This is a genomic window from Streptomyces sp. NPDC001407 (genome assembly GCF_042895325.1).
GTDB lineage: Bacteria > Actinomycetota > Actinomycetes > Streptomycetales > Streptomycetaceae > Streptomyces.
On sequence record NZ_JBIAWF010000002.1, the window covers coordinates 115344 to 227934 of the forward strand.

103 protein-coding genes, 1 pseudogene and 1 riboswitch (2 of these 105 only partly in view) are annotated in these 112591 nt (G+C 71.0%); of the genes and pseudogenes, 59 read left to right on the top strand and 45 right to left on the bottom strand.

The features are described 5' to 3' along the window. Window positions 1-6661: the 5' portion of an SDR family NAD(P)-dependent oxidoreductase gene (locus tag ACFY1P_RS04025; RefSeq protein ID WP_390749605.1), read on the bottom strand. The gene continues 1334 nt to the left of window position 1, outside the view; the window shows 6661 of its 7995 coding nt (coding positions 1-6661); the start codon lies at window positions 6659-6661; its stop codon lies off the left edge, out of view. Between the two features lie 350 nt (window positions 6662-7011). Between ACFY1P_RS04025 and ACFY1P_RS04030 the strand changes: the two genes are divergently transcribed. Both ACFY1P_RS04030 and ACFY1P_RS04035 read left to right on the top strand, forming a co-directional pair. After that, window positions 7012-7290 (top strand): hypothetical protein, encoded by a 279-nt coding sequence (locus ACFY1P_RS04030; RefSeq protein WP_390749606.1) that lies wholly within the window; start codon window positions 7012-7014, stop codon window positions 7288-7290. A 187-nt stretch (window positions 7291-7477) separates the two neighbouring features. Beyond that, window positions 7478-8251: an SDR family oxidoreductase gene (locus ACFY1P_RS04035; RefSeq protein ID WP_361520912.1), complete on the top strand. Its 774-nt coding sequence runs from the start codon at window positions 7478-7480 to the stop codon at window positions 8249-8251. A 34-nt stretch (window positions 8252-8285) separates the two neighbouring features. On the opposite strand, the gene ACFY1P_RS04040 is transcribed toward ACFY1P_RS04035, so the two are convergent. The 4 genes from ACFY1P_RS04040 to ACFY1P_RS04055 all read right to left on the bottom strand — a co-directional run bounded on the left by ACFY1P_RS04040 (window position 8286) and on the right by ACFY1P_RS04055 (window position 11080). Further along, complete coding sequence (locus tag ACFY1P_RS04040; protein WP_390749607.1) at window positions 8286-8747, bottom strand: SRPBCC family protein; 462 nt, start codon at window positions 8745-8747, stop codon at window positions 8286-8288. 199 nt (window positions 8748-8946) lie between these two features. Then, window positions 8947-9852: a virginiamycin B lyase gene (locus ACFY1P_RS04045; protein ID WP_361520917.1), complete on the bottom strand. Its 906-nt coding sequence runs from the start codon at window positions 9850-9852 to the stop codon at window positions 8947-8949. Further along, entirely contained in the window at window positions 9845-10501 is a 657-nt protein-coding gene (locus tag ACFY1P_RS04050) for a CatB-related O-acetyltransferase (protein ID WP_361520920.1), read from the bottom strand. Before ACFY1P_RS04050 ends, ACFY1P_RS04045 begins: the two co-directional genes overlap by 8 nt. 12 nt (window positions 10502-10513) lie before the next feature. Continuing rightward, complete coding sequence (locus ACFY1P_RS04055) at window positions 10514-11080, bottom strand: hypothetical protein (RefSeq protein ID WP_390749608.1); 567 nt, start codon at window positions 11078-11080, stop codon at window positions 10514-10516. Between the two features lie 295 nt (window positions 11081-11375). Here ACFY1P_RS04055 and ACFY1P_RS04060 point away from each other — a divergent pair, with 295 nt between their 5' ends. Next, complete coding sequence (locus ACFY1P_RS04060) at window positions 11376-12008, top strand: TetR/AcrR family transcriptional regulator (protein ID WP_361520925.1); 633 nt, start codon at window positions 11376-11378, stop codon at window positions 12006-12008. A 190-nt stretch (window positions 12009-12198) separates the two neighbouring features. Further along, complete coding sequence (locus ACFY1P_RS04065) at window positions 12199-13701, top strand: carboxylesterase/lipase family protein (RefSeq protein WP_390749609.1); 1503 nt, start codon at window positions 12199-12201, stop codon at window positions 13699-13701. 75 nt (window positions 13702-13776) lie between these two features. Here ACFY1P_RS04065 and ACFY1P_RS04070 read toward each other — a convergent pair whose 3' ends face one another. From ACFY1P_RS04070 to ACFY1P_RS04095, 6 genes are all read right to left on the bottom strand, one after another. Beyond that, window positions 13777-14139 (bottom strand): cupin domain-containing protein, encoded by a 363-nt coding sequence (locus ACFY1P_RS04070; protein WP_361520930.1) that lies wholly within the window; start codon window positions 14137-14139, stop codon window positions 13777-13779. A 214-nt stretch (window positions 14140-14353) separates the two neighbouring features. Beyond that, window positions 14354-15535, bottom strand: coding sequence for an NUDIX domain-containing protein (locus ACFY1P_RS04075; RefSeq protein ID WP_361520933.1), 1182 nt, complete (start codon window positions 15533-15535; stop codon window positions 14354-14356). Further along, a complete protein-coding gene (locus ACFY1P_RS04080) occupies window positions 15532-15702 on the bottom strand; it encodes a hypothetical protein (protein WP_390749610.1) in 171 nt (56 codons plus the stop codon). Before ACFY1P_RS04080 ends, ACFY1P_RS04075 begins: the two co-directional genes overlap by 4 nt. Next, window positions 15699-17762 carry an ABC transporter ATP-binding protein gene (locus ACFY1P_RS04085; RefSeq protein WP_390749611.1) on the bottom strand — a complete coding sequence of 688 codons (2064 nt, stop codon included), beginning with the start codon at window positions 17760-17762 and terminating at the stop codon, window positions 15699-15701. Before ACFY1P_RS04085 ends, ACFY1P_RS04080 begins: the two co-directional genes overlap by 4 nt. Then, window positions 17759-18226: an NUDIX domain-containing protein gene (locus ACFY1P_RS04090; RefSeq protein ID WP_390749612.1), complete on the bottom strand. Its 468-nt coding sequence runs from the start codon at window positions 18224-18226 to the stop codon at window positions 17759-17761. Before ACFY1P_RS04090 ends, ACFY1P_RS04085 begins: the two co-directional genes overlap by 4 nt. Window positions 18227-18820: 594 nt before the next feature. Continuing rightward, window positions 18821-19408 (bottom strand): helix-turn-helix domain-containing protein, encoded by a 588-nt coding sequence (locus ACFY1P_RS04095; RefSeq protein WP_361520943.1) that lies wholly within the window; start codon window positions 19406-19408, stop codon window positions 18821-18823. A gap of 70 nt (window positions 19409-19478) precedes the next feature. On the opposite strand from ACFY1P_RS04095, the gene ACFY1P_RS04100 reads away from it, so the two are divergent. From ACFY1P_RS04100 to ACFY1P_RS04125, 6 genes are all read left to right on the top strand, one after another. Beyond that, window positions 19479-20372, top strand: coding sequence for an NADP-dependent oxidoreductase (locus ACFY1P_RS04100; protein WP_390749613.1), 894 nt, complete (start codon window positions 19479-19481; stop codon window positions 20370-20372). 476 nt (window positions 20373-20848) lie between these two features. Then, the gene (locus ACFY1P_RS04105) at window positions 20849-21982 is read left to right on the top strand and encodes an FAD-dependent monooxygenase (protein WP_361520948.1); all 1134 of its coding nucleotides are present in this window, start codon (window positions 20849-20851) and stop codon (window positions 21980-21982) included. A 151-nt stretch (window positions 21983-22133) separates the two neighbouring features. After that, window positions 22134-22517 (top strand): hypothetical protein, encoded by a 384-nt coding sequence (locus ACFY1P_RS04110; RefSeq protein WP_361520951.1) that lies wholly within the window; start codon window positions 22134-22136, stop codon window positions 22515-22517. A 117-nt stretch (window positions 22518-22634) separates the two neighbouring features. After that, a complete protein-coding gene (locus ACFY1P_RS04115; RefSeq protein ID WP_390749614.1) occupies window positions 22635-23606 on the top strand; it encodes a GlxA family transcriptional regulator in 972 nt (323 codons plus the stop codon). Beyond that, the gene (locus ACFY1P_RS04120) at window positions 23603-24208 is read left to right on the top strand and encodes a DJ-1/PfpI family protein (RefSeq protein WP_390749615.1); all 606 of its coding nucleotides are present in this window, start codon (window positions 23603-23605) and stop codon (window positions 24206-24208) included. The genes ACFY1P_RS04115 and ACFY1P_RS04120 overlap by 4 nt, the downstream gene beginning before the upstream one ends. Window positions 24209-24331: 123 nt before the next feature. Further along, window positions 24332-24994: a hypothetical protein gene (locus ACFY1P_RS04125; protein WP_361520960.1), complete on the top strand. Its 663-nt coding sequence runs from the start codon at window positions 24332-24334 to the stop codon at window positions 24992-24994. Between the two features lie 54 nt (window positions 24995-25048). Here ACFY1P_RS04125 and ACFY1P_RS04130 read toward each other — a convergent pair whose 3' ends face one another. From ACFY1P_RS04130 to ACFY1P_RS04140, 3 genes are all read right to left on the bottom strand, one after another. After that, complete coding sequence (locus ACFY1P_RS04130; protein WP_390749616.1) at window positions 25049-25561, bottom strand: hypothetical protein; 513 nt, start codon at window positions 25559-25561, stop codon at window positions 25049-25051. Beyond that, a complete protein-coding gene (locus tag ACFY1P_RS04135) occupies window positions 25477-26457 on the bottom strand; it encodes a hypothetical protein (RefSeq protein WP_390749617.1) in 981 nt (326 codons plus the stop codon). Before ACFY1P_RS04135 ends, ACFY1P_RS04130 begins: the two co-directional genes overlap by 85 nt. A gap of 157 nt (window positions 26458-26614) precedes the next feature. Beyond that, window positions 26615-27424, bottom strand: coding sequence for a LysR family transcriptional regulator (locus ACFY1P_RS04140; protein ID WP_390749618.1), 810 nt, complete (start codon window positions 27422-27424; stop codon window positions 26615-26617). Between the two features lie 67 nt (window positions 27425-27491). On the opposite strand from ACFY1P_RS04140, the gene ACFY1P_RS04145 reads away from it, so the two are divergent. Beyond that, the gene (locus ACFY1P_RS04145; RefSeq protein ID WP_390749619.1) at window positions 27492-28391 is read left to right on the top strand and encodes an NAD(P)H-binding protein; all 900 of its coding nucleotides are present in this window, start codon (window positions 27492-27494) and stop codon (window positions 28389-28391) included. Next, window positions 28388-29077, top strand: coding sequence for an SDR family oxidoreductase (locus ACFY1P_RS04150; RefSeq protein WP_390749620.1), 690 nt, complete (start codon window positions 28388-28390; stop codon window positions 29075-29077). The genes ACFY1P_RS04145 and ACFY1P_RS04150 overlap by 4 nt, the downstream gene beginning before the upstream one ends. Before the next feature lie 121 nt (window positions 29078-29198). Here ACFY1P_RS04150 and metE read toward each other — a convergent pair whose 3' ends face one another. Continuing rightward, entirely contained in the window at window positions 29199-31523 is a 2325-nt protein-coding gene (metE, locus tag ACFY1P_RS04155; protein ID WP_390749621.1) for a 5-methyltetrahydropteroyltriglutamate--homocysteine S-methyltransferase, read from the bottom strand. A gap of 153 nt (window positions 31524-31676) precedes the next feature. Next, window positions 31677-31905: riboswitch (cobalamin riboswitch) on the bottom strand. A 212-nt stretch (window positions 31906-32117) separates the two neighbouring features. On the opposite strand from metE, the gene ACFY1P_RS04160 reads away from it, so the two are divergent. After that, window positions 32118-33308: a cytochrome P450 gene (locus ACFY1P_RS04160; RefSeq protein WP_361520979.1), complete on the top strand. Its 1191-nt coding sequence runs from the start codon at window positions 32118-32120 to the stop codon at window positions 33306-33308. A 68-nt stretch (window positions 33309-33376) separates the two neighbouring features. On the opposite strand, the gene ACFY1P_RS04165 is transcribed toward ACFY1P_RS04160, so the two are convergent. Next, the gene (locus ACFY1P_RS04165; RefSeq protein ID WP_390749622.1) at window positions 33377-34504 is read right to left on the bottom strand and encodes an FAD-dependent oxidoreductase; all 1128 of its coding nucleotides are present in this window, start codon (window positions 34502-34504) and stop codon (window positions 33377-33379) included. Window positions 34505-35733: 1229 nt separating this feature from the next. Between ACFY1P_RS04165 and ACFY1P_RS04170 the strand changes: the two genes are divergently transcribed. The 4 genes from ACFY1P_RS04170 (at window position 35734) to ACFY1P_RS04185 (ending at window position 38604) form a co-directional block, all read left to right on the top strand. Beyond that, entirely contained in the window at window positions 35734-36144 is a 411-nt protein-coding gene (locus tag ACFY1P_RS04170; RefSeq protein WP_361520984.1) for an SRPBCC family protein, read from the top strand. Window positions 36145-36309: 165 nt separating this feature from the next. Beyond that, window positions 36310-36543 carry a hypothetical protein gene (locus tag ACFY1P_RS04175; RefSeq protein WP_361520986.1) on the top strand — a complete coding sequence of 78 codons (234 nt, stop codon included), beginning with the start codon at window positions 36310-36312 and terminating at the stop codon, window positions 36541-36543. A gap of 317 nt (window positions 36544-36860) precedes the next feature. Continuing rightward, window positions 36861-37580 (top strand): DUF5995 family protein, encoded by a 720-nt coding sequence (locus ACFY1P_RS04180; protein WP_390749623.1) that lies wholly within the window; start codon window positions 36861-36863, stop codon window positions 37578-37580. Window positions 37581-37812: 232 nt separating this feature from the next. Then, window positions 37813-38604 (top strand): methyltransferase domain-containing protein, encoded by a 792-nt coding sequence (locus ACFY1P_RS04185; RefSeq protein WP_390749624.1) that lies wholly within the window; start codon window positions 37813-37815, stop codon window positions 38602-38604. Window positions 38605-38616: 12 nt separating this feature from the next. Here the strand turns inward: ACFY1P_RS04185 and ACFY1P_RS04190 are convergent, their stop codons facing one another. Continuing rightward, window positions 38617-40560 (bottom strand): zinc-binding dehydrogenase, encoded by a 1944-nt coding sequence (locus tag ACFY1P_RS04190; protein ID WP_390749625.1) that lies wholly within the window; start codon window positions 40558-40560, stop codon window positions 38617-38619. A 476-nt stretch (window positions 40561-41036) separates the two neighbouring features. Between ACFY1P_RS04190 and ACFY1P_RS04195 the strand changes: the two genes are divergently transcribed. The 4 genes from ACFY1P_RS04195 (at window position 41037) to ACFY1P_RS04210 (ending at window position 45366) form a co-directional block, all read left to right on the top strand. Beyond that, window positions 41037-41501, top strand: a complete 465-nt coding sequence (locus ACFY1P_RS04195) for a nitroreductase family deazaflavin-dependent oxidoreductase (protein WP_390749626.1) — start codon at window positions 41037-41039, stop codon at window positions 41499-41501. Between the two features lie 316 nt (window positions 41502-41817). Continuing rightward, the gene (locus ACFY1P_RS04200; protein ID WP_390749627.1) at window positions 41818-43236 is read left to right on the top strand and encodes a family 2B encapsulin nanocompartment shell protein; all 1419 of its coding nucleotides are present in this window, start codon (window positions 41818-41820) and stop codon (window positions 43234-43236) included. 50 nt (window positions 43237-43286) lie between these two features. After that, window positions 43287-44477, top strand: a complete 1191-nt coding sequence (locus ACFY1P_RS04205) for a family 2 encapsulin nanocompartment cargo protein terpene cyclase (RefSeq protein WP_390749628.1) — start codon at window positions 43287-43289, stop codon at window positions 44475-44477. A 28-nt stretch (window positions 44478-44505) separates the two neighbouring features. Further along, complete coding sequence (locus ACFY1P_RS04210) at window positions 44506-45366, top strand: geranyl diphosphate 2-C-methyltransferase (protein ID WP_390749629.1); 861 nt, start codon at window positions 44506-44508, stop codon at window positions 45364-45366. Between the two features lie 67 nt (window positions 45367-45433). Here the strand turns inward: ACFY1P_RS04210 and ACFY1P_RS04215 are convergent, their stop codons facing one another. Then, window positions 45434-46330 carry a LysR family transcriptional regulator gene (locus ACFY1P_RS04215; protein WP_390749630.1) on the bottom strand — a complete coding sequence of 299 codons (897 nt, stop codon included), beginning with the start codon at window positions 46328-46330 and terminating at the stop codon, window positions 45434-45436. Window positions 46331-46467: 137 nt separating this feature from the next. On the opposite strand from ACFY1P_RS04215, the gene ACFY1P_RS04220 reads away from it, so the two are divergent. The 5 genes from ACFY1P_RS04220 (at window position 46468) to ACFY1P_RS04240 (ending at window position 51393) form a co-directional block, all read left to right on the top strand. Beyond that, window positions 46468-47205 carry an acetoacetate decarboxylase gene (locus ACFY1P_RS04220; protein ID WP_390749631.1) on the top strand — a complete coding sequence of 246 codons (738 nt, stop codon included), beginning with the start codon at window positions 46468-46470 and terminating at the stop codon, window positions 47203-47205. Between the two features lie 26 nt (window positions 47206-47231). Further along, window positions 47232-48203 carry a 3-hydroxyacyl-CoA dehydrogenase family protein gene (locus ACFY1P_RS04225; RefSeq protein WP_390749632.1) on the top strand — a complete coding sequence of 324 codons (972 nt, stop codon included), beginning with the start codon at window positions 47232-47234 and terminating at the stop codon, window positions 48201-48203. A gap of 20 nt (window positions 48204-48223) precedes the next feature. Next, window positions 48224-49714: a CoA transferase gene (locus ACFY1P_RS04230; protein ID WP_390749633.1), complete on the top strand. Its 1491-nt coding sequence runs from the start codon at window positions 48224-48226 to the stop codon at window positions 49712-49714. 143 nt (window positions 49715-49857) lie between these two features. Beyond that, entirely contained in the window at window positions 49858-50628 is a 771-nt protein-coding gene (locus tag ACFY1P_RS04235) for a maleylpyruvate isomerase N-terminal domain-containing protein (RefSeq protein WP_361520992.1), read from the top strand. 57 nt (window positions 50629-50685) lie between these two features. Beyond that, complete coding sequence (locus ACFY1P_RS04240; RefSeq protein ID WP_390749634.1) at window positions 50686-51393, top strand: hypothetical protein; 708 nt, start codon at window positions 50686-50688, stop codon at window positions 51391-51393. A 31-nt stretch (window positions 51394-51424) separates the two neighbouring features. Here the strand turns inward: ACFY1P_RS04240 and uppS are convergent, their stop codons facing one another. The 4 genes from uppS to ACFY1P_RS04260 all read right to left on the bottom strand — a co-directional run bounded on the left by uppS (window position 51425) and on the right by ACFY1P_RS04260 (window position 55209). After that, window positions 51425-53194: a polyprenyl diphosphate synthase gene (gene uppS, locus ACFY1P_RS04245; RefSeq protein WP_390749635.1), complete on the bottom strand. Its 1770-nt coding sequence runs from the start codon at window positions 53192-53194 to the stop codon at window positions 51425-51427. A 16-nt stretch (window positions 53195-53210) separates the two neighbouring features. Continuing rightward, window positions 53211-53564, bottom strand: a complete 354-nt coding sequence (locus tag ACFY1P_RS04250) for a DUF6114 domain-containing protein (protein WP_361520999.1) — start codon at window positions 53562-53564, stop codon at window positions 53211-53213. Next, window positions 53555-54145 carry a DUF6230 family protein gene (locus ACFY1P_RS04255; protein ID WP_390749636.1) on the bottom strand — a complete coding sequence of 197 codons (591 nt, stop codon included), beginning with the start codon at window positions 54143-54145 and terminating at the stop codon, window positions 53555-53557. The genes ACFY1P_RS04250 and ACFY1P_RS04255 overlap by 10 nt, the downstream gene beginning before the upstream one ends. Window positions 54146-54357: 212 nt before the next feature. Then, entirely contained in the window at window positions 54358-55209 is an 852-nt protein-coding gene (locus ACFY1P_RS04260; RefSeq protein ID WP_361521004.1) for a class I SAM-dependent methyltransferase, read from the bottom strand. A gap of 275 nt (window positions 55210-55484) precedes the next feature. On the opposite strand from ACFY1P_RS04260, the gene ACFY1P_RS04265 reads away from it, so the two are divergent. The 7 genes from ACFY1P_RS04265 to ACFY1P_RS04295 all read left to right on the top strand — a co-directional run bounded on the left by ACFY1P_RS04265 (window position 55485) and on the right by ACFY1P_RS04295 (window position 68077). Then, complete coding sequence (locus tag ACFY1P_RS04265) at window positions 55485-55868, top strand: CU044_2847 family protein (RefSeq protein WP_390749637.1); 384 nt, start codon at window positions 55485-55487, stop codon at window positions 55866-55868. Further along, on the top strand, window positions 55868-60373 hold the full coding sequence (locus tag ACFY1P_RS04270) for a trypsin-like peptidase domain-containing protein (RefSeq protein ID WP_390749638.1): 4506 nt from the start codon (window positions 55868-55870) through the stop codon (window positions 60371-60373). Before ACFY1P_RS04265 ends, ACFY1P_RS04270 begins: the two co-directional genes overlap by 1 nt. 196 nt (window positions 60374-60569) lie before the next feature. Then, window positions 60570-60695, top strand: a complete 126-nt coding sequence (locus tag ACFY1P_RS04275) for a hypothetical protein (protein ID WP_361521011.1) — start codon at window positions 60570-60572, stop codon at window positions 60693-60695. 91 nt (window positions 60696-60786) lie between these two features. Beyond that, window positions 60787-63978 carry a lantibiotic dehydratase gene (locus ACFY1P_RS04280; RefSeq protein ID WP_390749639.1) on the top strand — a complete coding sequence of 1064 codons (3192 nt, stop codon included), beginning with the start codon at window positions 60787-60789 and terminating at the stop codon, window positions 63976-63978. Next, on the top strand, window positions 63978-65258 hold the full coding sequence (locus ACFY1P_RS04285; RefSeq protein ID WP_390749640.1) for a lanthionine synthetase C family protein: 1281 nt from the start codon (window positions 63978-63980) through the stop codon (window positions 65256-65258). The genes ACFY1P_RS04280 and ACFY1P_RS04285 overlap by 1 nt, the downstream gene beginning before the upstream one ends. A 69-nt stretch (window positions 65259-65327) precedes the next feature. Then, a complete protein-coding gene (locus tag ACFY1P_RS04290; protein ID WP_390749641.1) occupies window positions 65328-66284 on the top strand; it encodes a JmjC domain-containing protein in 957 nt (318 codons plus the stop codon). Next, a complete protein-coding gene (locus ACFY1P_RS04295) occupies window positions 66281-68077 on the top strand; it encodes an ABC transporter ATP-binding protein (RefSeq protein WP_390749642.1) in 1797 nt (598 codons plus the stop codon). The genes ACFY1P_RS04290 and ACFY1P_RS04295 overlap by 4 nt, the downstream gene beginning before the upstream one ends. 122 nt (window positions 68078-68199) lie before the next feature. Here the strand turns inward: ACFY1P_RS04295 and ACFY1P_RS04300 are convergent, their stop codons facing one another. Next, window positions 68200-69048: a helix-turn-helix transcriptional regulator gene (locus tag ACFY1P_RS04300; protein ID WP_390749643.1), complete on the bottom strand. Its 849-nt coding sequence runs from the start codon at window positions 69046-69048 to the stop codon at window positions 68200-68202. Between the two features lie 138 nt (window positions 69049-69186). Between ACFY1P_RS04300 and ACFY1P_RS04305 the strand changes: the two genes are divergently transcribed. Further along, window positions 69187-69966 carry an NAD(P)H-dependent oxidoreductase gene (locus tag ACFY1P_RS04305; RefSeq protein WP_361520414.1) on the top strand — a complete coding sequence of 260 codons (780 nt, stop codon included), beginning with the start codon at window positions 69187-69189 and terminating at the stop codon, window positions 69964-69966. Between the two features lie 46 nt (window positions 69967-70012). Here the strand turns inward: ACFY1P_RS04305 and ACFY1P_RS04310 are convergent, their stop codons facing one another. After that, window positions 70013-70279: a hypothetical protein gene (locus ACFY1P_RS04310; RefSeq protein WP_390749644.1), complete on the bottom strand. Its 267-nt coding sequence runs from the start codon at window positions 70277-70279 to the stop codon at window positions 70013-70015. Further along, on the bottom strand, window positions 70251-70562 hold the full coding sequence (locus ACFY1P_RS04315) for a helix-turn-helix domain-containing protein (RefSeq protein ID WP_390749645.1): 312 nt from the start codon (window positions 70560-70562) through the stop codon (window positions 70251-70253). Before ACFY1P_RS04315 ends, ACFY1P_RS04310 begins: the two co-directional genes overlap by 29 nt. 119 nt (window positions 70563-70681) lie before the next feature. Between ACFY1P_RS04315 and ACFY1P_RS04320 the strand changes: the two genes are divergently transcribed. Together ACFY1P_RS04320 and ACFY1P_RS04325 are read left to right on the top strand one after the other, a co-directional pair. Next, complete coding sequence (locus tag ACFY1P_RS04320; RefSeq protein WP_390749646.1) at window positions 70682-71032, top strand: nuclear transport factor 2 family protein; 351 nt, start codon at window positions 70682-70684, stop codon at window positions 71030-71032. A 231-nt stretch (window positions 71033-71263) separates the two neighbouring features. Further along, entirely contained in the window at window positions 71264-71740 is a 477-nt protein-coding gene (locus ACFY1P_RS04325) for an SRPBCC family protein (protein ID WP_390749647.1), read from the top strand. Between the two features lie 114 nt (window positions 71741-71854). Here the strand turns inward: ACFY1P_RS04325 and ACFY1P_RS04330 are convergent. The 3 genes and pseudogenes from ACFY1P_RS04330 to ACFY1P_RS04340 form a co-directional block, all read right to left on the bottom strand. Next, window positions 71855-73286: pseudogene (locus ACFY1P_RS04330) on the bottom strand (NF041680 family putative transposase). Window positions 73287-73482: 196 nt separating this feature from the next. After that, on the bottom strand, window positions 73483-73941 hold the full coding sequence (locus tag ACFY1P_RS04335; protein ID WP_390749648.1) for an SdrD B-like domain-containing protein: 459 nt from the start codon (window positions 73939-73941) through the stop codon (window positions 73483-73485). Window positions 73942-74286: 345 nt separating this feature from the next. After that, complete coding sequence (locus tag ACFY1P_RS04340) at window positions 74287-74646, bottom strand: alpha/beta fold hydrolase (protein WP_390749649.1); 360 nt, start codon at window positions 74644-74646, stop codon at window positions 74287-74289. On the opposite strand from ACFY1P_RS04340, the gene ACFY1P_RS04345 reads away from it, so the two are divergent. From ACFY1P_RS04345 to ACFY1P_RS04355, 3 genes are all read left to right on the top strand, one after another. After that, on the top strand, window positions 74645-74794 hold the full coding sequence (locus tag ACFY1P_RS04345) for a hypothetical protein (protein ID WP_361520450.1): 150 nt from the start codon (window positions 74645-74647) through the stop codon (window positions 74792-74794). The genes ACFY1P_RS04340 and ACFY1P_RS04345 overlap by 2 nt on opposite strands. A 52-nt stretch (window positions 74795-74846) precedes the next feature. Beyond that, on the top strand, window positions 74847-75788 hold the full coding sequence (locus ACFY1P_RS04350) for a DJ-1/PfpI family protein (protein ID WP_361520454.1): 942 nt from the start codon (window positions 74847-74849) through the stop codon (window positions 75786-75788). Window positions 75789-75891: 103 nt separating this feature from the next. After that, window positions 75892-76671 carry an alpha/beta fold hydrolase gene (locus ACFY1P_RS04355; protein ID WP_361520457.1) on the top strand — a complete coding sequence of 260 codons (780 nt, stop codon included), beginning with the start codon at window positions 75892-75894 and terminating at the stop codon, window positions 76669-76671. 71 nt (window positions 76672-76742) lie between these two features. Here ACFY1P_RS04355 and ACFY1P_RS04360 read toward each other — a convergent pair whose 3' ends face one another. From ACFY1P_RS04360 to ACFY1P_RS04375, 4 genes are all read right to left on the bottom strand, one after another. Further along, window positions 76743-77747, bottom strand: coding sequence for an alpha/beta hydrolase (locus ACFY1P_RS04360; RefSeq protein ID WP_390749650.1), 1005 nt, complete (start codon window positions 77745-77747; stop codon window positions 76743-76745). A gap of 138 nt (window positions 77748-77885) precedes the next feature. Further along, window positions 77886-78506 (bottom strand): hypothetical protein, encoded by a 621-nt coding sequence (locus tag ACFY1P_RS04365; RefSeq protein WP_390749651.1) that lies wholly within the window; start codon window positions 78504-78506, stop codon window positions 77886-77888. A gap of 25 nt (window positions 78507-78531) precedes the next feature. After that, a complete protein-coding gene (locus tag ACFY1P_RS04370) occupies window positions 78532-79230 on the bottom strand; it encodes a hypothetical protein (RefSeq protein WP_390749652.1) in 699 nt (232 codons plus the stop codon). Window positions 79231-79539: 309 nt separating this feature from the next. Beyond that, window positions 79540-80289, bottom strand: coding sequence for an SOS response-associated peptidase (locus ACFY1P_RS04375; protein WP_361520468.1), 750 nt, complete (start codon window positions 80287-80289; stop codon window positions 79540-79542). Window positions 80290-80492: 203 nt separating this feature from the next. On the opposite strand from ACFY1P_RS04375, the gene ACFY1P_RS04380 reads away from it, so the two are divergent. After that, a complete protein-coding gene (locus ACFY1P_RS04380) occupies window positions 80493-81578 on the top strand; it encodes a polyprenyl synthetase family protein (RefSeq protein ID WP_390749653.1) in 1086 nt (361 codons plus the stop codon). Between the two features lie 59 nt (window positions 81579-81637). On the opposite strand, the gene ACFY1P_RS04385 is transcribed toward ACFY1P_RS04380, so the two are convergent. The 4 genes from ACFY1P_RS04385 to ACFY1P_RS04400 all read right to left on the bottom strand — a co-directional run bounded on the left by ACFY1P_RS04385 (window position 81638) and on the right by ACFY1P_RS04400 (window position 85675). Further along, window positions 81638-84025 carry an ATP-binding cassette domain-containing protein gene (locus tag ACFY1P_RS04385; RefSeq protein WP_390749654.1) on the bottom strand — a complete coding sequence of 796 codons (2388 nt, stop codon included), beginning with the start codon at window positions 84023-84025 and terminating at the stop codon, window positions 81638-81640. Window positions 84026-84101: 76 nt separating this feature from the next. After that, the gene (locus ACFY1P_RS04390) at window positions 84102-84512 is read right to left on the bottom strand and encodes a VOC family protein (protein ID WP_361520476.1); all 411 of its coding nucleotides are present in this window, start codon (window positions 84510-84512) and stop codon (window positions 84102-84104) included. Between the two features lie 10 nt (window positions 84513-84522). Continuing rightward, on the bottom strand, window positions 84523-84963 hold the full coding sequence (locus tag ACFY1P_RS04395) for a helix-turn-helix transcriptional regulator (RefSeq protein WP_361520479.1): 441 nt from the start codon (window positions 84961-84963) through the stop codon (window positions 84523-84525). Window positions 84964-85108: 145 nt separating this feature from the next. Beyond that, window positions 85109-85675, bottom strand: coding sequence for a TetR/AcrR family transcriptional regulator (locus ACFY1P_RS04400; RefSeq protein WP_390749655.1), 567 nt, complete (start codon window positions 85673-85675; stop codon window positions 85109-85111). 84 nt (window positions 85676-85759) lie between these two features. Between ACFY1P_RS04400 and ACFY1P_RS04405 the strand changes: the two genes are divergently transcribed. From ACFY1P_RS04405 to ACFY1P_RS04420, 4 genes are all read left to right on the top strand, one after another. Then, on the top strand, window positions 85760-86683 hold the full coding sequence (locus ACFY1P_RS04405; protein WP_390749656.1) for an SDR family oxidoreductase: 924 nt from the start codon (window positions 85760-85762) through the stop codon (window positions 86681-86683). 130 nt (window positions 86684-86813) lie between these two features. Continuing rightward, entirely contained in the window at window positions 86814-86939 is a 126-nt protein-coding gene (locus ACFY1P_RS04410) for a hypothetical protein (RefSeq protein ID WP_390749657.1), read from the top strand. A 56-nt stretch (window positions 86940-86995) separates the two neighbouring features. Then, complete coding sequence (locus tag ACFY1P_RS04415) at window positions 86996-88012, top strand: DUF1259 domain-containing protein (protein ID WP_390749658.1); 1017 nt, start codon at window positions 86996-86998, stop codon at window positions 88010-88012. 135 nt (window positions 88013-88147) lie between these two features. Continuing rightward, window positions 88148-88609 carry a GNAT family N-acetyltransferase gene (locus ACFY1P_RS04420; RefSeq protein WP_390749805.1) on the top strand — a complete coding sequence of 154 codons (462 nt, stop codon included), beginning with the start codon at window positions 88148-88150 and terminating at the stop codon, window positions 88607-88609. A 30-nt stretch (window positions 88610-88639) separates the two neighbouring features. Here ACFY1P_RS04420 and ACFY1P_RS04425 read toward each other — a convergent pair whose 3' ends face one another. After that, window positions 88640-89038, bottom strand: a complete 399-nt coding sequence (locus ACFY1P_RS04425; RefSeq protein WP_390749659.1) for a VOC family protein — start codon at window positions 89036-89038, stop codon at window positions 88640-88642. A gap of 90 nt (window positions 89039-89128) precedes the next feature. After that, window positions 89129-89848 carry an NADPH-dependent F420 reductase gene (locus ACFY1P_RS04430; protein WP_390749660.1) on the bottom strand — a complete coding sequence of 240 codons (720 nt, stop codon included), beginning with the start codon at window positions 89846-89848 and terminating at the stop codon, window positions 89129-89131. Between the two features lie 91 nt (window positions 89849-89939). Here ACFY1P_RS04430 and ACFY1P_RS04435 point away from each other — a divergent pair, with 91 nt between their 5' ends. Further along, complete coding sequence (locus ACFY1P_RS04435; RefSeq protein WP_390749661.1) at window positions 89940-90914, top strand: helix-turn-helix transcriptional regulator; 975 nt, start codon at window positions 89940-89942, stop codon at window positions 90912-90914. Between the two features lie 122 nt (window positions 90915-91036). On the opposite strand, the gene ACFY1P_RS04440 is transcribed toward ACFY1P_RS04435, so the two are convergent. Continuing rightward, window positions 91037-92614 carry an RICIN domain-containing protein gene (locus ACFY1P_RS04440; protein ID WP_390749662.1) on the bottom strand — a complete coding sequence of 526 codons (1578 nt, stop codon included), beginning with the start codon at window positions 92612-92614 and terminating at the stop codon, window positions 91037-91039. A 538-nt stretch (window positions 92615-93152) separates the two neighbouring features. On the opposite strand from ACFY1P_RS04440, the gene ACFY1P_RS04445 reads away from it, so the two are divergent. From ACFY1P_RS04445 to ACFY1P_RS04455, 3 genes are all read left to right on the top strand, one after another. After that, window positions 93153-93563 (top strand): RidA family protein, encoded by a 411-nt coding sequence (locus tag ACFY1P_RS04445; protein WP_390749663.1) that lies wholly within the window; start codon window positions 93153-93155, stop codon window positions 93561-93563. A 272-nt stretch (window positions 93564-93835) separates the two neighbouring features. Next, window positions 93836-94603 (top strand): SDR family NAD(P)-dependent oxidoreductase, encoded by a 768-nt coding sequence (locus tag ACFY1P_RS04450; RefSeq protein WP_390749664.1) that lies wholly within the window; start codon window positions 93836-93838, stop codon window positions 94601-94603. Window positions 94604-94629: 26 nt separating this feature from the next. Beyond that, the gene (locus ACFY1P_RS04455; RefSeq protein ID WP_390749665.1) at window positions 94630-95001 is read left to right on the top strand and encodes a MerR family transcriptional regulator; all 372 of its coding nucleotides are present in this window, start codon (window positions 94630-94632) and stop codon (window positions 94999-95001) included. 97 nt (window positions 95002-95098) lie between these two features. Here ACFY1P_RS04455 and ACFY1P_RS04460 read toward each other — a convergent pair whose 3' ends face one another. Both ACFY1P_RS04460 and rox read right to left on the bottom strand, forming a co-directional pair. Next, entirely contained in the window at window positions 95099-95620 is a 522-nt protein-coding gene (locus ACFY1P_RS04460) for an HAD domain-containing protein (protein WP_390749666.1), read from the bottom strand. A 54-nt stretch (window positions 95621-95674) separates the two neighbouring features. Next, entirely contained in the window at window positions 95675-97105 is a 1431-nt protein-coding gene (rox, locus tag ACFY1P_RS04465) for a rifampin monooxygenase (RefSeq protein WP_390749667.1), read from the bottom strand. A gap of 366 nt (window positions 97106-97471) precedes the next feature. Here rox and ACFY1P_RS04470 point away from each other — a divergent pair, with 366 nt between their 5' ends. The 5 genes from ACFY1P_RS04470 (at window position 97472) to ACFY1P_RS04490 (ending at window position 101547) form a co-directional block, all read left to right on the top strand. Then, the gene (locus ACFY1P_RS04470) at window positions 97472-98026 is read left to right on the top strand and encodes a hypothetical protein (RefSeq protein ID WP_390749668.1); all 555 of its coding nucleotides are present in this window, start codon (window positions 97472-97474) and stop codon (window positions 98024-98026) included. 167 nt (window positions 98027-98193) lie between these two features. Beyond that, on the top strand, window positions 98194-98556 hold the full coding sequence (locus tag ACFY1P_RS04475; protein ID WP_390749669.1) for a hypothetical protein: 363 nt from the start codon (window positions 98194-98196) through the stop codon (window positions 98554-98556). A 510-nt stretch (window positions 98557-99066) separates the two neighbouring features. Beyond that, window positions 99067-99729, top strand: a complete 663-nt coding sequence (locus tag ACFY1P_RS04480; protein ID WP_390749670.1) for a hypothetical protein — start codon at window positions 99067-99069, stop codon at window positions 99727-99729. A 1-nt stretch (window position 99730) separates the two neighbouring features. Next, window positions 99731-100321, top strand: a complete 591-nt coding sequence (locus ACFY1P_RS04485; RefSeq protein WP_390749671.1) for a hypothetical protein — start codon at window positions 99731-99733, stop codon at window positions 100319-100321. Continuing rightward, window positions 100318-101547, top strand: coding sequence for a hypothetical protein (locus tag ACFY1P_RS04490; protein WP_390749672.1), 1230 nt, complete (start codon window positions 100318-100320; stop codon window positions 101545-101547). Before ACFY1P_RS04485 ends, ACFY1P_RS04490 begins: the two co-directional genes overlap by 4 nt. A 69-nt stretch (window positions 101548-101616) precedes the next feature. Here ACFY1P_RS04490 and ACFY1P_RS04495 read toward each other — a convergent pair whose 3' ends face one another. Continuing rightward, a complete protein-coding gene (locus ACFY1P_RS04495) occupies window positions 101617-103242 on the bottom strand; it encodes an alpha/beta hydrolase (RefSeq protein ID WP_390749673.1) in 1626 nt (541 codons plus the stop codon). Window positions 103243-103504: 262 nt separating this feature from the next. Between ACFY1P_RS04495 and ACFY1P_RS04500 the strand changes: the two genes are divergently transcribed. From ACFY1P_RS04500 to ACFY1P_RS04510, 3 genes are all read left to right on the top strand, one after another. Beyond that, window positions 103505-104341, top strand: a complete 837-nt coding sequence (locus tag ACFY1P_RS04500; RefSeq protein WP_390749674.1) for a peptidoglycan recognition family protein — start codon at window positions 103505-103507, stop codon at window positions 104339-104341. Window positions 104342-104370: 29 nt separating this feature from the next. Continuing rightward, window positions 104371-105258, top strand: coding sequence for a LysR family transcriptional regulator (locus tag ACFY1P_RS04505; RefSeq protein ID WP_361520513.1), 888 nt, complete (start codon window positions 104371-104373; stop codon window positions 105256-105258). Window positions 105259-105354: 96 nt separating this feature from the next. After that, a complete protein-coding gene (locus ACFY1P_RS04510) occupies window positions 105355-106899 on the top strand; it encodes an AMP-binding protein (protein WP_390749675.1) in 1545 nt (514 codons plus the stop codon). A 122-nt stretch (window positions 106900-107021) separates the two neighbouring features. On the opposite strand, the gene ACFY1P_RS04515 is transcribed toward ACFY1P_RS04510, so the two are convergent. From ACFY1P_RS04515 to nadE, 3 genes are all read right to left on the bottom strand, one after another. After that, window positions 107022-107594: a Clp protease N-terminal domain-containing protein gene (locus ACFY1P_RS04515; protein ID WP_390749806.1), complete on the bottom strand. Its 573-nt coding sequence runs from the start codon at window positions 107592-107594 to the stop codon at window positions 107022-107024. A gap of 2 nt (window positions 107595-107596) precedes the next feature. Further along, on the bottom strand, window positions 107597-107806 hold the full coding sequence (locus ACFY1P_RS04520; RefSeq protein WP_361520522.1) for a sigma factor-like helix-turn-helix DNA-binding protein: 210 nt from the start codon (window positions 107804-107806) through the stop codon (window positions 107597-107599). Window positions 107807-107868: 62 nt separating this feature from the next. Then, complete coding sequence (gene nadE / locus ACFY1P_RS04525) at window positions 107869-108699, bottom strand: ammonia-dependent NAD(+) synthetase (RefSeq protein ID WP_361520525.1); 831 nt, start codon at window positions 108697-108699, stop codon at window positions 107869-107871. 356 nt (window positions 108700-109055) lie between these two features. Here nadE and ACFY1P_RS04530 point away from each other — a divergent pair, with 356 nt between their 5' ends. The 3 genes from ACFY1P_RS04530 to ACFY1P_RS04540 form a co-directional block, all read left to right on the top strand. Then, window positions 109056-110840 (top strand): glycoside hydrolase family 15 protein, encoded by a 1785-nt coding sequence (locus ACFY1P_RS04530; protein WP_390749676.1) that lies wholly within the window; start codon window positions 109056-109058, stop codon window positions 110838-110840. An 833-nt stretch (window positions 110841-111673) separates the two neighbouring features. Next, window positions 111674-111946, top strand: a complete 273-nt coding sequence (locus ACFY1P_RS04535) for a hypothetical protein (RefSeq protein ID WP_361520531.1) — start codon at window positions 111674-111676, stop codon at window positions 111944-111946. A 127-nt stretch (window positions 111947-112073) separates the two neighbouring features. Beyond that, on the top strand, window positions 112074-112591 hold the 5' end (the start) of the coding sequence (locus tag ACFY1P_RS04540) for a glycosyltransferase (protein WP_390749677.1). It continues 610 nt past the right edge of the window; 518 of the gene's 1128 nt are visible here — the first part of the coding sequence; the start codon lies at window positions 112074-112076; its stop codon lies off the right edge, out of view.

Consider the following 112591-nt stretch of genomic DNA (forward strand, 5'->3'; position numbering starts at 1 on the left):
AACGGTCCAACAGCAGTGGGGCAAGCACCGGTTCACCGCTCGCCAGCGCCGCGTCGAACATCGCCAGACCCTGCACGGGCGACACGGCGCGCAGCACGCCGTCCATGGCCCGGTCGGGGGTGGCGGTGCGTGCCGCCATTCCCTCCCCGCCGGCCCACGGGCCCCAGGCGAGCGAGAGCGCCGGCAGGCCGAGAGCGGCGCGGTGCTGTGCGAGGGCGTCCAGGAAGGTGTTCGCGGCCGCGTAGTTGGCCTGGCCCGCGGTGCCCAGCAGTCCGGCCGCCGAGGAGAACAGGACGAAGTGCGAGAGGGGCAGGTGCTTCGTCAGCTCGTGCAGATTCCAGGCAGCGTCCGCCTTCGGCCGCAGCACCGCGGCCAGCCGCCCGGGCGTCAGGGCCTCCAGCACGCCGTCGTCCAGGACCCCGGCGCTGTGCACGACGGCACTCAGCTCGTGCGCGTACGTCTTCACGACGGCGGCCAGCCGGGTGCGGTCGGCGGCATCGCACGCGATCACGTCCACGCGGGCTCCGGAATCCTCCAGCTCGGCTCGCAGCCGTCGCGCGGCGGGCGACCGGAGGCCCTGACGGCTGACGAGGACCAGGTGGCGAACCTTGTGATGGGTGACCAAGTGCCGGGCCAGCAGCCCGCCGAGTGCTCCGGTGCCGCCCGTCACCAGGACCGTGTCCCCCATCGGATGACTGCCCTGCGGGGTGTCGGTGTCGGTCAGCCGGGGAACGCGGACGGCGCCCTCGACGAGGGAGAGCTGGGGCTCGCCGGTGACGACGGCGGCGCGCAGCAGGCGCAGGGAGTCGGGCAGGCCGTCGGTGTCCACGAGGGTGAGACGCCCGGGATACTCCGCCTGTGCGGAACGCACGAGACCCCACACCGCGGCGGCCGGCAGCTCCGGCACGGCGGAGGTGGCGCCGCGGGTCACCACGACGAGGCGCGCGGCCGGGGCGGACAGGTGGGCTTGCAGCGCGGCCAAGGCACGCGCGGTCAGGGTATGGGTGTCCGCGACCGGGTCGGCGCCCGGGGAGAGGCAGGACAGGGAGACCACCACTGGCTGGGGAGCGTTCCCCTTCGCGGCCGACGGTCCGGGGAGCAGCGAGCGGAGGCCGAGGTCGTCGGGTTCCGCCACGGACAGGAGCGGCCCGTCACCGTCGGCCGGAACGCCGGCCCACCGCAGGCCGTACAGCACCCCGGCCTCGTCGGATGCCGTGGTCACGGCATCCGGTACGGGCCGGGTGGTCAGGGATTCCACCCGGGCCACCGGCCTCCCAGCGGGGTCGGCGAGGTCCACGGCGACCGTGTCCGGGCCGGTGGTACGTATGCGTACGCGCAGCGCCGTGGCACCCACTGCGTGCAGGCGCATGCCTCGCCAGGCGAAGGGCATCCGGGCGGAGCCGGGAGTGGCGGCGAGCAGTGCCGCGTGCAACGCGGCGTCCAGCAGGGCGGGGTGAATGCCGTACCGGCCGGCGTCGGCGCCCGCCGCCCCGGGCAGTCGTACCTCGGCGAACACCTCCGCATCCGGTCCTCGCCACAGACTCGTGACGCCCCGGAAGGCGGGGCCGTACGCGTGACCGGCGCCGGCCAGGCGGTCGTAGACGCCCGTGAGGTCCACGGGCACGGCGCCCGGAGGCGGCCACGCGGAGGCACCGGAATCAGGGCCTCCCTGTCCGGTGGCCGGGCCTAGCCGCCCCGTCGCGTGATGCGTCCAGGCGCCCAACGGGCCCGATTCCCGCGGGCGGGAGTGGACGTCCGCGGTGCGGCGGCCGGTGGCATCCGGTTCGCCGAGGGCCACCTGCACCTGGAACCCGTCGCCGGTGCCGGACAGCGGCAGCGGGGCCAGCAGCGCGAGGTCCTCCAGACCATCCAGCCCGCTCGCGTCGCCCGCGTGGAGCACCATCTCGGCGAAAACGGCGGCGGGTACGAGCACCTGCCCGGCGATGGCGTGGTCGCGCAGCCATGGCTGGGCCGCGGTGGAGAGGTGGCCGGTGGACAGCAGGCGTCGTGTGCCGGGCACGGTGGTCGTCGCGATCAGCAGAGGATGTTCCGTGCCGGCTGACGCGGGGGTGGCGGTGTCCTCCAGCCAGTAGCGCTGCCGCTGGAAGGGGTAGGCCGGCAGGTCCACCCGCCGGGCGCCGCTGCCCGCGTACACCCGCGGCCAGTCCACCGGCAGGCCGTGCGCGTGCAAGCGGCCGAGCGCGGCCAGGACCGTCGCCGCCTCCGGCGCGCCTGCCCGCGTGGTGGCCGTGCACATCAGCCCCTCGCGCTCCCCGGCGGCACCGGCCAGGGCGGCCGCCGTGAGCTGCGCGTCCGGGCCCACCTCCGCGAAGGCGGTCACCCGCTCGTCGTCCACGAGACATCGCACCGCGTCCCCGAACCGTACGGTCTCGCGGGCGTGGCGCACCCAGTACGCCGCGGAGCGCAGATCGTCTCCCTCGGCCTGGCGCCCGGTCAGGGTCGACACCACCGGGATGCCGGGCTTGCCGTAGGCCATGCCTGAGGCGACGCGGCCGAACTCGGCGAGCATCGGCGCCATCAGTGGTGAGTGGAAGGCATGGCCGGCCCGCAGCCGCGTGGCGCGGCGTCCGCGTCCGGTGAACCGGCCGGCGACAGTGCGTACGGCTTCCGCCTCCCCCGAGACGACGACCGACCGGGGGCCGTTCACGGCCGCGATCGCCACGCGGTGCGCCAGGTCCGTCAGCTCTTCCGTCACCTCGTCCTCGGTGGCTTCCAGAGCCATCATGGTGCCGTGGCCGGGCAGTTGACGCATCAGCCGTCCCCGGGCCGCGACCAGCTCCACCGCTTCCGGCTCCGGGAGGACGCCCGCGACGTGAGCGGCCACCAGCTCGCCGACGGAGTGCCCGGCCACGGCGTCCGGCCGCACTCCCCAGGACTCCAGCAGCCGGAACAGCGCCACTTCGTGGACGAACAGCCCCGCCTGCGCGAAGTCGGTCCTGTCCAGCAGAGCGGCGTCTTCGGTGTTCCCGCCCGCCCACAGCACGGTGCGCAGGGGCCGTTCCAGGCCGCCGGTGCCGTCGAACCGTTCGCACAGGGCGTCGAAGACAGCCGCGAACGCGGGGAACGTACTGTGCAGTTCCCGGCCCATGCCGGACCGTTGCGCGCCCTGTCCGGAGAACAGCATCGCCAGCCGTCCGGCAGGCGCGCCCGGCCGCACCTCGGTGCTTCCGGTTCCGGAACCGGTCGCCGCCGCCAGCGTGTCGAGAGCACCCAGCAGCGCCTCGCGGTCCTCCCCGGTCACCGCCGCCCGATGCGTGAGCGCCGCCCGGGTCGTGGCCAGGGAGAACGCGACATCCAGCGAGGACAGCCGGGGCCGCTCCCGCAGCAGGGACGCCACCTGCCCGGCCCGCGCGCACAGGGCCCGCCGGTCCGCACCCGACAGCAGCAGGGGCGGCACCGCCCTCCACGGCCCGGCCGGCACCGCGGCGGCGGGCTCTTCGAGCGCCTCTTCCAGGATGACGTGCGCGTTGGTCCCGCCGATGCCGAACGCGGACACCCCTGCCCGGCGCGGCTCACCGGGCCGGGCCGGCTGCCACTCCTCGTTCCGTGTCAGGAGCCGTACGGCGCTCGACGGCCAGTCCACTCGGGGTGACGGCTCCTCGCAGTGCAGAATGCGCGGCAGCCGTCCGTGCCGCATCGCCAGGACCGTCTTGATGACACCGCCGATACCGGCCGCGGCCTGGGCGTGCCCGATGTTGGACTTCAGCGCCCCGAGCCACAACGGCCGGTCCCCCGGCCGGTCCCGCCCGTAGACGGCCTGCAACGCCTGGGCCTCGACAGGGTCGCCGAGCGCGGTGCCGGTGCCGTGCGTCTCGACCGTGTCGATATCGGCCGGGGACAGCCCGGCAGCGGCCAGGGCCTGGCGGATCACCTCCTGCTGGGCCGGGCCGCTCGGCGCGGTCAGGCCGTTGGACGCGCCGTCGGAACCGACCGCCGAGCCCCGGAGCACGGCCAGCACCGGATGGCCGTTGCGCCGGGCGTCGGACAGCCGTTCCAGCAGGACCGCACCGACGCCCTCGGCCCAGCCGGTGCCGTCGGCCGCGGCCGAGAACGGTTTGCACCGGCCGTCCGGCGCCAGGCCGCGCAACCTGCTGAACGCGATGAACGGCGCCGCGGTGGCCATCACCGTGACACCCCCGGCAACGGCCAGCGAGCACTCGCCGGACCGCAGCGCCTGGGCCGCCGAGTGCATCGCCACCAGCGACGACGAGCAGGCGGTGTCCACGGTCACGGCGGGCCCGCGCAGGTCCAGGGCATAGGCGATCCTGCCCGAGGCCACGCTGCCCGCCGAGCCCAGGGCGAGATGCGCCTCCAACTCGTGCGGGCCGCGGTGCAGGAGACGTCCGGCGTAGTCGTCGTGCATCACGCCGACGAAGACGCCGGTGTCGCTGCCGCGCAGGGCCGCCGGATCGAGGCCGGCCCGCTCCAGGGCCTCCCAGGTGGTCTCCAGCAGCAGCCGCTGCTGCGGGTCGGTGGCCAGTGCCTCCCGCGGCGACATCCCGAAGAAGGCCGCGTCGAAGTCGCCCGCCCCGTGCAGGAAGCCGCCACGGCGGGTGACGGACATCCCGAGCCGGTCGGGGTCGGGGTCGAAGAGACCGGGCAGGTCCCAGCCACGGTCGTCGGGGGCGTCCGAGGTCGCGTCGATGCCGTTCGCGACGAGCTGCCACAGGTCCTCGGGCGAGGCCACGCCGCCCGGGAACCGGCAGGCCATCGCAACGATCGCCACCGGCTCCACCACGGGCCCGCGGGCCCCGCCGCTGCCCGAACGGCCGTCCGCCGCCGACTCGTCGAGCAGCGCGCTCCGCAGGAATCCCGCTACGGCGGCGGGCGTCGGGTGGTCGAACACCAAGGTGGCGGGCAGCTCCAGGCCGGTGGCCGCGCCCAGCCGGTCACGCAGCAGTACGCCTCCGAGGGACGTGACCCCGAAGGCGGTGAAGGGCCGGCCCGGTTCCAGCTCCCGCTCCGGCACGCCGCTCGCCTGCGCCGTCGCGGCGAGGACGAGGCGCAGCACCGCGCCGTACCGCCCGGGCGGAGCCAGCGCCGAAAGGCGCCCGCGCAGAGCGGAGGCCGTGGCCTCGCGCACCGACCCGTGCCGTTCGGCCAGTTGCCGGGCCAGTGCCGGACGGTCGGTCTTGCCCGAGGGCGTACGGGGCACGGAGTCGGTCTCGTACACCTCGTCGGGCACCTTGTAACCCGACAACCGCTCCCGGCACATGGCACGCAGCCGGTCGGTGTCGACGCCTCGCCGCGGGGCGGCGACCACGAACGCGACCGGCACCTCGCCCAGCACGTCGTGCGGCCTGCCGACGACGGCCGCGTCCACGACGCCGGGACAGGCGAGCAGCACGTGCTCGACCTCGACGGGATTGATGTTCTCGCCGCCGCGGATGATCAGTTCCTTGACACGGCCGGTGACGCGCAGGCCGCCGTGCCGGATACGGCGGCCGAGATCTCCTGTGCGGTACCAGCCGCCCTGGAACACCCGGGCGGTGTCGTCCGGGCGGTCGTGATAGCCGAGCATCAGATTCGGGCCGCGGACCCAGATCTCCCCTTCGTCCCCGTCGGCGACCTCGTCGCCGCCGGACGGATCGGTCAGCCGCGTCTCGACGCCGGGCACCGGCAAGCCGCTGGGACCGGCGCCTCCGGAGCCGTCGAGCCGGTCGACCGTGATCTTCCCGCAGGTCTCGGTACTGCCGTAACCGTCCAACAGCGGTGCGCCGAGCAGCTCCTCGACGTCCGCCCGCAGCTCCGGGGGACAGGGCGCGCCCCCTGTGACGCACAGACGTATGCCGGCCGGTGTCCGGGACGCTGCGCGGACCTCGCTCGTGAGCAGGCGGTAGGTGGCGGGCACACCGGCCACGATGGTGAACCGCTGTTCGGTGAGTGCCTGCGCCACGCTCGCTCCCCGGTCGAGGAGGTACGCGCTCGCGCCCACGGCCACGACGCCCAGCAGGCACAACGAGTGGGCGTAGGCGTGGAACATCGGCAGCGGCCACAGCAACCGGTCCCGCGGCTCCAGACCCCACAACGGGACGTAGGCCGCCGCCACGGACCACAGCGCGGTGCGCTGGCTGGAGACCACCCCCTTGCTCCGCCCGGTGGTACCCGAGGTGTAGAGGATCCAGGCCGCCTCGTCCAGACCGAGGTCGTCCCGTGGCGCGCGCCCCGGCTCCGAACCGGCGAGCTGTTCGAAGGCGTGCGTGCCCGCGGCCGCCTCGGCCGTGCCCACCACCAGGACCCGCGGCCGCAGCCGTGGCCGTACGGCCGCCAAGCGCGAGACCCGCGGCAGCAGCGTGTCCTCGGTGATCACCGCGACCGCCCCGCTGTCGTCGAGGAAGTACGCGAGCTCGGCATCCGCGGCCCCGGGATCGAGCGGGACTCCCACCGCGCCGGCGCGCAGAACCGCGAGGAAACTCTCCACCGTCTCCACCCGGTTGCCCGACAGGAGCGCTACCCGGTCACCCTTCCGTATCCCCAATCGCACCAGGTGGCCCGCCAGTCGGCAGGTCCGCTCCTCCAGCTCCTCGTACGTGACGCCCCGGCGCGCGTCCTGGAAGGCAGTCTTGCGTCCCGCTCGTGCCGCGTGTGCCTTCAGCACATCCGGTAACGCACGGATCAACTCGCTGCGGATCTCTGCCATCCCCACCCCTTCGGCCGCCGGGCGAACGAGCCGCTCCGCGAACTCCTCGTCGAGGGCAGGCCATTGGCATCACGGCGCTCCCCCGGCGACATGACAGCAGGCTACAGAGGCTTCGGCCGACCGGGAGTTGCGATTACGCTGCCGCCCCATGCGACCGTGCCTCGCTCGGGCTCCACGCATGCTCATGAACGTGGGGAAAACGTGACGTGTACGGATCGGCCGGGCAGGGGACGATGGCCCCTGGGCCGGGTCGGCCACTGCCCGGCGGACGGATGACGGACCATGGGAGGTCCTGAAGAATGGACGCACAGCCGCTCGTCCCACCCGAGGTGGAAGGGGAGAGGAACGGCGTGATCACCACAGGTGCCGGCGCACCCCGGCTCGTCGTGCGGATCGGCCCGTACGCGGGCATGTCCGCCGGGGACGAGGTGCGCCTGCGCTGGGACACCGGCGTCCTGCGCACCTCATTGGTCGACACCCGGCTCGTCGCTCCCTCCGCGGTGGGCGCGAGCGCCCTCTTCCACCTGCCCTGGCCCACACCCGGCAGGGTCCGGGTGAGTTACGCCGTCGGCCACGCCGACGGCCGGTGGAGCGTCTCGGCCGGCATGACGGTCACCATCACGGCATGACGTGGGAGGGAGCGGGCGATCCCTTGCCTCAGGTGCCTCAGGCCGCGCCGAGCACCCACGGGCTCGACGGCGCCGCCTTCCGTAGCAGGCAGGTGAACTGGCGCAAGGCGTCCGGTGGTTCGTCAGGTCTGGCGCCCGCTTCCAGACCGTGATAGGACACGCAATCACCTACCCGTGAGGAGTGACGGTGGACAGGTATCGATTCGCCGGCAAGGTCGCTGTCGTCACCGGTGGTGGGTCGGGCATCGGCGCCGCCACCGCGTATCGCCTCGGGTGCGAAGGCGCCACGGTGGTCGCTGTCGGGCGGACCGAGGACAGGCTCAAGGCGGCCGCCGACGCCGCTCCGGCCGGTTCGACGATCGTCACACGCGTCGCGGACGTCTCCGACGAGTCCTCCATCACCGCGCTGATCGCGAGCGTGGCCGAGGAGTACGGCCGGCTGGACGTGCTGGTCAACAACGCGGGCGTGGGCGTGCCCGGAACCGTCGAGCAGACCGACACCGCCAGCTGGCGCCACGTCTTCGCGGTGGATGTCGACGGCGTCTTCTTCGCCTCCAGGGCCGCGCTGCCTCATCTGCGTCGCGTCGGGGGCTGCGTCGTCAACGTCGGCTCGGTGTCCGGGCTCGGCGCGGACTGGGGCCTGGCCGCCTACAACGCCGCCAAGGGGGCGCTGGTCAACCTCACCAACGCCATGGCGCTCGACCACGGCCACGAGGGCGTACGCGTCAATGCCGTACACCCGAGCCTCACCCGCACTCCGGTGGCCGCGCCCGTCGTCGAGAACGAGAACATGCTGGCGGCGTTCCGTCAGCGCATCCCCATGCAGCGCCCCGCCGAACCGGCCGAAGTCGCCGATGCCATCGCCTTCCTGGCCAGCTCCGACGCCCGCTTCGTCAACGGCGCCCACATTCCCGTCGACGGCGGACTCAGCGCTTCCAACGGACAACCACGCATGTTCTGACCACTCACGCGGGGAACGGGAAGCGCCTTCCGGCTCAGCCTCCAGGCCGGATGCGGCCGCGCCAGGCTCCGGTCTCGCTGCCGCGGTTCTCGATGAACTCCTTGAAGCGCCGCATGTCGCCCTTGACCCGCCGGTCGATGGTGCCGGTCAGGTCGGCGGCCTTCTCCGCGACTCCGCTCGGCTCGACGTCCATCACCAGTTCCACGCGGGTGTGCGCGTCGTCCACCCGCCGGAAGGACACCGTCCCCTTCTGCCGGGTGTCGCCGTCGACGGTCCGCCAGGTGATCCGCTCGTCGGGGAGCTGGTCGACGATCTCGGTGTCGAATTCCCGCCGTACGCCACCGATCTTCGTGGTCCAGTGATTGTGCCGGGCGTCGAGCTGGCGGACCCGCTCGACCCCTTCCATGAAGTTCGGGAACTCCTCGAACTGCGTCCACTGGTCGTACGCGGTGTGGAGGGGCACATCGACTTCTACGGCTTCCTTGACGGTGGTCATCAGGGACTCCTCGCTCTGGTCGTGGAGCGACGGTGCACCCGCCGCACTCTCGTTGCGGTGGTGCGGGTACCCCTTTTCGCCCGCTTATGCGCGAGTGGCTGAGAGAACACCGGGATCCAGGCCGCGCTTGGCTGTCAGGCCACCGACGACGGACACCGAAGGCCGCCCGCCGGGATCGATCTGTCCGCCGTATTCGTCCTCAGCCCGGATGCGGTTCCAGGTGAAGGATCGCCCCGGTCTCCAGAGCGACGTGCACAGCGCCGTCGGGTCCCACCGCGAGGCCGTGCGGCTCGGAGCCGGGGTCCGGCAGGTCGTACTCCGAGATCTCTCCGGCCGGCGTGATGAACCCGACGCGCCCGGACCCCCACTCGGTGAACCAGCAGCCGCCCCGCACCGGATCCGCGGCAATGGCGTGCGGCCGGCTGCCGCGGTCCGGCAGCGGGAACTCGTCGGTGTGCCCGTCGGTACCGATGCGCCCGATCTGCCCGGCGCCGATTTCGACGAACCAGAGCGCACCGTCCACGCCGCAGGTGATGCCGACCGGCGCGGCCTGCCGCGTCGGCAGCGGGTGGATCGTGACGTCTCCGTCCATCCGCATACGGCCCACGGCGTCCGCCTGGTTGAGGGTGAACCAGAGCGCGTTGTCCGGGCCGACCGTGATGCCGGACGGGAAGGCGCCGCTCACCGGCAGCGGGAATTCCGTCACCTGGCCGTCCACCGTGATCCGCCCGATCCGGTCACCGTGAAGCTGCGTGAACCAGAGGGCACCGTCGGGGGCGGCGACGATCCCGAACGGACCGCCGCCTGCCTGCGGGACGGGGAAAGAGGTGGCCCGGCCGTCCACGTTGATCCGCCCGATCCGGTCGTCCTGGGAGCGGGTGAACCACAGGGCCCCGTCCGGCCCGGCGGTGATGACCGACGGACCGCAGGACGCGGAGTCGAGCGGGAAGCGGTCGAGCCGGCCGTCGGGGGCGAGGCGCGCGATCTGCCCCGCGTGGACCAGGGTGCACCAGAGCGCGTTGTCGGGACCGACGGCGATGGCGTACGGGCCGCCCCCGTCGTCACCGACAGCTGTCTGGGTGAGGGTGGCGAGCGCATCAGACATGCGAGATCCTCCGGGCGATCTCCTCGATCTCGGCGGGCGTGCCCGTCATGATGGTCCGGACGTGCTCCGTGACCTGCTCCACCGGCCAGTCCCACCACGCGGCCCGCATCAGATGCTCCACCTCGGCGTCCTCGTAGCGGCGGCGGATCGGCCGGGCGGGGTTCCCGCCGACCACCGCGTACGGCTCGACGTCGGCCGTGACCACCGAGCCTGCCGCGATGATGGCACCGTCCCCGATCCGCACACCCGGCATGATCAGCGCCTCGTAGCCGATCCAGACATCGTTGCCGATGACAGTGTCGCCGCGGCTGGGCATGTCGGTGACCAGGTCGAGGGTCCGTTCCGCCCACGTGCCGCCGAACATGGTGAAAGGAAAGGTGGACACGCCCATCGTCGGGTGCGCCGCACCGGCCATCAGGAAACGAGTGCCAGCGGCGATCGCGCAGTACTTGCCGATCACCAGTCGCTCCGGGCCGTAGCCGTACAGCACGTTGCGGCGCTCGAACTCGGTCGCGCCGTCCGGGTCGTCATAGTACGTGTACTCGCCGACCTCGATCCGCGGGTCGCTGACCAGCGAGCGGAGGAGGACCACCCGGTCGTGTCCGGGTACGGGGTACAGGGTCGCGGGGTCGGGGATATGTGCGGTCATGGGGCGGCGTTCCTAGGAGTGTGAGGCGGTCCGGGCAGCCCGGGTCTGGATGGTGGCGACGTACCGCTTGGTGAACATCATCGGGCCGACGAAGCCGATGACCTGGACCGCGGTAGCGGTGGTCGAGTGGCCTTGGCCCGCGTGTGCGAGGAGCGCCAGAAGGGATGCGCTCACCGCGAACGCGAGGGTCCAGACGGCGGTGATGACGGTGTTGGTCCGCACGAACAGCGGCCGGCCCCAGACCTCCCGCGGGGTGGACTGCTTGGCGATGCCGAGGGTGAACGGCTTGCCGGCCAGCAGCGAGACTCCCGCGATCAGGGCGAGGACCGCCGAGGACAACGCGGCCGAATACGGGTGCAGGGCCGAGTCGGGGTCGGCGAAGGCCACCGCGGCGAGCACGGCGAAGAACGCGGCCGACCCGGACTCGATGAACAGCGCGTCCGGTCCGTACCCGGCGGACCGCTGTCTCACGATGACACCGACTGCCACGACCAGGCCGGCCAACGCGGCCCACTGCCACTGTCCGGACGGCAGGACCGCGTAGACGATCCATGGCAGGAACGTGACAACATAGGTCATGGTGCATCTCCCCCTTGATCAACAACTGATGGGCCGGAACCAGAACGTCCAGGTACGCGACTTCGGCCGCTCCGGCACTGGTTCCGGGACGTCGAGCGCGTCCCGGAACCAGTCCTCGCCGCCGCTGGAAACCCGGCTCGTCGGAGCAGGAACGCCGACACCCGCAGCCCCCCCCCACGGAGGCCCCCCACCAGCCGAAACGACTCGTTTCGTTTCGACGTGGTGTGGATCATGCAGCCCTCGCGCGCCCGTTGTCAAAACGATTCGTTTCGTTTCGACGCGCTAGCATCAGCGAGTGACTCAGCTCCGCCCGCCCACCCCGTCCCGACGCAGCGAACGGTCCGCCCGGGCGATCACCGCGGCAGCCCTGGAGCTCTGCAAGGAAGTCGGGTACCCGAAGGTCACCATGGACGCCATCGCCACCCGGGCGGGCGCGAGCAAGGCAACCATCTACCGCTGGTGGCCCTCCAAGGGAGCCCTGCTGCTGGACGCCTTCCTGGAACAGACCGTCGATGCGGCTCCCTTCCCCGACACCGGCGACGTCGTGGCCGACCTCCGCAGCCAGATGAACGCCGCCGTCGCCAGCATCGGCGGCCCGGAGCTCTGGCCGCACTACACGGCGCTGATCGGCGAGGCCCAGCACCACCCCGAGCTCGCCCAGGCCGTTTTCGACCGCTTCATCAGCCCCCTGGAGGAAGCCGCCGCCGAGCGTCTGCGCGCGGCCCAGGCTCAGGGCCAACTCGATCCCAGCCGGGACCCGCACGTCCTCATCGACCTGATGTACGGGGCGCTCTATTACGCCCTGCTGCTCGTCCGCAAACCCACCGGCCCCGCCTACGTCGACACCCTCCTGGAGACGACGCTGCACGGCTGGCTCACCGACTCCGCACCGACCGGAGCGGACACGAGCCCGAACTCTGCACAGTAGCCACGCACATGACTTTCCGCCCAGGATGGGCGACGCTTCCTCGGCCGCGCCGCCGGTGTGTCAACCAGGCAGAATCCGGTGCTGGTGCCGGACTCCGCCATCCTGGCAGGCTGGGAGCTGTTTTCGAGGGAAAGCCCGGGTTGATGTCACTCCGGGCAGTCGACTGTCTCCCCTGCGATGGAGGAAAGCCGTGGATGTCCGCAGAACGAAAGCCGGTTTGGTACGGGGCCGGCGGACGGCCCCCGAGATCGTGGCGTTCCTCGGAATTCCCTATGCTGCCGCGCCTTTTGGGGTCAACCGTTTCAGGGAGCCGCGTCCCGTTCAGGCGTGGGAAGGTGTTCGTGAATGCCAGGAATTCGGACCGATAGCCCCGCAGTCGGCGCGGCTTCCGGGGGCGCCGTTCTGGTCGCCCGGCGGCGAGGACATCCTCACGCTCAACGTCTGGACTCCGGCAACCGGCAGTGGCCCGGCGCCGGTTCTGGTCTGGATCCACGGTGGCGCCTACACCTTCGGCTCCTCCGCGCAGCCCGACTTCGACGGTACCGCCCTGGCCGATGCCGGACTGGTGGTGGTGACCTTCAACTACCGGCTCGGCTTCGAAGGCTTCGGTCACATTCCGCCCGGTGCCGAGCCGTCGTACCCGGAGAACCGGGGCCTGCTCGACCAGATCGCCGCGTTGCGGTGGGTACGCGAGAACATCTCCGCCTTCGATGGCGACCCGGCCGACGTCACGGTCGCGGGGCAGTCCTCCGGGGCGACCTCGGCTGCCTGCCTGATGGTGATGGAGCGGGCGCGCGGACTGTTCCGCCGCGTCATCGCCCATAGCGCCGTCGGTCCTTGCTACTCGATGGAACTCGCGGCTGAGACGACCCGGAAGGTCGCTGCGGCGGCCGGCATCCCCGCCACCTCCACGCATCTGACGTCCGCGACCCCGCAGGCACTGGTCGCGGCCTCCGATCGTGTCGTCGACGATTACCGGCAAGATCCGGATTCCGGGCCCCGCCACTACAACCCTGTGATCTACGGTCCGGTCGTCGACGGAGACATCCTGCCCGACGACCCGCTGTCCGCGACGGCAGCCGGAGGCTCAGAGGCGGTGGATCTTCTGGTGTCCCACACCACTCAGGAGTTCTGGCTGATGGACGCCGTCGGAAGCAGCGCGAAAGTCACGTCCGACGAGCAACTGGCCGACTTCGCCCAGGCCTTCCGCCTCCCCGCTGACGTGGTACCGCGCTACCGGGAGCTGATGCCCGACTCCCCTGTCCACGACCTCTACCTTGCGATCTCCGGCGACCTGCTGTTCAGTGCGTACACCAGCCAACTGGCAGAGCGGCACGCCCAAGCCGGCGCCCGGGTGTTCACGTCCTGCTTCGCCCGCCACCGCGAGAGCCCCGAGGGCGTGGTACGCGCCTGGCACTGCGCTGACGTCCCCTTCGCCTTCGGCAACCTCACCCACGAAAGCGTCGAGTTCCTCATCGGAGGCCCGCCCAATGCCGCAGATCATGAGCTGTCACAGCGCATGATGAAGGCGTGGGTCAGCTTCGCCACCGCTGGTACGCCCGGGTGGTCTCCCCTCGACGGCCCGGCGCCCCCTCATGTCTGGGACACTGCGGACAGCCTTACCGGGGCACAGAACAACACCGCGGCCCGCGCGCTGTGGCGCCACGCGGACTTCTCGCCCCTTCGCCCCTGAACCTTGCGACTCGGCTCGTGCCGGGCCGCCGGCCTCGTCGTTCGGCGCCGACGACCCGGCCCGCCACCGCAGCTCCTACTTCTTGGCGTAATCGCCGTAGCCCTGCCAGTCGACGACGACGCACGGTTCGTCACCGAGGACCCAGGCATCGTGACCGGGCGGGCAGACCATCAAGTCGCCCGGCCCGAACTCGCTCTCCTCACCGTCGTCCATGACGACCTTCATGCTGCCGGCGACGAAGTACGCGACATGCGCGGCCTGGCAGCTGTCGGTCCCGGCGAGTGGCTTGACGTGCTTGGACCACTGCCAGCCCGGCTCGAATGTCGCCCGGCCGACCGTGCCGGCTTCGGAATTGATGACCTGGAGCTTCCCCTTGCCCTCTTCGAACGGCCGCGTTTCGTCGGGGCTGTCGAAGCTCACCCGGATCAGACCAGACATGGCGCCTCCAGTGCGGTGTTCGGGGTCAGCAGAGTCCATTTTAGTCGCAGACGGTGACACCCTCCGCCACTGTCGACTACGTTGCGTAACACTCTGAATGGTCAGCGCCCGCCGGCTTCGGTGACCAGACTGCCTGCCAAGGGCCCATCCGAGCGGGCGAGGGCCCAGCGCCTTCGCACTGGGCCCTCGCCCGCAAACCCGTACCCGGCCCCGGTTATGCCCGCGTCGACGTGATCCCGTAGACATGGGCCTTCGGGTGGTCGACAGGCAGCTCCGGCCGCCACGCGCGAAGGCCCTGGGCGGACGGTACGAAGAGCGGCCCTGGCAGCGCGTCCGGCTCCGCCCACTCCCACCGGCTCACCAGCTCCGGCTCCGCTGCCACCGGGGTCCCCGTGTGAGCGGTGACGACGGCGACGGCGGTCACCCGGTTCATGCCGCCGAGCTCGTCCAGCAGCAGCGCGATCACCTCCACGTCCTCCACGCGCGCGGACAGCGAGGTCTCCTCCCCCAGCTCACGGACCGCGGTCTCCTCGATGGACTCCCCCGGGTCGGCCTTGCCGCCGGGACACTCCCAGACCCCGGACCGGTGCAGGCCCAGCAGGACCCGGCCGTCGGCATCGGTGACGATCACGCACACCCCGAGGGCGCTCTGAGCGACGGGCGGGTTCGTACCGCGCTGCCGGCTGGCCACCCGGGCACGCGGAACGGTCTGCTGCCGACGCGCGGTGACCAACAGACAGACCACCGGGTCGTCGTCCACCGGCGACGGCAGAAGGGTGGCGTTCTCGACGAGGAACCCGGCCTCGACGAGCAGGTCCTCCCACAGGGCTGGGGTGAGGACCCACATCGGGGTCGTGAGCATGCCCGCGTTGGCCAGGCGCACTCCTTCGGGACGCGGTCCCACCGTCGGGGACGGGCCGAGGCCGTCCCGGTTGGTGTGCAGAACCGAGAACACCAGGCGGCCACCGGGCCGGATACGGGAGGCGAGCGCCGGGAGGAGCCGGTGCGGGTCGATGAAGCCGAAGGCGTGCATCGCGTACGCGACGTCGTACGGCTCCTCCTCCCGCTGAAGGTGATCCAGGATGTCGGCCGGCACGAAGCGCACGCCCGGTTCGCCCGCGCCGTAGCGGTCGAGTGCCCGCTGGTGCTGGGTGGGTGAGCCGTCGACCGCGTCGACGACCGCACCGTAGGCGCGGGCCAGGTGCACGGCGTAGCGGCCGGTGCCGCTGCCGATGTCGAGCACCCGGCGGCCGGCGAGGTCGCCGAGGACTTCGTCGCCGGGCCCCTCACCCCAGAATCCCCAGTCCATGCGGTCGGGTTCGGGCGGGTTGCTCCCGCGGTCGAGGTGGAAGCGCCCGAAGTCGGTCCACACCTGGCGGGCGGTCATGTCGCTCATCGACATCCCCTCGTCTCGGTACCGGTGTCGTCCAGGGAGACGACGGCGATCGACGGCAGAGCGGCCGAGCTGACGCCGCTGCCCCCGGCGCCGGCCGCGCACGCGGACCAGTACCGGGCGAGGTCCCCGTGCCGCCACAGGTTCCGTTCCGTCGCCGCGCCGCTCACTGCTTACCACCGTTCCTCATGGTGTCGGTCCGCCGGCGCGGCCCCGGCACCGGGGCGTCCTGGTACTGCCGGGCCTGCATCTCGTACAGCGTTCGGTAGTGGCCTTGGCCGAGGGCCATGAGGTCGGCGTGGCTGCCTTGCTCGATCAGGCGCCCGTCGTGGAGGACGTAGATCAGGTCGGCGGCCGCGGTGGCCGCGAGCCGGTGGGTGATGAGCAGCACCGTCGTGCCGTCGTCGGCCAGCGACCGCAGGGCCTGGAAGGCTTCGATCTCGGCTTTCGGGTCCAGGGCGGAGGTCGGCTCGTCGACGATCATCAGTGGGGCCCGGCGGTAGCGGGCCCGGGCGCTGCCCAGGCGCTGCCACTGTCCGCCGGAGAGCTGGGTGCTGCGCTCGAACCCGCTGACGACGATGCTGTCCCACCGGTCGGGCAGTGAGTCGACGACGTCGAGAGCATCGGCGTCGACGGCGGCCTGCTCGATGCGGCGCTGGTCGGGCTCCTGGTCGGGGCGGCCGATGTGGATGTTGGCCCGTGCGGTCATGGACCAGTGGGGGAAGTCCTGGCACAGCAGCGCCACTTGGCTGAAGACGGCGTCGCGGTCGGCCTGGCGTACGTCGACGCCGTTGAAGAAGACCTGGCCCTGCGAGGGGAGGTACAGGCCGGCGACGAGTTTGGACAGTGTCGTCTTGCCGCTGCCGTTCTCGCCGACCAGGGCCACCACCTTCCCCGCGGGGATGGTCAAGGAGACCTCTTCCAGGGCCGGCAGCTTGGCATCCGGGTAGGAGAACGTGACGTTCTCGCAGCGCACCTCGACCGGGCCCTCGGGCAGGGGAAGCCCGCCGGAGGGGATGGCGTGACGGTCGGCCAGCTCGTAGGAGGTCTCCAGGTCGGCGAGGTACATCGACTCCTCGTAGAGCCGGTTCATGGTCATCACCAGGCCGGTGAGGTTCTGGCTCGAGGTCCGCACCGCGAGCACGGCGGTACCGGCGGCCGCCAGCGGGATGTCGCCGTACCACAGCAACGCCCACAGCGCTCCGTAGGAGATGAGTGCGGCCGCTCCGGACAGTGCCGAGGCCGCGAGGTCGGTGCCGGCTTCGGCATAGGCGAGGCGCTGTTTCTCCAGGGCCGAGGTGGCGGCCATGTCCTCGTAGGCTCCCGCCAGGAGATCACCGGCCTTGTGTGCCTTGACCTCCGGGCCGGCCTCGGGGCGGGCGAGCTGATAGGTGATCATGTCGGTCGCCCGGACGTGGTCGAGCCAGACGCGGCGCGAGGCGTAGTTCCGGCGGACGACCGCCACCGCGCCCCACGCCTTGGGCGCCGCGATCAGCAGCAGCGCGGCCACGAGGCCGGGGTGCAGGAGCATCAGCACCCCGGCCGCCGCCACCAGGCCGATGACGGTGTCGATGACCTGGATGGTCGAGCCGAGCATGGAGCGGATGGAGCGGATGCCGTAGCGGCCGGCGTCCAGGGCTCGCTGGGTTTCCTTGTTCTCCAGCGTCGCGAGCTCCACGCGGGCCAGGCCCCGGTAGTACCGCGCCGTGCAGGCCCGTTCGATCTTCGGCTCCAGGCGCCCGGACGCCGCCACGCTCACCGCGGACAGCAACGACGACGCCATCGTCACCGCGGCTGCCGCGCCGAGGGCGGGGGCGGCGTCCACGAGCCGGTCGGTGGTCGGACCGGCGGAGAAGATCGCTACGAGAATGTGGTTGGTGGCCACGAGCGTGAAGGCCCGCATCAGCCCGATGCCCAGTTCCGCTGCGAGCAGCACCAGCAAGGCCCGGCGGTCCTCACGCCACGCGGCGCGCGCGACGATCGCCATCATCGCCGGGAACTGCTTCGCCATCGACCAGAACGACACCCTCAGCAACGGGTTCTCGTACTGCGCCCATGACCGGTCGTGCCTCAACGCGCCGCTGAACAGGAGCTGTTCACTGCGGGAGAGAGCCGGCCCGCCGACCGGCTTCCTGAACAGGCTGAACACCACACCTCCGAGAGGGAAGATCCGCACGATGGGCAGCAGGAAGGGCCCGAAGTGGCCCTTCGGTCGCGGTGCTTCGCTCACCCACGACCTCCCGCGGGCCAGCCGTGCTCGGAGAGCGGGTCCCCGGCGCAGAACCGCTTCAGGACGGCGGCGGTGTACGGCACGCAGTCCGCCGGGGGCCGCGCGGGGTCCGCCCACACCAGCTGCGAGCACTTCTCAGGCTCGCGGATGGACGGCCGGCCCGTCCACCGCCGCGCGGTGAACACCACGCCCAAGCGGGCCTCGCCGTCAGGGTTGCGGTGATGGATCAGGTGGCAGAACTCCAGATCCGACGGCGCGACGGTGACGCCGACCTCCTCGGCGGTCTCGCGGAGGGCACCGCCGGTGACGGGCTCGCCGTCCTCCAGGTGCCCGCCGGGCGGGCACAGTTGCCCGGACGCGTAGACCTGTCCGGCTCGCCGGAGCAGCAGGACGCGGCCGTCGGCGCGGTGCAGGAGGGCCATGACGTCGACCACGCTCCGGTAGCGGGTCGTTCCGTGAGTCATACAGACCTCCCCTTGGGGTTGCGGGTGGGGGCTGCGAAGGGCCTGCGTTCGAACGGCAACGGCACCCTCGTGCTGTTCGTGCGGCGGGTGTGGCGGTGATGCACTACGCCTCCTCTTTGACGCGCGGATCGGACGAGTGATCGGAAAAACGACCCCCGATCGGGTCCGTCACGGCCCCCGGAGGGCGTTTCGTCGCGCGTAAGTTCGGTATTGCGTCAATCAGCCTGCGAGCGCAAGGCAGAAGCTCGCGGCAGGCTTGTGCGATTCACCCGGCCGTGGCCGGTCACCCGTTCCGGGGGTTGCGTTGCGCGAGGGAACAGCCCTCGCCCGGGGGTTGCGGACGGCGGGGGCGGTGAGTTTGCAGCCGGCCGGGTGATGGAGTCCGGACATGCCATCGCTCATGCTGGAGGCCTCCAGCTGCTGGACGTGCACGACGGGCAGCGCGTGATGGAGCGCGTACGGCCGATGGAGCGCGGCCTTCACCGCCCCCGGGCGCATCGTCGCACCGTGGGGCGGGAGTTGCCGGCTCGCGTGCTGCCGCTCCTGCGAGAAGTGCTCCGCAGCCCGACGGGCTGCTGCCCTACCTGAAGTTCGTCATGCCCGCCGAGCAGGGCGGGTGACCTCCCAGGCCGCCTCGATCATCCGGAAGATCTCGTCCACCGCGGCTTCCGGATCGGCCGCCTCGCGGGCCAGCGAATAGGCGTCGATCACGAACCTCGCGAGCGCCCGGCAGGCCGTTGTGGTCTGCGGCAGGTCGGGGGCGGCGGCGATGGCCGTTGCCAGCGACTCCGCGTGACGCAGCCTCATCGACTCCTCGTACTCCCGCAGAGCGGGTGATTCCTCGATCATGCGCCAGACCGGAGCGGCACCGTCCGCCGTGCAGTGCCGCACCAAGGCATGGACCTCGCGGCGCAGCGCGGGGACGAGCGGTTCGTGCGGCGCCCGGTCGGTGGCCGCCTGCGTGAGGCGTTGCTCGAAGTCTTCGTCCTGCTCGAACACCAGGGCCTCTTTCGAGGCGAAGTGGGAGAAGAGCGTGGTGACGGCCACGTCGGCCTCGGCGGCCACGTCGCGGATGCCCACCGCGTCGTACCCGCGCTCCAGGAACAGCCGCAGGGCGGTGTCGGCGATCTTCTGGCGGGTCGCGGCCTTCTTACGCTCACGACGTCCGGGCTGCACGGTCATGTCGTGACACTACCAAATACAAAGCCGTAGCTGTTTCTAAACACTAACGGTTAGTGCTACGTTCGGGCTCATGAAGAGAGTGAGCTTCGCCGAGTTCGGCGGCCCCGACGTTCTGCAACTCACCGACGCCGAGGAGCCCCACGCGGGCCCCGGCCACATACGCATCGCCGTGCGCGCGGCGGGCGTGAACCCTGTCGACTGGAGGATCCGCGAAGGCCAGTTCCAGAAGGTCCGCCCGATCGCATTGCCCGCCGGCATCGGGCAGGACGCCGCCGGGGTGGTGGACGAGGTCGGCGAGGGCGTCGAAGGGGTCGGGATCGGCGACCACGTGTTCGGGCGAGGGGCAAGCACCTATGCCGAGTTCGCCGTGCTGTCGGCCTGGTCCCGTAAGCCCGAGAGCCTGACGTTCGAGGAGGCGGCCGGGTATCCCTCCGTGGTGGAGACCGCGCTGCGCATCATCCGCGAAGTCGGTGTGCGGCCCGGACAGACGCTGCTGGTCAGCGGCGCGTCCGGGGGCGTCGGATCGGCGGCGCTGCAGATCGCCCGCGACCGCGGCATCACGGTGATCGGCACGGCCGGCGCCGCGAACCAGGACTATCTGCGCGGCCTGGGCGCCCTCGCCACGACGTACGGCGAGGGCTGGGCCGACCGGGTGCGGCAGCTCGGCCAGGTCGACGCGGCTCTCGATCTGGCCGGCTCGGGCGTGATCCGCGAGCTCGTCGAACTGACCGGCGCCCCACGGAAGGTGATCTCCATCGCCGATCTCGGCGCGCCGAAGCTCGGCGCCCGGTATTCCGGCGTGACCGGGGACGTGCCACAAGCCCTCGCCGAGGCCGCCGACCTCATCTCGCGGGGAAAGCTGCACATCCCGGTCGAGAAGGCGTACGCGCTGGCCGAGGCCGCGGCCGCGCACATCGACAGCCATGCCGGTCACACGCGCGGACGCCGGGTCATAGTCGTCTGAAGCGTGATCACCGGGACCGGCGGCCTCGCCCCGTCCGGCGAGCGGGAACCCCTCCTGGATGGCGGCAAGGCGTCACGGAAGCGATCGTGTGGTACTGCGAGCAGTGCGGCCACGAGCTGTATCGCGAGGAATACGTCCACGAGGACGTGCGGCGACAACTTCCCGCGCGCATCGATGCGTTCCACCGCCACGAGGAACGCCGCACATGCTCGCAGTGCGGGGGGGGCGGTCAAGCCGGTGCCCGCTGCGTCCCGCCCCTGACAACCGGCCCTTGATCGCCCATGGCTGCGGTGCTCCGCACCCGGAGCAGCGCGTCGAGCGGGCTCCGGCCCCTCCCCCGCTATTGCTCAGAACGCAACTATTACCTGCCGAACTTTGCATTGCCGTCAAGGCACTCCGTGTCAAGACTCGAGTTGTCCGCGGACCACAGACAACTCGGTCACTGGCATGCACACTGGCAGCACTGGGAGAGGGTCGTGCGAAACAGGAATGTTCTGATCTCCGGAGCGAGCGTGACAGGACTGGCGCTGGCTCACTGGTTGCAGCACGCGGGTTTCCGGCCCACGGTCATGGAACGGGCTCCCGAGTTACGCAGGGGCGGGCAGGCCATCGATATCCGTGGCGCCGCGCTGCACATCGTGGAACGCATGGGCCTGCTCGACGAGATCCGAGCCATGAAGACCGGCATACGCGGAATGTCATTTGTGGACGGCCAGGGTGAGGAGTTGACCAGGTCCACCGAGGCCACCCTCACCGGTGGGTTGATCGACAACGACGATGTCGAAGTCATGCGCGATGACTTGACCAGCCTGTTGTTCGACGTCGGCCACTCCGGTGCCGAGTATTTATTCGGTGATGTCATCACCTCCATCACACAGGACGACGACGCCGTCGACGTCGGCTTCCGGCACGCCCCGCCGCGCCGTTTCGACCTGGTGATCGGCGCCGACGGACTGCACTCCGGTGTGCGCCGGCTGGCCTTCGGCCCGGAGTCGGAGTACATCCACTTCCTCGGTAGTTATCTCGCGATCTTCAGCGTGAAGAACTATCTCGACCTCGACCACTGGCAGATGTACCACACTGCCGGTGACTCACTGGTCGGCATCTACAGCGCGCGGCAGAACGCCGAGGCACGGGCGATGCTGATGTTCCCGTCCGCGGAACTCGACTACAGCCACCGGGATATCGAGCAGCAGAAGACCATCCTCGCCGGGCGCTTCGCCGGTGTCGGCTGGGAAACGCCCCGGCTGCTCGCGAGCATGTGGGACGCACCGGACTTCTACTTCGACTCGATGAGCCAGGTCCGCCTCGACCACTGGTCGAACGGGCGGGTCGTGCTCGTCGGCGACGCGGGTTACTGCGCTTCGCCACGGAGCGGCCAGGGCACCAGCCTGGCTCTCGTCGGCGCCTACGTCCTCGTCGGCGAACTCGCGAACAGCCAGGGCGATCACGGTGTCGCCTTCGCTCGCTACCAGCAGGCGATGCGCGAATACGTCCGCGAGAACCAGCAGCTCGCGCAGGACAGGGCCGACGGCAAGACGGCCACACCTGCCGACACCGCCCACGCGGCCAACGCCATCACCCTCGAGAACTACTTCGGCCACGGCTGACATCACGACCACCCCTCCCCTGAGCGGGCCCGCAGAGCGTGACCAATGGCCAGAACATCACATTTAGCCTCCTACAGCTCAAAAGGACTGCCCCAAGCCGAACATGGGAAGCCACCAAGGGGGCTGAACAACGTGTTCCAGGGGGGAATTCATGCCAGGAGATCAGTCGGGCGACGCGGTTCGCGGCGGGAGCCCGGACTCCGCGGTCGATCGGGTGGCCGACTTCTACGGCGCCTACATCGACGCCGTCTACGACGGAACCGATGATCTGGGTCAGGAGCTTCGCACCCACTACCTCACAGCGGACTTCCGCCAGCGCCTGACCGCGTGGGAGGAGGTCAACCACGCCGACGGAGTCCTGCGCGCCCAGGACGTGCCCACCCATTGGGAGGTGCGCTACCACGATTCCGGTGCCGGACATCTGTTCACCACGGTCACGCTCACTTGGGGCACCGGCCCGGACGCCGGGCACACCCGGCTGGCGGTGCAGAGCGACCTGAGCACCAAGCTCATCTCGGACATCGAGGACGGGTGATCGGGGTTCTGACCGGGGAACGGATGCGCAGGCAGAAGGCAACAGCTCTCCGGGCATGGCGCGATCTGTGGGATATCCGTCGTTGACGCCACCGGCGCCGGATCACAGAGTGGAGGGGTGAAGCAACGCCGCATCGTCTTCGTCATCTTCGAGGGTTTCCAGCCTCTGGACCTCTTCGGCCCGTACGAGGTGTTCCAGCACGCCGACCGGCTCGCCGGCGGATACTCCTGCCAGGTCACCGCACCGCTGCCGGGCCCCGTGCGGTCCGGCAGCGGTCTTTCCGTGCACGCTCCCTGCGGTGTAGCTGATCTGGACCCCGCGGGGATCGACACGTTGGTGGTGACCGGCGGCGACGGGATCGACCAGGTTCGGCACGATCCGACGCTGACGCGTTGGATCGCCACCGCCGGGGCCACTGCTCGGCGCGTCACCTCGGTGTGCAGCGGGGTGTTCCTGCTGGCCGCCGCCGGGCTGCTGCACGGGCGCAGGGTGACCACTCACTGGGCGCGCGAGGAGCAGCTCACCCGGGAGCATCCCGAGTTGGTCGTCGACTGCGATCCGATCTTCCTCAAGGACGGGCGGGTGTGGACGTCGGCCGGGGTGACGGCGGGGATGGACCTCGCACTCGCCTTGGTGGAGGACGACCTGGGCCGGGAGGTCGCCCACGCCGTCGCGCAGGAGATGGTGATATTTCTGCGCCGCCCCGGCAGCCAGTCGCAGTTCAGCGTGGCGTTGTGGTCCGCGCAGCCGGCCAGCGACCCCATCCGCGCCGCGGTCACGGCGATCCACTCCGATCCCGGTGCCCGGCACGGCATCAACGATCTCGCTTCGCACGCCGGCCTGAGTCCCCGCCACCTCCAGCGCAGGTTCACGGCCGAACTCGGCATCCCGCCCGGGACGTACGTCGAGGGCGTACGCGTCGAGGCGGCCAAGCGGGCGCTCGCCGAGAGCGCCCACCCCATCGAGACCATCGCGCGCCGGTACGGCTTCGGCACCGCGGAGACACTCCGCCGCGCCTTTCACCGGCATCTGAGTGTCGCACCGTCCGACTACCGCGAGCGCTTCCGATCCACCAAGGAGCACATATGACCACCTACGGGATACTGATTTTCGACGGAGCGGAGGAGCTGGACTTCGCCGGGCCGTGGGAGGTGTTCACCGCCTCCTCCATGCTGCGCGACCACGCCGACACCGCGCTGCTCATCGCCGAACACCCCGGCGCCGTCCGCTGCAACAAGGGCATGCGGGTCCTGCCGGACCACACCCTGGACGACCACCCTCCGCTGGACGTCCTGCTGGTCCCCGGTGGCAACGGGACCCGCGACGAAGTGTCCAACCCCGTGCTCATCGACTGGATCCGCACCACCGCCGCCGACACCACGTGGACCACCAGCGTGTGCACCGGGGCCCTGCTGCTGCACGAGGCAGGTCCGGCACGCGGCCACCGGGTCGCGACCCACTACCTGTTCGAGGACACCCTCCAGGCCCGGGGCGACGTCACCGTGGTCCGCGACGCCCGCTACATCGTCGACGGGAACCTCGTCACCAGTCAGGGCGTCTCAGCCGGAATCGACATGGCCCTGTGGCTCATCGGCCGCCTGCACGGCCGTGACCACGCCCGAGCCGTGCGCCAGTACATCCAGTACGAGCCCGCCCCGCCCTACCTCGCCGACGAGCCGGTCGTCGCCTGACATCCTCGCGATCACCCGGCTCCTCACGACGGCCCCGGCACGGGCGAGGTCACCGGCAATCCGCCGCCCGAGCCGCCCCGAGGCTCGGTAGCGTGTGCGCCAAGTCGAGGGAGGGCCGGCACGATGACAGACGGCTTGGCCTGGATAGGCGAGCACTGGTACAGCGGTGCGATCGCCAAGGACGGGATGCTCTCGGACATCTGCCTCACGGCAGTGCGAGGCGTGGACCCGGTGGACCTTGTGGTCCGTCTCGGTGCGGACCGCCGCATGGCCGAACGACCGTCGCTGTTCAAGGACTTCGACAGGCTGAGCGTGGACCTGGGCGACAGCGTGGCGATGTTCGGCCGCAGCGGTGAGTGGGCGTACGTCCTGGAGGTCGAGCGGTCCACCTGGCACCTCGTCTTCCTCGACCGGCTGGGCCAGGACACCCTGGTGGGGCAGGGCGACGAACTCGTCTGCCTGGATCGCTTCCTGCACGAGCACCCGTGGGTGTGCTACGTCGACGCCGTCGGCGAAGTGGGTTCCGCCGAACCCGGTGGCAGCCTGCTGGAGACCACGGTCCCGCCCGAGGACCGGCTCGGGACGTTCGCCGCACTGGACGCTGCCATGCGCCGGGCCAGGGCGGTGCGGGACGCCTTCCCCGGTTGCGAGGACCCGGAGGACGAGGACGAGGAGTTGGCGAGGCGGCTGTTCGGGGCGGTGGGCGAGCATCTCGGGCTGTCGCTGCCGCGCCGGGAGATCGAGCAGGGGCTGCTGCCCGCGGTGCACCTGCCCTCCCCGCTGTGAACCGGTGGCAGCGATGCGCCGCGCCCGCTCGGCGCGGCGCCCCCTGTGAGCAAGCTACTGGTTGTTCGCGGTCATGGTGCACCTCACGGTCGCGCTGTCGACCGAGCACACCGCGCGCATGTTCGTGTTCAGCCAGTACGGGTCCCGGTCCAGCAGCCGCTGGTTCGCGTTGAAGGCCGCGAACCCGGCCATGGAACCGCTGTTGTCGTTCCCGGAGATCGCGGACCGCCCGCAGACCTCCTTCCACGTCGGCACAAGGCCGTCGATGTTGAACAGGTGCACGGTGCCGTCCTGCTTGCTCGCCAGGGTCTGCACACAGGCGTCCCCGCTGCTGACCGGGTTCAGGCCACCCGCGAGCGAGGGCATCCCGCCGCTGTTGTAGGTGGCGTTGAACGCGAACTCGTCGCAGTTCAGCTCCTTGTCCGTCGGCCCGTTGAGGGCGCTGGTGTCACCGTTGGCCGCTGCCCATCCGGTGGGGCAGATCACCGTCCGGTTACCGCTGATGTCACCGTCGGGCAGGAAGTACAGCGGCTTGCCGTCGGCCTGGCTTCCCGGGTGGTTGTCCACAGCCCCTTCCGCGGGTTGGCCAGGTCGCAGTTGCCGACCAGGGACGGCTGCGCGGCGGCCTTCGCCCGCGCGCCGGTTCCCCTGCGGAGGGTGAAGTTACGGCCGTTGTAGAGCTCGGCCTTGCCGCACACCTTCACCCCGTCCGAGGAAGTGGTGCAGCGGGTTCCGAACATCCCGGGGACGGAGGGGGCGTGGCTCGGACCGGCCGCGGTCTGCCACGGGGAGGCGGGCGCCATCGAGTCCGTGTACGGCTGGGCGGACTGGTCCGGGTTCCGGGCCGCGGCATTGGGGTTGGGCAGGGTCAGGTCGACGGGCATCCCGACGCGGAACCGCGCCCACGGCGACCACGACGTCTCGTACAGGCCGCTGTCCTTGGCATAGGCGGAGGTGTGGAAGACATAGTCGACGTTCGGCTTCAGCCTTCCGGCCCCCACGGTCACGGAGGCAGTGGAACCGGACTTGACGAAGTCGGACACCAGGACGCCGTACCGGTTGTCGCCGACCTTCACCTGGGTCTTGGGATTCCCCGAGGAGTCGGCCGTCCAGACCTCGAAGGTGAGGCTGACCGGGCCGCCGTCGGCATTGGTCACCGTGTTGCTCAGCTTGACCCTGGGGGTGCTGACCTGCCAGACACCGGAGGCGTCCTTCTTGCCCGGCTCGGCCGAGGGGTTCCTGCCCGACACCGGCCGCGACGCCGTCGCGGCCATGGCGTTCCCGGCGGGCCCGGCGGCCGGCCGGGCCGACGGTGCCGCGTTGGGATTCGGGTTGCGGTCGAAGCCGCCGCCATCGGCGCCGGCTGCGGTCGCGGTCGCTGCCCCGGATCCCAGGAACAGCAGCGCCGCGGCGCCGACGGCTGTTCGGTGAAGGATGAGCTTTCTTCTGGGCGTACCAGACAAGGCTTTTCCCTTCTGGCTCTGCACGGTCGAGTGGGCAACCAGGATGTTCGGCTTCGGCTGAAGTCGACAGACGGGAAGTCGCCACGCTCGGCCGGCGCCGCTCACGGCCACCGGCGCCTTGCTGCCCCACCCCTGACGTCGCGTCAGGGACGACCGTTCACGTCTGCCGCAGCGTCACCGTGGCGATCTCCAGGAAGTCGCGCAGCAGCCTCTCGTGCCGGTCCGCGGGAATGACCAGGCACGTTTCGATCAGCGGGGCGTCCGTGACGGGGAGATGGGCGAGGTCAGGGCGGGAGTAGGAGCGCGCGACGCTCAGCGGGACGAGCGCGATGCCGTGTCCGGAGGCGATGAGCTCGAATTTCTCTTCGAGCGAAGACGTCCGCCGCGTCGGGATGTCGAGCATCCGCTCGTCGGCGAGGTCGGCGGAGGTGAGCTCGTCACGGCGTGCGAGCGGGTGCGCCACGGGCATGCAGGCGACCTTGGGCTCGTGGCCGATGGGGATGATGTGCAAGCCGGATTCGTCGAACGGCCTCCGCAGATAGCCGACCTGGGCCCGGCCGTCCCGGAGTGGCGCGTCCCGCTCCCACCAGCGTGACGGGACGAGGTCGGTCTCGACGTCCGGGTGGCGCGACGCGAACGCGCGGATCGCCTCAGACACCCGCAGCCCGGGAGAGAAGGCGACGACCAGCCGCTGGACACCCCGGTCGACGTCATGCACGCGCCGCACCGCCGCGTCGACGGCGGCGAGGATCCCCCGCGCCTCCTCGTAGAGCTGCTTGCCGGTGGCGGTGAGCTCCACACTGCGGGTGGTCCGTTCCAGCAGCGTGCGGTCCAACTCCTGCTCCAGGGCCCTGATCTGACGGCTGAGCACCGGCTGGGTGATGTAGAGCCGTTCTGCCGCCCGGCCGAAGTGCCGGTACTCGGCCACCGCGGCGAAGTAGCGGAGCTTGCGTAAATCGAGATCCATGCCTTCAAGGTATCAATCGCCAGGAAGGGTATTGGACGCTGTGACCGGCCGCCCCGAGACTCGAAGCATGATTGTCGTCACCGCTCCTACCGGCCAGATCGGCGGCCGGCTCCTTCACATCCTGCTCGACGAGGCCCTTCATCACGGCGAAGAACTGCGCGTCATCGTGCGCGACCCGGCGAGACTGCCCGACGCGGTCCGTGGCCGCGTCGAGGTCGTCAAAGGCTCCCACGGCGACGCCGAGGTCGTCGACCGGGCCTTCGCCGGCGCGGACGCCGTCTTCTGGCTCGTCCCGCCGGCGCCACCGCAAGCACCGAGCCTGAACGCCGCGTACTCCGGGTTCACCCGCGCCGCCGCGAAGGCGTTCACGGTCCACGGTGTGGGCCACGTCGTCGGCGTCTCGGCGCTCGGCCGCGGCACGCCCTTCGCCGGCCGCGCCGGACACGTCACGGCGTCGCTGGCCATGGACGATCTCATCGCGGCCACCGGCGTGGCCTACCGGGCGCTCGCGAGCCCGACGTTCATGGACAACCTTTTGAGGCAGGTCGCGACGATCCGCGATGACGGTGTGTTCACCGGCACCTTCACCGCCGACCGCAAAGCACCGACGGCCGCCACCCGGGACATCGCCGCGGCCGCCGCGGGTCTGCTGCTCGACCGCTCCTGGACGGGGACGGGCGAGGTCCCGGTGCTGGGCCCCGAGGACCTCTCGGCGAACGACATCGCGCGCATCATGTCCGACGTGCTCGGCCGCCCGGTCCGCTACGAGCGGCAATCTCTTGACGACGCCCGTGCCGCGCTCACCGGACACGGCGTCGGGGACGCGGTCGCGCAAGGCTACGTCGACATGATGCGCTCCAAGGACGCCGGCCTGGACGACGGCGTACGGCGCACCCCTGGGACCGCGAACCCGACGACGTTCCGCACCTGGTGCGAAGAGGTCCTCAAGCCGGCGGTGCAGGCATGAGCGACAGGACCGCCCTCGTCATCGGGGCATCCCGCACCCTCGGGCTCGGACTCGCCACCGAGTACGCGCACCGCGGCTGGAACGTCATCGGCACCGTGCGGGGCACCAGCCGCACCGGCCTCCACGACCTGGCCGAGGCGTCCGGGGGCCGCGTCACCGTCGAGTCGCTGGACATGACCAAGCCTGAGCAGATCACCGCGTTGCGCGAGCGCCTGACGGAACGCACCCTGGACCTGCTGTTCGTCAACGCCGCCATCACCAGGGGCGACATCCCGATCGCGGACGTCCCCGAGGAGATGTTCACCGAGGTCATGGTCACGAACGCGCTCAGCCCGATGCGCGTGGTCGAGTCCTTCCGCTCACTGGTCGCGCCGACCGGGACCATCGGCGTCATGTCCTCGCGCCAGGGCAGCATCGGTCTGAACACCCGGGGCGGTCAGGATCTCTACCGCGCCAGCAAGTCCGCCCTCAACCAGCTCATGCGCAGCTACGCCGTCCGGTACGCCGACGCCGCCCATACGCTCCTGCTCATCAACCCCGGCCACGTCCGCACCGAACTCGGCGGGCCGGAAGCGCCGTTGACCATCGACCAGTCCATCCCGGGCGTGGTGGACACGATCGACCGTCACAGCGGCGAACCGGGGCTGAAGTTCCTGGACTACCAGGATCAGCCCGTGCCCTGGTAACGGCCGGCTGGAGCAGCATTTCCGATCAGAAGGACCGCATCGGGGGGGCAGCGGGGGTCGTGCTTGAAGCCCGCTGCCCCGCGATCCGGTCGGATCTTCTCGGGGAGTGCGGCCGGCCCGGTCAGGAAGCCGTGGTGGACAAGCCGCCCCGGACCTCACGGGCCGCTGCCACCAGGTTCTCCAGCGCGGCACGGACCTCGGGCCAGCCGCGGGTCTTCAGGCCGCAGTCGGGGTTGACCCACAGCCGCTCGGCCGGAATGGCCTCGAGCCCCTTGCGCAGCAGCGCCATCACCTCCCGCGCGCCGGGGACCCGCGGGGAGTGGATGTCGTAGACGCCGGGTCCGACCTCGCGGGGGTATCCGGCTCCGGCGAGTTCACCGGCGACCTGCATGTGGGAGCGGGCCGCCTCCAGGCTGATGACGTCCGCGTCGAGGTCGTCGATGGCCCGGAGGATGTCGCCGAACTCGGCGTAGCACATGTGGGTGTGGATCTGGGTGTCGGGCCGGACGCCGGCGGTGGTGAGGCGGAATGCCTCGGTGGCCCAGGTGAGGTACGCGGCGCGGCCGGCGGCCCGCAGCGGCAGCGTCTCGCGCAGGGCGGGCTCGTCCACCTGGATCACTGAACTCCCGGCGGCCTGGAGGTCGTTCACCTCGTCGCGCAGGGCGAGGGCGACCTGCCGGGCGGTGTCGGCGAGCGGCTGGTCGTCGCGGACGAAGGACCAGGCGAGCATGGTGACGGGCCCGGTGAGCATGCCCTTGACGGGGCGGTCGGACAGCGACTGGGCGTAGGACGTCCAGCGTACGGTCATCGGGCCGGGCCGGGAGATGTCACCGGCGAGAACCGGCGGGCGGACGTAGCGGGTGCCGTAGGACTGGACCCAGCCGTGCCGGGTGGCGAGGTAGCCGGTGAGCTGCTCGGCGAAGTATTGCACCATGTCGTTGCGTTCGGGCTCGCCGTGGACCAGGACGTCGATCCCGGCCTTCTCCTGGAAGGAGACGACCTCGCGGATCTCGGCCTCGATCCGCTGCTCGTAGGCGGCCGCGCCGATGCGCCCGGCGCGCAGGTCCGCGCGGGCGGTGCGGAGTTCGCCGGTCTGCGGGAACGAGCCGATGGTGGTCGTGGGCAGCAGGGGCAGCCGCAGGTGGGCGCGCTGGGCGCGGGCGCGCTCCGGGTAGGGGCGGGAGCGGCGGCCGTCGGCGTCGGTGACGGCGGCGGCCCGGGCGCGGACGGCGGGATCGTGGGTGAGGGCGGAGCCGGCGCGGGAGGCGAGATCGGCGCGGTTGGCGGCGAGTTCCGCCGCGATCGTGTGGGTGCCCTCCGCCAGCCCGCGCGCCAGGGTGACGGTCTCGGTGGTCTTCTGGCGGGCGAAGGCGAGCCAGCGGGCGATCTGCGGGTCGATGTCGCGCTCGGCGGCGGCGTCGAGCGGGACGTGCAGGAGCGAGCAGGAGGCGGCCACGTCGACCCGGTCGGCGAGGCCGAGGAGCGTGCCCAGAGTGGACAGCGACTTCTCCAAGTCGTTGATCCAGACGTTGCGGCCGTCGACGACGCCCGCGACGAGCCGCTTGCCGGGCAGGCCGCCGGCGGCCGCGAGGTCCTGGAGGTTGGCGGCGGCGGGCCCGGTGAAGTCGAGGGCGAGCCCGTCGACGGGTGCCTTGGCCAGCACCGGCAGGGCCTCGCCCAGCCGGTCGAAGTAGGAGGCGACGAGGAGCTTGGGCCGGTCCGTGAGCGTCCCCAGGTCGCGGTAGGCGCGGGCCGCGGCGTTCAGCTCGGCGGGGGACCGGTCCTGGACGAGGGCGGGCTCGTCGAGCTGGACCCATTCGGCGCCGGCGGCGCGCAGGTCGGCGAGCACTTCCGCGTAGACGGGCAGCAGCCGGTCCAGCAGGGTCAGCGGTTCGAAGCCGGGAGCGACACCGGGGGCGGGCTTGGCGAGCAGGAGGAAGGTGACCGGCCCGACGAGGACAGGGCGCGCGGCCGGCCCGAGGGCGAGCGCCTCGCCCAGCTCGGCGACCTGCTTGGCGGAGTCGGCCGTGAAGACGGTGTCGGGGCCGAGCTCCGGCACCAGGTAGTGGTAGTTGGTGTCGAACCACTTGGTCATCTCCAGCGGGGCCACGTCCTGGGTGCCGCGGGCCATGGCGAAGTAGCCCTCCAGCGGGCCCTCCTCCATGGCGGCGCGGTGCCGGGCGGGGATCGCGCCGACCATGACGCTGGTGTCCAGGACGTGGTCGTAGTACGAGAAGTCGCCGGTCGGCACCTCGCGTATCCCCGCCTCCGCGAGGGCCAGCCAGTTGGCGGCGCGCAACTGCTCGGCGGTCCGCCGGAGTTCGGCCGCGTCCACCTGGCCCTTCCAGTAGCCCTCGACGGCCTTCTTCAGTTCCCGGTGGTGGCCCTGGCGGGGGTAGCCGTACACGGTCGCCCGTGCTGCCGCGGCTGCGGACTTGCTGGTCACGTGACTCTCCTTCGCGAGCTGCTGTCGACCGATCCGGAACGGGACGAGGGCGCGAAGGAGCCGGCACACCGGCCGGACCGTGCCGCTTCCACGACACGCCTGCCCGATGTGTACGCCGACCCGCCCTCGAGGTCACCGGATCTCCGCACGCGTACGTCGCGCACGGGCAGTGGCAGGTCTTCGGACTCGCGGGCACGCCTCGTGGGACACGAGGTTCCTACTGGCCGTCGCTTCCCGGGTCCGTCCGGACCCAGTGCGTATGACGGCGGTCGTTCCCGCTCACCGCTGCGGGGCAGTCCCGGATTCCCACCGGGTTCCCTCTTGCGACGCGCCTGCCTGGCGAGCAGGGCGAACCAGCTGCACCGCTCACCCTATTCACAGACTTGATCCCCGAACAACCCCTCTGGCATATCGTCAGTGTTGCCTTCGGCGCCATCCATTGCAACGCTTCGTTGCATTCGAGCCCAGCGTCATTGCTCCAATTTCACGCCGTTCACCTGGACATACACCTTCTTGTCGATTGACCGCACCATGAACGCAACGTAGCTTTCGACCTACACCGAACACGTCATATCGCGAGACGAGGAAATGGTCATGGATGAATCCGTCCACACCGTCGCGACGCTCCCGACGGCACGTCAGCCCGGCTGCCCCTTCGACCCGCCGGCAGAGCTGATCGACGCCCGCCGGCAGAGCCCCATCAGCCGCTGCACGCACCCCGGGGGAAGGCCCGGCTGGCTGGTCACCGGATACGACCTGGTCAGATCGGTGCTGGCCGACCCGCGGTTCAGCTCACGCAAAGAGCTCATGAACATGGGCGACTTCGAAATCCCTCCGGCACCGCCCGGCGAGTTCCTCCTCATGGACGAGCCCCAGCACGGGCGTTACCGGAAACCGCTGATGGGCAAGTTCACCGTACGGCGGATGCGACTGCTCACCGAGCGCATCGAGCGGATCACCGCCGACTGCCTTGACGCCATGGAGAAAGCCGGCCCGCCGGTGGACCTGGTGACCGCGTTCGCCAAGCCCATCCCCACCATCGTGATCTGCGAACTGCTGGGGGTGCCGTACGAGGACCGGGGCTCCTTCCAGGAGCAGATCGACACGTTCATGGGCGGGGAGACAAGCGATGAGGCACTGATAGCGGCCTACACCGCGACCCAGGAGTACCTCGCGGGGCTGGTGGCCGCCAAGCGCGCCGACCCCACCGACGACGTCCTCAGTGAACTCACCGACAGCGACCTGACCGACGAGGAGCTCAAGGGGATCAGCCTGATCCTGCTGGCGGCCGGGTTCGACACCACCGCGAACATGCTGGCGCTCGGCACCTTCGCGCTGCTGCGGCACCCGGACCAACTGGCCGCGCTGCGCGCCGATCCCGCGCTCACCGACCAGGCCGTGGAGGAGCTGCTGCGGTATCTGAGCGTCGCCAAGACATTCTGGAGGACGGCGCTGGAGGACGTCGAGCTGGACGGCCGGACCATCAAGGCCGGCACGACGCTCGTCCTGTCGTACAGCACCGCGAACCGCGATCCCGAGCGCTTCGCCGACCCCCACGTGCTCGATCTCCAGCGGGAGTACAGCGGGCACCTGGCCTTCGGCCACGGCATCCACCAGTGCCTGGGCCAGCAACTGGCCCGCGTCGAGATGCGGGTCGCGTTCCCCGCGCTGCTCCACCGCTTCCCCACGCTGCGCCTGGCCGTACCGGCTGACGAGGTCGCCCTGCGCCCGGAGACCGCGGACATCTACGGTGTGAAGAGCCTCCCGGTGGCCTGGGACGTATGACCCGGACCGGGCCGGACACCGAGGACGCCACCGGCCCCCGCCCGTGACCGCTCCCGAGAAGACGCGTCTCAGCCGAAGAAGTCGGGGAAGCCCGGCTCGGTGGACCGGGTGTCGGGTATCAGGGCGGCCAGAATGGCCGCGGACTCGGCGGCCTGGTCGACGGCGCGGGGCAGCATGACCTTCTCGTACGCGGCGACGGCGTCGTCGATGCCGGGCTGGTCGACGATGGCCTGGGCGAGTTCGGCGCCGTCGAGCATGGCGAGGTTGGCGCCGATACCGGCAGGAGGCATCAGATGCGCGGCGTCGCCGAGCAGGGTGAGGCCGGGGACGCGGTTCCAGGTGTGCGGGACCGGCAGGGCGAAGACGGGCCAGTCGGTGAAGGCGCCGTCGTTGTCACGCATCAGGTCGAGCAAGCTCTCGTCGAAGCCTTCGTACATGCCCAGCAGATGGGCGCGCACGGCTTCGGTGTCGGCCAGGTCGATGCCCTCGTGCCAGTCGAGCGGGCCGCGGAAGGCGATGTAGACGCGGATGTGGGAGTCGGCGTTACGCTGGGCCACCAGGCTCAGGCCGCCGGCCTTGGCCCACATCATGCCCTGGCCGACGCGTTCGGCGATGGCGGGGAATCGGCGGTCGACGTCGTCGAAATGGGCCTCGACGAACATGACGCCGCTGTAGGCGGGCTGGGCATCCGAAAGTGCGCGGCGCACCCGCGACCAGGCGCCGTCCGCACCGACGACCAGGTCGAATTCCTCGGCCGCGCCGCTGGTGAATTCCAGGCGGACGGTGCCGTCGGGCAGCGGGACCACCTTCTCGACCGCGTGGTCCCAGCGCACGGTGCCCGGGGTGAGGGAGTCGAGCAGGAGAGTACGCAGCTGCCCTCGGTCGATCTCCGGGGCACCGGTGTCGCCCGGCTCGGGTCGCCTGTGCCGCAGCAGGGTGGCCGACCGGTCCATGAGGCGCAGTTCCTGGCCCTCGGGCCGGGAGAGCGCGAGGAACTGGTCGAGGAGCCCGGCCGCGCGCAAGCCCACCTGCCCGGTGTCGTCACGTATGTCGAGGGTGCCTCCCTGAGAGCGGGAGTCGGGGATGACCTCGCGCTCGAAGACGGTGACAGGCACGCCGTGCCGCTGGAGGACGCGGGCGCAGACGAGACCGCCGGGGCCTCCGCCGACGACGGCGATACGAGGGGTGGTGGACATGGAGTCACTCCGATCGGAAGAGGCAGGTTGCTCATGAGGAGCACTTGCTCCACCCACGTTCGCAACCTCCACCGACATACCGCCGACAGATCCCCGTCATCACCGACAGACTTCCGACGCCCTCGGAGCGCCGCTCGTGGCGGTCGAACCGAGGATTTCCGCCGCGGTCTTCGAATGGCGCGGGCCGGAACTCATATCCCGCTTCCGCGCCTCCATCACGTGTTCCACGCCGCGTCACGTTGGTACGAGAGGATGATTTTTCACTTACCGGCCCGCGCACGCACACACCGCCGCCGTCGGCGGGCACACCACTCCCCCACCGACGGCCCCGTGACCGGCTCCATGGCCAAAAACGCTGGTTGCAGCGGTGATCGGACGTCAGCAGCGGGCAGCACGAGGCGTCGTGCGAGACCTGGCGAGCCCTCAGATCGCCTGCCTGTGCGAGGTTTCGGGCGGATCGCGGGTATCTCGGTGCCATGTGGGTATCGCGGGTGCCCGGTAACCTACTGGTACCAACTCCCATCCTGGGACCGTTCGGTGCTTCGCGGGCGTCGCCCATGGGGTCCACGAACAACACCGGGCTCCGGGAGGGAGGTGACCTCATGGAGGGAGCTCCAAAGGGCCACCGCGGCGACAGGTGGGACCGGCTCTACCGCTGGATCCGCTGGGTCGGCCCGATCTACACGGTCGCCAGGGCCGTGCGGGAACTGCTGACCTGACCGAACCGCCTGTAGCAAAGGCCCCGACCCGGTGGTCGAGGCCCCGCCGTAGTTGCAGAGGGCCTCATCCCCGAGCGCTTGGCCGGCACGGAGGGGGTGAGGCTCTCGCGTTTCCGCGGGCATGCCGCCTGGGCGGGTGCGGGGGAAACGCGTCTTCCGACACCGCCACTAAACACCGCCTCCTGAGCACTGTCAAAGGCATCGCCACGCGTCGCAGCGCTCGGGCGAGCCGCTCAACAGGGGCGCCGAGCTGGGAAAATGGCGGATTCCCAGCGAGGGATGCGTGTCAGCGCTGACACGCCGAACTCCTCCATGTGGCGAGCGGGACACAGGGCGGGCACCGGGTTCACCGCCGGTGTGGATGGCTGTCGCGACCGAAGGCCGGCACACGGGCCGCCTGCGTCCGATGGACGGATCCGGTCGGCGGCGAACGGGTGGTTGTGCGCCCCCGGACGCCGCCACCGGGCAAGGGCTCACCAGAGGTACGCCACCGACGTGAGGATGTTGGGCATGAGCGAATACGAGCATTCCCGGACGATGCCCGCACTGCCGGAGCACATCTTCGACCAGGCCGGCCAGGTACGCCGGCTCGACAGCTGGATGCCGGCGGAACTGCACGTACGGGCCGAGAAGCTGCCGGCCGTCACCGTGCACGAGGACACCACCGGCGAGGACGCGCCCGCGCTGTTCCGGGCCCAGCCGGAGCGGCTGCGCCTGGAGTGGGGCACGCGCGACGGCGACAGTTACGCCGGATGGTTGCAAGTGGCCGACGCGGGCGGCGGCGCGAGCGAGGTGACGGTCCATCTGTCGTTCTTCGACGAGCGCCACGACCCCGGCGCCGAGACCGTGCGCTCGGCGTTGGAGGACAGCCTGGAGCGGTTGGAGGAACAGGTGCGGCTGCATGTCGAGAACGGCGGCTGAACGGACGCCGGCGGTTGCTCCCGGCGGGCGACGCACAGGCCCTGATCGGCCCGCGTCGCCGTGGCGCTGCCGACCGGCGGGGCCCACCGTGCTGCATCCTGACGGCCGAGTGCCGGACGGCGGACGAGACGTTCGCGGCGGGCGACCAGCAAAGGAATGAACGACATGGCGGTGTGCGAGGTCTGCGACAACGACTACGAAATGGCCTTCGAGGTGCGCGCGGCGGGGGCCGTCCACGTCTTCGACAGCTTCGAGTGCGCCGCGCACAAGCTCGCGCCGATCTGCGACACCTGCGGGTGCCGCATCCTGGGCCACGGCCTGGAGACCGACGGGATGTTCTTCTGCTGCGCCCACTGTGCACGGGCCAAGGGCTACTCAGGGCTCGCCGACCACGCCTGAGCTCCGCCGGGCTCGGCGCCGGAGGAGCGCGTAGCGGGTCCCTCCCCGGTGGGCGTTGCCCCGGGGCCGCCCCGTCGTTGGGCAGGGCCGTGGGCGGCTCGCGGCTGCTCCCCGTCCGGCGTCGGAAGGTGCCGTCATGCGCGTGGGCAAACCCGTTCGGGCGGTCGCGACCGCGATGGCCGCGGGCATGCTGTGGTGCGGGGTCGTGGCACCAGCCGGTGCCGCGGGGTAGCTCCCGGCGTCGTGCGACGGGCCAGTGAGGGGGTGCGTGGCGGCCCGCGACCGGGCTCTGGCCGAGGTCCGTGACCGGCTGGGCTGTGACCCATCGGGCCCCGTTCGCAGCACTGTACGTGCGGGTGCAGGAGACGCTGCGGGAGCAGCCGGGGCTGTTCGCCGAGCCGAGGTGGGCGGGAGGCAACCTCAACGCCGCCTTCGTCGCCGCCTATCTGAGGTCGTACGAGGCCGACCGGGCCGGTCGGCCGGTGCCCGACGCGTGGCGCATCGTCTTCGCCACGGCGCGCGAGGGCGACAGCAATGCCGGGCAGGACGCCCTGCTGGGCGCGAACACCCACATCCAGCGCGACATGCCCTACGTCCTGGCCGGGCTCGGCCTCGTCCGCGCCGACGGCACGTCACGCAAGGGCGACTTCGACCGGGCCCAGGCCGTCCTGGACCGCGCGTACGGGCCTGCGGTGGCGGACATCGCCCGCCGCCACGATCCACTGCTCACCGTGGCCGACGGCCGGTGGAACCCTCTCGCGCGGTTCACCGTGCACGAGCTGCTGGTGCTGTGGCGGCAGAACGCCTGGCGCTACGCCCGGGGCCTGGCCGCCGCGAGCAGCGGCGCGCAGTGGCAGGCGGCCTCGCGAGCCGTGGAGACCAACGCCACCGCGTGGGCGACGCTGCGGGCGGCAGTGAAGGTGCCGGGCTACGGGCACGTGCGCGATGGCTACTGTCACGGGGACCGGCGGGGTCTTCCGGCGAGCCCGACCGCCGTGAAGTGGACACAGGCCGCCGGCTTCGGGCCGGCCACGTGAAGGCGGCCGAGCGCGCAGGCGCCCTCCGCCGACAACGCGGCAGACCCGCGACCCGCGGCGATCCCCTCAGTTGAGGAGCCCAGGGCGATAGGGGAAGCGGTGCTGTCCCAAATGGGGGCAGGGCGAGCGAGATCAGGCGGGTACGGCGGCCTGCGACACCCGGGCGCCATCCACCGACTGGAGCGCCCGGCCTGAGCACCGGCCCACGCCGACCCGCTGCCACAATCACCAGATGACTGATCACGGCTACCTCCTGGACAACCAGCAATCGGAAGCAGGCATCCGATTCCGTGCCCTCGGCGAATTGTTCGACCCGGTGACGTTCCGGCACGTCGACCAGCTCGGGATCGTCGCCGGCATGCGGTGCTGGGAGGTCGGTGCCGGTGGTGCGTCCGTGCCGCTCGGGCTGGCCGAGCGGGTCGGCCCCGCGGGAAAGGTGGTCGCCACCGACATCGATGTGTCCTGGACCCGGGACATCGCCGGTGGTGCGATCGAGGTGCTGCGCCACGACGTGGCGGCCGACCCGCCGCCGCCCGGGGGCTTCGACGTCGTCCACGCGCGACTGGTCCTGGTGCACGTCACCGACCGTGCCGAGGCGCTGCGCCGCATGGTCCAGGCGCTGCGGCCCGGCGGCCTGCTGCTCCTGGAGGACGCCGACCCGGGGTTGCAGCCGCTGTCGTGCCCGGACGAGTCGGGTCCCGAACAGCGGCTCGCCAACCGGTTGCGAGCCGGCTTCCGCTCCTTGATGGCCGCCCGCGGCGCGGACCTCGCGTACGGGCGGACCCTGCCCAGGCTGTTGCGCGAGGCCGGTCTGGAGGATGTCCAGGCCGACGCGTACTTCCCGATCGCCTCGCCGGCCTGCGCCGTCCTCGAGGCCGCGACCGTGCGGCAGATCCGCCACCTTCTGGTGGCGGAAGGGCTCGCCACCGACGAGGAGATCGAGCGCCACCTCGCGAACGTCGCCACCGGACGCCTCGACCTGGCCACCGCCCCGATGATCTCCGCGTGGGGACGTCGCCCGTGAATCCTCGCCGTTTCACACGACGACGGAAGTGCCCTCCCCCGCCGTCGGGGCGTCCGCCCGGTGAGGGAGCTCCGCGGTGACAGGCGTGCTGGAGGCCAGCCCCAGCCGCAGATACACCGTCTGCGCGATGTCGGCGAGGGTACCGTTGGCGCTGCGCAGCAGTTCCAGGGGCGGGATGTTCACCTCGTACCGCTGCTGGAGGTCGACCAGGAGCTCGGTCGCCATCAGCGAGTCCAGGCCGTAGCTGTCGACCCGGTGGTGCGGGTCGATCTGGTCGGGATCCATGTGCAGTACGCCGGCGAGCATGACGGTCAAGGTGTGGGTGACGTATTCCAGCGCTTCGTCCGATGTCATCTGCCCGAGCTTGCGCAGGAGTTCCTCCCGGCTGAGGCGGCCGCTCACCGCACCGCTGGGTACGAGTCCGCTCAGCCGCGGGCTGCTGACCAGTGGCAGCGCGGCGATGCGTCCCCAGTCGAAGCGGGCGACGAGCGCGGTCTCGGCTCCTGCCTGCAGCAGTTCCCCTGCGTGTGCCAGCGCCTCCGCCGGGCGGATGGCCTGCATGCCGAGGCCGGCGAGCCAGTGTGCGGTCGCCGCCCCGAACCCGCTCGTGCCGCCGGTGATCAGATAGGTGCCCTCCGGGTCCAGGCGGGGATCGGGATACCCGCGCTCGACGAGGGGTGGCTCGTCGAGCGGGTCGAAGGCGACGACCACCTTGCCGATGTGGCGGGAGTGCTGGAGGAGGGTGAATGCCTCGGTGACGCGGGCGGCGGGGAAGACGCTGTGCGGCAACGGGCACCATGCCTCCCGCCAGTTCGCGGCCTGCACGTCCTGGCGGAGGGCCTCGATATGGGAAGGGGCGTTCAGCACCTTGGTGAGGTCCACTGCGAAGAACGCGATGTTGTTGGCGAACGGGCGCAGCGGCAACGGCTTGTTCTCGTAGATGTCCCGCTTGCCGAGTTCGAGGAACCGGCCGCCGGGCCGGAGCAGTTCGAGGCCGCGCGTGATGGCCTCGCCCGCCAGGGAGTTGAGGACGACGTCGACGCCCTGACCATGGGTGATCTCCATGACCTGGCCGGCGAAGTGCAGGGAGCGGGAGTCGAGGACGTGCTGGACGCCCAGGGCGCGCAGGAAGTCCCGCTTGAGGTCGCTGCCGATGGTCGCGATGACGTGCGCGCCGCACGCGGTGGCGTAGCGCAGCGCCGCCGGCCCGACGCCGCCGGCCGCTCCGTGGACGAGGAGGGTCTCTCCCGGCTGGAGCCGGGCCAGGGTGATGAGGCTGTAGTGGACAGTGGCGTACGCCACCGGCATCGTGGCCGCCTCGGCGTACGTCATGTCGTCGGGCATGGGCCGTACGGCTCCGGCCTGGGTGACCGTGTGGGAGGCCAGGGAGGCGGGAGAGGTGCCGGCGACGCGGTCGCCGGGCCGGAGTCCGGTCACGCCGGGGCCGCAGGCGGCGACGGTTCCGGCGCACTCCAGTCCTACGCCGGTGCCCCAGGGGGTGCCTTCGGCGGCCTCGGCGGGCAGCAGGCCCAGGCTCCGCATGACGTCACGGTAGTTGAGCGCGGCGGCCCGCACCTCGATGAGCACCTCGCCCGGGCCGGGCTCGGGCCGCTCGGTCTCCTCCCAGGCCAGGCGGTAGGAGAGCCCGGCGTCGCGGATCCTCAACGCGAAGGCGAGACCGTCGGTGGCCGGGACGGCCGAGGGGCGGGGCTGTTCGCGGAGGACGAACCGGCCCTGGGGGGAGAGGATGATCTCGTCCTCGGCGGTGGGGTGGAACAACTCCTGTGCCAGGCGTCGCGTGTCGGCCGAGGCGGTGCCGCTGCGGTTCAGGGACAGCCGTCGGCAGCCGAGGTCGGGCTGTTCGTTGACCAGGCAGCGGGTCAGGCCCCAGAGCACGGCGTCCGCGGGCCGGGTTGCTTCGGCCTCGTCGGGCGCGATATCTCTGGGGTGGGTCACCACCCACAGCTCGGGCCGGATGCCCTGGGCCGGCCGGCCGCATGCCGCCGCGCACGTCTCCCAAGGTCACCGAACACAGTGATCACCTTTCTCCGCCCCGCGGTCACGCTCGCCCGGAGGCGGAAGAGCGGCGCCGGACCTGGCCGCCGAAGGCGACGGCTCCCTGCCCGGCACGCCGACGACCGGACCGCCGTCTCCTCCCCCGGAACGGAGCCATGCGATTGCCCTTTCAGCAGGACACCGCACGTCGTCAACTACCGACAGGGCTCAGGCAAGCGATTCGCCCGATTGACTGGTGTCTTGATTCGCCGTCCACGCCGCCGTAGGAGAGGTTTCACGCCGAGGTCCGGCCGGGGCACGACTACGCCTGGCCTAGGGTCGTTCCCGCCCATTCGATCAGCGAAGCGCGCCCCTTCGCACGAGACTCGTACGGGACTGCCCCGATACAATCCGTACACGACAATGGGGTGAATGCGATGCCTCTTGAGGGCGAGTACGAGCCGAGTCCGGCGCAGTGGGTGCGCGAACAGGTCGAGCTGTACGAGAGTTCGGGTGGCACACAGGGCACAACGCTCTGGGACACGGGCCTGCCGGTCGTCATTGTCACGATGCGCGGCGCGAAGAGCGGCTGGATCCGCAAGATTCCGCTGATGCGCGTGGAGCACGAGGGGCGGTACGCGGCGGTGGCCTCGAAGGGCGGCTTCCCGCGCCACCCGCTCTGGTACTTCAACCTCAAGGCCGACCCGCAGGTGGATCTCCAAGACGGCCCCGAGCGCCGGGGCATGACGGCCCGTGAGCTCACCGGCGACGAGAGGGCCGAGTGGTGGCAGCGCGCGGTCGCCGCGTATCCGCCGTACGCCGAATACCAGGAGAAGACCCGACGCGTGATCCCGGTCTTCGTACTCGAACCCGGCCACCTGGCCGGGCCGGTGCGGGACTGAACTCCGGACGCCACCGCTCGCCCCGGCAAGGCGCCGCACGGCTGGGGACAGGAGTCCGAAACTCAGCCAAGCTCGCGATTCCATGGGGTCTCGCATGCGAAGTCTCCGCCTCCCCCACACCTGGAAAAGGTAAGCGAATACCCGCGCGCGCCCCACGCGCCGTCACAGATCCCCAGGTGAACAACCTCCACCCGCCTTTTCGGCAGGCGCAGTTGTTTTGCCGGGTTGCGTTCCGCTTCCCGGTACGCCGTAGCTGAGGCTTACCTCATCGGGTTTTCATACTAATCGCCGGGACACCCATGGCGAAGGGAACCCCATGACGACACCTTCGGAACAGCAGCAACAGGACGAAGCGCAGGCGCAGTTGAGCCTCAGCACCGCAGCCGCCCGCAATCTGGCGACGACCACCAAGTCCATCCCTCAGATGCAGGGCATCAGCTCCCGCTGGGTGACCCGCATGCTGCCCTGGAACGAAGTCGGCGCCGGCACGTACCGCGTCAACCGACGACTGACCTACACCGTGGGCCGAGGACGGGTGAGCTTCGTCAAGACCGGCGCGGACGTCCGTGTCGTGGCGTCCACACTCACCGAAGTGCCCCCGCTGCGCGGCTTCCAGGAGGAGAGCCTCCTGAACGAACTGGCCTCGCGGTTCACCCAGCGGGACTTCGAGCAGGGCGATGTGCTCGTCGAGGCCGGGCAGCCGATCGAAGAAGTCTTCCTCATCGCGCACGGCAAACTCAGCAGGTACGGGACCGGCAAGTACGGCGAACCCACGGTGCTCGGCGTCCTCGCCGACGGGGACCACCTCGGCGAGGAGGCCCTCCGGGAGGATGAGCCGACCTGGGGCCACACTGTCAAGGCATCCACCAACGGCACCGTGCTCGTCCTGCCCTGGGCGGTCTTCCGGCAGCTCCTCGGCCGCTCCGAGGCGCTGCGCGGCCAGATCGACAACTACCTCAGCACTCACCAGCAGTCGGTCAACAAGAAGGGCGAGGCCGACGTCGAGCTGGCCTCCGGCCACGTGGGCGAGCCCGAACTCCCCGGCACCTTCGTCAACTACGAGCTCACTCCCCGTGAGTTCGAGCTGAGCGTCGCGCAGACCGTGCTGCGCGTGCACAGCAGGGTCGCCGACCTCTACAACGACCCGATGGACCAGGTCGAGCAACAGCTGCGGCTCACCATCGAGGCCCTCCGCGAACGCCAGGAGCACGAGCTCGTCAACAACCGCGAGTTCGGGCTGCTGCACAACGCCGACTACGACCAGCGCATCTCCACCCGCTCCGGCCCGCCCACACCCGACGACCTCGACGAACTGCTGAGCATGCGGCGCAGCACCCGGATGCTGTTCGCCCACCCGCGCGCCATCGCCGCCTTCGGCCGCGAGTGCAACAAGCGCGGGATCTACCCCGACAGCGTCCAGGTCGAGGGGCACCTGGTGCCCGGCTGGCGAGGCGTGCCGATCTTCCCCTGCGGCAAGATCCCCATCAACGGCGGAGGCCACAACATCTCCTCCATCCTCGCCCTGCGGACCGGCGAGGAGGACCAGGGTGTCATCGGCCTGCGCAAGACCGGGCTGCCCGACGAGTACGAACCCGGCCTCAACGTACGGTTCATGGGCATCAATGACCAGGCCGTCATCTCCTACCTCGTGAGCACCTACTACTCGGCGGCCGTCCTGGTCCCCGATGCCATCGGCATCCTGGAGAACGTCGAGGTCTCCCGTCACCGCGACTGAACCGTCCGCCGCCTCGCCGGTACGGCGGGCGGGAACGTAAGGAGATCCGGTTGTCACTGCTCTCCCGCGCCTTCTCCACCGCGGCCACCCACGAGCTCGCCGGCCTGGTGACCGCGCTGCTGGCCCACCAGGGGCCCACCGCCCCCGCCACCCTCGCGCCCCGGCCCCGCCGGGTGCCGGCCGGATTCCCCGCCGGACCCACCGGCCTGGGGACGTCCGCCGCCCGAATATCACCGGCGGCCGCGCGGCCCCGGACGAAACCCGTACGGCAGGCTCCGGGCGGGCCGGTGCCCCCGCTGTACTGCCCGCCCGCCGTCCGCGACGACCCCGCACTCGCGAAGGAGGTGAACGAGCGCCTGGTCGCCTGGGCCGCCGACATCGGCATCTACCCGGGCCGGTCGGAGGAGCTGCGCGCCACCGACTTCGGGCGCATGCTGATGCTCACCCACCCCGACACCGACGATCCCGACCGGCTGCTGGCCGCCGCCAAGTGCGGGCTCGCGGAATGGGCGGCCGACGACCACTACTGCGACGACGAGTCCGCGGGAGCCGACCCGCGGGCGCTCGCTCCCCGGCTGTGCGTCGCCAACGCCGCCGTGGACCCCGCCCACCTGCCGCTCCGCTACGCCCCGGAGCTGGAACGGGCCATGCGCGAGGACCCCGTCCTGACCGCCCTGCGCTCGGCGCTCGACCACCTCGCCCGCTACGCCGGCCCCGCCCAGCTCGGGCGGCTGGCCCACGAGATGTCCGCCCTCTTCGCCGGCTTCAACGCCGAGGCCGGCTGGCGCACCGCCGAGCGCGTGCCCCCGGTCTGGGAGTACCTCGTCAACCGCCAGTGCAACAGCTTCCTGCCGATGACCGCCCTCATCGACGCCGTCGGCGGCTACGAGGTCCCCGCCGCCGAGTACTACGACCCCCGGGTGCGCCGCGCCTTCGGCATGGCCTGCACCGCCGCCACGCTCGTCAACGACCTCTACTCCATGGCACGCGAGAGCGCGGGCCCCGGCCTGGAGTTCAACCTCCCGACGGTGATCGCCGCCGAGGAGAAGTGCTCGCTCGAAGAGGGCGTACGCCGCAGCGTCCTCGTCCACGACGAGCTCGTGCACACCTTCGAGTCCGAGGCCACCGTCCTCGCCGCCGACGGCTCGCCCGCGCTGCGCCGCTTCCTCGTCGGCACCTGGGCCTGGCTCGGCGGCAACCGCGAATGGCACAGCACCACCCCACGCTACAACGCGGCGTGACCGCCGCGCGGAACAGAGGAGTTCCCCGATGGCCTCGATGACCGAACACAGCGCCAAGGTCCTCCGCACCCCCTACCAGAAGTCGGTCGCGGCGTACTGGGACAGCGAGCACGCGCCCGTCAACCTCCGCCTCGGCGAGGTCGACGGCCTCTACCACCACCACTACGGCGTCGGGGACTACAACCGGTCCGTGCTCGAAGGCCCCGAGGACACCCGGGAGCGGCGTGTCATCGGGGAGCTCCACAGGCTGGAGACCGCCCAGGCCGACATCCTCCTCGACCACCTCGGCGGTGTCACGGAACGGGACCGGCTCCTCGACGCCGGGTCCGGGCGCGGCGGCACCAGCTTCATGGCGCACCAGCGCTTCGGCTGCGCGGTGGACGGCGTGACGATCTCCGAGCACCAGGTCGCCTTCGCCAACTCCCAGGCCGAGAAGCGGGGAGTGGCCGACCGGGTCCGCTTCCACTTCCGCAATATGCTCGACACCGGCCTCGGCACCGGCTCCCGCCGGGCCGTCTGGACCAACGAGACCACCATGTACGTCGATCTCACCCAGCTCTTCGGCGAGTTCTCCCGCCTGCTGGAACACGGCGGCCGCTATGTCTGCGTCACCGGCTGCTACAACGACGTCACCGGCGGCCGCTCCAAGGCCGTCAGCCGCATCGACGAGCACTACACCTGCAACGTCCACCCCCGCAGCGCCTACTTCAAGGCGCTCGCCGCCAACGGTCTCGTTCCCCTCGACGTCGTCGACCTGACCGCCCGGACCATTCCCTACTGGGAGCTCCGGGCGAAGTCCTCGGTGGCCACCGGCATCGAGGACACGTTCCTGACGGCGTACAAGGAAGGTAGCTTCCACTACCTCCTGATAGCGGCGGACCGGATCTGATCCCCCACAGGTCCCCGGCGCCGGCCCCTCCCCCGGCGCCGGGGACCCGGCCGTTGCCGCTGCGGGGTCATGGGCGGGCGTGTCCGTTGATGAGGTCCAGGAGCCGGCGTACGGCCGCGTCCGCGTCGGGGCGGTGCACGGCCGCGACGGTCGTCCGCAGGTGCGGTGACGATCCCCGGAGCGGCACGAAGGCGACCCCGGGGATGGGAAAGTCCCGCAGGTCCTCCGGCAGGAGGCTCACGCACAGCCCGGCCGCGACATAGCCGAGCAGGCCGGTGAGGTCGTCGACCCCGACACGGGGGTGGGGTGTGAATCCGGCCTCCCGGCATGCCAGCCGAGCCTGATGCGCGAGGCCCGGGAGGGCTGTTCCACTGGGGAGCACGAAGTCGTCCTCGCGGAGCTCCGCCAGGTCGATCACCTCGGCTCCGGCCAGTCGGTGCTCGTGCGGCAGTGCCGCGACGATGCGCTCGACGGCGAAGTCGTGGACGGCCAGGTCGTCCGACACGGGCGAGGGGTCGCGGATGAACGCGAGGTCCAGGGCGCCGGAGCGGAGCATGTCGGCGAGTGCGGCGGTGGTGTCCTGGTGCAGGTGAATGCGCAGGCCGGGGAGCTCCTCGGCGGAGGCTCGCAGCAGCCGGGGCAGGTGGCGGTGGCTGAGGATGCTCACGTACCCCACTCTCACGTCGCCCTCCAGGCCGTGTGCGACACGCCGCACACGCTCGACGGCCGCGGACTGGGTGTCCAGCAGTCGCCGCGCCTCCACGGCGAAGGCCGCGCCCGCCGGGGTGAGACGCAGACCCCCCGGCCTGCGGTCGAGGAGAGTCACCCCGAGGCCGCGCTCCAGGCGTTGCATCGCCTGGCTGAGCGGGGGCTGGCTCATCGAGAGGCGCTCCGCCGCCCGCCCGAAGTGCTTCTCCTCGGCGAGCGCCAGGAACTGCTCCAGCAGGCGTTTCGTGAATTCCATATGCTCAAGGATATCGAATGCGCCTGCAACATATATTGGACAGACATTGGTCCCGTGGAGTGCAGTGGTTCCAAGCGCTGAGCGGATGGATCCGCTCCCCGCCCTGACAGGCACAGGCGTCTCCAAGGAAGCCACTCATGCACATGCACGATGTCGCCCAGCTGTTCACCACCCCGCTGGACGCACCCGCTTTCGCCCCCACGCGGTACCGGTTCACCGACCGCGAATACCTGAACATCACCTACCGCACCGACCCCGAAGCCCTGCGGCGGGTCGTCCCCGAGCCCCTCTCGGTGCCCGAGCCGCTGGTGCGGTTCGAGATCATGCGCATGCCCGATGTGACCGGGCTGGGCGACTACACGGAGGCGGGTCAGGTCATTCCCGTCGAGTACGAGGGCGAGCGCGGCGAATACAACCTGGCGATGTACCTCGACAGCGTTCCGGCGATCTCCAGCGGCCGGGAGCTGAGCGCCTATCCGAAGAAGGCCGGCTCGCCCAGGCTCTACGTCGACTCCGACACCCTGGTCGGCACCCTCGACTACGGTTCGCTGCGCGTGGCGACGGCCACCATGGGCTACAAGCACCACCCGATGGACCTGGCGGAGGCCCGGGCGGAGATCTGTGTGCCCACCTTCATGGTCAAGGCGGTGCCCGGCTACGACGGCAGGCCGCGCATCTGCGAGCTGGTCCGTACCCAGATCACCGACATCACGGTGAAGAGCGCCTTCCACGGCCCGGCCCGCCTGGAACTCCACCCCCACGCCCTGGCGCCACTCGCCGACCTGCCGGTGCTGGAGGTCGTCTCCGCCAGCCACATCCTCACCGACCTCACCCTGAGCCCGGCCGCGGTCGTCCACGACTACCTCGCCCACTGAGACATCCGGAAGGCGGTGCACACACCATGAACGCACACGGCACGGACGCACACACCACATACCGACGGGCGACCGTCATCGGCGGCGGCGTGATCGGGATCTCCTGGACCGGTCTCTTCCTCGCCCACGGCATGGACGTCGTCGTCAACGACCCACGCCCCGACGCCGAGGAACTGGTCCTGGCCGGCCTGGACGAGATCACCCCGGCGCTCGCTCAACTCGGCCTGCCCACAGTCGATCTGACGGCCCGGCTCCACTTCGAGGCCGATCTGGCCACCGCGGTCACGGACGCCGATATAGTGCAGGAGAACGGCCCTGAGCGCCTGGCCGTCAAGCAGGAGATCTGGCGGACCGTCGAGCAGGCGGCACCCGCCCACGCGCTGCTGGCCACCTCGACCTCCGGAATCCCCGCCACCGCGATCGCCCAGGCGATGCGGCAGCCGGAGCGCCTGGTCGTCGGTCACCCGTTCAACCCGCCGCACCTCGTACCGCTGGTGGAGATCGTCCCCGGCGAGCGGACCTCCGCCCATACCCTCCGCCAGGCCCACGACTTCTACACGGCGCTCGGCAAGAAGCCGCAGATCCTGCGCAAGGAGATTCCCGGCTTCGTCGCCAACCGCCTCCAGTCCGCGCTCTTCCGCGAATGCGTGCACCTGGTCACCGAGGGCGTGGTCACCGAGGCCGAACTCGACGAGATCGTCACCGACTCCATCGGCCTGCGCTGGGCCACCGCGGGCCCCTTCCGCACCTTCCACCTCGGCGGCGGACCCGGCGGCCTGCCCCACTTCATCCAGCACCTCGGGCGCGCCATGGAAGCGTCCTGGCCCGGCCTCGGCAGCCCCACCTTCGACGAGCCCACCGTCGCCCTGCTGACCGAGCAGGCGGAGCAGGCATTCGGCGACGCGCCCGTCGGCGAACTGGCCGCCCGCCGCGACCGCGCGCAGATCTCCCTGATGCGCGCCCTCGCCAAGACCCCCGACATGCACGCCCAGGCGTGAGCGCCCGGAAAGGCAGCACGATGCTCACCGACAAGATCAAGGCCGCGCTCGACAAGCCGGTCACCGACGAGGCCGGCGACGACTTCGACATCCACGCCGCACTGAACGACGTCCTCGGCGGCGTCGGCATGAGCGAGCAGGACGCCGGCGGCACGGTCTCCTTCACCGGCGCCGACCCCGTCGTCCCCTCCACCCTGCGGCTGGCCGCCGCCCCCGCACTCGGCCTCACCGCCAAGTCCGTCGCGCTGGCCAAGCTGTGGCAGCACCGCGGCGGCCCCGGCCAGGACATCAGCATGGACCTGCGCAAGGCCCCGCACCGGCTGTGCCCCTTCTACGACGCCAAGTGGGAGAAGCTCAACGGCTATCCGATCGTCGCCCCCGACGACCCCTTCTCCCTCTCCTTCTACCGCGCGGGCGACGGCCGCTGGGTGATGCCGCTGAACGTCTACCCGGCACTGAAGTCCCGGACTCTGAAGCTGCTCGGCACCCCCGACGACGCCCTCGCCGTCGCAGGCGCCATCGCCCGCTGGGACGGCGCCGAGCTGGAACGGGCCGGGGCCGACGCCGGCGTCGTCATGCCGATGCTGCGCGGCACCCGGGAGTTCCTCGACACCCGCCAGTACCGCGACGTCCTGGCCGGCATGCCGCTGATAGAGATCGAGAAGATCGCCGACAGCGACCCCGAGCCACTGCCGCCCGGCGCCACCCAGCCCCTGGACGGCGTACGCGCCCTGGGTCTCGGCCACGTCATCGCCGGTGCCGCCATCGGCCGCACCATGGCCCAGCACGGCGCCGACGCGCTCAACATCTGGCGGCCCGGCCAGTTCGAGAACGACATCCTCTACTACACCGCCCAGGTCGGCGTGCGTTCGGCCACCCTCGACCACGCCCGCGACCCGCACGCCGCGGCGGTCCTGCGTGAACTGCTGCGCGGCTCCGACGTCTTCTACGCCAACCACCGCGCCGGCTACCTGGAGCGCATGGGGCTGACCGCGCAGGAAGCGGCCGCGATCCGGCCCGGCATCATCCACACCACCGTCAGTCTGCACGGGCAGCACGGCCCGTGGGCCAACCGCGTCGGCTTCGACCAGACCGCCGGGTGCGTCAGCGGGATGATGAACCTCGAAGGCACCGACGACAACCCGGCACTGCCCCCGATCAAGGTCGTCAACGACTACCTGGTGCCCTGGCTGGCCACCACCGGCATCATCGCCGCCCTGATGCGGCGTGCCACCGAGGGCGGCAGCTACCGCGTGCACGTCTCGCTGACCCGCGTCGCACTGTGGATCCTCAGCCTCGGCATCCTCGACAAGGACTACGCCCGCGAACTCGCCGGCACCGGTGAACGGCACGCCTACCTCGATCCCGACACCTTCACCGCGGACACCCCGTGCGGCCGCTATCAGGGCGTCACCGACCAGGTCGTCATGTCACGGACGCCGGGCGCCTTCCGCACCGTCCTCGCACCCCGTGGCTCGGGCCGCCCCGAATGGCTCACGCCCGGCCACTGAAACGCCCCCGCGGGCCTGGCCTTCCTCCGGCCGGGCCCGCCCTCACGTGCATACGTCCGGCGGCGAACTCCGGCGGGGCCGCTGAGCGAGGGATAAACCTTGGTGGGCGTTTGCGTGCCTGTCCCCCTGGATACCCCGCACACATGGTCGCGGCCCGCGTCAATGACGTTCTTCCGGAAGCCGATGCCTTCATGCGCGCTGTGCGGGCGCGAAAGCCGCAGGCCGGCACCTGGTGCGAGGCGTGGACCGTACGGGACGTCCTCGTCCACCAGACCGGGAACGCGGAGGAACTGGCCCGGGTGCTCGCCGCCCACATGGCCGGCGCCCCGGTCGAGACCCGGGGATTCGACCGCGAGAACCCGTACCGGGCCCTGTCCGACTCCGAGCTGTGGTCGGCGTTCATCGCCCGCTGCGAGCACCTCGTCGAGGTCACCGAGGCCGCGGAACGCGATCTGCCACCGGACACCGAGATCATGTGGACAGGGCGTGTGGTGCGGCCGGACTTCTTCGCCGAACACATGCGGGAAGAGCTGATCCTGCACCGCTGGGACCTGACTGGGGACGACAGCACGGCGGTGCGCGCGCTCACCGAGCCGTGGATGACCGAGCACAGTGTGAAGGAAGTCGGCCTCCCGCTCCTGCGCCGGGGCTCCGCCGCCCTGGACCTCGGTGGCGACAGCCGCGTCGAGGGACGCCTGCGTGTACCCGGCACCGATGACGTTCTGATCACGGCCGACGCGAACGGCACCAGCATCGGCTTCGCCTCTCCCGAGGGCCCGGCGACCATCGAGAGCGACGCCGCCGTGCGCGCCCTTCTCCTGTGGGGGCGGCGCCCCGCGAACCCCTCACGCTGGCGGAGCGACGCGGGCCCGGAAGCCCTGCGCGCGGTGCGGACGCTCCTCAGCGGATACTGAGCCGGGCACCCGCCTTCCCCGCGCGACGGCGCGGACGTCGCACTCCCCGCAGCGGTCATGCGTCCACGCGACCGTTCCCACCCCCTCCAGGAGGGGAACACAGGCCCGTATGACCACGCACTCGCGGCACGGAGGCGTCCCTCGCCCCAGGACACCGGTCACTTCCGGTTCACCGTCGACAACGCCGATGCGCAGGCCAATCCGGACGTGCGGCTCCAGGGCTGGCGGCTGACCGGATTCCGGCTGGTCAGCGCGACCAAGCACTACACCACCACCTACGGCGACCGCACGCTCAGGAACGGCAGTACCTACGACCAGATACACATCCGGATCGGCCTGGAGCGCTCCGCCCCCACGGTCTTCTGGAAACTGACCATTCCGCTCTACCTCGCGGTACTCATCGCCGTCGCCACCTTTCTCGTCTCCTCCCGCCACGAGGAACTGGAGACGACCGCGCGACTGGAGGGCATCCACAACAGGCTCGGGGTCCTGGGCGGCGGGCTGTTCGTCGTCGTCCTCAACCTTCAGCAGGCCAACAACGTGGTCACCAGCACCACCGGACTGACCCTCATCGACTGGCTCCACATCGTCACACTCGTCTTCCTCCTGCTCGCCGTGGCGGGTACGGTCCTCGCCTGGCGCTGGACCTCCCAGGGCGGCAGCGTCACCCAGGCGGAACGGGTCAGCCACCGCGGGGCGTGGTACGGCCTCGCCGCCTACGTCGTGGCCTGCGCGGCGTTGGTGCTCCTGGCGGCCTTCGACTGAACCGTGCGAGGGGTGTTCAGACCGTCAGACGTCACAAGCTTTGTTCAAGGGCCTTGACGCTCGGCCGATCCACCTTGGCACCCCCGTGCCGCCGTTCCCGCCGCGTGTATTCGCTGATGGCCTGCCACAGATCGAGGCGGTCGGTGTCGGGCCAGTGCGCGGCGGTGAAGTGGAGTTCCGCGTACGTCGCCTGCCAGGGAAGGAAGTTGGACGTGCGGTGTTCGCCGCTGGTGCGCCAGAGCAGGTCGACGTCCGGCATGCCCGGCAGGGGCAGGTGCCGGGCGAAGTCGTCCTCGCCGATGCGGCCGGGGTCGAGGTCGCCGGCCACGGCCGCGCGGGCGAGGGCGGCCGCGGTGTCCACGATCTCGGCTCGCCCGCCGTAGTTGATGCACATCGTGAGGGTGAGCTTGGTGTGGTGGCGCGTCCTGGCCTCCTCGCGGGTGAGGTTGTCGACGAGGTCGGCAGGCAGTCCCTCCGGCCGCCCGGACCAGCGCAAGCGCACCCCGTACTGACCACGTTCGTCGGCGCGCAGCTCGTCGCGGAGACTCCCGAAGAGATAGTCGATCTCGTCGGCGTCGCGTTTCCAGTTCTCGGTGGAGAAGGCGTAGAGCGTGAGGTTGCGCAGGCCGATCTCCAGGGCTCCGTGGACCATCTCCCGGATCATGGCGAATCCACGCCGATGTCCTTCGGTGGCCGGGAGCCCGTGCGCGGCGGCCCAGCGCCGGTTGCCGTCCATGATCACGGCGACGTGGCGGGGCATCCGCTCGGGTGGGATGCGGGGCGGCTTGGCGCCGCTGGGGTGCGGGCGCGGTGGCAGTACGGGACAGTCGGTGGCGGGGGTGAGGGAGGGAGTAGCCGGGCGGGCCGGAGGCACGGTGAGCGGGGTCAAGTGCCAGGCAAGTGCCGCCCGTGTGCGGGCCCGGGCGAGCACGCGCCAGCGCACCCGGACAGGCGGACGCGGCATCCGCCGCAGCAGCGCGGGACCCGCGGCGTCGATCGCGTCGAGCTGCGCGATGAGCCCTTCGGTCACCCCGCGCAGGAGTGCGGCGGGCGCGGGATGCATCCCGCGTGTGAGATATGGCTGATGCAGCCATTGGCGCGCCAACGCGGACAGGTGGGTGATCAGCGCGGCGGTGTCCTGTGTCCAGCGACGTTCGCGCAGGGCCGGCGCGGCATCGGGGAAGCGGCCCAGCACCTCATCGGGCAGGAGGAGTTCGCCGCGGGCGAGGTCGGCGGCGAGGTCGGTCAGGACATCGGTGAGGCGGAAGCCGTCGGCGAGTCGCCCGTAGTCGGCCCGCTGCTCGAGCCGCACGGGCACCGGCACGCCGACCCGTTCCAGCAACGTCAGGGACAGGCCGGCCCAGGGGAAGATGTTGTCCTGGCCCCACGCACTCCATTCCCGCCAGTCGGAGAAGTGACGCCCGTGCGGATCGGCGGACACCACGGCCAGGTAACTGGCCATCTCCTCAGGGTCCAGGCCCCAGCGGTGCATGGCATCGATGAAGGCCCAGCGTACGGGGTCGGTGCTGGTGCCGGCCGGAAGCTCGGCGGCAAGTTCGCGGGCCCAGGCTCGTACGCGAGCGGTGAGGTCGTGCGGCGTGCCGTCCACAGTGTCGGCGAGGTCGTCGCTCACTCTCACCGCGCCCCACATCGCCCAGCACGCGGGGCGCAGCGGGGGCGGCATCAGCAGGACGGCGGCGTAGATGTCCGGGTCGTTCGTCTTCGTCAGACGGCGGCAGGTGGCGTAGGCGGCGCGCAGTGCGGGGTCGTCGATGGCAGCGTGGTCGCGGATCGCGGACATGGAGGGATCACCGATTTCAAACGGTCGCGGGCGGGTTCCAGGCGAAGGCGAGGCAACCGCCGACCATGGCGAGCGTGGTTCCCAGCAGCAGCCCGCCGAGATCGCAGGTGATCAGGGCGAGCACGGCCAGGGCCACGGCGGCCGGTCCGGCGATCGCGTGCAGCTGCGGCAGGCGTAAGAGAATGATCCCGGCGAGGAGGAGTGGCAGGCTCACGCCCAGCCCGGCGGCGTCGGCCACGCCGGGGCGCAGGACAGCGGCGGGCGCGCCCAGGAAGGGCAGGAACATCATCTCCGCACCCCCGGCGGTGACAAGCAGCGCGGCGACGAACGGCCGGCGGTGGCACCAGGCCCGTACTCGCGTCAGAAGCATTCGTGCCGCCCGGGTACCAGGCGCAGGCCGAGGCCGTCGAGGTGGAACGATCCGGCAGTGCCGCGCCAGCCGGTGAACCGGGGGTTCTTCACGGTCAGTTGACCCGTGCGGGCGAGGAATCCGGCGGTGTCCGACGCCTGGGCCAGCACGTCGGTGAAGTTGATGTCGGCGTGCAACTGATCGCTGTCGACGACCAGGCCCGTGGCCTTGACCGGCTCGTCCTGCCCGGCGGCCACCCGTACGGTCACCGGGCCCAGCGGGGACTTCACCAGCACGCTGACGCACAGGTTGGTCACTTCCGCCCGCTGGGCGGTGACAACGACCACGGGGCGCCGCGTGCCGCTCCTGGGATCGGTGTTCACGCCGGGCAGCGCGGTGAACCCGGAACCGCTGAGCCGGTCCCCCGACGCCTTGAACGCCTCCCCTGAAGCGGCCACGGAGGCGGCGACCGCTCCGGACGCCTCGGCACCAAGCACCGCGCCGGCTACGAGGACGGCGGGGGCGAGCAGCGACCAGAACCGCTTCCGGCTGTGCCGACGGTGAACACGGCTCTCCCGTAGGACTGTTGGATCATAAGCCACGCCTCAACAACGGCCGGGACCAGCCGAGGACACGGGGCTGGATCTCTGCGGCGTGCACGCGAATGCGCCTTGCCGGCCTCCCGGACGGCCCGCTCGACGTGCGGTGGGCCGTGGTCGAGCACCCGGCCGCGTGGGTCGACGCAGAGGACGTCCCGTGCGTGAAGCGGCACACCGAGCGCAAGCCGACGGCGTACGAGCACGCGTGGCGCGCTCTACCGGCGGACCGCCGAGATCAGTCCGCCGGGCCGCTCCTCGCCCTGCGGCGGGGTGCCGATCGGGCGGCCGTAGGCGGCGGCGCGTTCGCGCAGGGTGTGGCAGTCGGCCTCCCAGCCGTGCCCGGCCAGCCAGCCCACCGGGTCGTCGGGCATCTCCGAGACCCACATGGACGCCGCCGATCCCGGCACGGCCCCCGCGCCGAAACGCTCGATCACACCGCGCGAGCCCAACGTCAGCCCCATCCGGCTGCCGGGCGCCGACTGCGCGCCGATCCGGGTCAGCAGCAGCTCCACGGCGTCCTCGGGCAGGTAGATCAGCAGTCCTTCGGCGATCCACACGGTCGGCACCGCCGGGTCGTGTCCCGCGGCGGCCAGCGCGCCCGGCCAGTCCTCACTCAGATCCACCGCGACGGCGATCCGCTCGCAGCGCGCGACGGCCCGCTCCCGGCGCAGCACCGAAGCCTTGAAATCCAGGGGCGCGGCGGTGTCGACCTCGAACAGCCGGGTGCCCTCGGGCCAGTCCATCCGGAAGGCCCGGCTGTCCATGCCGGCGCCGAGCAGCACGACCTGCCGGACGCCGGACGCGGAGGCCTGCCTCAACAGGTCGTCGAGGAACTTCGTCCTGATGACGATGGAGAACGACACGGCCAGCCGGCGGCGGCGCGCGGCCTCGTCATCGGGCAGCGGCAGCGAGGAGGGCCACAGGCCGCCGGCGGCGGCGAAGGCCTGTGCCAGCGGGTCGCGGAACAGCGGGTTCTCCCGCTCGGTCTCCAGCGCCCGCACCCTGGCCACCCCCACCGCCGTGGCCCACACTCCCGACGGCTGCACCCACCCCTGCTCATCAGTCATCACGCCAGCCTAGACGCTCCGCTGGCAGTGCGGTCCGGCCGGTGGGGGCCGGTCGCGCCCACGCGGCGGAGCGGCATATCGAAGGAGCCCCGCGCCCCTTAAGGGGCGCGGGGCCGCACGGGACTTCGACATCGCCTGCCACACCCACCGACAGCTCGATTCTCGGCCAGTTCTCATCTCCCGGGTAAAGGGCCCTGCCTGAGAGGCTCATGGGGGACAATTTCAAGGTGAACACCCCGAGTGATACCGGGAGTTCATGTTGTAGCGGGGGAACTATGGCTTATCTGGTGGAATTGCCGGTCGCTGCGGCGGACGGTTTACCGGACGTGGTGAGAGTCGAGATCGTGGAGGTCGGGGAGGGCCTGGTCCAGGTTGCCAGGCCGGGTCGGATCGTGGCACGTGCCACCCGGTCACTGGGCGACATGCTGGCGGGGATCCGGCCGGTGGCGGAGCATTTCGTCGAGGGTTTCCGCAGTATGGCCCACGCGCCGGACGAGATCGCTGTCGAGTTCGGGGTGTCATTGTCCGCCGAGGCCGACGTGGTCATCTCCAGCACGGCGGCCGCGGCCAACTTCAAGGTCTCCCTCACCTGGCAACGACCGCCCACCGCCGACCCGGATCCCAACACCTCCGGTTCGCCCTCGGCCGGTGCGCTCTGATGCCGTTACCTCCGGGGGCAGTCGAGCGGACCGGGCCCAAAGCCCTGGACGCGGCCGTGCTGCGGATCTGCGACGCATGGGGCATCGCTGTGGGCCTGGGCTTCCTGGTCACCGCGGACCGCGCGCTGACCTGCGCGCACGTGGTCTCCGCCGCACTTGGCCTGCCCGAAAGCACCCCGCCGGACGCCTCCGCACGCCTCGTGGTGGATCTTCCGCTGCTGTCCGGCGCCGAGCGGGGCGGGCACAGAGCCGAGGCACATGTGGAGCACTGGGTTGCCGCACAGCCGTCGGGCACAGGAGATGTGGCCGTGCTGCGGCTGAGCACTCCACTGCCGGATTCCCAGCCTGTCCGGCTGGTCGAGGCCCAGGATGTGTGGGGACATCCGGTGCGGGCCTTCGGCTTCCCAGCCGGCCGCCCCGGCGGAGTGTGGCATTCCGGCGTACTGCGGGCCCGTCAGTCCAACGGGTGGGTGCAGGCCGACCTGGCCGCGCACGGCTACCGGATCTCCCGGGGCTTCAGCGGCGGCCCCGTATGGGACGAGAAGCTCGTCGGCGTGATCGGCATGGTGACGGTGGCCGAGGCCGGAGACCCCCCGGCGGGCTACCTGGTCCCCACCGACGGCCTGCTGAAAGCCTGGTCACCGCTGCGTGAACTGACCCTGCTCCCCTCGCCGTTCCGCAGCCTGATGCCGTTCCAGGAAGCGGACGAAGAGGTCTTCCACGGCCGGCGCGCCGAGACCGACGAGCTCGTCGGCATGCTCGCCCGCGAGCGCTGGACCACCCTCGTCGGCCCCTCCGGGTCTGGCAAGTCGTCGCTGGCCCTGGCCGGCGTCGTACCGCGGCTGCGAGCGGCCGGCACCTGCGCCGTCGTCGTGCGCCCGGCGTCCGGCCGCAGCCCGCTGTCCGCCCTGGCCGCCGCGCTGCTGCCCCTGCTGGAACCCGAACTGACCGCGACGCAGCAGCTGGAGCGCACTCCCGACCTGGCCGGTCTGCTGCACCGGCAAGGGCTGGCCGACGTCGTACCCCGGCTGCCGCACCGGCATGCCACCCGTCAACTGCTCATCGTGGTCGACCAGTTCGAGGAACTGCTCGCACTCGCCCCGACAGCCATCGACGAGCTGGCCGGCGTTCTGTTCCACGACTCCCTGCCGAGCGGCGTCCGGGTGCTCACCACGCTGCGGGCCGACTTCCTCGAGGCAGCGCTCGCCCATCCGGGCCTCGGGCCCCTGTGCGGCCGTCAGATCTACGCACTCGGGCCGATGAACGCCGGGCAACTGCGGGAGATCGTCACCGCCCCGGTCGACGTCATCCCCGGCGTGCACTACGAACCCCACCTGGTCGACCGCATCCTGGCCGACACCAGCAGCGAGCCGGGCGCCCTGGCACTGCTCGGCTTCACCCTCGACCTGCTCTGGCAGCACCAGACCGGCGGCCTGCTGACGCACCAGGCCTACGAGGAGCTCGGCGGCGTCTCCGGCGCCCTGGGAGCCTACGCCGACGAGGCATGGAAGGAATACGTCCTCCCGGAGGACGAGGCGACGGCACGACGGCTGTTCACCCAGCTCATTCGGGTGCCGATGGGGTCGGCGGCCGCCACCCGCCGTACCGTGCCACGCCCCGAGCTGGACACGGACCAGTGGCGGATCGCGCAGGAGCTCGCCCGCACCCGGCTGCTGGTCACCGACCTCAGCCCGGAAGGCCGCGAAACCGTGGAACTCGCCCACGAGGCCCTGATCACCGGGTGGGCCAGACTGCGGGAGTGGGCCGACAAGGACCGCTCGTTCCTGGTGTGGCGGGAGTCCCTGCGCCACGACATGGACCGCTGGGAGCACGGCAAGCGCGCCCCGGACCTGCTGCCGACCGCCATGGCCCTGGACGCCGCCCGGGACTGGCTGCGCGAGCGTGCCGCCGACCTCAGCGATGCCGAACGCGACTACGTGCAGCGGGGACGTGCCCACCGGAGCCGCCGGACCCGGCGCCGGCGTGGGGTCCTCGCCGTCATCTGCGTCCTCGCGCTGCTGGCCACCGCTTTCAGTGTGCTCGCGGTGCAACGTGGCGAGGACGCCGCTCATAAGACGGCGGTCGTCCAGTCGTCGCGGCTGGCCGCCGACGCGGAGGCGGCCAGGGCCACCGACCCCGGTCTCGCGGCCCAACTCGCGGTCGCCGCATACCGGTCGGCCCCGACCCAGGAGACCGCCACCGAGCTCTACGCCGCGGCGCGCATGCCGCTGGACAGCGTCGTGGGCGTCACCGGCAAGGGAGTCCTGCGGGTGGCGACGGAGCCGGACGGGCCCCTGGCCGCGGCCGTCGGCGTCGACGGGGCGTTGCGGATCTGGGACCTCGCCGACCGGACTGCCCCGGCGTCGAAGGCCACGCTCCACACGCGCCCGACAGGGATCGCCTTCGCGCCGCACAACAGGAAGCTATTGGCCGGCGGCTGTCCGGACCCGGGCTACTGCCTATGGGATCTGACGGCTCCCCGGCACCCCGTCGTCGCGGCGCGGTTGCCTCTGCCCGCTCAGAGGAATGAGCTCGACCAGGTCACTTCGATGGCCGTCAACGCGGACGGAACCCTGCTGGCCGCCGCGTCGGAACAGGGCTTCGCAGCGGTGTGGTCGATAGAGCAACCCACACACCCACGTCTCGTGGCCGAGCTCCACAACCCCACACAGCGGAGCTCGGGCGCCCTCGCCGCAGCCGCGTTCTCTCCGCATGGCAATGTGCTCGCCACCACCATCCTGGGCGGCAAGACGCAGTTGTGGAACCTCTCCAACCCTTCCGCGCCGACGAAGGCGGCCACGATGGACACCGGGTACTCCGCCGTGGCCTTCAGCCCCGACGGCAGCCTGCTCGCAGCCGTCGGGGATCTGGCCATCGGGCTCTGGGGCGTCAAGGCTCCCGCCAAACCCGAGGAATTCAAGGTATCCAGCAGCGCGGCAGCAGACCTTGACTTGATGGCCGTGGCCTTCAGCCCGGACAGTCGCCGGCTCGCGATGGGCGGCGTGCACTCGGGCGACACCAACAGCGAGTTCTGTCTGCTGGCCATGCCCCGCACCAGCCCGAATGACACGACAATGCCCAGCTGCACCAAGACCGGCTATACCACTCTGGCCCTCGCGTACGCGCACAGCGGCGCCCTGCTGAGCGGCGGCTCCGACGGAGTCGTGCGGTCGTGGAACCTACCTGTGCCGGAGGCCCACGCCGTGAGTGTGACGAGCTCCTCCGGCAAATGGGCGTTCAGCCCTGACGGGCACCTGATGGCGGCGACGGTCGAACACGACACCAGCGGCCCCTACAAGAGCCCGTCCCCCTCACCTCTCGGCATCTGGGATCTCTCCGCATCCGGCGGGCCCGTCCGCGTGGCCACGGTGACCTTGCCCGACTTGGTACAGCAGGTCGAGTTCCTCAGCCCAGCGGTCCTGCTGAGCGTCGCGCACGACGGAGCGGTGCAGCTGTGGAACCTGCGCGATCCCCGTCACCCTGCACAGGCGGCCTCCCTGGGCACCGCCGAATTCGTCCCCGGCCCTCCAATTTTCGGTGGCGAGTCCATCGCCGATACAGGCGTCGGCGCGACCGCTTCCGGCGACTTGGTCTCGCTCCAGGGCGCCGACCGCAAGATGCATCTGTGGCACATCGCCGCTTGCGGCAAGGCCACCGAGAGCGGCTCGGTCCCTCTCCCCGACCGGAAGGCCGGCCTCGGCGTCATCCTCGAAGGCGGTGACACGGCCATGGTCGTGACAGCAGCCGGAATCGACTGGTGGGACATCAGCGACCCAGCGCATCCGGTCCGCGGCGAGAGCACACGGCTCCCCGGAGCGAATACCGGCGACCTGGCCTGGGCCCACAACGTGGTGACTGTCGCGACCACCAAGCGAGACCATCCCAGCGGCGGCAAGACCCTTCGCCTGTTCGACGTCACCGCCGGCAAAGTGCGCTCGTCGGTCACCCTGCAAGGGCTCTACGGCGGACAGCTGAACATGAGCAACGACGGCCGCCGCCTGGTCGCCACCGGCACCGGCAACAACACCGTCGTCCTGTGGGACATCAGCGACCCGGCTCACCCGGGCACCCCCGCCACCGTACGCACACTCCAGGACACCCACGGCATCGCCATCAGCCCGGACAACCAGCACATGGCCATCTGGGACCCCACCTCGGCACAGCGCGGCGACGTCCAGCTGTGGGACATCGGCAACGCCGCAGCGCCGACGCTCACCGCGACCGTCACGCCTCCCACCCGAAATTCCGTCTACGCGGTCGGGTTCCCCCGGAACCATGCGCTCGCCATGGCGAGCGGATCCTCGGTCTTCTCTTTCGACACCAGCCCTTCCGAGGTCGCCGACCTGATCTGTTCGTACACAGGGAGTTCTGTCACTGCCGAGCAATGGAAGAAGTACGCACCAGGCACGCCGCACCGGAAACCGTGCCATGACGACGGCCGGCCGGCTCCGTACGCGGGCAAGCCCGATCCCGGCCAGGAAGTAGCGGCAGGCCTGCGGCGCTGACGCGTCGGCCCGTACGCCCCTGGCAGACAACACCGCACACCGCCCCCCCTTCGCACCATCCCCGGCCCCGTCGGTTCCACGTCGATCACACGTCAACCCCACGTCATTCGCGTCTTTGTACGGTTCTTGCACGCCGCCGGGAAAAGCCCGGAGGCCGCTGCCGGAGACGGTGGCGCATCGGATGCAAGGAGTCGTCATGACGAACTTCGACGAGCTGTTCGAGCTGGACATCATCGAGATCGCCGCCCCCGTCGAGGAGGAGCAGGCCGACGCCCAGGCCGCCACCGGCTCCTGGCCGTTCAACTGCAAGACCACCATCTGACGGTAGGTCCTGCTCAGCACCGCCAGGTCGAGGCGGCCCGGGTCCCACGGGCCGCCTCACTTGTTCCCCCGCACTTCTCTGGAGGCTCCCCGTGGCGGCACCCGCACCCCACCCGGGCGACGACACCCCCGGCCCGTCGACCTTCCGCTGCGCGGACACCCTGTTGTTCCGCGCGGCGATCCGGCCGCCCGAGCCGTCCGGCGCCCCCGACGAGCCCGGCGACGGCGAGGCGGAGCTGCGGGCCCACCTCCGCGCCGCCGCGGCCGACGGCCGACTGCGGGAGGCGGTCTCGCTGGCGAGCCCCTCCCTGAGCCGGACCCTCGACACGGTGCTCGCCGGAGAACCGGTCCGTGCCAAGCAACTACGCCGCGCTGCAAGGGCCTTGGCGCGCTACCGGCTGCGGATGTCCGGCCGGGCCACACCCTTCGGCACCATGGCGGGGGTCGCCGCGATCGGCTTCGCCGAAGATCCCGCGGCGGCCGAGGTGAGCTGGGGCGAGCACCACCGCAAGGCGGTACGGCCCGACATGGGCTGGCTGACCGAGGTGGTGGCGCGGCTGGAGCGGGAGCCGGCCGTGCTGCGGCCGCTGCGCGTGACCGCCAACGACCTGTGCTTCGTACGGGGCGGCCGGCTGGTCGTCCCCTACCTTCCGGCCCCCGGGGCGGGCACGCGCCCGGCCGCCCAGGAGGTGTCGGTGCGGGCCGGTGAGGTGGTGCTGCGCGTCACGCGGCGCGCCGCCCTGCCCGTACGGTTCGGGGAGCTGGTCGCCGAACTCCTCGCCGCGTACCCCGGGGTGCCGTCCGGCACCGTGGAACGGCTCCTGGTCGACCTCATCGGGTCGGAGGTGCTGCTGACGGAGCTGCGCCCTCCGCTCGACGGACCGGATCCGCTCGGCCACGTGCTGGACCGGCTGCCGCCGGACACCACGACCGATCCTCTGCCCGCACAGGTGGCGCGCATCGCCGATGAACTGTCGGTGATCCATAAGGAGTTGGCCGCATACGCGGAAGCCCCCCTGGGTCTCGGTATTGAGGCACGGGGTGCCGCGAGCAGCCGGATGGCCGCCCTGCACGCTTCGGACCACCTCCTCCAGGCCGATCTGGGGCTCGACGTGGAGGTACGGCTGCCCGCCGCCGTGCGCGCCGAGGCGGAGCGGGCCGCCGAGGCCCTGTGGCGGCTGACCGCGGCCCGGCCGGGGCCGGACCGTCTGCGCCAGTACCACCTGGACTTCCTGGAGCGGTACGGAGCCGGGCGCGCCGTACCGCTGAAGGAGGTCCTCGACCCGGACACCGGCCTCGGCGGCCCGGCCGGGTACCGGCTTCCCGCCACCGCGCGGACCCCGCGCACCGAGCCGGCGGACCTCCGCGGGCGGGAACAGGACCGCCTCCTGACCGAGCTCGCCCAGGAGGCGACCCTCAACGGCGAGCGGGAGGTCGTTCTGGACGACGCGCTGCTGGATCGGCTCGCCGCCGAAGGCGGGGACGCGCCGATGCCGCCGCCGTCCTTCGAGATCCTGGCGCAGCTGCTCGCCGACACCCCCGAGGCGCTGGCCGGCGGTGACTTCCGGCTGGTCGTCACCGGTGGGGCCCGTACGGCCGGAGCGCACGCGGGGCGATTCGGGTTCGTGCTGGGCCCTGTGGACGACCATGTCACCAAGCTGGTGCGGGAGGTGCCCGTGACGCCGGGTGCCGTCGCCGCGCAGCTGAGGTTCCCGCCGCCGCGCGGTGCGACCACCAACGTGGCGTTGGTGCCGCGCCGCCTGGAACACACCATCACGCTCGGCGCGTTCGCCGACCGCACCGACGGAACGGACCTCGGTGTGTCAGACCTGGCCGTCGTCGCCGATGTGCACCGGCTCGCCGTGGTCGCGCCCCGGCTCGGCAAGGAGGTCGTACCGGTGGTCCCCAGCATGCTCGCGACGGCGTGGCACGCGCCGAACGCGGCCCGCTTCCTGCACGAGGTGACCGAGAACGGCCTGCCCGCCTGGCCGCGCTGGCGCTGGGGGGCCGCCGACACCCTGCCGTATCTGCCCAGGGTCCGGCGCGGGCGCACCGTACTCGCCCTGGCCCGCTGGCGGCCGACCGACCCGGCGCTCCAGGACCGGGCCACCGCGCCCGGCGACTGGGAGCGGCTCTTCGACGCCTGGCGGTCGCGCTGGCGGGTGCCCGACCGGGTGGAGAGCGTCAGCGGCGACAACCGCATCGCCCTCGACCTGCGGCGCCCCTTCCACCGCGCGCTGCTGCGGGACGAGTGGCTGCGCCGCCCGGGCGGCGTCCTCCAGGAGCTGTCGGCGAACTGCGGCCCCGGCTTCGGCTGGCTGGCCGAAAGCTCCGGTCGGCCCGGCCGGGTCAACGAGATCGCCTTCCCGCTGATCCGGTCGGCCCCGACGTCCGACGGCTCGCCCGTGCCGCCCGGCTCGGTCCGGCCTGTGCCCGTCCCCGAGCCTCGGCGCGCCCGCGTGGCCCATCTCCCGGGCTCGCAGTGGCTGTACGCCAAGGTGTACTGCTCCGCCGAGCGCCAGGACGAGATCCTCGCCCAGCGGCTGCCGCACCTGTTGGAAGGGCTGGACGGCGAGGCCGACCGTTGGTTCTACCTCCGCTACCGCGACCCGGACCCCCATCTGAGGCTGCGCTTCCACGGCGATCCCGCCGTCCTCACCGGATCCCTGCTCCCCCGGCTGAGCTCCTGGTCCGACCGGCTCGCCGCCGAGGGGCTCGGGGGCAGGCTGGTGCTCGACACCTTCGAGCCCGAACTCGAACGCTACGGAGGGCCGGCCGCGGCGGCCGCCGCCGAACGCGCCTTCCACGCCGACAGCATCGCCTGCCTGGAACAGACCGCCCTGCTCGACCGGCGTGAACTCGACCTGGACAGAACCGTGCTGACCGCACTCGGCCACGTCGACATGGCCTGCCGGGTCGCCGGCACCGCCGAGGGCGTCCAGCACCTGCTCGACCGACCCGTGGTCGCGGGGGCCGCCGAGCCCTCACGCGCCGCCAAGGACCAGGCACGGGAGCTGATCGACCCGCTCGGCGACTGGCAGCGGCTGCGTTCCCTGCCCGGCGGCCCGGCGCTGCTCGCCTGCTGGGAACGCCGCGCCCCCGCCCTGGCCGCGTACGGAACGCTCCTGCGGGAACTCGGCGCCGGCACGGTCCCGTTGGATTCCCTCCTGCACATGCATCACAACCGGCTCACCGGCATCGACCGCCCCGCCGAGGAGCGCTCCTTCGCCCTGGCCGCCGTGGCGCTGCGCAGCCGCCAGGGCCGCGTGCGGGCGGCCCGGTGATGGGAAGCGCTCTGCGCGAGCGGGCCGCCGGCGTCGTCGCGACCGTCGCACGGCGGCTCACCGCCCCCGCGGCCCACCCGGCCCGGGAGGCGTCCGCCTTCCGCGCCGCGAGCCTCAGCGACGGCGCGCCGGGCATCGCGCTGCTCCATGCCGAGCTCGCGCACACCGATCCGGCGCACCGGTCCCTTGCTCACGAGTGGCTCCGGCGTGGCGCCGCGCTCGCCGCGCAGGCGACGGCCCCCGGGCCGCAGGGGTTGTACGGGCCGCTGGCCGCGCTGTCGTTCGCCGCGCACCGGACGGCGGAGGACCCGCGCGCGTCGAGCACGGCCCGCGCCCGTCTAGGGGGCCAGGTGGCCGCGATGGCGGGCACCCGGGCCCAGCGCGAGGAACGACGCCTCGGCGAACGCCTCGGGTGCACCACCTTCACCGCGTACGACGTGATCAGCGGGCAGGCCGGGCTCGGCGCCCACCTGCTGGAACTCGGCGTCCCGGCCGAAGCCGCCGTCACACGGCTGGTGCGGGCGCTGTCGGCGCTCGCCCGGCCGGTGCGCGCGGACGGCCGGCCGCTGCCCGGCTGGTGGGTCGCGCTCGACGCGGGCGCGTACCGGCCGGTGCCCCCGGCGCGGGGGCATGCCAACCTGGGCATGGCCCACGGCGTCCCCGGCCCCCTCGCCCTGCTGGCCCTCGCCTGGCGGCAGGGGGTGCGTGTGCCGGGACAGCGGGCCGCGATCACCGCCTTCGCCGACTGGCTCCTCGCGCAGCGGCGTACGGACGCCACGGGCCCCTGGTGGCCCGGCCAGCTGACCCTGGACCCGGCACCGGAACGGCCCGGACGGCCCTCCTGGTGCTACGGCACCCCAGGCATCGCCCGCGCACTCCACCTGGCGGGCCTCGCCCTGGATGTCCCCCGCTGGCAGGAGGCCGCCGTCGGCGCGCTGCGTGCCGCGCTGGCCCGCGCCGGAACGGAGGAAGCGGAACCCGCGGCCGAGGCGGGCCTCTGCCACGGAGTGGCCGGGCTGCTCCAGATCACCTGGCGCATGGCCCACGACAGCGGCGATACGGAACTCGCGGAGCACCTCCCGCTCCTGGCCACCCGGCTGCTGGACCTCGTCGACGAGGACGAGCCCTTCGGCTTCACCGCCGCCCCGGGTGAACGCCCGCCCGAGGAGCACCCGGGCGGCTTCCTCACCGGCGCGGCCGGTGCCGCGCTCGCCCTGCACACCTTCGCCACGGACTCCGCGCCCGCCACGCACTGGGATCGCGCGCTCCTGCTGGCCTGAGCGGGCCGGGGCTCGCCCCATCGCCCACGTACCCAACGATCCGCTGTATCCGACAGAGAGAAGAGACCCATGCACCGGGAGGAACTCACCCGCTGGGTGGGCGACACGGACGCCTTCCTGGAAAGCCACTGGCGCACCACGCCGGCCCTCTTCCAGCCCGGCCCCGGCGCCGGACCGGCCGCCCCGCTCACCCTGGAGGACATCGACACGGCGGTGGCGGGCGGACTGCTGCGGGCGCCCCACCTCGAACTCGCCCGCGCGGGCGACCCGGTGAACTCCTCCCACTACACCCGGGCACGCACCGTCTCGGGGATCACCACCCCCGGATACATCGATCCGGAGCGCGTACGGGCGCTGCTCGCCGAAGGCGCCACCGTCGTACTGCGCAACGTCGAGCACTGGCACCCTGCCACCCGGGAGCTGACCCGCAGGCTGGAGGGCGAACTCGGCCGCCGCGTCGAGGCATTCTTCTTCGTCACCCCGCCAGGGGCTCAGGGCCTCGACCTGCACCGCGACGACGCCGACGTCCTGCTGCTCCAGAGCACCGGCAGCAAGCACTGGACGGTGTGCGGCGGTCCCACAGGCCCCAACTGGGCGCCGGGCGAGGCCGCCGACGGCGGCCCGGTCCTGCTGGACGACACCCTGCGCCCCGGGGAGGTGCTCTACATCCCCCGCGGCTTCGCCCACCAGGCGGTGGGCAGCGAGGGACTCTCCTCCCATCTCTCGCTCACGATCCGGGAGGTGGGCACGCAACAGCTGTTCGCCTCCCTGCAACGCCTGCTGCTGGACGCGCTCCCCCTGCCTGGCCGGCCGCTGGACGACGACGCCCTGCACGCGACCGCCGAACTGCTCCTCTACCGGTTCCGCACCCGATTGCCGGAGCTGACCGCCGCGGCCGTCGTGGAGCACGCACGTCGCGCGCAACTCGCCGAGGGCGCGGTCCCCGGGCTCGGTGCCGACCCGGGGATCGCCGCGCTGGCCGCACGCCTGGGCGCACCGCACGACTCGGCGGCGAGCACCGCATGAGCAGCGCCGAAGCCCTGCTCGGCCCCCGGGCGACCGGCCGCGCGACACCCCCACCCGTACCGTCCTCCGGGCTGCGCCTGCTGCTGACGCACCATCTGCGCCCGCACCGGGGACGGCTCGCGGCGGGCGCGGCGCTCGCGTTCCTCGGCGGACTGGCCGGGCTCGCCGAGCCCATGGCGGCCAAGTCCCTCATCGACCAGCTCGTCGCCGGTGGCTCGCCCACCGCCTCGGCGGTCGGCCTGGCCACGCTGGTGCTGGCCGCCGTACTGATCACGACGGCGGGCTCGTACCTCCTGGAGCGCACGGCCGAGAGCGTCGTACGCACCACCCGCGAGCGGCTGGCCGCCCGGGTGCTGCGGCTGCCGGTGGCCGACATGGACCGGCAGCGGCCCGGCGACCTGGTCGCCCGGCTGACCTCCGACACCACCCAGCTGCGGGCCGCCGTCGGACAGGCTCTGGCGACCTGCGCGACTTCCGCCCTGATGGTCCTCGGCGGCCTGGCCGCGATGTTCCTGCTCGATCCCGTGCTCGCGGGCGCAACGGTCGCCATGATCGGCACGGTCTGCGGGATCGGCACGCTCACCCTGCCCCGGATCGGCCGCGCCGCCCGGTCCTCCCAGCAGGTCACCGGTGAACTCGGAGCCACGCTGGAACGCTCGCTCGGCGCCTTCCGCACCGTCAAGGCGAACGGCCTGGAGCGCCAGGAGACCGCCGCCGCCCGCGACGCCGCCCGCCGGGCCTGGCGCAGCGGCGTACGCGTCGCCGGCTGGGAGGCCGCAGCCGAGGTGGCCTCCGGGCTCTCCGTGCGGCTGGCCTTCCTCACCGTGCTGGGGTTCGGCGGCACGCGGGTGGCCACAGGACAGATGACCATGTCGGCGCTCGTCGCGTTCCTCTTCTACGTCCTCTTCATCGGCCCGCAGCTCACCCAGCTCGCCGGGAGCGCGGGCCTGGTGCAGCGAGGCGCGGCCGCCGCCCTGCGCATCGACGAGATCGAGGCACTGGCCGTCGAGCCCGTCGCGGACCACGCTCCGGAGCCGCCCGCACCACAGGCGGCGCCCTCCGCGCTGGAGTTGCGGCGCGTCTCCTTCGGCTACCCGGGCCGGGACACCACCGTCCTCGACAGGCTGTCGCTCGACATCCCGGCCGGCGGTTTGACCGCGCTCGTCGGCCCGTCCGGGGCCGGCAAGAGCACCGTGTTCGCGCTGCTGGAGCGGTTCTACGAGCCCGGAGCGGGCCAGATCCTCCTCGACGGCCGAGACCTGCGGGACTGGCCGCTGACCGAACTGCGGGCCACCATCGGGTACGTGGAACAGGACGCCCCCGTGCTGTCCGGCACGCTGCGGGACAACCTCCTGCAAGCGGCGCCGTGGGCCTCCCCCGCCGAACTGGACGCGGTCCTCCGGCTGACCCGGCTGGACGGGCTCGTCGACCGCCTCCCCGCCGGCCTGGACACGGAACTCGGCCACCGGGGCACGGCCGTGTCGGGCGGCCAGCGCCAGCGCGTGGCCATCGCCCGCGCCCTCCTGCGCCGCCCCCGCCTCCTGCTGCTGGACGAGGCGACCTCCCAACTCGACGCCGAGAACGAGCGAGCGCTGCGCGACGCCGTCGCCGACATCGCCCGCGAGACGACCGTCGTGGTGATCGCGCACCGCCTGTCCACCGTCACGGACGCCCGCCGGATAGTGGTCCTGGAAGCAGGCCGAGCCCGCGCGACGGGCACGCACCGCGAACTCCTCACCGGGGACGAGCTCTACGCGCGGCTGGTCCGGACGCAGTTGCTGGACCACGCGTGAGTGAAGGGCCGCGGCGTGGGCCGGAGGAGGCCCTTCGCGGCTCTGCGCGCAGTCGCACGAGGCTGCCGGTGCGGTCCACGGGGTGCCCTTTTGTCACCGGCTGGCGGTTGGGCACCGTCGAGTCACTCGCGGACCTGAGCGTTCACCGTGGGACGCGCGTCTCCGCTGTCCACGCCCAGGCCCGCGAGAAGGCGCAGCCCGTCCTCGGCGGGGCTGCCGGCAGGTGCGGACAGCACCAGGAGTTCCATGCTTGATTCGTCCGGCAGTGCGAAGTTCTCCTGGTGCAGTTCCAGCAGTCCTACCAGCGGGTGCCGGTACGCCTTGCGGCCGTGGGTTCGGGCACGCACGTCCGCGCGGGCCCAGAGGCGGCGGAAGCGCTCGCTGCTCATTGCCAGTTCGCCGATGAGCGAGGCCAGGCGGGGGTCCTCGGGGTATTTGCCGACGGCCAGGCGGAGGTGCCCGACCACGTCGAGGGTGCATTTCTCCCAGTCCGCGTAGAAATCGCGCTCGGCCTCCTCGAGGAAGATGTGCCGGGCGGTGTTCAGGCCCGGCATCGGGCGGCCGAAGAGGAGCCCGGCGAGGCGGTTCCCGGCGAGCACGTCCAGGCGGTGGTCCACGATCAGCGCGGGTGCGCCGACGACCAGGTCGAGGACGCGCAGCAGCTCCGGCCGGACCCGCCCGCCCGGCGCCTTCGCTCGGCGGTGGCGCTGCCGGGCGAGCCGGCCGAGGTGCTCACGTTCGGTCTCGTCGAGGCCGAGGACGCGGGCGAGCGCGTCGAGGACCTGCTCGGAGGGCTGGGTCGCACGGCCCTGCTCCAGGCGTACGTAGTAGTCGAAGCTGACTCCGGACAGGTGCGCGACCTCTTCGCGGCGCAGCCCTTCGACCCGGCGGCGGCTGTCGGTGGCTATGCCGACGGCCGCCGGGTCGACCCGGGAACGCCGCGTCCGCAGGAAGCCCGCAAGATCGTCCATGCCCCCAGTATGGCCTCGGTGACACCCCCGAAGGTGGTCCTGCCAGTACCAGGAAGTCCCGTCCGATGGAAGCGGCGCCCCTGAACGCCGGGCGCGGCGGCGCCCAGGATGAGCGGCATCCCATCCCAAGGAGTTCCCATGAAGACGCTGATCGTCTACGCCCACCCGGAGCCGAAGTCGCTCAACAGCTCGCTGAAGGACCTCGCGGTGACCACCTTGGAGAGCGCCGGGCACGAGGTGCGGGTGAGTGATCTGTACGCGATGAACTGGAAGGCGGTCGTGGACGCCGCGGACTACGGCCCCGCGGCCTCGACTCCGCTGAGGGTCGCCCGGGACTCGGGCCGGGCCTTCGACGCCGGGACGCTCACCCCCGACGTCCTCGCCGAACAGGAGAAGCTGCTGTGGGCCGACACCATCATCTTCCAGTTCCCGCTGTGGTGGTACACCATGCCCGCGATCCTCAAGGGCTGGGTGGACCGGGTGTTCACCTACCACTTCGCGTACGGCGTCGGCGAGCACAACGACACCAGGTACGGCGAGCGTTACGGCGAGGGAACCCTCGCGGGCAGGAAAGCTCTGCTGTCGGTGACCGTCGGCGGCCTGGAGTCGCATTACTCGGCTCGCGGCATCAACGGCCCCATCGACGACCTGCTGTTCCCGATCCACCACGGCATCCTCTACTACCCGGGCATCGAGGCACTGCCACCGTTCGTGCTGTACGGCACCGACCGGATGACCGGCGAGAACTACCCGGACGTCGCCAAGGCCTGGGAACAGCGCCTGCTCACCCTGGAGTCGACCGAGCCGATCGCGTTCCGGCGGCAGAACTTCGGAGACTACGAGATCCCCTCGCTGCACCTGAAGGAGGGCCTGGAGCCCGCGGGCCGCACGGGTTTCGGACTTCACGTGCGCGGCTGACCGGGGTAATGGACAGGACGAACCGGCGGGAGTCCTCTGGCCTGGTCTACCGCTGATCGAACCGGCGTCGGGTCTCCTCGTCGGCCGGCAGGAACGTCTCCAGATGCAGCCCTTCCAGGGCGGCATCGGTGGCGGTGCTGAGAGTGGCGGAGGTGCTGAAGAACCGGAGCGGGGTGCCGTCCACATCGATTTCGAGGGTGATCACCGGGCCCGTGAGGAGGGTGGCGGCATCGGGTTCGTCGAGGTACCCGGCGATCTCCGCGGCCAGCTCGTGGTGGCGCTGGTCATGGGTGCGGTCGGCACGATGGCTCACCTGCCGCAGCAGATGGCTGCCCCACTCCGCCCGATTGCCGATAGCGCGGCGCGTAGTCGGCGGCCAGCAGGAGCCGGTTGCGATCCCGCAGCGGCACATCCAGGTTGTCGGAGAGGTGCATGAGCATCTCCGGTGTCGGGTGCGCCTTGCCGGTCTCCACCCGGCTGAGGTGCCGGGTGGAGACCCGCGACCGGTTGGACAGCTCCTGCTGGCTGAAGCGGCGTCGTTCACGCCAGGTCCGCAGCAGTGCGCCGACAGACGGGACTTCGGCTGCAATGGTCATGTCCGTGAGTCTAAGGGGCCGTGTCCGGAGTGCCATGACCTGTGAGGTCATGGATCGGACGTGCGGCCCGGGCCAGGATTCCGGACATCAGCCGATCGAGCCGAACGGGAGAAATGAACATGAAGGACATCGTCCAGCAGTACCTGGCCACCTGGAACGCGGCCGGGGACGAGCGAGCGGCGTTGCTCTCCGAGCATTGGTCGGCCGAAGCGGCCTACACCGATCCGGTGGCCGAGGTCTCCGGCCACGAGGGGATCGCCGCGGTCGTCGACGGCGTCCAGGCGCAGTTTCCGGGGTTTGTGTTCACGCAGGTCGGCGAGGCCGACGCCCACCATCGCCAGGTGCGGTTCCGCTGGGGCCTGGGTCCGGAGGGAGCCGAGCCGCTGGTGATCGGATTCGACGTCCTGGTGCTGGACGAGTCAGGCCGGATCCAGGACGTGCGCGGTTTCCTGGACAAGGTGCCGGCATGACGACGCCGCGCGGGTAGGAGGTCATCCTGCCGCTTCCGGCCGTGCCGGCCGAGGGTTCGTAGAGGAAGCCCGCCCGGACCGAAGCATCCGCTCCCCGCACGGCGCGAAGAGGAGACAGTGCGCCACGACGAGTGCCGGTCACGGTCCGATCGCGGTGGCGTGTCGCACGATGTGGATGAGTGAGACTGCCTTCCCGGCCCTCGAAACGTGAAATGAAGGAGCGTGCACACCGTGGAGCAGGAGAACGTGAGCGCCACCCTGACTGTCGCTGCGCCCGCCGCGCAGGTGTTCGCCGTGCTGGCCGACCCGACGACCCATTCCGCGATCGACGGCACCGGCTGGGTTCAGGAAGCTGTCGACCGGGCGCCGCTGACCGAGGTGGGACAGGTTTTCCGGATGGACATGTATCACGCCAACCATCCGGATGGTGACTATCAGGTGGTCAACAAGGTCCAGGTGCTCGACCCGCCGCGCGCCATCGGCTGGTTGACGGGGCAGGACAAGGGCGGCGGTCACCTGGAGTTCGGCGGCTGGATGTGGCGTTACGACCTCGCGCCGATCGGTCCGTCCGAAACCGAAGTAACGCTCACCTACGACTGGTCGGCGGTGCCGCAGTCCATCCGGGAGTACCTCCGGTTCCCGCCGTTCGGCCCTGAGCATCTCCCCAACTCGCTGCACCACCTGGCCGAGCTTGTCTCCGACACGTGAGGGCCTTGATGATCAGGAGGAATTACCCCGAGGCGCTGATGTGGCTCAAGCTCACTCGTGAGGGCTCTCGGACTGAAGCGACGGAGGCATTGGACAACAAGCTGAGCTTGTTCCTTATCGTCGGCTGTCACGCAGAGCGACGAGTGTCTCAGGGCGTTTGACGGTCTTGCCCACGTCGTAGCGGGTGGCGGGGTGCCGGTTCTTGGAGCCGGATGGCCGTCCTGGTCCCGGCCGGGTGGGTTTGGGTGCACGGGCCGGACTGCCGAGGCGGGGGCGGATGTTCCTGAACCCCCGCCGGACGCGGGTCGGAGTGAGCGCGGTGCCGGTGCGGGTGATCTTCTCCCAGGGCTTGCGCTGGTCGGTGGCGAGAGGGACGGCGAGGCGAAGCTGGGTGTGCGCGACGATGACGATCCACGTCGGCCGCCTGCGGGTTGCGTAGCCGCGGCCGGGCCCAGCCCAGGGACTGCTTGAACAGGCGGAATATGTGCTCCAGGTCGAATCTCCGCAGGTAGCACGACCAGATGAAGTCAACGTCGGCCGGCCTCACTCCGGTGGCGGAGGACCACAGCCAGACGGGTGGTGCGTCACGGTCACCAGGCAGGTGATCGACTTTGAGGCGGATCAGCGTGCCCTCGACCAGGGGGAGTTCGCCGTCCAGGTCGATCCAGGCCGAGTGGTGGGTGAGCCGGGGGTGGACCCGGTCCCACGCGCGGGCCTCGGCCTTGCCGTAGCGGGGTGTGTCGTTCAGGGTCACCACGGCGGGCTCGGGCCAGGTCTCCGGCTTCGCCAGGCGGAACTCCGGTCCGTGCTTGGGTGGCCGGCCGCCCCTCGGCTCGTAAACGCGCGGCGGCTTCGGCAGCCGCAGGACCCGGTCGGAGCGCAGGCGTCCGACCAGCTCAACCGGGAGGTCGGACAGGAGCCAGGCCAGGCGCATCACGTCGTAGCCGGCGTCCATCACCACCAGCATGTCCTGGTCCCCGTCGCTCCACTGGCCCGCACGGACCAGGCGTTCCACGACCTGCCGGAGCTGGTGGGCGGTCACCGCGATCGCATCGTCTTCGGGTCCGAGACGGACCGTGTCCAGCACCGCGGTCCATGAGGTGCGGTCTGGGGTGAGCGCGGCGACGAAGGAGTAGGGCCAGCCCGGGATGATCTGCGCGGCCGCTTTGGAGCGGCCGTGGACGTGGCAGAACAGCCGCTCCGGCGAACAGGCCGCGTTCGAGCGCAGCCACGGAGAGACGTCCACGGTGAGCACGATCCGCCCGCCGAACCGTGGCATGGGCAGGGATATCAGCAGGTCGCGTAAGACATCGATATCGAGACGGCCGTGGTTCAAGGCCCCGTACAGAGAACCGTAGCCGCGCTGGTGCTCGGGGAACAGCGACAGCTCCACAGGCGTCCGAGTTGGCCCGTCCGCGCACAGCAGCGCGTCAGCCAGTTCGAAGAACGCATCCGCCCGCCTGGACAGACACCCGTAGAAGCCCGTCCGAAAGCGTGACAGCTCCACGAACGCGTCCCGTACGTCACCCCGTTCCAGCACCCTCATTCCACGGCCTTTCTTGTGAACACCTTCATCTCGTAGCAGAGTTCAGAACCAAGAAGGTCGCCTCAATGCCCGGCGATCACCCAACCCAGTGACCATCCATCACGCTGTGTGTTGGATGGTCACTGAAGGACAAGAAACCGCATTCCTTGAGTCGTGGCTGCCCGCGCCATACACAGGCAAAGCGGGGTCCTGGCTGCTACCCGACGATGTAGCCAGCGGAAATGTGCAGGTCCACTTGACCGGCGGTCACAGACATCATCGCGGTACAGCCAGTGCTGTCGATACGGGATGCATTTTCGCGTGTTGAGCCGGGTGCGTCCTGAACGGTGGGCGTGAGACCGGGCCCGGCGTCGAAGCACACCCGGTAGCTGCTATCGAAAGACACATCGATGACCAGCCACCGGCCATCAGAACCCGTCGTCGCCCGATGCGCAACGGCGCCTTGCCGGTCCAGGACGGTTACCGCCACGTTGGGCACACCCGGTTCGCCGCCGTCAAGCACGCCGTTCCGATTCTCGTCGCGCCAGGCGGTACCGCCAAGAGCTGCCAGCGGCGCCTGGGCTTGGAACCCGGATCGGTCAGCGGCGTGCACGGGAGCACTCGGCAGCAGACAAGCCGCAAGCAGGACAGCGAAATTTCGGATCTTCATAATCATGATTAACGCTGCGAGAGGGCGAAGGACACGCACGCTTCCCGGCGATGACGGGAGAGCACTCCTCGGCCAGCCGGGAACAGCCCGGCGACAGAGACGTCCTGGTGGTGATGGACACGGGCTACGACCGACCGCCGCAAGCCCTGGGAGAAGGCCACCCGCCCCGGTGCCATCCTCGCGCCGACCCGTGTCCCGCGCGGGTTCCGACACCTCCGTCCCCCACCTTCCCTGCCCAGCCCGTGTGCCCGAACTCAGCTGCTCCGGCCCCGGACGACCGCCCGGCTCCAGGAACCGGAATCCCGCCACCCGCCACGACGCGGGCAGAACCGCCAAACGACACAGCACCCTCTACGAGCGAGACCACGGGCGGCGCGCGGCGAGCACCTGGGCGGCCTTGCCGCCCATCGAGTGGCCGACGACGACGTAGTCGGTGCATTCCAGCGACTCGATGACACGTTGCGCGTCGTCGGCGAGCTGCTCCATGCCGTACGGACCCGGCACACCGGTCGACTCTCCCCACCCGCGGTGGTCGTGGGCCACGAAGGCATGCGACGGGCCGATCCTCTCGATCACCGGCCTCCACGTGCGGTGGGAGCCGCCCCAGTAATGCAGGAAGACCAGGGCCGGCCCGTCCCCTTCGCGGACGTGGGCATAGACCTGGCCCTCCTCGACGTCGAAGTACCGGCCGGTGGGAGCGTTCGTGGTCATGGCGGTCGTGTCCTTGCGTAGGCCGGTGCCGGACGCCCTCTCGCGTCGCACCGACGTGAGCCACGGCCCCGAGACCGTGCTGCTCATGCACTCGATCGTCGTCCGCGATCAGCCCGCCGGCCACTGGCTCCTGTGCCACGGCTCGTAACTTTCGGGACAGCGGCACAGGTACCGAAAACCGCGTCCGTAACATTCGTGGCATGGCTTCTCACCGCGTCGCCGTCCTGGCGCTGCCGGGCGTTCTCCCGATCGACCTGGGGATCCCCACCCAGATCTTCAATCCGCGACCCGACACGCCCTACGAGCTGACCGTCTGCGGAGCCACCCGCGGCAGCGTCACCACCAGCACCGGCTTCACCATCAGTGCCACCGCCGGCCTGACGGCGTTGAGCCGCGCGGACACGATCGTCGTCCCGGGCTACTGGGACTACCGATGCGCCCCACAACCGGAGGTCACGACAGCCCTGAAGATGGCCTTCAGCCGGGGTGCGCGGATCGCGTCCATCTGCACCGGCGCCTTCGCCCTCGCCGCCGCCGGACTCCTCGACGGCCGTACGGTGACCACTCATTGGGCCAGCGCCGACGACCTCGAAGAGCTCTACCCCTCCCTGCGCGTCGACAGGCACGTCCTGTACATCGACGACGATCCGCTGCTGACCTCGGCCGGGGTCACGGCGGGCATCGACCTGTGTCTGTACATCGTCCGCAAGGATCTCGGCTCGTCCGTCGCCAACGGGATAGCCCGCGAACTCGTCGCCGCACCCCATCGCGAGGGCGGCCAGTCCCAGTACATCGTGCGGAGCCTGCCCGCCCCCACGGCACACACACTCACGGACACGCGCGACTGGGCGCTGCGCCGCCTCGACGACACCCTCACCCTCGACGTCCTCGCCCGGCACGCACGCGTCTCCACCCGCACCCTCGTACGCATGTGGCGTCAGGAAACCGGCGTCACCCCTCATCAGTGGCTGCTCACCGCTCGTGTGAACCACGCCAGGGAGCTCCTCGAAGTCACCGACCTCGGCGTCGAGCAGATCGCCGCCCAATGCGGACTGGGCAGCGGCACCAACCTGCGCGCCCGCTTCCATGACAGCGTGGGCACCACCCCTACTGCCTACCGCCGCGCCTTCCGACGCGGCTGACGTGCGTTCCTGGCCCGGGGGTGGTCCAGCCTGCCGCCGTAGATGATGTACGCGTGAGGGTCAGCGGACGCCGACCATCCGTGCCGACTCGAAAGGACTCGCAGTGCCGTACGCCACGACCCCTGACGGGGTGCGCATCGCCTATCAGCTCCAGGGCGACGGAGCCCCGCTCGTCCTGCTCGCCGGTCAGGCGAACAGCCACCGGTGGTGGGACGGAATACGGGAGGATTTCCACGCCACCCGCAGCACCATCACGATCGACTACCGAGGCACCGGCGCGAGCGACGCCCCCGAAACGCCGTCGTCCACCCAACAGTTCGCGGAGGACGTGATCGCCGTGCTCGACGAGCTCGGCATCGACCGCGCGGACGTCTACGGCACGTCCATGGGCGGACGCGTGGCCCAGAGCCTGGCCGTTCACCACCCCCGGCGCGTCCGCTCACTGGTGCTCGGCTGCACCTCACCCGGCGGGCACCACAGCGTCGAACGCGGCGACGAGGTCCGCCGCTCGCTGGCCGGCCCGGACCCCGCCGCGGTGCGGCAGGCGCTGCTTCAACTGATGTACACCCCCGCATGGCTGGCGACCCACCCCGGCCCGTACGGCACCCTGGGCGACCCCACCATGTCGGCCCGTGCGCGACGGCAGCACCTGACCGCGAGCAACCGGCACGACATGTGGGACGCACTGCCCGGAATCGAGGCTCCCACGCTGGTGCTGCACGGCGGCGACGACCTCCTCAACCCCACCGCGAACGCCCACCTGCTCGCGGACCGCATCCCCGGGGCCTCGATGGTGATCATCCCTCAGGCGCGGCACGCCTACTTCGAGGAGTTCCGCGCCATTGCCACACCGCTCGTACTCGACTTCCTCGGCCGTTGCTGACTTCGGCGGCGTGGGGGCGACGTTGAGCGGAAGTCCCGCCCCCGGCCCGCCGCACCGGCTCGGCCCTCGCTCTACCGCATGAGGAGGCGCCGAAGCCAGCGGGTACGGGCCTCGCGCGCGTCCTGGCTGATGGCTGCCCCTGGGGCGAGGGTGTCGAAGCCGTGGAAGGCCCCGGGCCATACGTGCAGTTCGGCCTGTCCACCGGCCCGCCAGAGCGCATTGGCGTAAGCCACGGCCTCGTCCCTGAGAGTCTCGGCCGACCCGACCTCGATGTACGCCGGAGGCAGCTCGGACAGATCCGTGGCGCGGGCCGGTGCCGCGTAGGGCGGCAGGTCCGCGGCGCCGTAGCGGTCGCCCAGCAGAGCCTGCCACGCGGTGGCGCTGGAGACCCGGTCCCAGGGGTCGATGCCGGCCATCTGGTGGCTGGAGAAAGTGTCGTTGCGGTCGTCGAGCATCGGGCACAGGAGCAGTTGCCCGATCGGGGTGGGCCCGCCCCGGTCACGGGTGAGCAGGGCGAGAGCGGCGGCGAGCCCGCCGCCGGCGCTCTTTCCGCCGATGGCGATGCGACGCGCGTCGATGCCCAGTTCGGCCGCGTGCTCGGCTGCCCAGAGGAGCCCGGCGTAGCAGTCCTCCACCGGGCCGGGGTAGCGCGTCCTGGGCGCCAGCCGGTACTCGACGGAGATGACGGCCAGTTCCAGCGGGAGAGCCCATTGCCGCAGCAGCTGCGGGAGTACGGACCACGCGTTGCCCATGATCATTCCGCCGCCGTGCATGTAGTACAGCAGCGGCAACGGGCCCGCGACCCCGGCGGGCCGTGCGCTCACGAGCGTGATGTCCGGCCCGTCCGGCGCTCCCGGCACGCGCAGCTCGTCCACCTCGAACCGGCCGTCGGCCCGGAGGTCGCGGAGCGTCGGCCTGGGCCGGGCCGCGGCGTCCCGCTCCTGCCGGGCGGCGAGGTTCTCGGGGGTGAGCGGCTCCCTCGCCCCTTCCCCCAAAGCTGCCAGCGCGTCCCGCAGTTCGGGGTCGATCGGAGGCGCGGACCCGTAGGGCTCCGGCGGCACACCACCGTCGCTCATGACAGACCGCCCCACCGGGCGAGGTGACACCGGACGGAACGGCCCGGGAGGTCGTCCGTGCGTACAGGGGATATCCGCGCGAGATCCATGCGGCGTAGTCAATCACCCGCGACGGCCCCGGGGTGGCCCGGCCGGGCTCTAGCCTGATTCGTCGCCCGGAAGGCCGGTGGAGAAGGTGGGCCGGCCCTGCACCGAGCCGGACGGCCGGAGGCCGTGTGCCACGACGGTCACGGCGCGCTCGACGATGGTGTAGGTGAGGCCGACGTCCATGCCGTCGGCCCCCAGCCCGGCAAGCGGGACACGGACCTCCACCACGTCTCCGCGCGAGGTGCGTCCCACGGCGACGTCCGTGGTCCGCCAGCCGTCGGTCTCCACTCGGAGCAGCTCGACCGGTTCGGCGAGATACGCGTACCAGGCGTCGCTCCGCCGCCCGAGCTCGTCGAGCAGCCAACCGTGGCCGGCGAGCGGTGAGGACGTGGAGTCCGCCGGCTCGTCGTCGGCGAGCCGGGCGGGGCCGACCGCGGCGATCGACTGCAGAAGCGCGTCGCGGCCGGCCTCGGGGTCGGGCAGGAGGGGGGCGGCGGGGACGCCGGGCCATTGCACGGTCACCTGTGCGCGGCCGGTGGTGAGGTCGACGTTCCGGACGCACAGGCCGAGTTCGGCGCTCCCGCGCTGAACGGCACCCAGGTCGACGAGCAACGGCGCCCACCACTCGGCCGCGGGCAGTGTGCGGGACGGCCGGATGGGACGTCGGCTCATCGGGAGGGCCCTCCTGGCGGGTGGATCAGATGTTGATGGCGTTCTTGACCCAGTCGGGACAACGCCCCTGCACGCCCTCGCAGTAGGCGGTGATGACACCCTTGGGCAGCATCGGGATTTTGGCGCTGAAGTCTACTCCCGCGCGGACGGCCTGGACCTGGTCGACGCGGCAGGTCTTGAAGATCCACCAGCCGCTGCACTTCACGTGCAGCACGTCGGTGAAGTAGTTCCAGGTGTCCGGATACCCGGCGAACTTCTGCTTCCCCGCGGCTCCCGGGCGCGGGTACTTCGTGGTGGCTTCGACGGCCTTCATGGTGAGGTTGTGCTTCTGTTCTATTTTGGTGAGCCCGAAGCCCTTGTCCCTGGCGGGGTCGTAGTACCCCCGCCGCATGTAGACGGTCCAGCCGTCGCGGTCCTTCCACTGCCCCACCAGGTCGTCGGGGCCGCTGAGCATTTCGCTCTCCGTCCCGGCGGTACGGGGTGTCTTCCCGGCGCCGAGCTGCTTCACCGCGGAATCCGGAATCCCGTGCCGGCCCAGGTCGGCCAGCCGGAACGAGGAATCTCTCGGAATTCCGGATCCGTTGTCGAAGACGGAGAACTCCACGTCCCCGGACGAGCCATGAGCGGAGGGCGCCGCTGCCGTCGCGGAGGCCGGCGCCGCCGCGAACAGCCCGGCCGCGAGACCGAGGGCCGCCGAGGCGACCGCATACCGACGTGCATTCACCTTACGCATGGTCCCCCTTGAGGTGCTGCCGTGCACTTCCGTTGCCGGACCCTCACGATGCGATCCGGCCACCAGCAAGCTAGGGAGACCACGTGTGACGCGTCGACCCCCGCGGGAGCGAATCGGCCAGACGCGACCGCGGCCGACAGCAACCACCATTTGCGCCAAGGGAGTTGCGTACCGCACAGCTCACCGGCTCGGGGCCGTGGACCAGGGATGGGTTCCGTTTTCACCAGTCCGGGCCCTGCAATGTGACCGAAAAGTTTCGGACACGGTCAGGCAGCGGCCACCGCCATCCCTTTCGGTCACTCAGCCGCCGGCCTGATCGCCGGCCGCGTCGTCCAGGAGCTGCGGCCCGTTGTTGCGCACGCTGTTGACGGCCGTCGACACCGCGCGGGCATCCAGGTGGCCGTCGGCGGGTGCGGTCAGCAGGGCGCGGAGCTCGTCCGGGTCCTGGTGCGCGGGGTCGAGCCAGGTGTCCCAGTCGGCCGGGGCGACGGCCAGCGGCATGCGGGGGTGGATGCGCCCGGCCGCGTCGGTGGCCTCGGTGGTGATGATCGTGCAGGTCGTCCACCAGGCCGCCGGGTCGTCGTCCGCCGCCACCGCGGAGTCACGCCAGAACTCGTACAGACCCGCCATCGCCATCACCCCGCCGTCCTCCGGGCTGATGAAGTAGGGCTGCTTGTACGTCTTGGCCTTGCCGGTGGCCGAGGCCGTCTGCCACTCGTAGAAGCCGTCCGCGGGCAGGAGGCAGCGGCGCTTGGCGAACGCCCGGCGGTAGGCGGGCTTCTCCCCGACGGTCTCCACCCGCGCGTTGATCATCTTCGCCCCCACGTCCACGCTCTTCGCCCACGACGGCACCAGCCCCCAGCGCAGTGGCCTCAGCTGCCGCACCACCTCGCCCGTCGCACGCTCGGGGCGGTCCAGCACGGACCACACCTGATCGGTCGGAGCCACGTTCCAGCTCGGCGCGAGGGTTTCCCGCGGATCCCAGCGGGTGACCTCGAACAGCCCGGCCAGATCCTGCGGGCTGCGAGTGGAGACGTATCGGCCGCACATGACTCCCTACCCTGCCACGCGACTGTCCCGGCAGCCGATCGCCACGTCGGGGCGCCGCAGTACCGGAAGCGTGCGGGCCTCGTCATGCCGACTGGCTCAAAGAGCCCTGGGCAGGCGTGCCGCCCTGCCCGATGCTGGGGACGCTTGTTCGGACGGCACTCCGGTAGCTGCACGGACACCCCCGTCGAGAGGTGGACCGATCGGTGAACGAAGTCCTGGCTACAAGCGCTCCTCCGGACACGGCTGCGAGCGGAGAAGCAGTCGATGTCTGCCTGGGCAACTTCCTGGCGTCCAAGGTTCTCGACGCCGAGGAGCGCTGCCTGCCCGTCGAGGCCACCCAGGCGTTGCGCGACTTCATCCGCGGCAGCGGCGGCAGACGCATCGGGCCCGAGCTGTGCGTGGCCGGCTGGTGCGCCGGGGCCGGCAGCGGGCCCACCCCGGCCCCGGTGGTGCGGGCAGCGGCCTCACTCGAGCTGTTCCACGCCTTCGCCCTCATCCACGACGACATCATGGACCGCTCGGCCACCCGCCGCGGCCGCCCGGCCCTCCACCGGCTCCTGGCCGGCCGTCAGGGAGCCGCCCGGAGCGCGGCGGACGCCGAGCATGTGGGCGCCGGCGCGGCGATCCTGATCGGGAACCTCGCCCTGACCTGGTCGGACGAGCTCTTCCACACCGCCGGCCTTGCCGCTGACCAGCTCTTACGTGTCCTGCCGCTGATCGACAGCATGCGGGAGAAGGTGCTGTACGGGCAGTACCTCGACATCACCGCCACCGGCGCGGTGCCCCGCTTCGACGCGGCCCTGCGCATCGCCCGCCACAAGACCGGCAGTTACACCTGCGAACACCCCTTGCACGTCGGTGCGACGCTGGCCGGCGCCTCCCTCGACGTCCTCGAAACGCTGTCCGCCTTCGCTCGTCCTCTGGGCGAAGCGTTCCAGCTACGCGACGACCTCCTGGGCGTCTTCGGCGCCCCGGCCACCACCGGCAAGCCCGTCCTGGACGACCTGCGGGAAGGCCGGCACACCGTGCTGCTCGCCGTGGCCTGGCAGCGCGCCACCCCTGGCGAGCGTGGCGTACTGCGCGCTGCGGTCGGCAAGGGTGACATCACCGATGAAGATGCCCTGCGCATACGGGAGATCTTCACCGCGACCGGCGCCCGCTACGAGGTCGAGCAGATGATCGCAGCCCGCCGCCGCGAATCCCTCGATGCTCTGCGGCTGTCGGGATTGCCCACCGGCACGGCCACGCGACTGGCACACATCGCCGATGTGGCCACGGGCTTCGCCTGACCCCGCGCAGGACGGCGAGACCTGCTGGAACGACCTCTGCCGGCTTCGTACCGCACACGTCAGGCACCGACGTAGTCCGCCAGGTGCTCGCCGGTGAGAGTGGAGCGAGCGGCGACGAGATCGGCCGGTGTGCCCTCGAAGACGAGCCGGCCACCCTCGTGGCCGGCGCCCGGGCCGAGGTCGATGATCCAGTCCGCGTGGGCCATGACCGCCTGGTGGTGCTCGACCACGATGACCGACTTGCCGGAGTCGACCAGCCGGTCGAGCAGGCCGAGCAGTTGCTCGACGTCGGCGAGGTGGAGACCGGCGGTCGGCTCGTCGAGGACGTAGACGCCGCCCTTCTCGGCCATGTGCGTGGCGAGCTTGAGCCGCTGCCGCTCGCCGCCGGAGAGCGTGGTGAGCGGCTGGCCGAGGGTGAGGTAGCCGAGCCCCACGTCGGCCAGCCGCTCAAGGATCTTGTGCGCGGCCGGCGTCCGCGCCTCGCCCGCGCCGAAGAACTCCTCGGCCTCCGTCACCGGCATCGCGAGCACCTCGCTGATGTCGCGCCCACCGAGGTGGTACTCCAGCACCGAGGCGTCGAACCGCTTCCCCTCGCAGTCCTCGCATGTGGTGGAGACACCGGCCATCATCGCCAGGTCGGTGTAGATGACGCCGGCGCCGTTGCAAGTGGGGCAGGCGCCCTCGGAGTTGGCGCTGAACAGCGCCGGCTTCACACCGTTGGCCTTCGCGAACGCCTTGCGGATCGGTTCGAGCAGTCCGGTGTACGTAGCCGGGTTGCTCCGCCGCGAGCCGCGGATGGGGCTCTGATCGACCGACACCACACCCTCTCCGGCGGGGATCGACCCGTGCACGAGCGAGCTCTTGCCGGAACCGGCGACGCCCGTGACGACGGTCAGTACGCCGAGCGGGATGTCGACGTCGACGTCGCGCAGGTTGTGTGTCGTCGCGCCGCGGACCGCCAGCACACCCGTGGGCTCGCGTACCGCCTCCTTGAGGATGGCGCGGTCGTCGAGGTGGCGGCCGGTGACAGTGTCACTGGACCGCAGCCCCTCGACGGTGCCCTCGAAGCAGACACCGCCGCCCGCCGTACCGGCGCCGGGGCCGAGATCGACGACGTGGTCGGCGATCGCGATCATCTCCGGCTTGTGCTCCACGACGAGCACCGTGTTGCCCTTGTCCCGCAGCCTCAGCAGCAGGTCGTTCATCCGCCGGATGTCGTGGGGGTGCAGGCCCGTGGTGGGCTCGTCGAAGACATAGGTGACATCGGTGAGCGAGGAGCCGAGATGGCCGATCATCTTGACGCGCTGCGCCTCACCGCCGGACAGTGTGCCCGACGGCCGGTCGAGCGAGAGGTAGCCGAGGCCGATCTCCACGAACGAGTCGCAGGTGTGCCGCAGTTTCTCCAGCAGCGGCGCCACCGACGGCTCCTTGAGCCCCCGCACCCATGCGGCGAGATCGCTGATCTGCATCGCGCAGGCGTCCGCGATGCTGACCCGCTTGATCTTCGACGCCCGGGCGCCCTCACTGAGCCGGGTGCCGTCGCACTCGGGGCAGGTGGCGAAGGTGACCGCCCGCTCGACGAAGGCCCGGATGTGCGGCTGCATCGCCTCCTTGTCCTTGGCAAGCATCGACCTCTGGATCCGCGGGATCAGACCTTCGTAGGTCATGTTGATGCCCGCGATCTTCATCCTGGTCGGCTCGTGATGGAGGAAGTCGCGCAGTTCCCGCTTGGTGTACTCGCGGATCGGCTTGTCCGCGTCGACGAAGCCGGACTCGCTGTAGAGCCGGTAGTTCCAGCCGCCTGCCGTGTAGCCGGGGATGGTCAGCGCGCCCTCCGCGAGCGACTTGGAGTCGTCGTAGAGCTGGGCGAGGTCGATGTCGGAGACCGCGCCGCGGCCCTCACAGCGCGGGCACATGCCGCCGGTGCGGTCGTAGGTGACCTTGACCGCCTTCCTGTTCCCGCGCTCGACGGTCATCGCACCGGCCGCCCGGACCGAGGGGACGTTGAAGGCGTACGCGCTGGGCGGGCCGATGTGCGGCTTGCCGAGCCGGCTGAAGAGGATGCGCAGCATCGCGTTGGCGTCGGTGGCGGTGCCGACCGTGGAGCGGGGGTCGGCGCCCATCCGCTGCTGGTCGACGGTGATCACGGTGGTCAGCCCGTCGAGGACGTCGACGTCGGGCCGGGCCAGAGTCGGCATGAAGCCCTGGACGAAGGCACTGTACGTCTCGTTGATCAGCCGCTGCGACTCGGCGGCGATCGTGTCGAACACCAGCGAGCTCTTGCCCGAGCCCGAGACACCGGTGAACACCGTCAGGCGGCGCTTCGGGATCTCGACGCTGACGCCCTTGAGGTTGTTCTCGCGCGCTCCGTGCACGCGGATCAGATCATGACTGTCGGCGACGTGCGGCGCGGGCGACCGCGTGTCCGTCTTCCGGGCCTTGCTCATCGTCTCTCCATCTGCGGGACGGGGTGCCGCACGGCACCGGCCGCGGCGCGGCATGATCGGGCCGGGCTGCGGGCGGCTATGCGGAAGGCGCCTGCGAGATCCGCACCATGTTGCCCGAGGGGTCACGGAAGGCGCAGTCGCGCGGTCCCCAGGGCTGGGCCATGGGCTCCTGGAGCACCTCCGCGCCCGACGCCCGTACCTTCTCGAAGGCCGCGTCGAGGTCGTCGGTACGGAAGACGATGTTCGGCAGGACGCCCTTGGTGAGCAGCTCCTGCAGCGCGTCGCCGTCGGCCTTGGGCCGGCCGGCGTGCGGCTCCGAGAGCACGATCTCGAGACCCGGCTGGTCCGGGCTGCCGAGGGTGACCCAGCGGAATCCGCCGGAAGCGACATCGTTGCGCACCTCGAGGCCGAGTGCGTCGCGGTAGAAGCCGAGCGACTCGTCCGGGTCGTTGACGGTGATGTGGCAGTACTGGAGTGCGATGGTCATGCCGCCAACGTTAGGCGGCGTCTTCCCGGGCCGCTTCTCCGATCCTGCTCGGCTTCTCTCTGGTCGGGCGGGTGCGCACCTTGGCCACACACGCGGGCATCGCCGTCACGGCGGGGTGCTCCCGCGTGCGGTACGCGCTCGGCGTCTCCCCCACGAGTTCGGTGAACCGCGAGCTGAACGAGCCGAGGGAGGTACAGCCGACCGTCATGCACGCGTCGGTCACGCTCATGCCGGCGCGCAGCAGAGCCATCGCCCGCTCGATCCGGCGGGTCATGAGATAGCTGTACGGGGTCTCTCCGTAGGCCGCCCGGAACTGCCGCGAGAAGTGCGCCGGAGACATGAGCGCGTGCCGGGCGATCGTCGGCACGTCGAGCGGCCGCGCGTACTCCCGGTCGATGAGATCCCGCGCCCGGCGCAGGTGCCCGAGGGTGGCGAGTTCTTCGGGGGTCATGGGACGAGGATATCAGCGCACCCTGAAAAACGCCTCTGACCTGCGGTTATGTTGTTTTACGAGGCTCTGCCGACGTCTGGGGGGACACGCACCGGGACGTAGGCCCCGGGGGAGATCACGGCGCAGGGCAAGCGGCCGTGCCCCCTCACCCGCCTCCGGTCATGGCCTTGAGCTCGGTCAGCGATTCCCGCATCACCTGTGCCAGCTGCCGCTTCTCGCCCGCCGCGATCCAGCGTTCGAAACCGACCTTGAAGACGGCGACGCCCACCTCGGCGAGCAGGCTCGCCCCCGGCTCCGCCACGCCGCGACCCCGCAGGGCGTCGGTGAGCGAGGCGGCGATCGAGGCCAGCTTGATGAGCTCGCGCTCCTTGAGCTCCGCGTTCGCCGTGATCACCGCCTGCCGCTCGCGCGCGAACTCCCGGCGGCCGGCGAACATTTCAGACATCGCGTCGAGTCCCGCGGCCAGCGCGTCCATCGGCGCCGCCGACTCCGGAGCGTCCGCCACGGCCCGTACGAACGACTCCCGCAGTTCGGCCGATCCGGAGAACAGCACCTCGCGCTTGTCGGCGTAGTGCCGGAAGAAGGTCCGCTCCGTGAGCCCCGCCCGGCCGGCGATCTCCGCCACGGTGGTCTGCTCGTACCCCCGCTCGCTGTAGAGCTCCAACGCCGCTTCCGCCAAGCGCCCGCGCGCGTCCGGCTCCCATCGTCCCATGCGCGGATTCTACGTGATGACAGGAGCTGACATCGGGTGTAGCGTCGATGACAGTAACTGACATCGACAGTTCGGAGTTCTCCCATGCGCATCTTCGTGACCGGCGCTTCCGGCTGGATCGGTTCCGCCGTCGTTCCCGAACTCACCGACGCCGGCCACCGGGTGACCGGGCTCGCCCGTTCCGACGCCTCCGCCGCCGCGCTCTCCGCGGCCGGGGCGGAGGTCGTCCGCGGCGACATCGACGACCTCGGCGTCCTGCGGGACGCGGCCGCCGCGTCGGACGGAGTGATCCACCTCGCCTTCAAGCACGACATCGCCTTCTCCGGCGACTTCCAGGGCGCCGTCGAGGCCGATCGCCGCGCTGTCGACACGTTCTGCGACGCGCTCGCGGGCACCGACCGCCCCTTCGTCCTCGCCTCCGGCGTGGTCGGCCTCAAGCCGGGGCACCCTGCGACCGAGCAGGACGTGCCCACGGCCGACGGCTCCCCGATCTCGATGCGGGCGGCCACCGCCCAGGCCGCCCTGGCCCTCGCCGCACGCGGGGTGCGCTCATCCGTGGTGCGGCTGTCCCCCACCTGCCACGGCGAAGGTGACAACGGCTTCATGACGACCCTGGTCGCCACCGCCCGAGCCAAGGGGGTGTCCGCATATATCGGCGACGGCACCAATCGCTGGTCGGCCGCCCACCGCCTGGACGTCGCACGGCTGTTCCGCCTGGCCGTGGAGAAGGCACCCGCCGGATCGGTGCTGCACGGAGCGGCGGAAGAGGGGGTCGCGATCCGCGACATCGCCGAGGTGATAGGCCGTCACCTCGACCTACCGGTGACCTCGGTGCCCCCTGAGGCCGCGGCCGAGCACTTCGCCTGGCTGGGCCACTTCCTCGCCGCCGACGCCCCGGTGTCCAGCACCCTGACCCGCGACCTGCTGGACTGGAAGCCGACGCATCCCGGCCTCCTGGAAGACCTCGACAAGGGCCACTACTTCCGCGCCCCTGGCGCGACCGTCTGACTCGCTGCCTGCACGGTGCGGGCCCGGTCTCACGCCGACCCCCGTGACCCGCGGGCCGCCGGGCGCGAAGAAGTCGCCGAGAGACAGCAGGCCATACCGAAAGGAACCGAGCGGGTCCGACAGGCGGGCAATGCGTCCGGACATCAAGTGGCCCGATGGTGTGTTCACCCCCCGGTCCTTTTTACGTCTGGACGAGTCCGGGTATCTGAACCTGGACAAGAAGGGCGCGAAGCCGCTGTTCCGCAACTTCCACTGAGCGCGAGGAACCGCGAGGCCACCGCTTCCGCTGCACTCTGAGAAGGAGCTCAAGCCATGAACAGCGGCCAGCAGCAGGACGGGGGCCAAGGCCCTGGAGTGGAGCGGAGGCGGCTGCTGGCCGGGGCCGCGCTGGTGCCGGTACTGGCCGGCATCGGAACAGTCGCCGGTTGCGGCGGGCCCGCAGAGGACAGCGGGAAGGACAGCGGGAAGAAGGACAACGGGAAGCTGGTCGAGCCGGTCCCCACCACGCTGGCGGACTGGCAAGAGGTCGCGAAGATTCTGGACCGGCCGGGGAACATGGTCCGGGGCACCTTCTACCACACGCCCTTCCTGCGCGGCGACCTCCACGTGGTCTCCCGTGGAATCACCGTCACACCAGGCCTTGCCCTGGGTTCGCACGTGTCCTTCGTCCGTTACAGCGACGGCAGCACCATGGCCATGGGCGATCTGGTGGTCACCGAGGACGACCTGCAGAAGCTGACCGATGCCCTGCACACGCAGGGGTTCACACAGACCGCCATCCACAAGCATCTGCTCGCCCAGTCCCCCGACGTCTGGTGGACCCATATCCACAACGCGGGCCAGGACCCCCGGGCCATCGCCCGCGGCCTGCGCACGGTCCTCGACCAGACCGGTACCCCGCCCGCGACACCGCCCCTTCCGTCCCCGCCCATCGACCTGGACACCGCCGGAATCGACGCCGCGCTGGGCGCCAGAGGAACCAGCAACGGCGGCATCTACACCTGCACCTTCATCCGCCGCGAGACCATCACCGACATGGGCCGCGTCCTGCCGCCCGGCCTGGCATCCACCACTGCCTTCAACTTCCAGCCCCTGGGGGGCGGCAGAGCCGCACTCAACGGAGACTTCGCCATGATCGCCGACGAGGTCCAGGACGCCCTCAAAGCACTGCGGCGCGGAGGAATCGAAGTCATCTCCCTCCACAACCACGGTCTCACCGACGAACCCCGTCTGTTCTTCACCCACATCTGGGCAGTGGACGACGCCGTCAAAATCGCCCGCACCCTGCGCTCCGCGGTGGCCGCCACCAACGCCAAGCCGTCCGCCTGAGAACACATCAGACCCCACGCCTGTCACGTATACAGTGCGAAGGGAACCTCGTCGAACTCCAGGAGTGGCTGCTTCCCCGTGGGTGACATACGGATCAGACCAGGCAGCCCGGCCGACGCACCGGCCGTTCTCGACATGCTCGACTCCGCGGTGGTCTGGATGAACAACCGCGGCAACACCGAGCAATGGGGCACAACACCGTATTCGCAGAGACCCGGTAGCATGGCACGGGTCGAGCGGTACACGACCGAGAATGCCCCGTACATCGCGGAGTCGGACGGAACACCTGTCGGAGCCCTGGTATTGGACTCCGGGCCCAGCCCACAGATGCCGATCGCACCGGCCGAGGAACCCGAGCGGTACGTCCGGCTGCTGGTTTCCGACCGACGGTACGCCGGTCTGGGCATCGGCGCGGCGCTGCTGGCCCATGCCGCCGAGGAGACCCGGCGGGCCGGCGTGGAACTGCTGCGGGTCGACTGCTGGGCGGGCGGCGGAGGTGAACTGGTCGCGTTCTACGAGCGCAACGGATTCACCCCCACCGAGCAATTCCTGTCCGGTGCCTGGCCGGGACAGGTGCTGGCCCAGCGGGTCGGCTGACACCGCGGGCGGCCTCGGGCCCCAACCGCTTCAGCGGGCGCCGTGAATACAGAACGGCTGACCGGAAGGGTCGAGCAGCACCGTCCAGTGCTTGCCGCCCGGCTGGTGGGACGGCTTGGTGGCCCCCAGCTCCAGCAGCCGCTCTTCCGCTGCCCGCACGTCGTCGAACGCGAGGTCCATGTGGAACGGCAGCTCCTCCTCGGGCCAGTCAGGGGCCTTGAAGGAGTCGGACGTGTAGAAGAGGTACATCGCGTCGCCGGCATACAAGGCGAAGGCGACGTCGTCGCCCTGTCCGTCGGGGTAGCTCCGGGAGACCTCGGTGCCCAGGGCGGCGGCGTAGAACTCGGCGAGCTCACGGCCGTTCCGGGCCCACAGAGCGTGGCAGATGATCTGCCCTGCCAGGGGCTTGGGGTCGGTGGTGCTGGTCATGGCGTTTCCCTTTGCGATTGAGGGGTGCTGCGGGGACGGCGGGCGAGGCGGTTCACCCCGCCCAGGGCCGGGGCCCGGTGGCCGCTCGGCTCAACGCACGACCTTGATGCCGAAGTGGCCGCCGAACTGCTGGCCGAGACCGAAGCCGATGGCGGAGTGCATGTGCGCGTACATCTCCATGCCTCGGGCGCAGACCAGCGGGCCGACGTCGAGGATGTCGGTCCAGCCGTAGTCCTTGAGCAGCTCGGTGGCCTGCTGCTTGGCGTCGGCGTGGTCGCCCGCGACGAACATCGTGTGGTCGCCGCCACCGACGGAACCGGGGTCGACGACGGTGGTCTGCTCCTGGGTGACGAAGGACTTGACGACCTTCGTGTCAGGCAGGGCGCGCTGGATCCGCTCGCCGAGGCTGTCGGTGTCGCACGGGTCGAGCTTCGGCATGATCCCCCACGGGGTGGGCCAGGGGTGCTCGGGGGTGTGCTGGTAGATGAACGGGACGGCGTAGTCGATGAGCGTCTTGCCTGCGAGCCGGTCGGAGATGGCGGTGAGGGCCGCGACGGCGTTGTGGCCGTCGATGCCGTTGATGACGATCCCGTCGGAGGCCGTCGCGGCGTCGCCGAAGGTGCGCAGCTGGACGCCGGGGTGGTCGGCGAGCCACTGGCCGAAGGGCGGGCTGCCCATCATGTCCGGTTCGGTGCGGGCCAGGGTGGCCTCGGGGTCGCGGGTGCCGACGTAGACCTCGTGGCCGAGCTCGGCGAGCTTGGCGATATGGGCGCGGGCGCCGCCGCCGGTACCGAGAACAGTGATTTTCATGGGGAACCTCCCGTTTTATTCGTGCGGACAGATCCACAGTAGGAGGCTTTCCGGACAGAGGGTGTCCTTTGACGCGGGCATAGTGGATGTCATGACGAGCGACATGACCGCCCGGATGCTGCGCCTGCTGTCCCTGCTGCAGACCCGGCGGGAGTGGTCCGGCTCCGACCTGGCCGAGCGCCTCTCGGTGACCGCCCGCACCGTCCGCCGCGACGTCGACCGGCTCCGCGAGCTGGGCTACCCCGTGGACAGCGCCCGCGGTCACGCCGGCGGCTACCGCCTGGCCGCCGGCACCGACCTGCCGCCCCTCCTCCTCGACGACGACGAGGCCGTCGCCATCACCGTCGCCCTGCGCACCGCCGCCGGTGGTCTGTCCGGCATCGAGGAGACCGCGCTGCGCGCCCTGGCCAAACTCGAACAGGTTCTCCCCCGCCGCCTGCGCGGCCAGGTCACCGCCCTCCATGCCTCGCTCGCCGGCATCACCTGGGAGGACCGCGGCCCGCGCGCCGACCCCGCCCTCCTGGCCACCCTCGCCGTGGCCTGCCGCGACCACGAAGTCCTCACCTTCGACTACGCGGCCCGCCACGGCACGGCCACCGCGCGCCGCGCCGAACCCTGCCACCTCGTCGCCTCCGGCGACCTGTGGTACCTCCTCGCTCACGACACCGACAAGGACGACTGGCGCCTCTTCCGTCTCGACCGCATCACCGCTCCCACACTCACCGGCCGACGTGTCGCGCCCCGCCCGGTACCCGGCGGCGACGCCGCGGCCTTCGTCGCCGGGCGGCTCTCGTCCGCCCCCACCCGCTACCGGGCCATCGCCACGGTCCACGCCCCTGCCGAACGGATCCGTGCCCGCACCCAAGGTCTGGCCACCCGCCTCCGGCCCGTCGACGACACCACCTGCCTCGTCGACGCCTCCGACGACCACCTGTCCCACATCGCCCGCATCCTGATCGGCCTCGACACCGCCTACACCCTCGACGCGGACCCGGAGGTCATCGACCACCTCCACGAGACCGCTCTGCGCATGTTGCGCGCCACGAACCGGCTGCCGCCCGCGTAGGCCACGTCCACCGGACCGAGCCCGCCGGTCCGGGAACGCAAAGACCAGCGGGCCAGTCGCAGGCGCCACACGTCCCCCTGCCGGTCCGTAGGCAGGGGGACGCGGTCGTTCAGGTGGTCAGGTCACTTGTTCCGGCACATGACGAGCCCCTCGCCGATGCCCTTGAACGTGCCCGTGAGCATGCCGATGGCAGCTCCTTCGGGGCCGCCGCGCAGGGTGCCCATGAGGCCCCCTTTGACGATGCCCTTCCCGATCTTCTCGGCCATGCACTTGTCGTGCTCGTCGCTGTTCTTGGAGGCGGGAGCGGCCATGAAGGAGTTCGCCGCCGTGATCATCCTGACGACCTTCTTCGCAGCTTCGGGGGTGGCGGTGGTGCCGCCACCCAGGGAGAAGGTCGGGGGCGTGATCGTGCCGGCGACGGTGTCGCCGGTGACGCCCTCGATGGTCTGGGTGACGGCGTTGCCGTTCACCGTGAGATCGACCTTGTGGGTCGTGCCGTTGGTGTCCGTGACGGTGCCGGGCTGCACCGTGGCGATCGTGCTACCGTCGGCGTCAGCGACCTGGACACCGCCCTTGTAGGCGGTCAGCTTGCCGCCCGGGGGCACGTCCATGGTGTCCGTCGCGGTCCTCGCGAGAGCGGCAGGCTTGACGTCCGTGCTGCTGGTGCCGCTGCCGGGCGCGTCCGGGCTGGTGTGGGCGACGTACATCGTGGAACCGGCCGCCGAGTTGATGACGGGGACGGTCACGGTCGCGTCGGCGGTCCATGGCTGGTTGTCGGTGTCGAAGGTCCACGTGCCGGTGACCTTCTTGCCGACTGCGGCGAAGTCGACCCATCCGTAGTTCTTGGACGGGACGTCGATCGCGATGCCATTCACGGTGGCCTCGTCGGACTCGTAGGTCTGCGTCGCGGTGAGCTGGCTGGAGATCATCGCCTGGACCGGGACGGAGACACCGACGGAGGACGACACGCCCACGGAGTACGACTGCGCCCAGCCGGAGTGGTAGATCGTGGTGAAGACCTGCTTCATCGTGGATCCGGTGTCGTTGTACCAGACCGACGAGGCGGGCTGGCGGGGCAGGACTTCGGGCCGCCCTTCGGACTTCTCGGTCCACGAGCAGGTGGCGGTCTTCTTGGAACACAGGTCGGCGTAGTAGTCGAGGGCGAGGCTCTTCGCTTCGGCCGACTTCGACGCGGGGACCGTCCATTCCTGGCTCGCGTCGCCGTTGCAGACGTTGGGCTGGGCGAGGATGCCCCACAGGTGGAGGCCACCGCGGTTGTCCATGCACCACTCGGTGCCGCTGGAGTCGTCGCGGCGGACGATGCCGAAGGTGTTGGGCTTGCCGTCGACGGGGCGGAAGTGCCACTGCTCGCCGTCCTTGCCGCAGGACTGCTGTACGGCGGGCTGGGTGGCGTAGATGCACTTCCCGGAGGAGGTGCTGGCGATGTTGAACATGCCGGGCGCGCCGAGCTTGATCAGCCGCCAGTTCGTGTAGTTGGTGCCGTCGGGGGTGACGGATATCTGGTTTCCGTCACCGTTGCCTGTCGCGTTGAGGGTGCCGTCCGGGTTGGTGAACCTCCAGGCATCGGAGTCCGCGGCCTGCGCCGTGGTGGCGGTGGCGACGACGCCGGTGGTGAGCAGGAGCAGGGCGAGGAACGGAGCCGCTAAGAGGCGTCTGAGGCGCTTGAGGCGTCTGTGCATGTGCCCCTCCGTGGTGAGTCGGTGAACTTCCTGTGAAGTGCGACGAGCCTATGAAGACCCCGGACGTGTCGTCCGACCCTTTGATGGTTTGGCTTGATATCAGCCACGGGGTGGTTGCAGTCCTCACACCAGGAGTTTGCACGGGCCGATGAAATCGCAATGAAAACAGAGGAGTTCATGGGGGACTACGGAGCAGCAGGCGTTCTACAACTGACGTCGCAGATCCGGGGCGTCGGCCAGTGCGTACCGCGCCTGGGCCTCGGGCGCCGGTCGGCTGTCGCCATGTACTGAGGCCCCACGCCGTCCCGCCTCATCAGCGCGCCCGCGACGATGCCGTCGGGCAGGCCGGAGCGGCGCTGACGGGGATTGTTCACAACGCCAACCCTGCTGCGGACAGCGGCCGTCGCCATCATTACTCACCCTGATCACACCCCTGGACCAACCCTGAGCTTGCTCTTCAACCTCACGTTGTCGGGGAGTGCCTGGCGGAGGGGAAAATGCGGTGCGTGCTGCCGCCACGCTGGTCAGACTTGCGGACATGACTGAGAAGATCACCCGCATCAACCCCGAACTACTGCATGAGACGCCCGGCTACCACCACATCACGGTGGTAGAGGCAGGGCGTACGGCCTACCTGGCGGGACAGTGCCCACTTGATCGGAACGGTGACCTCGTCGGTTCCGGTTCCCTCGAGATGCAGGTCGACCAGGTGATCGCGAACGCGCTCACCGCCCTGGCGGCGGCGAGTGCCCAGCCGCAACACGTGGTGCGGTCGGTGATCTACGTGCGGAGCGACGAAAGGGGCGACCTCGCAGCCGTATGGCGTCGGCTCACCGAGTCTGCCCTGGGCCCTGCGTTCACCACCGCCAGCACGCTCCTGGGCGTCGCCCAGCTGGGCTTTCCCGGACAGCTCGTCGAGGTGGATCTCACCGTGGCGCTGCCTGACTGATTCCGAACGGCGTATCGCACTGGGTGGCCCAGCTGGGCATTCGCCGGACGGTGGGGCGGCCTTCGTCCGGTCATGTGCTCCGACCAAGGTGCACGTGACCACGACGAAATCGTAAGGGTGAGTCTGCTGCCTGATGGTCGGGGTTTCCACTCCTGAGCGAGCTCCGCGCTCGTGGACAGCGATCTCCCGCATCGCGTACTTGTCCTCGTGCCCGCTGACCGAGGGAGCTTCCGATGCGGCATTGACCTTGCCACTGGCGGCAGGGTTGCACGATGACCGGCATGAACAGCACCGCAGCGCAGAACAACAGGGTCGTCGCCGTCACCGGAGCCGGCACCGGCATCGGCCGGGCCACTGCCCGCGCCTTCGCCGCCGAGGGCGCCGACGTGGTCGCGATCGGGCGGCGTCGCGGACCACTTGAGGAGACTGCGGCCGGGTACGACCGGATCACGCCGCTGCCCGTCGACATCACCGCCGAGGCCGCGCCGGAGCAGATCGTCCGGGCCGTGTCGGAGACACACGGTCGGCTGGACGTCCTGGTCAACAACGCCGGCATCGTACGCAGCGGCGCCCTCGGCACACTGACGCCGGAAGGGATCGCGGCTCAGCTGGCCACCAACCTCGTGGCTCCCATCCTGCTGGCCCAGGCCGTACTGCCGTTCCTGGAAGCGTCGAGCGGCGTGATCGTCAATCTCAGTACGTCGGTGGGACAGCGGGCCTGGCCCGGCAGCTCGGTGTACGCGGCGACCAAGACCGCGCTGGAACTGCTGACCCGCAGTTGGGCAGTCGAGCTGGCACCCCGCGGGGTCCGGGTGGTGGCAGTGGCTCCCGGCGCGATCGACACTCCCATAGCCGAGCATCAGGGCCTGACACGGGAACGGGTGGCCGCAGTGCGGGAGTGGCAGTTGGCGCACACCCCACTGGGCCGGATCGGCCGATCCGAGGAAGTGGCCTGGGCCATCACACAGCTCGCGGCACCGGCCGCGTCGTTCGTCACCGGAGTGGTGCTCCCGGTCGACGGCGGAGCGGTCGTGGCGTGATAGGAGTGCTTCGGGAGGTGGGGCAGATGCGGATAGGTGAGCTGGCCGGAGCAACCGGAACGACGGCTCGTGCGCTACGGCACTACGAGCAGGCCGGGCTGATCTCTTCCGAGCGGGCCTCCAACGGCTATCGCGTCTACGGCGAGCAGGCTGTGGTACGGGTCCGCAACATCCGATACCTGCTGGCCGCCGGGCTCACCCTGGACGATGTGCGCGTGTTCCTGCCGTGTCTGGACGGCGATGTGTCTGCCGCACCGCCGTCGGACAAGGGCCTGCGGGTCGCGTTGGAACGGCTGGCGGTCCTCAATGAGCGCATCGCCGCCCAGACCGAGGCCCGTGACCGGCTGGAAGCCGCGCTCCGGGAGAAGACCGGCGACCGGATCCGCTCAGTGGCTTGATCGATGCCCCCGTGCTCTGGGAGGAAGCAGACAGGGCTTCCCGATCAGCAACGGAGGGCCGCGTCGAGCTCGTCGTACCCACCACCCCGCTCTCGTATCAGCCGAGCCCCCGCAGCCACGCCTCGAGAACCGCATAGTCGCCGTCCGTCAGGCCACGACGTGGATCGACACGATGGAGGAGGGCCCGCCCCGGGTGGTGGGTGGCGACCCAGGTGCGGTCGGTGTCGGTGATCTCGTCGTCGACCCAGACGAACGGGCGCCCCGCCGCCCATGCGACCAGGGCGCGGGTCTTCCAGTGCAGACCACTGCGTTCGTCCAGGTCGTCGGCGTCGGACGGTTCCGGCCACGCCACCATGGCGAGCTGCGGGAGGCCGATGCGAGGGGCGATGCATGCGTTCGCGTCAGCCATCCATGTCGTGGCCCACACCAGCTCGCACGGAAGCGCCGCCAGCCGTCGCCCGTGGTCGGGGTTGATCCTGGTCAGGAGCGGGTTCGCGGCAGCGTCGAGCGATTCGCGGCCTGTGCCATAGGCCGGGTACAGCTCGGGCGCCGCTCCGAACGGGATGAGTGGGCCGTCTACATCGAGGAACAACAGCGGACGCTGCGCATGACCAGTCACAGAGGCACGATAACGACCCCGTCGGCCCGGCCCGGAACGAGCCCACCCGCTCCGTCAGCGGGTGGCGGCGCCGAACCACTTCGGCAGTTGGCCGAGCAGATCCTGCTGGTCTTCACCGACCCACGCCACGTGACCGTCCGGCCTGAGCAGCACCGCGGGCACGTCCGGTTCCTCGCCGGCGTCGACGACGTGGTCGACCCGGTCCGCCCAGCCTTCCACCGAAAGGCGGCCGGTCCGGTCGAGCAGCAGCCCGCGGCCGCCGTGCATCAGCTCATAGAGGCGGCCCTGCTTCAGCTGCACGTCCCGCATCCGCCGGCCGAGCAGCTCGTGGCCCTCGCCGAAGTCGTAGCGGACCCCGACCGCGGTGATCATCTCGGTCACGTACCGGTTCACCTCCTCGAAGTCCATCAGCTTCGAGAACAGCTCCCGCAGCGCCGTCGGCCCCGGGTCGGCGCCCATCAGTGTGATCTGCGCACGCGTGTTGTCCAGCACACGGGCGCCCACCGGGTGCCGTTCGGTGTGGTAGGTGTCCAGCAGCCCCTCCGGGGCCCAGCCGTCGATCTCGGCGGCCAGCTTCCAGCCGAGGTTGAACGCGTCCTGCACACCGAGGTTGAGGCCCTGCCCTCCGGTCGGCGGGTGGATGTGCGCCGCGTCGCCGGCCAGCAGCACCCGGCCGACGCGGTAGCGCTCGGCCTGCCGGGTGGCGTCGCCGAACCGGGACAGCCAGCGCGGCGCGTGCGCGCCGAAGTCGGTGCCCGCGAACGCCCGCAGCTGCTGCTTGAACTCGTCCAGGGTGGTGGGGGCCGTGCGGTCCTCGGCCACCCCGTCGGCGGGCACGATGACGCGGTACGTCCCGTCCCCGAGAGGCATGGCGCCGAACCGCGGCTGATTCTTGTTGACTTCCGCGACGACGGCGGCGATTGTCGCCGGCTCCTCGGTCGCTTCCATGACGCCCAGCAGCGTCTCGACCTTGGCGGGCTCGCCGGGGAAGCCGACTCCGAGCAGCTTGCGCACCGTACTGCGGCCGCCGTCGCACCCGACGAGGTAGCGCGATCGCAGTGGTGTGCCCCCACTCGCGAGCTCGACGGTCACCCCGTCCTCGTCCTGGCTCAGCCCGGTCACTTCACAGCCGCGCCGGATCTCGGCGCCGAGTTCGAGGGCACGCTCATGGAGCAGCCGCTCGGTGAGCGGCTGCGGGGTGGCGACGCCGTACGGGTGCGCGGTGTCCAGCCCGTCCGGCCACGGCTTCATGATCCCGCCGAAGAGACCGCCGACGCTGAACTTCTCGCTGACCGCGAGGAACCGGTCCAGCAGGCCTCGCTGGTCCATCAGCTCGACGCTGCGCGCGTGCAGGCCCTGCCCGCGGGACTCCCCGGTCGGCTCGGTCAGCTTCTCCAGCACGACCACGTGCACGCCGTGCAGCCGCAGCTCGCAGGCCAGCATCAGGCCGGTCGGTCCGCCGCCGGCAACGATCACATCAATCATCAAAAACCCTGTTTCCCCTGGTCCTGGCTTCGGTCGATGATTGTGCGGCACGGCAGGGGCCTTGCCGCAAGCCCCCTGTTGCGCTATATCTTGAAAGTGGCAAGGAGGCGTTTTCCTCCTTGCCTTTCTCTTTTCCCGTCCGCTGGGCCCGCGGCTCGTAGCCCCCGGGTCGCTCGGACGGTCGGGCCTGCGCCACACGCTCGGTGGGCTGGGGCATCACCGGTACGGGAGTGGCCCCGGAGAAGGGGGCCGACCGAGGCGCTCGGCCGCGGACAGATGGCTGCGTCGGCGCGGTGAATCGGGGTAGCCGACGATTACGGAGACGTGCACGTCGACATCGGATCCACCAACGGATGGAGGCCCTCGATGTCCACAGGAATTCTCATCGCGGTCATCGCCGCGATGGTGCTGATCGCTGTGGCGGGCGGCGCTTGGATCATGGTCCGCCGTCGGCAGCATCTGCGGGAGCGGTTCGGCCCCGAGTACGAGCGCACGGTCGAGGCCGGGGACAGCCGCATGGCCGCCGAGCGTGAACTGCGTGCCCGCGAGCAGCGACATGACGACCTCGACCTGAAGTCACTGCCTGCGCCGACGCGTCAACAGTACGCGCAGGACTGGACCAGCGTGCAGGAGCGCTTCGTCGACAGGCCCGAGGAAGCCGTCGGTGAGGCGGACCGCCTGGTGACCCGGCTGATGAGGGAACGCGGCTATCCGACCGATGGGTACGAGCAGCAGCTCAAGGACCTGTCGGTCGCGCACGGGCGCACGCTGGAGCACTACCGCGCCGCCCACGACGTCAACACGCGGGCGGGCAGCAACAAGGCGACCACCGAGGAACTGCGGGGCGCGATGGTTCACTACCGCGCTCTCTTCGACGACCTGCTCACGAACGGCGACCGGCCGGGCGAACGCCTCGCGTGAGAAAGCCCCCGCGCGTCAGCGGAGGGGCTGCGGAGCAAGCACCCGGCGAACCGTTGTGTCAGAGACGTGTATCAGGAACGAGGAGTGAGGAACGATGCAGCGTGAGAACAGGGAAAGGGGCGGCTACGGCGGCCTGACCGGTGAGGACCGTCTCACCACCGAAGACCTTGCCCGCAAGGACAGCGGGCCTGAGGGCGTTTCCCGGCGAGGCCACGGACCCGGGCAAGGGAGAACCTTCGCCCCGGGATTACGGCGAGGAGGACGAGCCGCTTCTTGGCCCTGACGAGGCCCGGGACTTCCGCTCCAGGTGGCAGGCGATCCAGACCGACTTCGTCGATGACCCACAGGACGCGGTGCGCGCGGCCGACCAGTTGGTCGCCGAAGTGATGCAGACCCTGGCCAAGTCGTTCTCCTCCCACAAGGGGGACCTCGAGGGTCAGTGGGGCCGTGGAGAAGAGGTGGTCACCGAAGACCTGCGGATCGCGCTCCAGCGCTACCGCTCGTTCTTCAACCGCCTGCTCAGCACGTGAGGGCCGTGCCCGCATAGCGCGGCCCCGGCGACGGCCGAGCGCAGTCGCCGAACCCATCCGGCCCGTACCGCCCGTGACGCGCTCAGCCGCACGCCGTCGTCCCTGCGGTACGGGCCGGCACGACAGCCTCAGACGGCACTTGCCACCCGCATGGTCGAACTCCAATAGCACACACGGCCAAGAAAGCCTTATCCGCCATACGTGCGTTCCATGGGGGTCGTAGCGTTCCCACCACAAGCCGCCGGGTCGCCACCGGGGCGATTCGCGGCCCAGTCGGGGGAGTTGGGAGCCGTGCCGTTACGTCCTGACGTGTTCACCATGCATTCCGAGAGCTGCCGATCGCGCCCCTTCCGCCGTGCGAGGACCGGTCGGACCGTTGGCGCCACCGTGGCGGCGGGGCTGACCCTGATGCTCGTCGCAGCGTGCTCCAGCGCGGGTTCCGTACCCGCTGCCACGCCGGCGAACCCGCCCGCGACGGCTCTGCGGGGCGGTGCGGTCCCGTCGGCCTCGGTGGCGACCGTCACGCCCGCACTGTCACCGTCCTCGCCACGCTCCGCCCCCGAGACGCACGTGGCCCCGGCGGCGAAACCGCGGCAGCCCATGGCCGGTTCGGACGCGTCACCGGGCGACGCGTCCGCCCTGTGGGGTGCCCACTATCAGGGCACCGCCAAGGTGACCGCCGTCCCGTACGACTACTGCGGGGCGGGTAACTCCCTCGAAGCCGGCCAGGCGAAAGCGTACGAGCTGCCCGCCACGCTCGACCTGGGCAAGCCTCATGACGCCGGCGGGCAGAGCGACGGCAACCCGTTCACGCTGTTGCTCGCTGTCGGGCAGCCTTCGCAGGACGGCGCGATCTCCCTCCATTCGTCCGCGCCGTCCGATCAACTGCTGCTGACGTACTGGCACCTGTCCTGGGACGGCAGCGACCTCAGCGGCGAGCTCACCGACACACACGTCAAGGAGGGCGCCGCCCTCAATCTCGTCAACTGGCCCGGCCTGCTGGTGCCGTGCCGCCCCGAGCTGGGCGCGCTGCCCGGCGGGGCGACGCACGACATCGCCACCGGCTCCACCCTCTCGGGGAGTCTGAGCCGCGGCAGCGCGCTCCTGACGGCCAAGGCGAAGAGCGAGGACGGACTGGTGGAGTTCTCCTTCGACTTCAGCGGGAGCTCCTGAGATGACCACGGTGGACCTCGACCGGTGGGGAGCGCGGATCGCCGTCCTCGTCGCCCCGCACGAGACCGAGCTGGCCGGTGCGGTCGTCCGGGCCTACGCGGCCGGGGGCCGGCGACGGCAGGATCTGTTCCGGGGCACGGGGGACGCGCCCGGCGGCATGGGCGGTTCGCTGATGACCGTACTGCCCGATGTGCTTGACGCCCTGGCCTGGGCGAGCCGGGCGGTCAACGCGGCGCTGGGCAGCCAGCAGGTGGGCAACGCCGTATCGACGGCCGCGCTGCTCGTCGCGGTGCGGTCCAGGCGCGAAGGCGGTACGGGCACCGGCCTGGCGAGGGGCGAGGCGCCGACACCGCAGGACGTGGAGGCCGCGTACCGGATGAGCGAACGGCTACGGGAGCGCGGCATGGAGCCCGCCGACGCCGAACGGCTCGCCTGCGAGCTGTTCTCGGGGCTCTCCGAGCACTCCGACCCCGGAGAAGTCGCCGCGTTTCTCGACCGGTTGCTCACCGCGGAGCCCCCGCAGCCGATGCCCCGGGGCCCGCGCGCGCGGCGGTGGCTGCGGTGGCTGCTCGGCCGGGGCGGCCGGGGATGAACCGGTCACCCGGGCCGCCTCCCTGGCTGTGGCCGGTGACGGTCCTGTACGCGACGCAGGTGCCCGCCGCGATCGGGTGGTGGACAGCGCAGGTCAGGGATCTGACGGGCCACGGGGCCTACTCCGCGCAGATCGCCGCAACATGGGGCATCCGGGTGCTGCTGATCACCTCGGTGGTCCAGGTGCTGCCCCAGGCGTGCGTGGTCGTCGGCGTGCTCGGTGTGTTGCTCCCCTGGGTGCGCCGGTGGCTCGTCGAGCGGCATTACGGACTGCTTCCGCCGGAGGAGGTGGGAACCGGCTCGGGCATCCAGCGGTTCGTCGCCGAGCGCGCGCCCGGGGTGGAGACGCGGATCTCGCTGCGGCGCGGGCAGCCCGCCCGCGTCTACCTCGATGGCCGGCGCGGCACCAGGATCGCGGTGTTCGGCCCCCTCTTCACGCTGTGGGACGAGGACCGCCTGGCGGCCGAGGCGATGCTGCTGCACGAACTGGCCCACCACCGGTCCGGCGAGCAGCATGTCGCCGGGCTCGGCAGCCCACTCACGGGCATGCTGCGGGCCTGGCCGTGGATCTTCGGGCTGTGCGGGCTGCTGCCCGCCGCGCTGTTGCTCGTCGTGGGCGAACCGACAGGTCACGAGTTGCTCGCCCAGGTCGTCTTCGTGATCCTGCGGGTACCGCACTTTCTGATCCTGCCGCTCGGCGCGCTGTGGACGGCGGAGCTCGTCGCCGACCGGTACGCGCGCGCGACGGCGGGTCAGGACGCTGTGCTGCGTGCGCTGCACCGCATCGGGGAGGGCGCCCGACACCGGGGACTCCGGCTCCACCACCCGTCGGTCCGGCTGCGGCGGTGGTGCGTCCTGCGTGCCGACGAGCGGCGGGTCCAGTTCGTGCTGGCCTCGCTGCTGCCCGCCGCCGTCCTCGCCGGCACGCTGCTGGACATCGCCGGTGTGACGGTCGAGTACCGGCTGCTGGCCAAGGACTGGGGGTGGAGTCTGCGCCGGGCCCTGTGGCTGGCACACGACCAGCTCGCCGGCGGGCCCCTGTGGGCGGTGCTGCTCGCCGTCTTCGCCGTCTGGCCATTGCTCGCGCGAGCGTGGTCCCGGCTGTGGGGGTGGCGGGAGGAGCGCAAGGATGCCTTCTCGGTACGGGCTTACGTCGCGGCGGCGCTCGTACCGGTGCTCGTGCTGGCTGTCGGGCTGATCCCGGCGACCGCTCCCCCGCTGCCCTAGGGCATTGCCACGTACGGCCGTTGACTTGATGTCAACGGCCGTCGGGTCGGGGGCAGGTGGGTTCATGGACTACCGGAGGACACCGTGGACGGCCTCGGGGGACGTGGGTGAGAGAGGGGCGGCGGGAGCGGCGTTCTTGGTGGCGAGGGTGGGCGGTGGCGTCACGTAGACGGGAGTGGGATCGGGTTCGGGGGCACAGGTCTTGGCGATGCGGCCGCCACCCTGGGGAAGGCTGCCGTCACGGAGGTAGGCGGTGAAGGTGTCGTCCAGGCAGGCGTTGCCGTGGAAGAGGATCTCGTGGAAGCTGCCGCCCTTCTGGACGACCAGCTTCGAACCGGGCAGCGCGTCGTGCATGGCCAGCCCGCCCTCGTACGGAGTGGCGGCGTCCTCGGTGGCCTGGAAGAGCAGGACGGGCGGCAGGCCCTTGCCGGTGATCTTCATGCGTCCGGCGGTGTTGCCCTGGTAGGGCCAGAACATGCATGCGGCGTTGTACCACATGTTGTTGTAGGTGTAGAAGGGTGCGACGGCGTCGACCTTGGCCTGGTCCTTCTTCCAGAACTCCCAGTCGCGCGGCCAGGCGTTCTCGGTGCACTGCGCCGCGTTGTACGCCGGGAAGGTGCTGTCGTCGGCGCCGGGGGCCGCGTAGCGGTTGTAGGCGATGTTCAGGGGCCGGGTGTCGTGCCGGGTGAGGTAGCCTGAGAGCGCGGTGGCCATCTGGGGCCAGCGCAGGAAGTTGTAGCCACCGCCGTAGAAGGTGTCCTCGAACTCGGCTGGGCCGATCTTGCCCGGGGCCGGGGCTGCGCCGACGGGGTTGCTCCGCAGATCCTTCTCGACCTGGTAGTACGCCTTCTCGACCGTGGCGGCGTCGGTGCCCAGGTGGTAGACGGAGTCGGCCTTGGCCGTCCAGGCCGCGAACGCCTCGAAGCGGCGCTGGTGTTCCTTGTCCTGAAGGATGTTGTGGTCGTACCAGCTGATGGTGGGGCCGACGATGCTGTCCAGCACCATCCGCCGGACGTGCGAGGGGAAGAGCTGGCCGTAGGTGGAGCCGAGCGAGGTGCCCCAGGAGCCGCCATAGAAATTGATCTTCGGTGCTCCGAGCGCCCGCCGGATGCCGTCCATGTCGCGGGCACTGTCGACGGTGGTCATGTGCGGCAGCAGCCAGGACCAGCCGGCCGCGCAGTCGGCGGCGTATCCGGCCGCCTTCTCCAGCCAGGCCTTCGAGGTGCCCTGGCTCACCTGGTAGTCGGGCCGTTCGGCGTCGAAGTAGTGGGCGTCGCAGACGACATGGGGCTCGCTGCCGTTGGTGCCGCGCGGGTCGAAGCCGATCCAGTCGTAGGTCGAGGCGACGTCCTTGGGGAGCTTCCCGGAGATGTACGCGGGCATCCAGAGCCCGGAGTCCCCGGGGCCGCCGGGGTTGAGCAGGATCGGACCCTGCTGCTTGTCCTTGGGCGCGGTGGCGGGCAGCCGGTTCAGCTTGATCTTGATCTTGGCGCCGTTCGGGTGCGCGTAGTCCACCGGTACGTCGAGCAGCGCGCACTGCAACGCGGGCGTGGTGGTGTCGTTGCAGGAGCTCCAGACGAGCTTGCCCTGCCCGGCGCTCCCAGGGGCGGCCGCGCCGGAGGCGGTACCGGCGGACACGCCGGTGAGGGCTGCGACGGCTGCGGCGGCCGAGAGCAGTGCGATGACTTTTCTCATGGAGGGCATGATGTGATATGTGAAATGTTACAGCTATAGCACTGACGGGACGTTATCAAGCTGTGACGCAACCGGAGTTGGCGAAGCCAGACCGGCGAGGAGCCCTGGCACGTTCTTTGCCGGCGAATGCCGGCGTTCACGGGGCTGCCGAACCCCGTGGCGCGAAAGCTACAGTCGACGCGAAGGGCGCCGTGGCCGGGCCGTCGGCGGCCGCTTGTCCGTGCGTCGGCAGGACCCGGCCGGAGAGGGAAGGGGCCGGCCCATGACCGGAGACACCGAGAGATCCTGGATGGGGCGCCGCGGTCTGCTGAGCGGAGCGCTGGCGAGTGGAGCAGCCGTGGTGGCCGGGAATTCCCTCCTCGCCCCCGACGCGCAGGCGCGGGAAAGGGCGGGGGCGGCCGAGGGCTGCCGCGTGCGCCGCCCCCGGCTCCACACCCGCGAGGAATGGCGGGCCGTTCCGCCCACCGATCCGCACGGCGTCCTGGTCGAGCCGTTCGCGCCGGCGCTGATCGTGGTGCACCACATGGACTACCCGAACACCACCGACTATTCGCTGGCGCACGCTTTTCAGCTGTCCAGGGACTGTCAGTACGACCACATGCACAACAACGGGTGGAACGACATCGGCCAGCAACTGACCATCAGCCGTGGCGGGTTCCTCATGGAGGGCAGATATCGCTCCGCCGAGGCCATCCGGAACGGCGATCACGTCATCGGGGCGCAGGTGGCCAACTGGAACACCGCGAGCCTCGGCATCGAGAACGAGGGCACGTACATCACGGAATTACCGCCCGCCGCACAATGGCACGCGCTCGTCGCCACGTGTGCGTGGCTGTGCGAGACGTACGGGCTCCCCCCGATGACCGCGATCGTCGGCCACCGTGACCTCAACCAGCCCGGCACCTCTCTCGCCACGGAGTGCCCCGGCAACGCCCTCTACAAGCAATTGCCGACTCTGCGTAAGCGGGTTTCCGAGGCGATGGGCCTCCCCGTCGGAGACGGCTCCCCCAACCATGTGGCCGCGGAGGTCCCCGCTGCGGCGCCGTCCCGGGAGAAGGACCATGGGCCGGCGACGGGCCCTTCGGACCCCACCCGCTGAGAGTTCCGCAGCCCGGCGAGACTGACGGCATGGATCTGCTGTCACTGCGATATTTCCAGGCCGTGGCCCGGCATCAGCACATCAGCCGGGCCGCGGAGGAACTCCGGGTCGCCCAGCCGTCGGTGAGCCGGACAATCATCCGGCTCGAATCAGAACTCGGCGTTCCGCTGTTCGACCGGCAAGGTCGCCGGATTCGGCTCAACGAGCACGGCGCGGCCTTCCTGCGCCGCGCGGACCGGGCACTGGCCGAACTCGACGACGCCCGGCGCGAGATGGCCGATGCCGCCGGTGACGGGCCGGGCCGGGTCGCCGTGGCGGCCGAGACCCTGCTTCAGCTGGCCGCGGTGCTGGCGGCCTTCCGCGCGCGTCGGCCGGGGGTGAGGGTGCGCCTGTTCCAGGCGCCGGTGGGTTCGATGCTGCGTCATCTGCGCTCCGCCGAGGTGGACTTCGCGCTCGCGTCCCAGCCGCTGACCGGACCTGGACTGTGCTCGGCGGAGGTGGCGCGGGAGGAGGTGCTGCTGGCCGTACCGCTGGGGCACCCGCTGGCCGGCCGGGAGCAGGTGGCGGTGGCCGAGCTGGCCCGTGAAGAGTTCGTCAGCACGCCCGCAGGCCACTGGCAACGCTCCCTTCTGGAACGGCTTTTCGCCCGCGAAGGGCTCACACCGCAGGTGGTGTGCGAAGGTGACGAAGCCTCCGCCACTCCGGAGCTGATCGGCGCGGGGCTGGGCATCGGACTGATGCCGGCCGTCGCCCGGCCGGCCCTCGGCGAGCGGGTCCCGGTGGCCTGGCTGCGACTGGACGCCGCGGACTGCCACCGCACGCTGACCCTGGTGTGGCGCGAGGGCTCCTACCTCTCCCCCGCCGCCCTGGACTTCCGCCGGCTGGTCCTGGAACAGCTCATGCCCCCGGCGTCATGAGCACATGGCGAAACCGGTCGTGGAAGGCATGAGCGGACAGCGCTAGCGTCATGGCCGTCCATCCGGTTCCGGCAGTTCCGACAAGGGAGAGCGACCATGAGCGGGCAACACACCGCCAGGGAAAGCGGTTTCGGCAGCTACGTGGAAGCCATCCTCGACGTGCTGTCCGCCGGGCCACGGCGGGCTGCCGTCACCACCGCCGAGGGGCTGGTGATCAGCGCGGCAGAGCTCCGGGACCAGGTCCACCGGCTCGCCGGGGAGCTGGCGGAGCGCGGGGTCGGCCGTGGCGACACGGTCACCCTGCTCACCGGCAACACCGCCGAGGCCATCGTCGCCCGCTACGCCGCCAATCTGGCCGGCGCCCGGGTGGTCGGCCTCTACGAGGGCATGAGCCCGCCGACCATGGCTCACATCATGGCGAGCGTGGACTGCTCCCTGCTGCTGGTGGACGACCGGCGGCACGCCACGGCCGGGGAACTCCTGCGCCTCGAAGGCGTTCCCGGGCTGCTCTCCCTGGGCCCGGGTGACTTCGCCGAGGACGTACTGGCCGCGGCCGCCCGGCGCCCGGCACGGCCGATGGGCGGCCTGGTGGGGCCGGACGACGACTGGTGCATCCGGCACACCGGCGGGACCACCGGGATTCCCAAGGGCATCCGGATGACCCACGGTTCGTACCGGCGAAGCCTTGACCACCGGCTCGCCGGCGCCGGTGACCCGCCCCGCTATCTCGCCTGCACCGCGCTCGCCCACCTCGCCGGTGTCTTCGTCGACATGACGCTCCATCAGGGCGGCTCGGTGGTCCTGCGGCACGGCTTCGAGCCCGGGGACGTGCTGGCCGCGATCGAGCGCGAGCGCGTCACCCACACCTGGCTGCTGCCGCCGCTGCTCTACCGCCTGCTGGACCACCCGGACCTGGCCGGCACCGATCTGTCGAGCCTGAGCCGGATCAGCTACGGCGGCACCGCCGCCTCGCCGACCAGGCTGCGGCAGGCGGCCAAGGTGCTGGGGCCCGTGCTCTACGGCCTCTACGGGCAGGCCGAGGCGCAGTACATCACCGAGGCGGGCCCCGCGGAGCAGGAGATCACCGGCCGCGGCGGGCAGCTGACAGTCGGCCGGGCCGTACCCGGAGTGGAGATCGCCATCCGGGACGCCGACGGCGCCACGCTCCCGCCCGGGGAGCGCGGCGAGGTGCAGGTGCGCACGCCCTATGTGATGCCCGGCTACTGGAAGCAGCCCGAGCTGACCGCCGAGGTGCTGCGGGACGGCTGGGTGCGCACCGGCGACGTCGGCTATCTCGACGAGGACGGCTACCTCTACATCGTGGACCGGATCAAGGAGATGATCGTGGTCGTCGGGGGTCACGTCTATCCGGCGGAGCTGGAGGACCTGTTGCTCCGCCATCCCGCTGTCGCCCAGTGCGTGGTCTACGGCAGCCGGGACGAGGAGTCGCTGGAGCACGTCCACGCGGCTGTGGTGCCCGCCGCCGGCCTGCGGCCCTCACTGGAGGAGATCCAGGACTTCGTCACTGCTCACAAGGGCCGCCTCTACGCTCCCGAAGCGCTGCACTTGGTGCCGGACATCCCGCTGACGGCGGCGGGCAAACCGGACAGGCAGCTGCTGCGGTCGCGGTTCTCGGGCTGAGGCAAGGCGGGCGCCCCGCCGAAGTCGCCACGAAGCGGGCATCCCGAAGCAGGGCGCCGCTTCACAGGAGCGCGCGCTCGACCTCGACGTGCGGGGGGGGGCGATCGGTCGACGCCAGGAACTCAGCCCGCCGGCGGCGGCCACGCGCCGCGATCCCCGAGCGCGCGCTCGACCTCGGGCAGCGACGCTCCGTACTCGGTGAGGATGTCGGCCACCACGCCGGGGCCGGTGGCCAGTGCCAGCAGGATGTGTTCATCGCCGATGTGGCGCTCGCGCCGGGCCAGCGCGGCACGCAGGGAGCGCTCCAGCACGGCCTTCGCGTCCCGGGTGAAGGGGCGGTGTCCGGCGGGCCGCCAGCGCCTGGGCCTCCGGAGGGTGGCCAGGGCGCCGCGACCGTGGGTGCCCTCGACGCGGGCGACGATCTCGGCGACGTCGATGCCGAGACCGGCCAGCGCCTGCGCGTCCGTCCGGGAGAGCCCGCCGCGCCGCCGGGCCTCCCCCAGCGCCCCCTCCAGAGCCTCGCGCCGCCGGTCCAGGCCGAGGGCGGTCAGGGCGGAGGAGGCCCTGGTGCCCGCGGCGTCGAGCAGCGACAGCAGCAGATGTTCCTCGGTCACGGCCTCCGCCCCGGTTCGCTCGGAGTGCTTGACCGCGCCCTCCACCACGGCGCGTGCGCTGCTGGTGAACTTCTCGAACATCGTCAATGCCTCCCGTACTTCTTGTGCACGGCCTGCCTGCTGACGCCCAGCTCGCTCGCGATCTCCTGCCACGACCAGCCCTGGACCCGGGCACTTCTGACTTGTACGGCCTCGAGCTGCTCGAGCAGCCGCCGCAGCGCGGCGACGGCCCGCAGCCCGACCCGTGGGTCACGGTCACCCGCCCGCTCGGCGAGATCGGTTGCCTCGGTCATGGCTGTCAACCTACATTGACACGGGGAGGGTGTCAACCCTAGTTGACACAAGGCGGTCCCGCTCAGGGCGCGATGGGCAGCTGCCGCTTGTGCTCGGTGAACCGGTAGCGGCGGACGATCGACGCGAAGGCGGCCTCGCCGACCGGCTTCCCCTCCAGGAAGTCGTCGATCTCGTCGTACGTGACGCCGAGCGCGTCCTCGTCCGGCTTGCCCGGATCCAGCGTCTCCAGGTCCGCCGTCGGGACCTTCCACACCAGCTCCGACGGCGCGCCCAGCGCCTCCGACACGGCGCGCACGCGCCGCTTCGTGAGCCCGGTGAGCGGGACCACGTCGGCCGCGCCGTCCCCGAACTTGGTGAAGAAGCCGGAGACCGCCTCGGCGGCATGGTCGGTGCCCACGACCAGCCCGTCGTGCGCGCCCGCCACCGTGTACTGCGCGACCATGCGCTGCCGGGCCTTGATGTTGCCGTGCACGAAGTCCTGGTGGCGCGCGTCACGGAAGACCGTGCCCCCGGCGAGCGCCGCCTCCAGCGCGGCGTCGCTCGCGGCCCGCACGTCGACGGTCAGGACCCGGTCGGGCCTGATGAACTCCAGCGCCAGCTGCGCGTCCTTCTCGTCGGCCTGGGTGCCGTACGGCAGGCGCATGGCGAAGAACGTCGCCTCGTGCCCGGCGGCACGCGCCCGCTCGACCGCGAGCTGGCACAGCCGGCCCGCCGTCGTGGAGTCCACCCCGCCGCTGATGCCCAGCACGAGGGAGCGCAGGCCCGTGGAGGTCAGCCGGCCGGCGAGGAAGGCCACCCGGCGCTCGATCTCCTGATGTGCGTCGAAGGACGCGCTCACCTGGAGTTCCCGGGCGATCTCCTGCTGCGGGGATATGGAAGCCAGGTCGGTCACGGGTTGCTCCTTGGTCGCGCTCGCGGGTGGGGTCGTCACGCGCCATCGGAGCGCGCGAGGACGGAAGAACTCTAGACGGAGCCCGCGACGTGCCATGATCGACGGTCCTCGGCCGGCCGGTGCCGCCCCGCACCCCGCCCGGCTCCCAGGTCCGCGCGGCCCGGCCACCAGGCCCAATGGGGCTCCCCGCAGGGGTGAGCGGCGTGCCGTGCATTGCCGTTCGAGTTTGCCCGTGACCGGTAGGGGTTAGTCGAATGCGCGGAACAAGCCAGGGATCACCGCGGCGGGCGCGGAGAGGCGGCAGACCCCGCACCGCCCCCGCACACGCGACGCCGTGGGGCACGGGAAAGGCGAGGATGACGGCCCAGAATGCAGCCGCCCCGGGTGAAGGCGGGTTTCCGCCCCACCCGCTGCGTGAGTACGCCCTGCTGGCCGACGGCGAACGGGGCATCCTCGTCGGACCCCGGGGCGACTTCGCGTGGATGTGCGCGCCGCGATGGGACTCGGACGCCGTGTTCTCCACCCTCATCGGTGGCGACGGCATCTACGCCGTCACGCCGGTGGGACGCTGCGTATGGGGTGCCTACTACGAAAAGGGCTCCCTGATCTGGCGCAGCCGCTGGGTGACCGACGACAGCATCATCGAGTGCCGCGAGGCGCTCGCCTTCCCCGGCGATCCCCATCACATCGTCGTCCTGCGCCGGATCATCGCCTGTGAGCATCCCGCCAGGGTGGCCGTGACGCTCGATCCGCGTGCCGCCTTCGACCGCCATCCCTTGCGTGAACTGACGCAGGAGAACGGCGGAGTGTGGCGCGGCCGCCTCGGTGACCTGCGGATGCGCTGGTCCGGCGGCGCCCGGGCGCGGCCCGCGGGACCGGAGGAGAACCGGCTGGCCATGGAACTGACGGTCGAGGCCGGCGAGCACCACGATCTCGTACTGGAGATCAGCGACCGGGCGCTCCCGGACGAACCACCGGACGCGGAGCGCTCCTGGAAGGCGACCGAGGCGGCGTGGCAGCAGGCGGTGCCGCGCCTCGAACACACCATCGCGCAGCGGGACGCGCGCCACGCGTACACCGTGCTGCGCGGCCTGACCGGATCGGCCGGCGGCATGGTCGCGGCCGCCACCACCAGCCTGCCCGAGCGGGCAGGGGAAGGCCGCAACTACGACTACCGGTACGTGTGGATCCGCGACCAGTGCTACGCCGGGCAAGCCGTCGCCGCCGCGGGAGCCCACCCGCTGCTCGACGACGCGGTGCGCTTCGTCGCCGCCCGCGTGCACGAGGACGGCCCGCACCTGGCCCCCGCCTACACCGTGGAGGGGCGCACCGTCCCCGACCAGCGCCGCCTGGACCTGCCCGGCTACCCCGGCGGCTACGACCTGGTCGGCAACCACGTCAAGGAACAGTTCCAGCTGGACGGGTTCGGCGAGGCCCTGCTGCTCTTCGCGGCGGCGGCCCGCCACGGCCGGCTGGACGCCGACAGCTGGCGGGCGGCGGAGATCGCCGCCGACGCGATCGCCCGGCGCCGGCAGGAGCCCGACGCCGGGGTGTGGGAGCTGTCCCCCCGCCCCTGGGCACACAGCCGCCTCTGCTGCGCCGCCGGCCTGCGGGCCATCGCCGGGGCCGGGGCGCCCGCGTCCCGGCAGGCCCAGTGGATGTCCCTCGCCGACCGCCTCGTCGCCGACACCTCCGCCCGCAGCCTCAACCCCGCGGGGCACTGGCAGCGCTCGCCCGGCGACCCGCAACTGGACGGCTCACTGCTGCTGCCACCCCTTCGCGGGGCGGTTTCCGCCGACGACCCCCGCACCGTCGCCACGCTGCGCGCCTACACCGCTCAGCTGACGGAGGATCATTTCGCCTACCGCTTCCGTCACGACGAGCGCCCACTGGGATCCGCTGAGGGGGCGTTCCTGCTGTGCGGGTTCGTCGTGGCGCTCGCCGAGCACCAGCAGGGCCGGGAGGTATCGGCGCACCGCTGGTTCGAGCGCAACCGGGCGGCCTGCGGCCCGGCCGGGCTGTACTCCGAGGAGTACGACGTCTCCCAGCGGCAGATGCGCGGCAACCTTCCCCAGGCGTTCGTCCACGCCCTGATGCTCGAATGCGCGGCGCGGCTGGCGGTCCCCTGGCCCTGCTCCTGAGTCCAGCGGGTCCTGGGCGGCACCGAACCGACGAACCGCGCCGAGCTCGTCGAGGGTGGAGAGCGTAGACGCGACCAGGGCTTCGCAACCGATCAACAATTACTCAACGCGCTTGTTCAACATGTGCAGTTGAGGATATTCCGGCCGTCCTCCGGAACGGACCGGAAGCCCGCCGGGCCCGCGCGGCAGCGCGTGCACGTCGTGCGATGAGCGCGATGTCGGGAATGTCGACCGGCCCCGCCGTCCAGGGTGTGGCGGCGATCACGACTGGATCAAGCCCCGTGGCGCGCCCGAACGCGCCTCCCGGGCCGGGATGAACGAGTGTTTCGGCGCTCCGCTTCCAGGGCCGCCTCGGGGCAGGCAGCCCCGGGTCACAGCTGCGACCAGCACGCTTACCCGCATTCGCCGGGGCGCCGGCGTGCGTCAAGACCGCGTCGCCCGCCAGCCTTGGCCGTCCGGCGTGAAACGGGTACGTCGGTTCCGGCCGTGGGTCGACCGAAAAATCCGTCAGCCTGCCGGAGGCCGGTCACAAGCCGGGGTACTACCGCTTCCTCGTCTGGCCTCAGGCGCAGAACCCCGACGGCACGACGAGCGTCACCAGCTGGGACCCGGCCAAGCCGGATGACGCCTTCCAGCTCGGCAGTGTCTACTACCGCTACCAGGCCCCCCGGAGCATCGACACGGGTCTGCGCGCCGTCATCAAGACCGCGCAGCTGTCGGCCACCGCCGGGCAGGACCGCCAGATCTTCCCGCCGTTCGTCATCCGCAACACCGGGCAGCGCACCATCGACACGGTCAAGGTCGTCTTCACCGCCCCGGCAGGCCTGCGGTTCGTGGAGGACCTGGTGCGCTTCACCCGCTGGTACGACGAGAAGACCGAGGTCACCGCGCCCGGCGTCCTCTCGGCCGACCGCCGCACCCTGACCTGCCCCGCCGTCCGCCTGGACCTGGAGCCGACCGGGCCGGGCAAGTTCACCTGGGTGTCGGTCTACCCGGGCCTGGAGGTCGAACCCACGGCGCACGGCACGCTCCAGGTGGACATCCAGCTGGGCGAGCCGGTCTTCGCCACCGCCCAGGACACGGTCGTCATCGAGCCCAAGAGCTGACCGCACGACGAGGGGAGTGACAGGGGTGCCGCACTCCGGTGCGGCACCCCGCCCCTCGGCACCGCGCCGACCGATCCACATCAGACCGCAGTCGACAGCAGCACCGACGGTTCCAGGAGCGCACCCCATGCGATGGCCGCGCATCACCCCTCGCACGACCGCCCGCCCCGTGCCCGTCCACGACCGGCAGGACGACGCGGCCCCCGGGCCCCGCGTCGTGGCGTTGATCCCCGCCCACAACGAGGCCGAGCGCATCGCCGCGTCCCTCGCGGCACTGCACCGGCAGGAGCGCCCGCCGCACCGCGTCGTCGTGGTGGCCGACAACTGCACCGACGACACACCGCAGATCGCGCGGGCCAACGGCGCGACCGTCATCGCCTCGCGGGCAAACCGGCACAAGAAGGCCGGCGCCCTCAACCAGGCCCTCGACAGCGTCCTCCACGAGCTCACGGCCACGGACTTCGTCCTCGTCCAGGACGCCGACACCGTACTCCGGCCCTCCTTCGTCGCCAGCGCCATCGAGGCCATGGACCGCACCGTCGGCGCCGTGGGCGGCATCTTCTACGGAGAGCACGGCGGCGGCCTCCTCGGCGCCCTCCAGCGCATCGAATTCCACCGCTACGCGCGCGAGATAGCCCGGCGCGG

Excerpts from the sequence above, each read along its gene's own strand:
- ACFY1P_RS04485 (WP_390749671.1), top strand. The coding sequence starts at position 99,731 with ATGACCACGGTGGACCTCGACCGGTGGGGAGCGCGGATCGCCGTCCTC.
- ACFY1P_RS04275 (WP_361521011.1), top strand. The coding sequence starts at position 60,570 with ATGACGAACTTCGACGAGCTGTTCGAGCTGGACATCATCGAGATCGCC.
- ACFY1P_RS04070 (WP_361520930.1), bottom strand. The coding sequence starts at position 14,139 with ATGTCTGGTCTGATCCGGGTGAGCTTCGACAGCCCCGACGAAACGCGG.
- ACFY1P_RS04415 (WP_390749658.1), top strand. The coding sequence starts at position 86,996 with ATGAACAGCGGCCAGCAGCAGGACGGGGGCCAAGGCCCTGGAGTGGAG.
- ACFY1P_RS04195 (WP_390749626.1), top strand. The coding sequence starts at position 41,037 with ATGCCTCTTGAGGGCGAGTACGAGCCGAGTCCGGCGCAGTGGGTGCGC.
- ACFY1P_RS04405 (WP_390749656.1), top strand. The coding sequence starts at position 85,760 with ATGCGCATCTTCGTGACCGGCGCTTCCGGCTGGATCGGTTCCGCCGTC.
- ACFY1P_RS04500 (WP_390749674.1), top strand. The coding sequence starts at position 103,505 with ATGACCGGAGACACCGAGAGATCCTGGATGGGGCGCCGCGGTCTGCTG.
- ACFY1P_RS04050 (WP_361520920.1), bottom strand. The coding sequence starts at position 10,501 with ATGACCGCACATATCCCCGACCCCGCGACCCTGTACCCCGTACCCGGA.
- ACFY1P_RS04220 (WP_390749631.1), top strand. The coding sequence starts at position 46,468 with ATGCACATGCACGATGTCGCCCAGCTGTTCACCACCCCGCTGGACGCA.
- ACFY1P_RS04270 (WP_390749638.1), top strand. The coding sequence starts at position 55,868 with ATGCCGTTACCTCCGGGGGCAGTCGAGCGGACCGGGCCCAAAGCCCTG.
- ACFY1P_RS04440 (WP_390749662.1), bottom strand. The coding sequence starts at position 92,614 with ATGCACAGACGCCTCAAGCGCCTCAGACGCCTCTTAGCGGCTCCGTTC.
- ACFY1P_RS04340 (WP_390749649.1), bottom strand. The coding sequence starts at position 74,646 with ATGACCACGAACGCTCCCACCGGCCGGTACTTCGACGTCGAGGAGGGC.
- ACFY1P_RS04185 (WP_390749624.1), top strand. The coding sequence starts at position 37,813 with ATGACTGATCACGGCTACCTCCTGGACAACCAGCAATCGGAAGCAGGC.
- ACFY1P_RS04110 (WP_361520951.1), top strand. The coding sequence starts at position 22,134 with ATGCCAGGAGATCAGTCGGGCGACGCGGTTCGCGGCGGGAGCCCGGAC.
- ACFY1P_RS04520 (WP_361520522.1), bottom strand. The coding sequence starts at position 107,806 with ATGACCGAGGCAACCGATCTCGCCGAGCGGGCGGGTGACCGTGACCCA.
- ACFY1P_RS04360 (WP_390749650.1), bottom strand. The coding sequence starts at position 77,747 with ATGAGCGACGGTGGTGTGCCGCCGGAGCCCTACGGGTCCGCGCCTCCG.
- ACFY1P_RS04425 (WP_390749659.1), bottom strand. The coding sequence starts at position 89,038 with ATGACCAGCACCACCGACCCCAAGCCCCTGGCAGGGCAGATCATCTGC.
- ACFY1P_RS04090 (WP_390749612.1), bottom strand. The coding sequence starts at position 18,226 with ATGACTCACGGAACGACCCGCTACCGGAGCGTGGTCGACGTCATGGCC.
- ACFY1P_RS04100 (WP_390749613.1), top strand. The coding sequence starts at position 19,479 with ATGAAGAGAGTGAGCTTCGCCGAGTTCGGCGGCCCCGACGTTCTGCAA.
- ACFY1P_RS04140 (WP_390749618.1), bottom strand. The coding sequence starts at position 27,424 with ATGGATCTCGATTTACGCAAGCTCCGCTACTTCGCCGCGGTGGCCGAG.
- ACFY1P_RS04150 (WP_390749620.1), top strand. The coding sequence starts at position 28,388 with ATGAGCGACAGGACCGCCCTCGTCATCGGGGCATCCCGCACCCTCGGG.
- ACFY1P_RS04265 (WP_390749637.1), top strand. The coding sequence starts at position 55,485 with ATGGCTTATCTGGTGGAATTGCCGGTCGCTGCGGCGGACGGTTTACCG.
- ACFY1P_RS04455 (WP_390749665.1), top strand. The coding sequence starts at position 94,630 with ATGCGGATAGGTGAGCTGGCCGGAGCAACCGGAACGACGGCTCGTGCG.
- ACFY1P_RS04350 (WP_361520454.1), top strand. The coding sequence starts at position 74,847 with ATGGCTTCTCACCGCGTCGCCGTCCTGGCGCTGCCGGGCGTTCTCCCG.
- ACFY1P_RS04400 (WP_390749655.1), bottom strand. The coding sequence starts at position 85,675 with ATGGGACGATGGGAGCCGGACGCGCGCGGGCGCTTGGCGGAAGCGGCG.
- ACFY1P_RS04260 (WP_361521004.1), bottom strand. The coding sequence starts at position 55,209 with ATGACTGATGAGCAGGGGTGGGTGCAGCCGTCGGGAGTGTGGGCCACG.
- ACFY1P_RS04095 (WP_361520943.1), bottom strand. The coding sequence starts at position 19,408 with ATGACCGTGCAGCCCGGACGTCGTGAGCGTAAGAAGGCCGCGACCCGC.
- ACFY1P_RS04225 (WP_390749632.1), top strand. The coding sequence starts at position 47,232 with ATGAACGCACACGGCACGGACGCACACACCACATACCGACGGGCGACC.
- ACFY1P_RS04040 (WP_390749607.1), bottom strand. The coding sequence starts at position 8,747 with ATGACCACCGTCAAGGAAGCCGTAGAAGTCGATGTGCCCCTCCACACC.
- ACFY1P_RS04125 (WP_361520960.1), top strand. The coding sequence starts at position 24,332 with ATGACAGACGGCTTGGCCTGGATAGGCGAGCACTGGTACAGCGGTGCG.
- ACFY1P_RS04515 (WP_390749806.1), bottom strand. The coding sequence starts at position 107,594 with ATGTTCGAGAAGTTCACCAGCAGCGCACGCGCCGTGGTGGAGGGCGCG.
- ACFY1P_RS04430 (WP_390749660.1), bottom strand. The coding sequence starts at position 89,848 with ATGAAAATCACTGTTCTCGGTACCGGCGGCGGCGCCCGCGCCCATATC.
- ACFY1P_RS04390 (WP_361520476.1), bottom strand. The coding sequence starts at position 84,512 with ATGACCATCGCACTCCAGTACTGCCACATCACCGTCAACGACCCGGAC.
- rox (WP_390749667.1), bottom strand. The coding sequence starts at position 97,105 with ATGATTGATGTGATCGTTGCCGGCGGCGGACCGACCGGCCTGATGCTG.
- ACFY1P_RS04365 (WP_390749651.1), bottom strand. The coding sequence starts at position 78,506 with ATGAGCCGACGTCCCATCCGGCCGTCCCGCACACTGCCCGCGGCCGAG.
- ACFY1P_RS04300 (WP_390749643.1), bottom strand. The coding sequence starts at position 69,048 with ATGGACGATCTTGCGGGCTTCCTGCGGACGCGGCGTTCCCGGGTCGAC.
- ACFY1P_RS04490 (WP_390749672.1), top strand. The coding sequence starts at position 100,318 with ATGAACCGGTCACCCGGGCCGCCTCCCTGGCTGTGGCCGGTGACGGTC.
- ACFY1P_RS04445 (WP_390749663.1), top strand. The coding sequence starts at position 93,153 with ATGACTGAGAAGATCACCCGCATCAACCCCGAACTACTGCATGAGACG.
- ACFY1P_RS04450 (WP_390749664.1), top strand. The coding sequence starts at position 93,836 with ATGACCGGCATGAACAGCACCGCAGCGCAGAACAACAGGGTCGTCGCC.
- ACFY1P_RS04055 (WP_390749608.1), bottom strand. The coding sequence starts at position 11,080 with ATGACCTATGTTGTCACGTTCCTGCCATGGATCGTCTACGCGGTCCTG.
- ACFY1P_RS04335 (WP_390749648.1), bottom strand. The coding sequence starts at position 73,941 with ATGATTATGAAGATCCGAAATTTCGCTGTCCTGCTTGCGGCTTGTCTG.
- ACFY1P_RS04375 (WP_361520468.1), bottom strand. The coding sequence starts at position 80,289 with ATGTGCGGCCGATACGTCTCCACTCGCAGCCCGCAGGATCTGGCCGGG.
- ACFY1P_RS04160 (WP_361520979.1), top strand. The coding sequence starts at position 32,118 with ATGGATGAATCCGTCCACACCGTCGCGACGCTCCCGACGGCACGTCAG.
- ACFY1P_RS04075 (WP_361520933.1), bottom strand. The coding sequence starts at position 15,535 with ATGAGCGACATGACCGCCCGCCAGGTGTGGACCGACTTCGGGCGCTTC.
- ACFY1P_RS04305 (WP_361520414.1), top strand. The coding sequence starts at position 69,187 with ATGAAGACGCTGATCGTCTACGCCCACCCGGAGCCGAAGTCGCTCAAC.
- ACFY1P_RS04240 (WP_390749634.1), top strand. The coding sequence starts at position 50,686 with ATGCGTCCACGCGACCGTTCCCACCCCCTCCAGGAGGGGAACACAGGC.
- ACFY1P_RS04420 (WP_390749805.1), top strand. The coding sequence starts at position 88,148 with ATGCTCGACTCCGCGGTGGTCTGGATGAACAACCGCGGCAACACCGAG.
- ACFY1P_RS04435 (WP_390749661.1), top strand. The coding sequence starts at position 89,940 with ATGACGAGCGACATGACCGCCCGGATGCTGCGCCTGCTGTCCCTGCTG.
- ACFY1P_RS04230 (WP_390749633.1), top strand. The coding sequence starts at position 48,224 with ATGCTCACCGACAAGATCAAGGCCGCGCTCGACAAGCCGGTCACCGAC.
- ACFY1P_RS04120 (WP_390749615.1), top strand. The coding sequence starts at position 23,603 with ATGACCACCTACGGGATACTGATTTTCGACGGAGCGGAGGAGCTGGAC.
- ACFY1P_RS04215 (WP_390749630.1), bottom strand. The coding sequence starts at position 46,330 with ATGGAATTCACGAAACGCCTGCTGGAGCAGTTCCTGGCGCTCGCCGAG.
- ACFY1P_RS04410 (WP_390749657.1), top strand. The coding sequence starts at position 86,814 with ATGCGTCCGGACATCAAGTGGCCCGATGGTGTGTTCACCCCCCGGTCC.
- ACFY1P_RS04510 (WP_390749675.1), top strand. The coding sequence starts at position 105,355 with ATGAGCGGGCAACACACCGCCAGGGAAAGCGGTTTCGGCAGCTACGTG.
- ACFY1P_RS04200 (WP_390749627.1), top strand. The coding sequence starts at position 41,818 with ATGACGACACCTTCGGAACAGCAGCAACAGGACGAAGCGCAGGCGCAG.
- ACFY1P_RS04145 (WP_390749619.1), top strand. The coding sequence starts at position 27,492 with ATGATTGTCGTCACCGCTCCTACCGGCCAGATCGGCGGCCGGCTCCTT.
- ACFY1P_RS04505 (WP_361520513.1), top strand. The coding sequence starts at position 104,371 with ATGGATCTGCTGTCACTGCGATATTTCCAGGCCGTGGCCCGGCATCAG.
- ACFY1P_RS04165 (WP_390749622.1), bottom strand. The coding sequence starts at position 34,504 with ATGTCCACCACCCCTCGTATCGCCGTCGTCGGCGGAGGCCCCGGCGGT.
- ACFY1P_RS04175 (WP_361520986.1), top strand. The coding sequence starts at position 36,310 with ATGGCGGTGTGCGAGGTCTGCGACAACGACTACGAAATGGCCTTCGAG.
- ACFY1P_RS04530 (WP_390749676.1), top strand. The coding sequence starts at position 109,056 with ATGACGGCCCAGAATGCAGCCGCCCCGGGTGAAGGCGGGTTTCCGCCC.
- ACFY1P_RS04395 (WP_361520479.1), bottom strand. The coding sequence starts at position 84,963 with ATGACCCCCGAAGAACTCGCCACCCTCGGGCACCTGCGCCGGGCGCGG.
- ACFY1P_RS04295 (WP_390749642.1), top strand. The coding sequence starts at position 66,281 with ATGAGCAGCGCCGAAGCCCTGCTCGGCCCCCGGGCGACCGGCCGCGCG.
- ACFY1P_RS04235 (WP_361520992.1), top strand. The coding sequence starts at position 49,858 with ATGGTCGCGGCCCGCGTCAATGACGTTCTTCCGGAAGCCGATGCCTTC.
- ACFY1P_RS04315 (WP_390749645.1), bottom strand. The coding sequence starts at position 70,562 with ATGACCATTGCAGCCGAAGTCCCGTCTGTCGGCGCACTGCTGCGGACC.
- ACFY1P_RS04170 (WP_361520984.1), top strand. The coding sequence starts at position 35,734 with ATGAGCGAATACGAGCATTCCCGGACGATGCCCGCACTGCCGGAGCAC.
- ACFY1P_RS04495 (WP_390749673.1), bottom strand. The coding sequence starts at position 103,242 with ATGAGAAAAGTCATCGCACTGCTCTCGGCCGCCGCAGCCGTCGCAGCC.
- ACFY1P_RS04290 (WP_390749641.1), top strand. The coding sequence starts at position 65,328 with ATGCACCGGGAGGAACTCACCCGCTGGGTGGGCGACACGGACGCCTTC.
- ACFY1P_RS04250 (WP_361520999.1), bottom strand. The coding sequence starts at position 53,564 with ATGCTTCTGACGCGAGTACGGGCCTGGTGCCACCGCCGGCCGTTCGTC.
- uppS (WP_390749635.1), bottom strand. The coding sequence starts at position 53,194 with ATGTCCGCGATCCGCGACCACGCTGCCATCGACGACCCCGCACTGCGC.
- ACFY1P_RS04210 (WP_390749629.1), top strand. The coding sequence starts at position 44,506 with ATGGCCTCGATGACCGAACACAGCGCCAAGGTCCTCCGCACCCCCTAC.
- ACFY1P_RS04385 (WP_390749654.1), bottom strand. The coding sequence starts at position 84,025 with ATGAGCAAGGCCCGGAAGACGGACACGCGGTCGCCCGCGCCGCACGTC.
- ACFY1P_RS04285 (WP_390749640.1), top strand. The coding sequence starts at position 63,978 with ATGGGAAGCGCTCTGCGCGAGCGGGCCGCCGGCGTCGTCGCGACCGTC.
- ACFY1P_RS04470 (WP_390749668.1), top strand. The coding sequence starts at position 97,472 with ATGTCCACAGGAATTCTCATCGCGGTCATCGCCGCGATGGTGCTGATC.
- ACFY1P_RS04045 (WP_361520917.1), bottom strand. The coding sequence starts at position 9,852 with ATGTCTGATGCGCTCGCCACCCTCACCCAGACAGCTGTCGGTGACGAC.
- ACFY1P_RS04320 (WP_390749646.1), top strand. The coding sequence starts at position 70,682 with ATGAAGGACATCGTCCAGCAGTACCTGGCCACCTGGAACGCGGCCGGG.
- ACFY1P_RS04345 (WP_361520450.1), top strand. The coding sequence starts at position 74,645 with ATGGCGGTCGTGTCCTTGCGTAGGCCGGTGCCGGACGCCCTCTCGCGT.